Annotated in this window: 101 protein-coding genes (2 of these 101 cut by a window edge); 56 read left to right on the top strand and 45 right to left on the bottom strand. The window is 63.4% G+C overall.

What is annotated here, in order from left to right; translation table 11 throughout:
• The 7 genes from FJ527_RS07045 to FJ527_RS07015 form a co-directional block, all read left to right on the top strand.
• A protein-coding gene (locus tag FJ527_RS07045) for a sugar ABC transporter ATP-binding protein (protein WP_140822370.1) crosses the window boundary here: on the top strand, positions 1-1,184 show its 3' portion. The gene continues 313 nt to the left of window position 1, outside the view; only the last 1,184 of its 1,497 coding nucleotides appear in the window; the start codon falls outside the window, past its left edge; its stop codon occupies positions 1,182-1,184.
• 381 nt (positions 1,185-1,565) lie between these two features.
• The gene (locus FJ527_RS07040; RefSeq protein WP_140665408.1) at positions 1,566-1,976 is read left to right on the top strand and encodes a carboxymuconolactone decarboxylase family protein; all 411 of its coding nucleotides are present in this window, start codon (positions 1,566-1,568) and stop codon (positions 1,974-1,976) included.
• Positions 1,977-2,114: 138 nt separating this feature from the next.
• Positions 2,115-2,951 carry a metallophosphoesterase gene (locus FJ527_RS07035; RefSeq protein WP_140822368.1) on the top strand — a complete coding sequence of 279 codons (837 nt, stop codon included), beginning with the start codon at positions 2,115-2,117 and terminating at the stop codon, positions 2,949-2,951.
• Complete coding sequence (locus FJ527_RS07030) at positions 2,948-4,105, top strand: ABC transporter ATP-binding protein (RefSeq protein WP_140822366.1); 1,158 nt, start codon at positions 2,948-2,950, stop codon at positions 4,103-4,105. Before FJ527_RS07035 ends, FJ527_RS07030 begins: the two co-directional genes overlap by 4 nt.
• A complete protein-coding gene (locus FJ527_RS07025; protein WP_015317092.1) occupies positions 4,098-5,021 on the top strand; it encodes a sugar ABC transporter permease in 924 nt (307 codons plus the stop codon). The genes FJ527_RS07030 and FJ527_RS07025 overlap by 8 nt, the downstream gene beginning before the upstream one ends.
• Positions 5,018-5,848: a carbohydrate ABC transporter permease gene (locus FJ527_RS07020; protein WP_140822364.1), complete on the top strand. Its 831-nt coding sequence runs from the start codon at positions 5,018-5,020 to the stop codon at positions 5,846-5,848. Before FJ527_RS07025 ends, FJ527_RS07020 begins: the two co-directional genes overlap by 4 nt.
• A gap of 26 nt (positions 5,849-5,874) precedes the next feature.
• Positions 5,875-7,140 carry an ABC transporter substrate-binding protein gene (locus tag FJ527_RS07015; protein WP_140714461.1) on the top strand — a complete coding sequence of 422 codons (1,266 nt, stop codon included), beginning with the start codon at positions 5,875-5,877 and terminating at the stop codon, positions 7,138-7,140.
• 50 nt (positions 7,141-7,190) lie between these two features.
• Here FJ527_RS07015 and FJ527_RS07010 read toward each other — a convergent pair whose 3' ends face one another.
• From FJ527_RS07010 to FJ527_RS06960, 11 genes are all read right to left on the bottom strand, one after another.
• Complete coding sequence (locus FJ527_RS07010) at positions 7,191-8,078, bottom strand: amidohydrolase (protein WP_181166295.1); 888 nt, start codon at positions 8,076-8,078, stop codon at positions 7,191-7,193.
• Positions 8,078-9,349: a VWA domain-containing protein gene (locus tag FJ527_RS07005; protein WP_246677690.1), complete on the bottom strand. Its 1,272-nt coding sequence runs from the start codon at positions 9,347-9,349 to the stop codon at positions 8,078-8,080. The genes FJ527_RS07010 and FJ527_RS07005 overlap by 1 nt, the downstream gene beginning before the upstream one ends.
• Entirely contained in the window at positions 9,346-10,227 is an 882-nt protein-coding gene (locus tag FJ527_RS07000; RefSeq protein WP_140714465.1) for a MoxR family ATPase, read from the bottom strand. Before FJ527_RS07000 ends, FJ527_RS07005 begins: the two co-directional genes overlap by 4 nt.
• Before the next feature lie 8 nt (positions 10,228-10,235).
• Positions 10,236-11,240 carry a molybdopterin cofactor-binding domain-containing protein gene (locus tag FJ527_RS29815; RefSeq protein ID WP_140714467.1) on the bottom strand — a complete coding sequence of 335 codons (1,005 nt, stop codon included), beginning with the start codon at positions 11,238-11,240 and terminating at the stop codon, positions 10,236-10,238.
• A gap of 1 nt (position 11,241) precedes the next feature.
• The gene (locus tag FJ527_RS29810) at positions 11,242-12,609 is read right to left on the bottom strand and encodes a xanthine dehydrogenase family protein molybdopterin-binding subunit (protein ID WP_140822360.1); all 1,368 of its coding nucleotides are present in this window, start codon (positions 12,607-12,609) and stop codon (positions 11,242-11,244) included.
• Positions 12,610-12,735: 126 nt separating this feature from the next.
• A complete protein-coding gene (locus FJ527_RS06985) occupies positions 12,736-13,218 on the bottom strand; it encodes a (2Fe-2S)-binding protein (protein ID WP_140822358.1) in 483 nt (160 codons plus the stop codon).
• A gap of 57 nt (positions 13,219-13,275) precedes the next feature.
• Complete coding sequence (locus FJ527_RS06980; protein WP_140822356.1) at positions 13,276-14,073, bottom strand: FAD binding domain-containing protein; 798 nt, start codon at positions 14,071-14,073, stop codon at positions 13,276-13,278.
• A 21-nt stretch (positions 14,074-14,094) separates the two neighbouring features.
• Complete coding sequence (locus FJ527_RS06975) at positions 14,095-14,538, bottom strand: SRPBCC family protein (protein WP_140665378.1); 444 nt, start codon at positions 14,536-14,538, stop codon at positions 14,095-14,097.
• A 114-nt stretch (positions 14,539-14,652) separates the two neighbouring features.
• The gene (locus tag FJ527_RS06970) at positions 14,653-15,480 is read right to left on the bottom strand and encodes an AraC family transcriptional regulator (protein WP_140615490.1); all 828 of its coding nucleotides are present in this window, start codon (positions 15,478-15,480) and stop codon (positions 14,653-14,655) included.
• A 176-nt stretch (positions 15,481-15,656) separates the two neighbouring features.
• A complete protein-coding gene (locus FJ527_RS06965; protein WP_015317104.1) occupies positions 15,657-16,655 on the bottom strand; it encodes an ABC transporter permease in 999 nt (332 codons plus the stop codon).
• A gap of 61 nt (positions 16,656-16,716) precedes the next feature.
• Complete coding sequence (locus FJ527_RS06960; protein WP_140615494.1) at positions 16,717-17,460, bottom strand: ATP-binding cassette domain-containing protein; 744 nt, start codon at positions 17,458-17,460, stop codon at positions 16,717-16,719.
• Between the two features lie 449 nt (positions 17,461-17,909).
• On the opposite strand from FJ527_RS06960, the gene FJ527_RS06955 reads away from it, so the two are divergent.
• On the top strand, positions 17,910-18,899 hold the full coding sequence (locus tag FJ527_RS06955; RefSeq protein ID WP_140822354.1) for a sugar-binding protein: 990 nt from the start codon (positions 17,910-17,912) through the stop codon (positions 18,897-18,899).
• 187 nt (positions 18,900-19,086) lie between these two features.
• Positions 19,087-19,869, top strand: coding sequence for a FadR/GntR family transcriptional regulator (locus tag FJ527_RS06950; protein WP_140615498.1), 783 nt, complete (start codon positions 19,087-19,089; stop codon positions 19,867-19,869).
• A gap of 21 nt (positions 19,870-19,890) precedes the next feature.
• On the opposite strand, the gene FJ527_RS06945 is transcribed toward FJ527_RS06950, so the two are convergent.
• Positions 19,891-20,829, bottom strand: coding sequence for an NAD(P)-dependent oxidoreductase (locus FJ527_RS06945; RefSeq protein WP_140822352.1), 939 nt, complete (start codon positions 20,827-20,829; stop codon positions 19,891-19,893).
• 120 nt (positions 20,830-20,949) lie between these two features.
• Between FJ527_RS06945 and FJ527_RS06940 the strand changes: the two genes are divergently transcribed.
• From FJ527_RS06940 to FJ527_RS06930, 3 genes are all read left to right on the top strand, one after another.
• Positions 20,950-21,846 (top strand): NAD(P)-dependent oxidoreductase, encoded by an 897-nt coding sequence (locus FJ527_RS06940; RefSeq protein ID WP_140822350.1) that lies wholly within the window; start codon positions 20,950-20,952, stop codon positions 21,844-21,846.
• Between the two features lie 101 nt (positions 21,847-21,947).
• On the top strand, positions 21,948-22,724 hold the full coding sequence (locus FJ527_RS06935; RefSeq protein ID WP_140665373.1) for a FadR/GntR family transcriptional regulator: 777 nt from the start codon (positions 21,948-21,950) through the stop codon (positions 22,722-22,724).
• A 154-nt stretch (positions 22,725-22,878) separates the two neighbouring features.
• Positions 22,879-23,322: an SRPBCC family protein gene (locus tag FJ527_RS06930; RefSeq protein ID WP_023769571.1), complete on the top strand. Its 444-nt coding sequence runs from the start codon at positions 22,879-22,881 to the stop codon at positions 23,320-23,322.
• A gap of 95 nt (positions 23,323-23,417) precedes the next feature.
• On the opposite strand, the gene FJ527_RS06925 is transcribed toward FJ527_RS06930, so the two are convergent.
• Positions 23,418-23,708, bottom strand: coding sequence for a DUF3175 domain-containing protein (locus FJ527_RS06925; RefSeq protein ID WP_015317112.1), 291 nt, complete (start codon positions 23,706-23,708; stop codon positions 23,418-23,420).
• Positions 23,709-23,879: 171 nt separating this feature from the next.
• On the opposite strand from FJ527_RS06925, the gene FJ527_RS06920 reads away from it, so the two are divergent.
• The 7 genes from FJ527_RS06920 to FJ527_RS06890 all read left to right on the top strand — a co-directional run bounded on the left by FJ527_RS06920 (position 23,880) and on the right by FJ527_RS06890 (position 31,869).
• A complete protein-coding gene (locus FJ527_RS06920; protein WP_140714483.1) occupies positions 23,880-25,109 on the top strand; it encodes an MFS transporter in 1,230 nt (409 codons plus the stop codon).
• Between the two features lie 159 nt (positions 25,110-25,268).
• Complete coding sequence (locus FJ527_RS06915; RefSeq protein WP_140822348.1) at positions 25,269-26,297, top strand: LacI family DNA-binding transcriptional regulator; 1,029 nt, start codon at positions 25,269-25,271, stop codon at positions 26,295-26,297.
• A 308-nt stretch (positions 26,298-26,605) separates the two neighbouring features.
• Complete coding sequence (locus FJ527_RS06910; protein ID WP_015317115.1) at positions 26,606-27,733, top strand: sugar ABC transporter substrate-binding protein; 1,128 nt, start codon at positions 26,606-26,608, stop codon at positions 27,731-27,733.
• A gap of 77 nt (positions 27,734-27,810) precedes the next feature.
• On the top strand, positions 27,811-29,358 hold the full coding sequence (locus tag FJ527_RS06905; RefSeq protein ID WP_140822346.1) for a sugar ABC transporter ATP-binding protein: 1,548 nt from the start codon (positions 27,811-27,813) through the stop codon (positions 29,356-29,358).
• Entirely contained in the window at positions 29,355-30,335 is a 981-nt protein-coding gene (locus tag FJ527_RS06900; RefSeq protein ID WP_015317117.1) for an ABC transporter permease, read from the top strand. Before FJ527_RS06905 ends, FJ527_RS06900 begins: the two co-directional genes overlap by 4 nt.
• On the top strand, positions 30,332-31,318 hold the full coding sequence (locus FJ527_RS06895) for an ABC transporter permease (protein ID WP_140822344.1): 987 nt from the start codon (positions 30,332-30,334) through the stop codon (positions 31,316-31,318). Before FJ527_RS06900 ends, FJ527_RS06895 begins: the two co-directional genes overlap by 4 nt.
• A 2-nt stretch (positions 31,319-31,320) precedes the next feature.
• Positions 31,321-31,869: a gluconokinase gene (locus FJ527_RS06890; protein WP_015317119.1), complete on the top strand. Its 549-nt coding sequence runs from the start codon at positions 31,321-31,323 to the stop codon at positions 31,867-31,869.
• Here the strand turns inward: FJ527_RS06890 and FJ527_RS06885 are convergent.
• The 3 genes from FJ527_RS06885 to FJ527_RS06875 all read right to left on the bottom strand — a co-directional run bounded on the left by FJ527_RS06885 (position 31,864) and on the right by FJ527_RS06875 (position 34,710).
• Positions 31,864-33,012 (bottom strand): hypothetical protein, encoded by a 1,149-nt coding sequence (locus tag FJ527_RS06885; protein WP_140822342.1) that lies wholly within the window; start codon positions 33,010-33,012, stop codon positions 31,864-31,866. The genes FJ527_RS06890 and FJ527_RS06885 overlap by 6 nt on opposite strands.
• 10 nt (positions 33,013-33,022) lie before the next feature.
• Positions 33,023-33,472: an Rrf2 family transcriptional regulator gene (locus tag FJ527_RS06880; RefSeq protein ID WP_023769580.1), complete on the bottom strand. Its 450-nt coding sequence runs from the start codon at positions 33,470-33,472 to the stop codon at positions 33,023-33,025.
• A gap of 251 nt (positions 33,473-33,723) precedes the next feature.
• Complete coding sequence (locus tag FJ527_RS06875; protein ID WP_140822340.1) at positions 33,724-34,710, bottom strand: sulfate ABC transporter substrate-binding protein; 987 nt, start codon at positions 34,708-34,710, stop codon at positions 33,724-33,726.
• Between the two features lie 244 nt (positions 34,711-34,954).
• Between FJ527_RS06875 and FJ527_RS06870 the strand changes: the two genes are divergently transcribed.
• On the top strand, positions 34,955-35,236 hold the full coding sequence (locus tag FJ527_RS06870; RefSeq protein WP_140615516.1) for a DUF1778 domain-containing protein: 282 nt from the start codon (positions 34,955-34,957) through the stop codon (positions 35,234-35,236).
• On the top strand, positions 35,236-35,721 hold the full coding sequence (locus FJ527_RS06865; protein WP_015317124.1) for a GNAT family N-acetyltransferase: 486 nt from the start codon (positions 35,236-35,238) through the stop codon (positions 35,719-35,721). The genes FJ527_RS06870 and FJ527_RS06865 overlap by 1 nt, the downstream gene beginning before the upstream one ends.
• 44 nt (positions 35,722-35,765) lie before the next feature.
• On the opposite strand, the gene FJ527_RS06860 is transcribed toward FJ527_RS06865, so the two are convergent.
• The 7 genes from FJ527_RS06860 to FJ527_RS06825 form a co-directional block, all read right to left on the bottom strand.
• Complete coding sequence (locus tag FJ527_RS06860; RefSeq protein WP_015317125.1) at positions 35,766-36,806, bottom strand: sulfate/molybdate ABC transporter ATP-binding protein; 1,041 nt, start codon at positions 36,804-36,806, stop codon at positions 35,766-35,768.
• A 12-nt stretch (positions 36,807-36,818) separates the two neighbouring features.
• Positions 36,819-37,703 carry a sulfate ABC transporter permease subunit CysW gene (gene cysW, locus FJ527_RS06855; RefSeq protein ID WP_015317126.1) on the bottom strand — a complete coding sequence of 295 codons (885 nt, stop codon included), beginning with the start codon at positions 37,701-37,703 and terminating at the stop codon, positions 36,819-36,821.
• The gene (gene cysT / locus FJ527_RS06850; protein ID WP_015317127.1) at positions 37,696-38,547 is read right to left on the bottom strand and encodes a sulfate ABC transporter permease subunit CysT; all 852 of its coding nucleotides are present in this window, start codon (positions 38,545-38,547) and stop codon (positions 37,696-37,698) included. The genes cysW and cysT overlap by 8 nt, the downstream gene beginning before the upstream one ends.
• A 22-nt stretch (positions 38,548-38,569) precedes the next feature.
• The gene (locus FJ527_RS06845) at positions 38,570-39,598 is read right to left on the bottom strand and encodes a sulfate ABC transporter substrate-binding protein (RefSeq protein ID WP_140822338.1); all 1,029 of its coding nucleotides are present in this window, start codon (positions 39,596-39,598) and stop codon (positions 38,570-38,572) included.
• Between the two features lie 235 nt (positions 39,599-39,833).
• The gene (locus tag FJ527_RS06840) at positions 39,834-40,556 is read right to left on the bottom strand and encodes a M15 family metallopeptidase (RefSeq protein WP_140822336.1); all 723 of its coding nucleotides are present in this window, start codon (positions 40,554-40,556) and stop codon (positions 39,834-39,836) included.
• A gap of 18 nt (positions 40,557-40,574) precedes the next feature.
• Complete coding sequence (gene pbpC, locus FJ527_RS06835; protein WP_246677689.1) at positions 40,575-42,665, bottom strand: penicillin-binding protein 1C; 2,091 nt, start codon at positions 42,663-42,665, stop codon at positions 40,575-40,577.
• Positions 42,666-42,877: 212 nt separating this feature from the next.
• Positions 42,878-48,358, bottom strand: coding sequence for an alpha-2-macroglobulin family protein (locus FJ527_RS06825; protein WP_140822332.1), 5,481 nt, complete (start codon positions 48,356-48,358; stop codon positions 42,878-42,880).
• 280 nt (positions 48,359-48,638) lie between these two features.
• On the opposite strand from FJ527_RS06825, the gene FJ527_RS06820 reads away from it, so the two are divergent.
• The 6 genes from FJ527_RS06820 (at position 48,639) to FJ527_RS06795 (ending at position 63,261) form a co-directional block, all read left to right on the top strand.
• Entirely contained in the window at positions 48,639-50,567 is a 1,929-nt protein-coding gene (locus FJ527_RS06820) for an autotransporter assembly complex family protein (protein ID WP_140822330.1), read from the top strand.
• A 2-nt stretch (positions 50,568-50,569) separates the two neighbouring features.
• On the top strand, positions 50,570-56,626 hold the full coding sequence (locus tag FJ527_RS06815) for a translocation/assembly module TamB domain-containing protein (RefSeq protein ID WP_140822328.1): 6,057 nt from the start codon (positions 50,570-50,572) through the stop codon (positions 56,624-56,626).
• A 252-nt stretch (positions 56,627-56,878) separates the two neighbouring features.
• Positions 56,879-58,537, top strand: a complete 1,659-nt coding sequence (locus FJ527_RS06810; RefSeq protein WP_015317134.1) for an ABC transporter substrate-binding protein — start codon at positions 56,879-56,881, stop codon at positions 58,535-58,537.
• Between the two features lie 148 nt (positions 58,538-58,685).
• Positions 58,686-59,720 (top strand): ABC transporter permease, encoded by a 1,035-nt coding sequence (locus FJ527_RS06805; RefSeq protein WP_140822327.1) that lies wholly within the window; start codon positions 58,686-58,688, stop codon positions 59,718-59,720.
• 11 nt (positions 59,721-59,731) lie between these two features.
• A complete protein-coding gene (locus FJ527_RS06800; protein WP_015317136.1) occupies positions 59,732-60,889 on the top strand; it encodes an ABC transporter permease in 1,158 nt (385 codons plus the stop codon).
• 50 nt (positions 60,890-60,939) lie between these two features.
• Positions 60,940-63,261, top strand: coding sequence for an ABC transporter ATP-binding protein (locus FJ527_RS06795; protein ID WP_140822325.1), 2,322 nt, complete (start codon positions 60,940-60,942; stop codon positions 63,259-63,261).
• 13 nt (positions 63,262-63,274) lie between these two features.
• Here FJ527_RS06795 and FJ527_RS06790 read toward each other — a convergent pair whose 3' ends face one another.
• Complete coding sequence (locus FJ527_RS06790) at positions 63,275-63,865, bottom strand: transglycosylase SLT domain-containing protein (protein WP_015317138.1); 591 nt, start codon at positions 63,863-63,865, stop codon at positions 63,275-63,277.
• A gap of 216 nt (positions 63,866-64,081) precedes the next feature.
• Here FJ527_RS06790 and FJ527_RS06785 point away from each other — a divergent pair, with 216 nt between their 5' ends.
• Together FJ527_RS06785 and FJ527_RS06780 are read left to right on the top strand one after the other, a co-directional pair.
• A complete protein-coding gene (locus FJ527_RS06785; protein WP_140822323.1) occupies positions 64,082-65,620 on the top strand; it encodes a trimethylamine methyltransferase family protein in 1,539 nt (512 codons plus the stop codon).
• Positions 65,621-65,686: 66 nt separating this feature from the next.
• Positions 65,687-68,128 (top strand): FAD-dependent oxidoreductase, encoded by a 2,442-nt coding sequence (locus FJ527_RS06780; RefSeq protein WP_140822321.1) that lies wholly within the window; start codon positions 65,687-65,689, stop codon positions 68,126-68,128.
• Between the two features lie 18 nt (positions 68,129-68,146).
• Here FJ527_RS06780 and FJ527_RS06775 read toward each other — a convergent pair whose 3' ends face one another.
• Entirely contained in the window at positions 68,147-68,542 is a 396-nt protein-coding gene (locus tag FJ527_RS06775) for a DoxX family protein (protein ID WP_140822319.1), read from the bottom strand.
• 207 nt (positions 68,543-68,749) lie between these two features.
• Here FJ527_RS06775 and FJ527_RS06770 point away from each other — a divergent pair, with 207 nt between their 5' ends.
• The gene (locus FJ527_RS06770) at positions 68,750-69,238 is read left to right on the top strand and encodes a hypothetical protein (protein WP_140822317.1); all 489 of its coding nucleotides are present in this window, start codon (positions 68,750-68,752) and stop codon (positions 69,236-69,238) included.
• A gap of 42 nt (positions 69,239-69,280) precedes the next feature.
• Here the strand turns inward: FJ527_RS06770 and FJ527_RS06765 are convergent, their stop codons facing one another.
• On the bottom strand, positions 69,281-70,057 hold the full coding sequence (locus FJ527_RS06765; RefSeq protein ID WP_015317143.1) for a VOC family protein: 777 nt from the start codon (positions 70,055-70,057) through the stop codon (positions 69,281-69,283).
• A gap of 178 nt (positions 70,058-70,235) precedes the next feature.
• Between FJ527_RS06765 and FJ527_RS06760 the strand changes: the two genes are divergently transcribed.
• From FJ527_RS06760 to FJ527_RS06730, 7 genes are all read left to right on the top strand, one after another.
• On the top strand, positions 70,236-70,961 hold the full coding sequence (locus tag FJ527_RS06760; RefSeq protein ID WP_140822315.1) for a gamma-glutamylcyclotransferase: 726 nt from the start codon (positions 70,236-70,238) through the stop codon (positions 70,959-70,961).
• A 121-nt stretch (positions 70,962-71,082) separates the two neighbouring features.
• On the top strand, positions 71,083-72,438 hold the full coding sequence (locus FJ527_RS06755; protein WP_015317145.1) for an NAD(P)-dependent oxidoreductase: 1,356 nt from the start codon (positions 71,083-71,085) through the stop codon (positions 72,436-72,438).
• 5 nt (positions 72,439-72,443) lie between these two features.
• A complete protein-coding gene (locus FJ527_RS06750; protein ID WP_140822313.1) occupies positions 72,444-73,286 on the top strand; it encodes a methyltransferase domain-containing protein in 843 nt (280 codons plus the stop codon).
• A 12-nt stretch (positions 73,287-73,298) separates the two neighbouring features.
• Positions 73,299-74,612 carry an NAD-dependent dihydropyrimidine dehydrogenase subunit PreA gene (preA, locus tag FJ527_RS06745; protein ID WP_140822311.1) on the top strand — a complete coding sequence of 438 codons (1,314 nt, stop codon included), beginning with the start codon at positions 73,299-73,301 and terminating at the stop codon, positions 74,610-74,612.
• Positions 74,613-74,718: 106 nt separating this feature from the next.
• Complete coding sequence (locus FJ527_RS06740) at positions 74,719-75,237, top strand: Rrf2 family transcriptional regulator (RefSeq protein WP_015317148.1); 519 nt, start codon at positions 74,719-74,721, stop codon at positions 75,235-75,237.
• A 33-nt stretch (positions 75,238-75,270) separates the two neighbouring features.
• Positions 75,271-75,729: a carboxymuconolactone decarboxylase family protein gene (locus tag FJ527_RS06735; RefSeq protein ID WP_140822309.1), complete on the top strand. Its 459-nt coding sequence runs from the start codon at positions 75,271-75,273 to the stop codon at positions 75,727-75,729.
• A gap of 70 nt (positions 75,730-75,799) precedes the next feature.
• Complete coding sequence (locus FJ527_RS06730) at positions 75,800-76,174, top strand: DoxX family protein (protein WP_140822307.1); 375 nt, start codon at positions 75,800-75,802, stop codon at positions 76,172-76,174.
• A gap of 11 nt (positions 76,175-76,185) precedes the next feature.
• Here FJ527_RS06730 and FJ527_RS06725 read toward each other — a convergent pair whose 3' ends face one another.
• On the bottom strand, positions 76,186-76,908 hold the full coding sequence (locus FJ527_RS06725; protein ID WP_140822305.1) for an SDR family oxidoreductase: 723 nt from the start codon (positions 76,906-76,908) through the stop codon (positions 76,186-76,188).
• Entirely contained in the window at positions 76,905-77,744 is an 840-nt protein-coding gene (locus FJ527_RS06720) for an SDR family oxidoreductase (protein WP_140822303.1), read from the bottom strand. Before FJ527_RS06720 ends, FJ527_RS06725 begins: the two co-directional genes overlap by 4 nt.
• A gap of 103 nt (positions 77,745-77,847) precedes the next feature.
• Here FJ527_RS06720 and FJ527_RS06715 point away from each other — a divergent pair, with 103 nt between their 5' ends.
• On the top strand, positions 77,848-78,729 hold the full coding sequence (locus tag FJ527_RS06715; protein WP_140822301.1) for a helix-turn-helix transcriptional regulator: 882 nt from the start codon (positions 77,848-77,850) through the stop codon (positions 78,727-78,729).
• Positions 78,730-78,979: 250 nt separating this feature from the next.
• On the opposite strand, the gene FJ527_RS06710 is transcribed toward FJ527_RS06715, so the two are convergent.
• Entirely contained in the window at positions 78,980-79,615 is a 636-nt protein-coding gene (locus tag FJ527_RS06710; RefSeq protein WP_140726037.1) for a TetR family transcriptional regulator C-terminal domain-containing protein, read from the bottom strand.
• A gap of 242 nt (positions 79,616-79,857) precedes the next feature.
• On the opposite strand from FJ527_RS06710, the gene FJ527_RS06705 reads away from it, so the two are divergent.
• The 4 genes from FJ527_RS06705 to FJ527_RS06690 all read left to right on the top strand — a co-directional run bounded on the left by FJ527_RS06705 (position 79,858) and on the right by FJ527_RS06690 (position 84,401).
• Complete coding sequence (locus FJ527_RS06705) at positions 79,858-81,186, top strand: aspartate aminotransferase family protein (RefSeq protein ID WP_140822299.1); 1,329 nt, start codon at positions 79,858-79,860, stop codon at positions 81,184-81,186.
• A 67-nt stretch (positions 81,187-81,253) separates the two neighbouring features.
• Positions 81,254-82,504 (top strand): Zn-dependent hydrolase, encoded by a 1,251-nt coding sequence (locus FJ527_RS06700; RefSeq protein ID WP_140822297.1) that lies wholly within the window; start codon positions 81,254-81,256, stop codon positions 82,502-82,504.
• A 66-nt stretch (positions 82,505-82,570) separates the two neighbouring features.
• Positions 82,571-84,022, top strand: a complete 1,452-nt coding sequence (gene hydA, locus FJ527_RS06695; protein ID WP_140822295.1) for a dihydropyrimidinase — start codon at positions 82,571-82,573, stop codon at positions 84,020-84,022.
• Entirely contained in the window at positions 84,015-84,401 is a 387-nt protein-coding gene (locus FJ527_RS06690; protein ID WP_246677688.1) for a hypothetical protein, read from the top strand. The genes hydA and FJ527_RS06690 overlap by 8 nt, the downstream gene beginning before the upstream one ends.
• Positions 84,402-84,643: 242 nt before the next feature.
• Here the strand turns inward: FJ527_RS06690 and FJ527_RS06685 are convergent, their stop codons facing one another.
• Positions 84,644-85,048 carry a cupin domain-containing protein gene (locus tag FJ527_RS06685; protein WP_015317160.1) on the bottom strand — a complete coding sequence of 135 codons (405 nt, stop codon included), beginning with the start codon at positions 85,046-85,048 and terminating at the stop codon, positions 84,644-84,646.
• A 130-nt stretch (positions 85,049-85,178) separates the two neighbouring features.
• On the opposite strand from FJ527_RS06685, the gene FJ527_RS06680 reads away from it, so the two are divergent.
• The 5 genes from FJ527_RS06680 (at position 85,179) to FJ527_RS06660 (ending at position 89,960) form a co-directional block, all read left to right on the top strand.
• The gene (locus tag FJ527_RS06680) at positions 85,179-85,970 is read left to right on the top strand and encodes an ABC transporter ATP-binding protein (protein ID WP_015317161.1); all 792 of its coding nucleotides are present in this window, start codon (positions 85,179-85,181) and stop codon (positions 85,968-85,970) included.
• 317 nt (positions 85,971-86,287) lie between these two features.
• Positions 86,288-87,166, top strand: coding sequence for an ABC transporter permease (locus tag FJ527_RS06675; RefSeq protein WP_015317163.1), 879 nt, complete (start codon positions 86,288-86,290; stop codon positions 87,164-87,166).
• On the top strand, positions 87,163-88,317 hold the full coding sequence (locus FJ527_RS06670) for an ABC transporter permease (protein WP_140822293.1): 1,155 nt from the start codon (positions 87,163-87,165) through the stop codon (positions 88,315-88,317). Before FJ527_RS06675 ends, FJ527_RS06670 begins: the two co-directional genes overlap by 4 nt.
• A 38-nt stretch (positions 88,318-88,355) precedes the next feature.
• Positions 88,356-89,327, top strand: a complete 972-nt coding sequence (locus tag FJ527_RS06665) for an ABC transporter substrate-binding protein (RefSeq protein WP_015317165.1) — start codon at positions 88,356-88,358, stop codon at positions 89,325-89,327.
• Between the two features lie 189 nt (positions 89,328-89,516).
• Positions 89,517-89,960 (top strand): CHRD domain-containing protein, encoded by a 444-nt coding sequence (locus FJ527_RS06660; protein WP_015317166.1) that lies wholly within the window; start codon positions 89,517-89,519, stop codon positions 89,958-89,960.
• 64 nt (positions 89,961-90,024) lie between these two features.
• On the opposite strand, the gene FJ527_RS06655 is transcribed toward FJ527_RS06660, so the two are convergent.
• The 3 genes from FJ527_RS06655 to FJ527_RS06645 all read right to left on the bottom strand — a co-directional run bounded on the left by FJ527_RS06655 (position 90,025) and on the right by FJ527_RS06645 (position 93,878).
• Positions 90,025-91,674 (bottom strand): thiamine pyrophosphate-binding protein, encoded by a 1,650-nt coding sequence (locus FJ527_RS06655; protein WP_140822291.1) that lies wholly within the window; start codon positions 91,672-91,674, stop codon positions 90,025-90,027.
• Positions 91,671-92,846 (bottom strand): CaiB/BaiF CoA-transferase family protein, encoded by a 1,176-nt coding sequence (locus FJ527_RS06650; RefSeq protein WP_140822289.1) that lies wholly within the window; start codon positions 92,844-92,846, stop codon positions 91,671-91,673. Before FJ527_RS06650 ends, FJ527_RS06655 begins: the two co-directional genes overlap by 4 nt.
• A 99-nt stretch (positions 92,847-92,945) precedes the next feature.
• On the bottom strand, positions 92,946-93,878 hold the full coding sequence (locus tag FJ527_RS06645; protein ID WP_140822287.1) for an alpha/beta hydrolase: 933 nt from the start codon (positions 93,876-93,878) through the stop codon (positions 92,946-92,948).
• Between the two features lie 180 nt (positions 93,879-94,058).
• On the opposite strand from FJ527_RS06645, the gene FJ527_RS06640 reads away from it, so the two are divergent.
• Positions 94,059-95,066 (top strand): ribonuclease, encoded by a 1,008-nt coding sequence (locus tag FJ527_RS06640; protein ID WP_140822285.1) that lies wholly within the window; start codon positions 94,059-94,061, stop codon positions 95,064-95,066.
• Positions 95,067-95,235: 169 nt separating this feature from the next.
• On the opposite strand, the gene FJ527_RS06635 is transcribed toward FJ527_RS06640, so the two are convergent.
• Positions 95,236-96,522 (bottom strand): GGDEF domain-containing protein, encoded by a 1,287-nt coding sequence (locus FJ527_RS06635; RefSeq protein WP_015317171.1) that lies wholly within the window; start codon positions 96,520-96,522, stop codon positions 95,236-95,238.
• A 253-nt stretch (positions 96,523-96,775) separates the two neighbouring features.
• Here FJ527_RS06635 and ettA point away from each other — a divergent pair, with 253 nt between their 5' ends.
• Positions 96,776-98,425 (top strand): energy-dependent translational throttle protein EttA, encoded by a 1,650-nt coding sequence (ettA, locus tag FJ527_RS06630; protein WP_015317172.1) that lies wholly within the window; start codon positions 96,776-96,778, stop codon positions 98,423-98,425.
• Between the two features lie 320 nt (positions 98,426-98,745).
• Here the strand turns inward: ettA and FJ527_RS06620 are convergent, their stop codons facing one another.
• On the bottom strand, positions 98,746-99,513 hold the full coding sequence (locus tag FJ527_RS06620; RefSeq protein WP_140822283.1) for a DpnI domain-containing protein: 768 nt from the start codon (positions 99,511-99,513) through the stop codon (positions 98,746-98,748).
• Positions 99,514-99,661: 148 nt separating this feature from the next.
• Here FJ527_RS06620 and tam point away from each other — a divergent pair, with 148 nt between their 5' ends.
• A complete protein-coding gene (tam, locus tag FJ527_RS06615) occupies positions 99,662-100,447 on the top strand; it encodes a trans-aconitate 2-methyltransferase (RefSeq protein ID WP_140822281.1) in 786 nt (261 codons plus the stop codon).
• A 138-nt stretch (positions 100,448-100,585) separates the two neighbouring features.
• Positions 100,586-101,707: a beta-ketoacyl-ACP synthase III gene (locus tag FJ527_RS06610; protein ID WP_140822279.1), complete on the top strand. Its 1,122-nt coding sequence runs from the start codon at positions 100,586-100,588 to the stop codon at positions 101,705-101,707.
• 12 nt (positions 101,708-101,719) lie between these two features.
• Here the strand turns inward: FJ527_RS06610 and FJ527_RS06605 are convergent, their stop codons facing one another.
• Positions 101,720-102,286 carry an isoprenylcysteine carboxylmethyltransferase family protein gene (locus FJ527_RS06605; protein ID WP_140615586.1) on the bottom strand — a complete coding sequence of 189 codons (567 nt, stop codon included), beginning with the start codon at positions 102,284-102,286 and terminating at the stop codon, positions 101,720-101,722.
• Between the two features lie 181 nt (positions 102,287-102,467).
• Between FJ527_RS06605 and FJ527_RS06600 the strand changes: the two genes are divergently transcribed.
• The gene (locus tag FJ527_RS06600) at positions 102,468-103,097 is read left to right on the top strand and encodes an MOSC domain-containing protein (protein WP_140615588.1); all 630 of its coding nucleotides are present in this window, start codon (positions 102,468-102,470) and stop codon (positions 103,095-103,097) included.
• Positions 103,098-103,137: 40 nt separating this feature from the next.
• Here FJ527_RS06600 and FJ527_RS06595 read toward each other — a convergent pair whose 3' ends face one another.
• The 3 genes from FJ527_RS06595 to tsaA all read right to left on the bottom strand — a co-directional run bounded on the left by FJ527_RS06595 (position 103,138) and on the right by tsaA (position 104,965).
• Complete coding sequence (locus tag FJ527_RS06595; protein ID WP_140615590.1) at positions 103,138-103,977, bottom strand: SDR family oxidoreductase; 840 nt, start codon at positions 103,975-103,977, stop codon at positions 103,138-103,140.
• 152 nt (positions 103,978-104,129) lie between these two features.
• Positions 104,130-104,444 (bottom strand): DUF2293 domain-containing protein, encoded by a 315-nt coding sequence (locus FJ527_RS06590; protein ID WP_140615592.1) that lies wholly within the window; start codon positions 104,442-104,444, stop codon positions 104,130-104,132.
• Positions 104,441-104,965: a tRNA (N6-threonylcarbamoyladenosine(37)-N6)-methyltransferase TrmO gene (gene tsaA, locus FJ527_RS06585; protein WP_140615594.1), complete on the bottom strand. Its 525-nt coding sequence runs from the start codon at positions 104,963-104,965 to the stop codon at positions 104,441-104,443. The genes FJ527_RS06590 and tsaA overlap by 4 nt, the downstream gene beginning before the upstream one ends.
• Before the next feature lie 175 nt (positions 104,966-105,140).
• Between tsaA and FJ527_RS06580 the strand changes: the two genes are divergently transcribed.
• Complete coding sequence (locus tag FJ527_RS06580) at positions 105,141-106,163, top strand: metalloregulator ArsR/SmtB family transcription factor (protein WP_140615596.1); 1,023 nt, start codon at positions 105,141-105,143, stop codon at positions 106,161-106,163.
• Positions 106,163-107,074, top strand: a complete 912-nt coding sequence (metF, locus tag FJ527_RS06575; RefSeq protein WP_140615598.1) for a methylenetetrahydrofolate reductase [NAD(P)H] — start codon at positions 106,163-106,165, stop codon at positions 107,072-107,074. Before FJ527_RS06580 ends, metF begins: the two co-directional genes overlap by 1 nt.
• A gap of 434 nt (positions 107,075-107,508) precedes the next feature.
• Here metF and FJ527_RS06570 read toward each other — a convergent pair whose 3' ends face one another.
• Positions 107,509-108,426, bottom strand: a complete 918-nt coding sequence (locus tag FJ527_RS06570; protein ID WP_140615600.1) for a DMT family transporter — start codon at positions 108,424-108,426, stop codon at positions 107,509-107,511.
• A 307-nt stretch (positions 108,427-108,733) separates the two neighbouring features.
• Between FJ527_RS06570 and FJ527_RS06565 the strand changes: the two genes are divergently transcribed.
• Positions 108,734-109,954, top strand: coding sequence for an alanine racemase (locus FJ527_RS06565; protein ID WP_140615602.1), 1,221 nt, complete (start codon positions 108,734-108,736; stop codon positions 109,952-109,954).
• 128 nt (positions 109,955-110,082) lie between these two features.
• Here the strand turns inward: FJ527_RS06565 and FJ527_RS06560 are convergent, their stop codons facing one another.
• Together FJ527_RS06560 and FJ527_RS06555 are read right to left on the bottom strand one after the other, a co-directional pair.
• Positions 110,083-111,261, bottom strand: coding sequence for a lytic murein transglycosylase (locus FJ527_RS06560; RefSeq protein WP_140822277.1), 1,179 nt, complete (start codon positions 111,259-111,261; stop codon positions 110,083-110,085).
• Between the two features lie 286 nt (positions 111,262-111,547).
• Positions 111,548-112,348, bottom strand: coding sequence for a GH25 family lysozyme (locus FJ527_RS06555; RefSeq protein ID WP_015317187.1), 801 nt, complete (start codon positions 112,346-112,348; stop codon positions 111,548-111,550).
• Positions 112,349-112,636: 288 nt separating this feature from the next.
• Between FJ527_RS06555 and FJ527_RS06550 the strand changes: the two genes are divergently transcribed.
• On the top strand, positions 112,637-114,016 hold the full coding sequence (locus FJ527_RS06550; protein WP_140615606.1) for a serine hydrolase: 1,380 nt from the start codon (positions 112,637-112,639) through the stop codon (positions 114,014-114,016).
• 27 nt (positions 114,017-114,043) lie between these two features.
• Here the strand turns inward: FJ527_RS06550 and FJ527_RS06545 are convergent, their stop codons facing one another.
• From FJ527_RS06545 to FJ527_RS06535, 3 genes are all read right to left on the bottom strand, one after another.
• Complete coding sequence (locus tag FJ527_RS06545) at positions 114,044-114,352, bottom strand: HigA family addiction module antitoxin (RefSeq protein WP_015317189.1); 309 nt, start codon at positions 114,350-114,352, stop codon at positions 114,044-114,046.
• Positions 114,353-114,360: 8 nt separating this feature from the next.
• Complete coding sequence (locus FJ527_RS06540) at positions 114,361-114,657, bottom strand: type II toxin-antitoxin system RelE/ParE family toxin (protein WP_140615608.1); 297 nt, start codon at positions 114,655-114,657, stop codon at positions 114,361-114,363.
• A 163-nt stretch (positions 114,658-114,820) separates the two neighbouring features.
• On the bottom strand, positions 114,821-115,343 hold the 3' portion of the coding sequence (locus tag FJ527_RS06535) for a class I SAM-dependent methyltransferase (protein ID WP_140714561.1). 143 nt of this gene lie beyond the right edge of the window; the window shows 523 of its 666 coding nt (coding positions 144-666); its start codon lies beyond the right edge, outside the window — the gene reads right to left on this strand; its stop codon occupies positions 114,821-114,823.

Raw genomic sequence — 115,343 nt, 5'->3', positions numbered from 1 at the left:
AAAAATTCCTCAACCGGCTGCGCGGCACGTATATTTCAGCACAGCAGTTCCTGCAGTCGCTGAATTTTCCGGTCGATCCGAACGCCATGGTGGCGACGCTGGGCGCGGCCAAGCGGCAGATGGTCGAGATCGCGCGCGCCGTGCACCACAAGGCCGAGATCATCATCTTCGACGAGCCGACGGCGACCCTGACGCCGGAGGAGAAACGCCATTTCTTCGCGCTGATCCGGCGGCTGAAGGCGAACGGTGTCTCGATCGTCTTCATCAGCCACGCGCTGGAAGAGGCATTGATGATTGCCGACCGCATCACCATCCTGCGCGACGGTGAGCTGGTGGTCACCGACGACACGCCGGCCTTCGACCGCGACAGAATTGTCGCCGCCATGGTCGGGCGCACTTTGTCGGGGCAGATCTACCGCCAGCGCGACGAAGCCAAGCTGCGCAAGGCGGGCCGGAAAGTGCTGTCGGTGCAGGACATTTCGATGAGCAATGTCGTGCGCAATAACTCCTTCTCGATCTTTGAGGGCCAGATCACCGGCGTGTTCGGGCTGATCGGCTCCGGCCGCACCGAGACCTTCAAGGTCGTGTCGGGCATCTACAAGCGCGATTTTTTGCGCGGCGGTACAATCGAACTCGACGACAGGCCGGTGCGCTATCTCGTGCCGAGCGAAGCGGTGGCGGACGGCATCGTCTATGTCACCGAGGACCGCAAGAGCGAAGGCATCTTCGAGACGATGAGCATCGCCGAGAACCTGTTTGGCGGCCTGCTGGCGGCCGGCCGTGAAAAGGCCTGGGTGATCAACCAGCAGGAGATGCACGCGCTATCGGCCGAGTGGACGAAGACGCTCAACATCAAGGCGATCAACGACAATGCTCGCGTGGTCGAACTCTCAGGTGGGAACCAACAGAAGGTGGTGATCGGCAAGGGGCTGGTGCAGCAGCCGCGCATCGTCATTTTCGACGAACCGACGCGCGGCGTCGATGTCGGCGCCATCGCGGAGATCCACCAGATCATCAACCGGCTGGCCGACGAGGGCTTGGCCGTGGTGGTGATCTCGTCCTATTTGCCGGAGATCATGAACCTGTCGGATCGGATACTCGTCTGCCGGCAAGGCCGCATCGTCGAGGAGTTTTCTCCGGCGGAGGCCACGGAGGAGAAGATCATGTACGCGGCGGTGCACTAGGGGGCGGGGAAGGCGGATGATCGCACCGTTGGATGGAACACCGGAGGTTAGCCGCCTCATCCGCCATTTCGTCATCCACGGGCGGAGCAAGGAGCGCAGCGACGCGGCGCAGACCCGAGGATCCATGCCGGGGCTCGGAAGCGCTGCTACGGTGCGGAATTTCGCTCTGCTGCACACTTCGATAGACGTCACGGAATGGATCCCAGGGTCTCCGCGACGGCGCTTCGCGCCTGCTTCGCCCAGGGATGACGAAGTTTAGTGCTTCGGCAAATCTGCAAACGCTTTTGCGCATCGAAAACTGAACCGGAAAAGCCGGTTTAGCCCCTTTGCTCGAGACCTGAATCAACGACCTGATCCACCGAGCCAACGAAAGGAAACGCCATGGCCACGACAAAACTCCTGAGCGATGCCGAGGTGGAAATAATCCCGGCCGTGAAGGCCGTGTTCGACGATATCCGCGCCACGCGCAAATCGGATTTCGTCAACAATTTCTGGCGCGGGCTGGCCAATGATCCGGCGGCGCTGAAGCGGATCTGGGAGCAGTTGAAGGTCGTGATGGTCGCCGACAGCGCCATCGATCCGCTGACCAAGGAGATGATCTACATCGCGGTTTCGACCGCCAATGGCTGCTCCTACTGCGTGCATTCGCACACGGCGGCGGCGCGCGCCAAGGGCATGACAGACGCGCAGCACGGCGAGTTGGTGTCGATCATCGGGCTCGCCGGGCAGACCAATCATCTGGTCACGGCCATGCAGATCCCGGTCGATCCGCAATTCGAGGTGAAAAGCTAGCGGCCAGCCAGCCTATCGGCATGGCGGGGAACATTTGTCCCCTGCCTGTTAAGGAAGTGACATGTAACGGCACTAAGGAGACCCACGCGAAGTCGCGCCGGTGGGTTCCCGGCAGCCGGCTCTCGCAGTGGAGCCGGCATGAAAATCGTCCAGATCACCGATACCCATTTCAGCCCGACCAAGCCGCATTTCAACGGCAATTGGGAGCCGCTGGCCGCCTGGATCGCGCAGAGCGGCGCCGATCTCGTCATCCACACCGGCGATCTCAGCGTCGACGGCGCCGACAAGGACGACGACATCGGCTTCTGCATGGAGCTGATGCGGGAAATTTCGGTCCCGATGCTGCTGGTGCCCGGCAATCACGATGTCGGCCATCTCCCCGGTTCGTTGCAGCCGGTCAATGCGGAACGCCTCGAGCGCTGGCGCCGGCTGGTTGGTCCTGATTATTGGACGGAGGACGCCGGAAACTGGCGATTTATCGGTCTCGACAGCCTGCTGATGGGCTTTGATGATGCCGAGGAAGAGGCCCAGTTCGAATGGCTGCGTGCGGCGCTGGAAAGCCGTGGCGGCCGGCGCGTCGCGCTCTTCGCCCACAAGCCGCTGTTCATCGACGCGCCCGGCGAAGGTGACACCGGTTACTGGAGCGTCCGCCCAGCACAGCGGCAACGTCTCTACAATCTGATCGGTGCCCATGACGTGGCGCTTTTCGCCAGCGGACACCTGCACCGGGCATGGCAAGGCAAATACGAAAACACCGCGCTGGTCTGGGGTCCGTCGGCCGCCTTCGTCGTCGGCGACATGGAGCGCGACATGCCGGGCGAACGGCTGCTCGGCGCCGTCGTGCATGAATTCGACGATACAGTCACCAGCGAGATCGTCGCTGTTCCCGGCATGACCGTCCATGTCCTCGATGACGTGGTCGAGGAAGTCTACCCGCACGAGGCGCACAAGGTCCGCAGGAAAGTCGCGTCATGAGCGCGCTCTCGCTCCGCGGCTTGAACAAGTCCTTTGGCGGCAATGCCGTCCTGAACGGCGTCAGCCTCGATGTCAAAGCGGGCGAGTTCATCGCCCTGGTCGGCCCCTCGGGCTGCGGCAAGAGCACCTTGCTGCGCATTCTTGCCGGGCTTGATCATGCCGACAGCGGCGAGATATTCGTTGCTGGCAAGGACATGTCGGCGGTCGCCGCGGCCGATCGCAACATCGCCATGGTGTTCCAGTCCTACGCGCTCTACCCGCATCTGACGGCCGGCCAGAACATCGCGGTTCCCTTGGCCATGAAGCGGCTGAGCCGGACGCAGCGCCTGCCGCTGGTCGGCTCCGCATTGCCGGGCCAGAAAGAAATCCGCGCTGGCATTTCGCGGGATGTCCGCGAGATGGCGACGGTACTCAAGATCGATCATCTGCTCGACCGCAAGCCTGGTCAGATGTCGGGCGGGCAGCGGCAGCGTGTCGCCCTGGCGCGCGCCATGGTGCGGCGCCCCTCGATTTTCCTGATGGACGAGCCGCTTTCCAACCTCGACGCCAATCTGCGGGTGCACGCCCGTGGCGAGATCGTCGAACTGCACCGCCGCGCCGGCGTGCCGACCCTCTATGTGACGCATGACCAGGCCGAGGCGCTTTCGATGGCCGACCGGATGGCGGTGATGATCGGCGGCAATCTGCTGCAACTCGCCGCGCCCGAGGCGATCTACAACGATCCGGCCCATATCGAGGTCGCCCGTTTCGTCGGCCAGCCCAGGATCAACATCATACCGGCACTTGCCGAAAATGGCCGGGTCGACTTCCTGGGCATCCGGCTGGCCCTGCTGGAAAAGGTGGCGAATGGTTCGGTGAGCCTCGGCATCCGGCCCGAACTCGTCAAACTGTCTCCCAGCGGGCGGAGCGGCTTTGCCGGACGGATCGAGCGTCTGGAATTCCTCGGCTCGGAAGTCATTGCCCATTGCCGGCTCGACGCGACCGGCGGCATCGTCATCGCCAAGCTGGCGCCGCACGAGGCGAGGGACCTGATTGCGGGAATGCCGGTGGGTATCCTCCTCCCACCCGAGCAGGCCATGGTCTTCGGGCCGGAAGGAAAGCGGCTGCGCACGGCGAGCGCCGCGCCTGCACGCCAGGAGCCGGCCTATGTCTAGCGTCGCGCTGGCTGGCAATATCCCGAGCGCCGCGGCCCTCCACAGGCGCAGCGAGGACCGCACCGCCTGGCTGCTGGCGGCCCCGGCGATCGTGCTCTTGCTGCTGTTCGTGCTGCTGCCGGTGGTCGCCGTCATCTTCCTCGGCTTCACCGATTTCGAACTCGGTTATGGCAAATTCCGCCTGGTCGGCTTCGAGAATTACGCCCATCTCCTGACCGACCGCACCTTCCGCAAATCGCTGTGGAACACATCGGTCTATACGGCGATCGTCGCACCGGTCTCGATCGTGCTCGGCCTTGGCGTCGCCTTGCTGATCGAAGGCGAACCTCGGGCGCGCGGTTTCTTCCGCACCGTGTATTTCCTGCCGGTCGCATCGCTGATCGTCGCCATGGCGACAGTCTGGCAATATCTCTTCCACCCGACCATCGGGCCACTCAACGCGCTTCTTGCGCTGGTCGGCATTCCTGGCCCGAACTGGCTCGGCGCCTCCAGCACCGTGCTCTACAGCCTGTCGATCATCGGCGTCTGGCAGTCGGTCGGCTTCAACATGGTGCTGTTCCTGGCTGGCCTGACGGCGATCCCGCGCGAGCTCTATGCCGCTGCTCACGTCGATGGCGCGAAATCGGCGCTCGACCGGTTTTTCCTGGTCACCTGGCCGATGCTCGGGCCGACGACGCTGTTCGTCGTCACGATCAGCATCACCAATGCGGTGAAGGTCTTCGAAACCGTGAAGATGCTGACCGATGGCGGGCCCAACAAGGCCTCCGAAGTGCTGCTGTTCACCATCTACCAGGAAGGCTTCGTCTACCTGCGCGTCGGCTATGCCTCGGCAATGACCGTCGTCTTCCTTGCGATCCTGGTCGTGCTGATGCTTCTCCAATACCGCGTACTCGACCGGCGGGTGCATTACACATGACCAGCCTGCCTGCCGGCCGCATCATCCGTTTCGCGCTGCTTTCGCTGGGCGCGCTGATGATCCTCGCGCCTTACATCTTCATGATCTCGACCGCGGGCAAGACGCAGAGCGACATCTTTACCTCGTCGCTGTCGCTCGTCCCCCAGCATTTCTACTTCGCCGAGAATTTCGCCAAGGCGCTGAGCAAGGTGCCGATGACAACACTGCTGTGGAACGGCGTCGTCGTGTGCGGCCTGATCTTCTTCTTCCAGGTGCTGGTCGCGATTCCCTGCGCCTACGCCATGGCCAAGCTGAAATTCCGTGCCGCGCGGCTGATGATGGTGCTGGTGATGCTCGGCCTGCTGGTGCCGATCCATGCCACGGCGCTGCCGCTCTATGTCGCCTTCGACCGGATGTCGCTGCTCAACAGCTACACCTCGCTGGTTGCGCCGTTCACCATCTCGGTGTTCGCGATCTTCATGTTCCTGCAGTTCTTCCGCGCCATGCCCGACGACCTCATCCACGCGGCAAGGCTCGACGGCATGTCCGAGCTCGGGATCGTCGCGCGAGTCATCGTCCCCAATGCGTGGCCGGCGGTCACTGCCTTCGCGATCTTCTCGGTGGTCGCCCACTGGAACGATCTCTACTGGCCGCTGATCGTCGTCAGCAAGCAGGCCTACGCCACGCCGCCGCTCGGCCTGATGTATTTCCGCGCCGCCGAGGCGGGCGACGACTACGGCGCGCTGATGGCCGCCACGCTGATCATCACCCTTCCACTCGTCGTTGCCTTCCTGTTCGCACAGAAGCGCTTCGTCGAAGGCATCACCATGACCGGTCTCAAAGGCTGACCGGGCCAACAAGGAGCAACGAGGCAATGAAGCATATCTCCAGGATTTTTGCCGCGGCGGCGGTGTCGCTGGCGACAGCCCTTCCAGCCTATGCCGACACGACGCTGACGGTCCATTATCCGATGCCCGGCTTCTTCAAGAACGTGATGGACACGATCTCGAAGAAGTTCATGGAAGAAAATCCCGACATCAAGATCCAGTTCGCCAGCCCGTCCGCCACCTATGAGGAAGGCATCCAGACCATCCTTCGCCAGGCCGGCACCGACGAAATGCCCGACATCACCTTCATCGGTCTCAACCGCCTGCGCATGCTCAACGAACGCGACGTTGCCGTCGATCTTGGCCCGCTGGTCAAGAAGGAAGGTAACATGGCTGAGCTCGGCTTCTCCGACACGATCCTGAAGCTGGCGCAGGTCAACGGCAAGCAGGTCGGCCTCGCCTTCGCCACCTCGAACCCGATCATGTATTACAACGCCGACCTGATGAAGGCCGCCGGCGGCGATCCGGACAATCCGCCCAAGACCTGGGACGAGGTCATCGCGCTCGGCGGCAAGATCAAGGCGCTCGGCAATGGCGTCGACGGCATCGACTTCCGCTGGCAGGGCGACGACTGGATGTTTTCGGCGCTGCTGTTCGGCGCCGGCGGCAAGATGCTGAACGAGGACGAAAGCAAGGTCGCCTTCAACGGGCCGGAAGGCGAGAAGGCAGTCGAGATCCTGCAGCGGATGGTGAAGGAGGGCGGCATGCCGGTCTTCACCAAGCCGGCTGGCGAGCAGGCCTTCGCGGCCGGCAAGGTTGGCTTCGAGTTCCAGACCACCGGCGCGCTGGTCAACACCATCAAGAACGTCGGCGACAAGTTCACGCTGCGGACGGCCAAGATCCCGCTGATCGATCCGGCCAACGGCCATCTGCCGACCGGCGGCAATGCCGTGGTCATCCTGACCAAGGATGCCGCCAAGCAGGACGCCGCCTGGAAATTCGCGAAATTCGCCGCCGGCCCTTATGGCGCGTCGGTCGTCGTGCCCGGTACCGGCTATGTCCCCAACAATGAACTCGCGGCAAAGTCTTCCGACTATCTCGGCGATTTCTACAAGAAGAACCCGCTGTTCCAGGCCGGGCTCAGCCAGATGCCACTGATGGTTCCGTGGTATGCCTTTCCGGGCACCAACGGCGTGAAGGTGACGCAGACCATCGTCGACAATCTGTCGCGGATCGTCGACCAGTCGGCGACGCCCAAGGAAGCGCTCACCGATGCGGCAAGCGACGTGGAAGGCATGCTGCCGACGCAGTAAGGACTTGCCAGGGCATCGCCGCTGCAATGGCGCGGCGAACTCCCTGGCGGTCAAGCCGGCCGGTAGATCCGCTCCGCCGTATTCCAGAAGATATCAGCCTCGGCCGCCGGACCGTGCTTCGCTACAGCCGCGCGGTGGGCCTTGATCAGTTCGGCGTGGCTCGTCCACAACTTCTCGATGGGGAAGTTGGAACCGAACATCAGGTGATCCGCGCCCAATATCTCGATCGCGTTGTCGACGATATAGGCGATCAGCGTCGCGTCGTTGCGGTGGACGAAGGTGCCGAGGCCGGAGAGCTTGGCGTAGACGTTCGGCGCCGCCGACAGCGTGCGCAGCCCAGCCTTCCAGGCTTCGGTGGTTTCCTGATCCATGCCGGTCAGCATGCCGGCATGGGTGAGGATGAAATTGGTCTCTGGATTTTCTCCGACCAGCGTCAACCCGTCTTTCATCTGGGCGGGAAAGAGCTGCAGGTCGAAGGACAGGCCATAATCCTTCAGCCGCGCCACATTGGCTCGTACCCTGGGATCGATCACCTGATCGGGGCCAGTGGCGAAGCGGAAGGCCGGGGTCTCGTGCCAATGCAACTGCATGCGCACGCCGCGCAGCAGCGGATATTTTTTCAAGCGGTCGATCTGGGGTCTGATATCGTCCACCGTCATATCGGTGTAGCCGACGATGGCGTGCGGCCATCCGGCTTCATCAGCCGTTTTCTGCAGGAAGGCGACTTCCTTCTCGAAATCCTCCTTCGCCCAGTTGGTCTGGACGTAGACCGCTTTCTCGACGCCGGAACCTTGCTGGTCGGCGAGAAACTCCTCGATCAGGTAGTCGCGTCGGATCGGCTCGTAGGGGCCGAAGATGCGCGGCACCATCGGCCCGACCAGCCAGGGCTGGTCTTGCTGGCGCCAGATGTGGAAATGCGCGTCGATGGCTTTCTGCATCACGATACCCTTTTCCAGATTGTCGCCGCCCGTGGAGCAGGGCGGGCGAGCGACAGGATGAAATCGGTGAGGCCGGCGAGCGACGAGCCGTCGACCAGATCGTCGAGATCAGGCAGGATGGCCCGCAGCGCGGCCGTTGCCGGCTGGAAGCGCGGGTCGCCGGCCAAAGGTGTCGCCAGCGACAGCCGGAAAGCACGGGCGCTCAGCCGGCGCATCGCCGTCTCCACTTCGGCATGGTCGCCGCGCTCCAGCGCGTCGGACAGGATGATCACTGCCGCACCACGTGCGAAGGCGGAAAAACGCGGCACGGAGAGGAAGGCACGCAGCGTTGGCCCCATGCGGGTGCCGCCGTCCCAGTCGTCGACCTGGGCTGCCGCGCGCGCCAACGCCTGGTCCCTGTCGCGGATCCGCAGCGCTGACGTGATGCGGTTTAGGCGCGTGCCGAAGGTGAAGATTTCTGCCCGGTCAGCGCCTTGCACGGCGGCATGCGCGAGCTTCAAATAATCAGACGTGTGCAGCTTCATCGAGCCGGACACGTCGATCAGGATCAGCAGTTTGCGCGGCACGGTCTGGCGGCGGCGCAACAAGGGTGAGGGGATATCGCCATCGGCGCTGACGATTTCCCTGAGCGAGCGGCGCAGGTCGAGCTTGCCGCGCGAATGGGTGCGCACCGTGCGGAAGGAGCGGCGCGCGGGCAAGGCGTTCGACAGTCGACGACGAAAGGCGGTTAGCCTGTCGTCGTCGTGCTGGAAGTCGCGGCTGCTCAACTGTTCGATCGCCGAGGATAGCTCGCCGCCTTCCTGTCGCTGCTCGGCTTCGATCCGCTCGTCGTCGGCGCCGCCATCATCCTTGACGCGGGTTTCCTCGTCGCTGTCGCCTTCCACCACGGCTGATGTGTTGCCGTAAAAATGGCTTTGGAAATGCGCCTCGAATTCGTCGCGGCGGTCAGGTGGCGGCGCCAGGGTGGCCAGCGCTGCCTGGCGGATGTCGGCCATCGAGCGGGGGCCAAGCAAGGTTACCGCCTGCATGAAGCCGGAGACTTGTTCGGGGGCTATGGCAAAGCCGTAGCGACGCAGCAGGCGGGCGAAGCCGAGCAAGGGCGCCGCAGCGGGAGGTACGCTCTCCTCGCCCCGTTTACGGGGAGAGGATGCCGGCAGGCAGGTGAGGGGCAGCGCCGACTTCTGGCCATCGTGGCGCCGCCCCTCATCCGCCCCTTCGGGGCACCTTCTCCCCGTGAACGGGGCGAAGGGATCGTTGACGTCCCGGCTCACGCCAGTGCCTCCTGGACGATGCGGCCAAGCTCGGGGGCGATGTAGGAGAGGTCTTCCTCGTCCTTGATCAACACGCCGATGGCGCGGCGGAAGGCTTCCGGCCACGGGCTGCCGCCCTTTTCCAGGATCGTCGCGGCATTGGCCCATTCGACGGCTTCGGCGATGCCGGGCGGCTTGGCGAGCGGGCGGGCGCGGATGGTCTGCACGGCGGCCGCCACCGCGCGCGCGGTAGCCTCCGCGACATCGCCAGCACGCAGCATGATGATGGCGGCCTCGCGTTCGGCGTCGGGGTAGCCGATCCAGTGATAGACGCAGCGGCGGCGCAGCGCCTCGGCCAGTTCACGGGTGCGGTTCGAAGTCAGAATGACGATCGGCTGAGCGGCGGCACGGATGGTGCCGCGCTCGGGGATGCTGATCTGGAAATCAGACAGGAATTCCAGCAGCAGCGCTTCGAATTCATGGTCGGAACGGTCGATCTCGTCGACCAGCAGCACGCGCCGCTCCGGCGCCTTCAACACCTGCAGCAGCGGCCGGGCAATCAGGAAACGGTCATCATAGATGTCGATCTCGTGCTCGCCGGCATGGCGGATGGCGAGCAGTTGGCGCTGATAGTTCCACTCATAGAGCGCATGCGCCGCGTCGATGCCTTCATAGCATTGCAGGCGCACCAGATCGCGGCCGAGCAGCTCGGCCATCGCCTTGGCGGCTTCCGTCTTGCCGACGCCCGGCGCGCCTTCGAGCAGCAGTGGCTTGCCCAGCCGGATCGCCAGGAAGATCGCGGTGGCGAGGCTGTCGTCGGCCAGATAGCGCGAGGCGGCGAGGCGCTCGGCCACCGCCTCCGGCGAGGTCGCGACCGTTTCGGCGTTTCCCTCGGGCATGTCGGTCCTCAGTTAGCCGCTTGCGCCTTGAGCGCGCGCAAAATGCGTTCGGGCGTGATCGGCAGCATGTCGATGCGCACGCCGACCGCGTCGAAGACGGCGTTGGCGACCGCCGGGATTTGCGGGTTGGCGCACATTTCGCCCGGTCCCTTGGCGCCATAGGGGCCATCTGCCGAGGGCCGCTCCAGCACGATGATTTCGGTTTCGGCGAGATCGCCGGGGCCAGGCATCAGATACTGGTTGAAGTCGGTGCCGCCATGGTCGCGGTTGGGATAATAGGGTTCCGTCGTCTCGTAGAGCGCATGGCTGATGCCCATCCAGGAGCCGCCGACCAGCTGCTGCTCGACCATTTTGGGGTTCAACGCGCGGCCGATCTCGAAGACGTTCTTGACCGTCAGCACCGTGACCTCGCCGGTTTCGTCGTCGACTTCGACCTCGGCCACCGTGCAGGCATGCGCGTAACAGGTCGACGGCTTCATCGCGCCGGTTTCCTTCTCCGGATAGGAGCGCGGGATCAAAAACATGCCGCGGCCTGAGATCGAGCGGCCGCGCTTGAAATGCGCCGACAGGGCGACATCGAAGATCGAGATCGATCTCTGCGGCGCGCCCTTGACCAGTATGTTGCCCTGGCCGTCGGTTTCGAGGTCCGAGGCATTCACTTCCAGTTCCTCGGCCGCCACTTCAAGCATCACCTGGCGGGCTTCCCTGGCGGCCTGGATGACCGCGTTGCCGGCGCGGTGGGTGCCGCGCGAGGCAAACGTGCCCATGCAGTGCGGGCCGGTGTCGGTGTCGGCGGTGTCGACGACGACGCGGTCGGTCGGCACGCCGATCGTCTCGGCGCAGATCTGCGCCATGATCTGCTTCATGCCCTGGCCGAGATCGACGCTGGAAAGCGTGACCATGAAATTGCCGGTCGGGGTCGAATGCACCAGCGCCTGGGTCGGGTCGCCGCCAAGGTTCATGCCGGTGGGATAGTTGATCGCGGCGACGCCGCGTCCACGCCTGATCGCCATCTCAAGCTCCGTTCTTGTAGGAGGACATCGCCATGTATTTCTCCGCCACCGGCCAGTGGGCGGCGCGCGAGGCTTCCTGCATGCATTCGATGAGTGCCGCGCCCTCGGTCGGCTGGCGATGCGCCTTCATGTCGCCGTCGCGATAGGCGTTGACGAAGCGGAATTCGAGTGGATCCATGCCGATCAGCCGCGCCAGCTTGTCCATCTGCACCTCCAGCGCGAAATCGCCGATGGTGACGCCGAAGCCGCGCATGGCCGACGACGGCGTGCGATTTGTGTAGACGCAGTAGGTGTCGATCCAGACGTTGGGGATGGTGTAGGGACCGGGATAGTGCCCGGCGCCCTTCTGCGCGCCATAGGGCGAGTGGCGGGAGTAGGCACCGGCATCGGTGTAGCCGGTGACCTTCCGTGCGACGATGCGGCCATCGTTCATGACGCCGTCCTTGATGACGACTTTTTCGGCCGCGCGGGGCGAGGAGATCTGCATCTCCTCCTCGCGGCTGTAGATAAAACAGACTGGTCGCCCGGTTAGTTTTGCCCCGAGGATGGCGATCGGTTCGACGATGACATCGACCTTGCCGCCGAAACCGCCGCCGACCGTGCCGCCGACAAAATGCAGCTTGCTGCCCGGCATCTGCAGGATGATCGAGGTGTTGTCGAGGGTGAAGAACATCGCCTGTGTGTTGGTGTAGCAGGTGAAGCGGTCATTGCCCTCGGGCGCCACCACGCAACCGGTGGTCTCGGTCGGCGCGTGCTCGATGGGCGAGGACTGATAGCTTTGCTCCAGCACGTGATCGGCCTCGGCAAAGCCCGCTTCGACATCGCCGAAGCGCACCTTGCGGCACGCGCCGCTGTCATAGAGGTAATAGTTCTGGCCGTGATATTCGTTGACGATGGGCGCGCCGGGCTTCAGCGCTTCCTCCATGTTGAACACGGCGGGCAGCACTTCATAATCGACCTTGACCTTGGCGGCGGCCTCCTGGGCGGCACGCTCGGTTTCGGCCAACACCGCCACCACGGCCTCGCCCTTCCAGCGCACCTTGCCGTCGGCCAGGACCGTCTCGTCTTCCGGTCCGACCTGGATCAGGATCAGGATCGTGTAGACATTGTGCGGCACGTCCCTGGCCGTCAGCACCTTGACCACGCCCGGATGTTTTTCGGCCTCCGACGTGTCGATCGAGCGGATGCGGGCATGGTGATGAGGGCTGCGCACCATCTTCAAATGCAGCATGCCGGGAAAGTTGCGGTCGGCGAAATAGGCGGTCTTGCCGGTGACGTGGCCTGGCGAATCCGAGCGTGGCCGCGCCTGGCCGATCTCATGCAGATCGTCCTTGCGGACATCGGCGAAGTAGCTCTTGCGCAATTCCATTTCTTTGGTCCCTCAGAGCATGATGCCGAAAAGTGTGAAGCGGTTTTCGGGCGACATCATGCTCTATCTCTTTGATTTAGAGCCGGATTCGGATTTCAGGTCTGTTCGACCTGAAATCATCCGGCTCTAGGCCGCGTTCTGCGAATTGGCGCGGGCGGCGGTCAGCACCGCCTGGATGATCGGCTCGTAGCCGGTGCAGCGGCAGACGTTCCCGGACAGCGCCTCGACGACATCCTCGCGGCTGGGATTGGGCGTGTGGTCGAGCAGCACCTTGGCGGCCATGATCATGCCCGGCGTGCAAAAACCGCATTGGCTGGCGAATGTGTCGAGGAAGGCACGCTGCAGCGGGTGCAGCACGCCGCCTTCGGCGAGGCCCGATGTGGTGGTGATCGTTGCACCGTTGCAGGTCTCGGCCAGCGTCAGGCAGGAGAGCCTCAACTCGCCGTCGATGATGACGGAGCAGGCGCCGCAGGTGCCTTGGTGGCAGCCGCCCTTCGGCGAGGTGTCGCCGATCTTGTCGCGCAAGGCATTGAGCAGCGTGGTGCCGCTTTCTATGAATTCGGCTTTTTCGGAGCCGTTGAGCGTGAATTGAACCGGGACCTTTGCCATTCTTCCTCCTTGCGCGCCTGCCCGAGGACCGGACAGACGCGCGCCCTCCCACGGGTGTTATTCGGTCAGCAGCAGCCGGCCGAGATGCACCGGCAGCACTTCGGCGCGATACCAGGCGCTGGCGATCGGGTCGGTGATGGGCGAGATGCCTTCAGCCACGGCGGCCAGCGCCGGTGCGATGCCATCCGGGTCGAGCGTCCTGCCGAGCAGCGCTTTTTCCGCTGCCTTGGCACGCATCGGCCGATCGGCCATGCAGCCCAGCGCGACCCGCGCCGAGGACACGGTCCCGTCTCCAGCCTGTTCCAGAACGATGGCGATGCTCAGCACCGAGACCCCCTTGGGCTTGACCCGCGACACTTTGAGGAAGCGGAAGCTGTCGGGCTTCGGAAGCGTGAAACCGACCGACGTGACGATGGCGCGGCTGTCGTCCCGTGCGGCCAGGAAGGTCTCGATAGGGCTTTCGCCGTCATCGGCAGCGATCGTTGCGTCGAGCGCCAGCAGGGCCACGGCGAAATCGCCATAGGGCGCCGGCGAGAACAGATTGCCGCCGATGGTCGCCATGTTGCGGATCGCCGGGCCGCCGACGGCGCGCGCGGCCTTGGCGAGGGTACCGAGTTCCGGATGGCGGGCGATCTCCGCCATTGTCACCGAAGCGCCGATGCGCACCTTGCCGGCGGACAGGGCGATGCCCGACAGGGCCGGGTCGGAGGCGCGGACAAGAGTGGAGACGGAGATATCGCCTTCATTGGCGGCTCGAACCACAAGCATGCCGCCGCCGAGATAGCGTGTGCCAGCGATCGTCAGCGCCGCATTGGCGTCCTTCACGGTCGAGTATGTCTGCAATGCCAGCGCCATGGCGCGCTCCCGTGGTTTGGCTCAGCCTTGCTCGGCGAAATGGCTCTTCAATGCATTGAAGCCGCCCTGGAAGACGTTCGCGCCCATGCCCTCGGCCAGCTTGTCGGCTTCTTCGGGTGCTGCGTCGAAGCTGGCGGTCCATTCGGCATAGGTGCGGTCGCCATCGGTGACGCGCCGCAATTGCAGCGTAGCCCTGTGGTTGGTGAGGGGCTGCGGCGTTTCCAGGATGGAATAGCTGACGAGGAAATCGTCATCGGAGAAGTCGAGCAGTTTTTCGCGCAGGCGGGCACCGCTGGCCAGCTGGAAGTTGCGCACGCAGCCGATCGTGCTGGCATCCTTTCCGTCCTCGATATGGCTCTCGACCATGCGTGGATGCCAATCCGGCAACCCGTTGAAGTCGCGTATGCGCGCCCAAACCTTTTCGACCGGTGCGTCGATCACGCTGGAAATGGTGACTTTGGGCATAAGATGTTCCCTTGCGAATTTCGTTGCGGCAAGGGTAGGGCGCTAGCGCGCACAGCGCTTATCAATGCGTCTTGAGCATCTATCAACCAGTCTGAAAAACAGATGGCTGCCGGCTCAGGCCATTGCCCGCGCGGCCTCGCGGTAGAGCGTCGGCGGCACGCCGACATGGTCACGGAAGAAGCGCGAGAAATTGCCTTGCGTGGTGAAGCCGAGATTGCAGGCGACCGAGATCAGCGGCTCGCGCGACCATTGCAACTGCCGCACCGCTTCCTCCATGCGCAGCGTGTTCCAATAGACATTGGGCGTCAGGTTGGTCTGTTCCTTGAACAAGGCGAAGAAATGCGGCCGCGAAAGGCCAACGGCGCGGGCAACGTCGTCGAAGGAGATGCGTTCGCAGACATTGGCCTTCATCAGCTGGATCGCCTTGCGAACGCGGAAATCCTGCACGGTGTTTATGCGGCCGCGCGCTTCCTGCGGCGCCGACGCGTCGGCGGCATCGAGCACCGAGTCGATGAAGCGCTCGATCTCGTAATTGGCGACATCGTCGACGCTCTCATTGTCGGTGAGATGGTCGAGCAGGCTGGCGGCCGCCTGGTGCAGCCAAGGCTCGAGCGCGATCGCCGCCCGCGAAAACAGCGGCGCGCTGGATGGCAGGTCGCGCCTGCGGCGGGCCCAGTCGGGATCGATGTAGAAGGCGAGAAACAGACCGGGCGTCCCGTTTTGCGCCAGGACATGGCTGTGGGGCTGGAAGGAATTGATGCCGGCGGCGGTGCGAGGGCCGAGGCGGACCGTCTCGCGGCCGATGGTCATCTCGCCGGCGGTGCCTTCGAGCCAGATGATCAGATGTGCCTCGACATGGGCATGGGTGACGAAGTCGCTCGCGACATTCAGGACAGAAACATGTCCGAACCGGCCCCAGTAGAGCCTGATCGCTTCCGTCATGGCATATCCTCCCGCAAGCGACTGGCCTCCCTTCGCTTGCAGGGAGGATTGTGCGGCCGGTTTTCGGTATCCGTCAAGGCACGGCTGTTGGCCGCTACCAATGGAGGTCGGCTTCAGCCGATTTTCAGACTGAGCGATAGGATCAGAATGAATAGCGCCTCGATGGCGAAGAGCTCTCAGTCGCTGCGCCTGAAATTGCGGATACGGTCGAACAGAACCGCGAGCAGGATGGCGCCGCCGATGAAGGTGCCTTGCCAGAAGGCGTTGATGCCGAGCAAGCCAAGGCTGTTGCGGATCACCTCGATGAGGGCAGCACCGACGATGGCGCCAAAGGCGGTGCCGACGCCGCCGGCCAAATTGGCGCCACCGATGACGGTGGCGGCGATCACTTGCAGTTCCATGCCGTTGCCGAGATTGGTGGTGACAGCGCCGAGCCAGCCGGTTTCGATGATGCCGGCAATGCCGGCCGACAGCGCCGAGATCATGTAGACGGCGACCTTGATCTGGCGCACCGGCACGCCGGTCAGCGTCGCGGCGTGCTCGTTGCCGCCAATGGCAAAGATATGCCGGCCGAACTTCGTCCAGCGCAGGACAAAACCGGTGATCAGGGCCAAAAGGATCGTGTAGAGCACCGGATTGGCGATGCCGAACACCCAGGCGCCGCCGCCGAGTGCCAGCAGCTTGTCGTGGTCCGGGCCGAACTGGAAGACGACGGTGTTGTTGGAGGCGACCATGGCAAGGCTGCGGGCGATCGACAGCATGCCGAGCGTCACCACGAAGGGCGGAAAGCCCAGATAGGCGATAAAAATGCCGTTGAAGGCGCCGATGACGAGCGCGGTGGCGATCGAGGCCAGAATGCCGATCTCGATCGAATAGCCTGCATGCATGGTGACGGCCAGCACCATCGAGCACAGGCACAGCACCGAGCCGACCGACAGGTCGATGCCACCGGTGATGATGACGAAGGTCATGCCGAGCGCCACGATGGCGACGAAGGTGATGTTGCGGGTGATGTTGTAGAGGTTCTTCGAGGTGGCGAAGGCATCGGTGGCGAAGGACAGGAAGATGCAGGCCAGGATGACGGCGACCACCACCCAGAAAGTCTGGCTTGAGAACAGGCGCGACAGGAAAGTGTGCTGCTTCTGCGCGATCGTCTGGTCAAGGGTGACTGCCATTATCGACCTTTCCTGCCGGCAGCGAAACGCGCCAGCGCAATGAAACCCGGTTTTATCCCTCTCACGCCGCCTGCTCGATGGCGCCGGTGATCAGCCCGGTGACTTCCTCGGGCGAGCTCGACGCGATCGCCTTGTCGGCGACCTTCCTGCCGCGCCGCATCACGATGACGCGGTCCGCGACGTCGAAGACGTCGGGCATGCGGTGGCTGATCAGCACCACGGCGATGCCCTGGTTACGCAGGTTGCGGATGAGGTTGAGCACTTCGGCGACCTGCCGCACCGAGATCGCCGCCGTCGGCTCATCCATCAGCACGATCTTGGCTTGCGACAGCATGGTGCGGGCGATCGCCACGGCCTGGCGCTGTCCGCCCGACATCTGCTTGACGAGATCGCGCGGGCGCGTCTCGGATTTCAGCTCGGCGAAGATATGGCCGGCGCGCTTGTACATCGCCGCATAGTCAAGGATGCGGAACGGGCCGACGCCACGACGCAGTTCGCGGCCGAGATAGACATTGGCCGCCGCCGTCAGATTGTTGCAGAGCGCCAGGTCCTGGTGGACGATCTCGATGCCGTGCTGGCGGGCCTCGACCGGCTTGTGCAGGATGAGTTCCTTGTCGTCCATGCGCATCGTGCCATGGCTCGGGCGGAAATTGCCCGCGATCATCTTGACCAGCGTCGACTTGCCGGCGCCGTTGTCGCCCATCAGGCCCACGACCTCCCCGGGCTCGATCGACAGCGACACGTCGTTGACCGCCTGGATGGCGCCGAAATGCTTCGAGATGTTGGTGAGTTCGAGAACCGCCACCCGTCTTTGCCTCCCATGCCTGGCCCATCCGCACGCGGACAGGCGACAGCTTCCATTGGCTTTCCCCAGCTCCTCCCGGGGGCAGCGATGCGGTCATTTACGCGAATGGCATCGCGGGCGTCAATTGTCGAACGGGCAATTGTCAGACGAATAGTGCCGTGCGGGATTTGAAAAATCAGTTTTGTAGGACAAATAGCATTGACGTTGGCGTCAAGCCGTTATTAGTTGAGCGTCGGAGGAAGACATGCCGGCTTTGACGACGCCATCGGCGGCGCCAACGGCAGGAAGGTTTTGGCGATCGTGCAGCGTCGTCGCTGGGAGGGTCGTATCTGAAAATGCTTATCGGCCTGGCCGGATTGAATGGGCGCATGCGTCTCAGTCATCTCGCATCCCGGCTGGTTTGTGTGGCGGGCACGCCGTGTCCGTCTGGTTGCAAAGGGAGGACTGACATGAGGAAAACAGTATTGCTCGCCGCCGTCGCCGCCATGGCGTTGGGCGCCGGGCCGGCTTTGGCCAAGAAGCAGCTCGTCATCGTGGTGAAAGGTCTCGACAATCCATTCTTCGAAGCCATCCACCAGGGCTGCGAGAAATGGAACAAGGAAAACGCCAGCTCGGAATATCAATGCTTCTACACCGGTCCGGCATCGACTTCCGACGAGGCCGGCGAGGCGCAGATCGTGCAGGATATGCTGAGCAAGGCCGACACGGTGGCGATGGCGATCTCGCCGTCCAACGCGCCACTGATCGCACAGACGATCAAGAGCGCCAATCCGTCGATCCCGATCATGACCGTCGACGCCGACCTCGCCAAGGAAGACGCGGCACTGCGCAAGACCTATCTCGGCACCGACAACTACCTGATGGGCAAGAAAATCGGCGAGTACATCAAGAAGGCCAAGCCGAATGGTGGCACGATCTGCACCATCGAGGGCAATCCGGCGGCCGACAACATCTTGCGTCGCGCGCAAGGCATGCGCGACGCGCTGACGGGCAAGGAAGGCCTCACGGCACTTGCCGGCGAAGGCGGCTGGACGGAAGTCGCCGGCTGCCCGGTATTCACCAATGACGACGGAGCCAAGGGCGTTCAGGCGATGACCGACATCCTCGCCGCCAATCCCAAGCTCGACGCGTTCGGCATCATGGGCGGCTGGCCGCTGTTCGGCGCGCCGCAGCCCTACCGCGACCTGGTCGGACCGCTCAAGGACCGGCTGGCCAAGAACGACTTCGTCATCGGCGCCGCCGACACGATCGGCGACGAGGTGGCCATCGCCAGGGACGGCCTTGTCACCGCTCTGGTCGGCCAGCGGCCCTTCGAAATGGGGTACAAGGCACCATCGGTGATGATCGACCTGGTCGAAGGCAAGAAGGTTGACGATCCGGTCTTCACCGGTCTCGACGAATGCACCAAGGACACGGTCGACACCTGCATCCAGAAATAGGCCGCGATTTCGGGGCGCTCGCCAACGAGCGCCCCGTTTCCTCCAATTCTTCAACAGGACGCCTTGGTTGGGGCTATCGGAGCCCGGCTTTGACGCGTCAGTGGTTTGGATTTTCGGCAACGGGATCGGTGCGCCGCGCGGGTTTGGATCAATCCGGGTGACTGGCGGCCGACCTATTGGAACGTGGATGCCGGACGAGAAGGCAAAGAAAAAAGCCGGCCGGGCCAAGGCGCAAGCCAGCCACGACCCGGCAGCCATGCGCAGGGTGGATGCGGCGCACTTTCCCGGGTCCAGCGTCCATGCCTCGCTCGCCAGCGAGATTGGCCTCAGGATCGTGCGCGGCGACTATCCGCCTGGCAGCATCCTGCCCAATGAGGCCAAATGGGCCGAAACCTTCAATGTCAGCCGTTCGGCGGTGCGCGAGGCGATCAAGATGCTGATGGCCAAGAGCCTTCTGGCGTCGCGGCCAAAGATCGGGAGTTGGGTCGAGCCGAAGGAGCGCTGGAACCTGCTCGACCGCGACGTGCTGGCCTGGTACGCGACCGCGCCGGATCGCGAAGCGTTCCTTCGCACCGTGCAGGAGTTCCGCCACATCATCGAACCGGAAGCATCCGCCTTTGCCGCAATACGGCGCAGCGACGAGCAGATGGCCGAGATCAGCCTGGCCTGCCGCGAGATGGGCGAGGCGGCCAACCTGCCCGAGCGCATCCGTGCCGACACGCGCTTCCACCTCGCCATCCTGCGGGCCTCGGGCAACGACCTTCTGGTGCCGCTCGGCGTATTGATCGAATCGGCGCTCGACCATCTCTTCATCTTCACCACACGCCAGGTCGGCGATCAGCGGCGGGCACAGAAACTGCACGAGGCGATCGAGAAAAGCATCCGCCTGCAGCGGCCAGCCGCGGCGCGCAACGCCGTGCACAAGCTGCTTGCCGACACCGATGAGGGGATCGGAAGGGGCCGGCGCTAAGGCCAGCCGACCGTCCGGGTCTCAGATCGTCTGCTTCCTTCCATCCTTCGTCGGCATCAGGTCGATGCCATTGACCTTGGCGATGTGCGTGGCCAGCATCGGCACGAACTGCTCGGCCGGGCCGGTTGCGTGAGCGCCGGCGAAGGCGTTCTTGGTGGCGTTGCCGAGCGGATTGGCGATGCCCGCCGCCCCCGCCATCGATTCCAGATAGGTCAGGTCCTTGAAGGCATTGGCGATGGTGAATTTGTGGGCGTCGCGGTCGCCTTCCAGCGTCCAGCGCATGAAGGTCTGATAGAAGCCGCAATCCATGCGGCCATTGCGGATGACGCTGTCGAAACGCGGCGGCGAGATGCCGACCTTCTCCGCCAGTGCCAAGGCCTCGGAATAAAGGGCGGCGTAGCCCAGCGAGATGAAATTGTTGAGCAGCTTCATGCGGTGGCCGTCTCCGGTATCGCCGATATGCACGATGCGGCCGGCCCAGGTGTCGATCACCGGCTTGACCCTGGCAAAGACGGCATCGGGCGCGCCGACCATGGCGTCGAGCGTGCCTTCCCAGGCTTCCTTCGGCGTGCGGCTGAGCGGCGCGTCGACATAGTCGACGCCGAGCGCCTTGAGTTCCGCGGCAAGTGCCACGGTCGAGACCGGATCCGATGTCGAGCAGTCGACGACGACCGCCCCCTTCTTCAAACCCTCCTTGAGGCCATCGGGACCGCGAATGATAGCCTCCACCTCGCGCGAGCCGGTGACGCAGATGAAGACGATATCGGATGCCGCCGCCACATCGCGGGAAGTCGATGCCTCACGAGCGCCTCGGCCGAGAAGATCCTCCGCCGGTTTGCGGTTCTTGCGGCCGAGGAAGGTCAGGGAATATCCCTTGTCGACGATGTTCTTGGCGATGCCGTGCCCCATCAATCCAAGGCCGACAAAGCCGATCTTCTCACCCGTAGCGGTCGTGCTCATGCTGTCTGTCCTGTTGCGTGATTATCGATAATGTCGCCGCTGTTTTAGCCATAGACGGTTGCAGAAAGCAATATTGTCTGACAATACACGTAAATCCCAGGACTTTCGTGGAGACCAGAAATGACGAAGCGGATCATGTTCACCGGCGGCAGCGGCAAGGCTGGGCGCCACGTCGTGCAATATCTGGTGGAGCAGGGTTGCCAGGTGCTCAACATCGACACCAGGCCGCTCGACAATCCCAAGGTGCGCACGCTGATCACCGACATCACCGACAGCGGCCAGGTGTTCAACGCGCTGTCTAGCTATATGGGGCTGCACGAATTCGACCCCTCGCTACGCCCGCAGCCAGTGGACGCCGTGGTGCATTTTGCTGCCATTCCACGCATCATGATCACGCCCGACAACGAGGTGTTCCGCGTCAATGCAATGGGCACCTACAACATCATCGAGGCGGCGGTGAAGCTCGGCATCCGCAAGGTGATCATCGCTTCCAGCGAGACGACCTACGGCCTGGTGTTCGCCAACGAGCCGCGCGATCCCGCGTATTTCCCGCTCGACGAGGACTATGACGTCGACCCGATGGACAGCTATGCGCTGTCAAAGATCGTCAACGAGAAGACCGCGCGCGCTTTCGCGCAGCGCAATGGCACGGATATCTATGCCTTGCGCATAGGCAACGTCATCGAGCCGCATGAGTATTCGCTGTTTCCGAAATGGTTCGCCGATCCTGGTTTTCGCAAGCGTATCGCCTGGAGCTACATCGATGCCCGGGACCTTGGCCAGATCACGCTGCGTGCCGTCGAGAAGGATGGGCTGGGCTACCAGGTGTTCAATGCCGCCAATGACGACACCTCGTCCGACCTGCCGACCGCCGAACTCCTGAAGCGGTTCTATCCCGACGTGCCGGTCAAGGGCGAACTCGGTGAATACGAGACGCTGCTGTCGAACCGCAAGGCGCGCGACATGCTCGGCTTCCGCCCGGAGCACAGCTGGCGCAAATACGTCAAGACCGCCTGAGCGAGCTCGAATCACGGCTGGGTTGTGCATAGAGGCCGGCTTTGCGGCCTCACGCCCGCACCACGCTTGACAGCCTCCCTAAACCGGCCTTTCTGGAATGCATGCGGGACGCGAAGCCGAACAGGGAAAAATCGCCGAAAAAGGCTGTAGCCGCCGATCGTCCGGCCGGTGTTCGGCGAGCCGACGCGGCACGTATTCCGGGCTCCAGCGTGCACACATCACTGGCCAGCGAGATTGGGCTCAGGATCGTGCGCGGCGATTATCCGCCCGGCACCATCCTGCCCAATGAGGCCAAATGGTCGGAGACGTTCAGCGTCAGCCGCTCGGCGGTGCGCGAGGCGATCAAGATGCTGATGGCCAAGAGCCTGCTCGCATCGCGCCCCAAGATCGGCAGCTGGGTCGAACCCAGGGAACGCTGGAACCTGCTCGACCGCGATGTGCTCGCCTGGTACGCGACGTCGCCCGACCGCGAGGTTTTCCTGAAGACGGTGCAGGAATTCCGCCACATCATCGAGCCGGAAGCGACCGCATTCGCCGCCATGCGGCGCACCGACGAGCAGATGGCCGAGATCAGCCAGGCCTGCCGGGAGATGGGAGAGGCGAAAAGCTTGCAGGAACGGACCCGTGCCGACACCCGCTTCCACCTCGCCATATTGCGTGCCTCGGGCAATGATCTGCTGGTGCCGCTCGGCGTGCTGATCGAATCCGCCTTCGACCACCTGTTTGCCTACACGACCCGGGAGCTCGACGATTTGCAGCTCGCCCAGAAGATGCACGAGGCAATCGAAAAGAACATCCGCCTCCAGCGGCCGGATGCGGCGCGCAATGCCGTGCGCAAGCTGCTGGCCAATACCGATAACGTCATCCGTTCGCGATAGATTTCCGCGACACGGCCGTTCGGCGCGGGTGTTCGCGCCTTGGAACTCGAAGCAATTCGGGGCCGGATCGCACAAAATTCAAAAGCCTGTGTCGGATCGGCTGTGCGGTACCCGTCCTTGGGGCATCGAACAGAGACCACGAAGGAGTATCGACATGCCCAGCACCGTACGTCTGCACCGCGTCCTGACCACCAGCCCGGAGAAGGTCTACCGCGCGTTCCTCGAGGCCGATGCGCTTGCCAAATGGCTTCCGCCGAACGGCTTCACCTGCACGGTTCATCACTTCGAGGGCAAGGTCGGCGGTACCTTCAAGATGTCGTTCCGCAACTTCACCACTGGCGACAGCCATTCGTTTGGCGGTGAGTATGTCGAGCTCGTCGCGGGCGAACTCCTGCGCTACACCGATAGGTTCGACGATCCCAACCTGCCCGGCGAGATCCAGGTGACCGTGACGCTGAAGAAAGTGTCCGTGGGCACCGAGGTGAACATCACACAAGCCGGCATTCCAGACGCCATTCCCGCCGAAGCCTGCTATCTCGGCTGGCAGGAGTCGCTGCGGAACCTGGCCAAGCTTGTCGAACCCGAGATCAGACAATAGGGCGCCTACCGGCTGGATAGCGGTAATAAACGGGTTCCTCACCTCGTTTTTGATGGGGTGAGGAACAAGCTTGAGGAGCCATTGGCGGCGAAAGCCTAATCCTCTTTTGGCCGCCCGAATGCCGCACGCAATTCGTCCTTGGCGTCCTCGAGGATCTTCTTGCGAGCCGCGGGCAGGTTTTTTCCGGCCCTGTTGATGTAGAAATTCAGCATCGACATGGCGGACTGGAAGGGCTCGGCCTTGCGGCGGTGGCTGTGTTCGGCCGAACGCTTGAGCGAGGCGGCGATCTTCTTGGCGTCGTCGGATTCGAACACGTGGTCCTCGAGATCCATAGCATCGCTGTGCTCGGTCACCTCGGCCGACCATTTCTGCTTGGTGGCGGTCATGGCTGGACTCCTTTGCGGGTTATTGATCGGAAACTCCAGATGCTGGCGCCGGTTCCCGCGCTCGTACCTCCCTGGAGCCACGGATTTGCCCGCCGTGGCGCTGCTGTGCGCCGAGAATGCGTCGATAGTGGCCAAAACAGCAGCGGTTGAGGCCGCCGACAGGAAACGCCTTTGTCACGAACCGACTTGAGCCGGCCCAGCCCCGGTATCGACAGTTCCTACGCCTGGATGCGCCTGGCCATCTCGATGCTGCTGGCGACCATCGGCGCGGTCGGCATGTGGGCCGTCGTCGTGGTGCTGCCTGCGGTACAGGCCGAGTTCGGCGTCGACCGCGCCGCGGCATCCATGCCTTACACCGCGACCATGGTCGGCTTTGCCGCCGGCAATGTGCTGGTCGGCCGCGCCATCGACCGCATGGGTTACTGGATTCCGGCGCTGTTTTCCTCGATCGCGCTCTCCGCCGGCCTTCTGCTCGCGGCGCTGTCGACCTCGATCCTGCAATTCACCCTTGCTCAAGGCGTGCTGATCGGTCTCGGCACATCGGTGATCTTCGGGCCGCTGATCGCCGATATATCGCACTGGTTCAATCGCCGGCGCGGCGTCGCCGTCACCGCGGCCGCGGCCGGCAACTACCTCGCCGGAGCGATCTGGCCGACCATCATGCCGACGCTGATCAAGGCGGAAGGCTGGCGCTTCACCTATGCCGCCATCGGCGTCTTCTGCCTGGTCACCATGGTGCCGCTGGTGCTTTTGCTGCGCCGCGGCGCTCCGGAAGCGGCAGCCGCCGGCCCGGCCGGAAGCCGGTCCGTGCAGCCGATGCCAATGTCTCCGGCCGCGATGCAGATGCTGCTGGTCGTCGCGGGACTGGGCTGCTGCGTGGCGATGTCGATGCCGCAAGTGCACATCGTCGCCTATTGCATGGATCTTGGCTACGGCATGGCGCATGGCGCCGACATGCTGTCGATCATGATGGCCGCGGGCGTCGTCAGCCGGCTCGCCTCGGGCTTTGTCGCCGACCGCATCGGCGGTGTCAAAACCTTGCTTATCGGCTCCGTGCTGCAATGCCTGTCGCTGCTGTTCTACATCCCGTTCGACGGGCTCGCCTCGCTCTATGTCGTGTCGCTGGTCTTCGGCTTGTCGCAAGGCGGCATCGTGCCTTGCTATGCGATCATCGTGCGCGAATACCTGCCCGCCAAGGAGGCCGGCCAGCGCATCGGCATCGTCATGATGGCGACGATTTTCGGCATGGCGATCGGCGGCTGGATGTCGGGCTGGATCTACGACCTGACCGGCTCCTATGCCGCCGCTTTCCTGAACGGCATCGCCTGGAACCTGCTTAACATATTGGCGATCGGGCTGTTCATGTGGAAGGCAAGGCACAGAGCTGCCGTAGCCGCCTGAGGAAGGCCAAGCGCGGCCATTCGGTGGCTCGGCTTGACAACGGGCAGTCACTGCGCGACGCCAGGGTGGATGGGTGCGGCAACAGGCCGGTGAGATGGCGACAGCTGGAAAGATCGCATTGCGGGCGCGCTTCGATGGCCATGCGCATGGGCCAAGACCGTGATCAAGCCGCGTTCGCGCCGGGGCGGTGGCCGCCCAACCCTGTCGGATGTGGCACGCAAGGCCGGCGTCGGCGCCATCACCGTTTCACGCGCACTGCGCGACCCGGCACGTGTTTCCGAGGAACTGCGCCGTCAGATCCAGGCCGCCGTCGACGAACTCGGCTATGTGCCGGACCCCAATGCGCGTGCATTGGCCTCGGCGCGCGCCGAAGTGTTCGGCGTACTGGTGCCTTCGCTGACCAACAACGTCTTCGCCGAGGTGGTGCGCGGCATCTATGACTGCCTGTCGGACAGCCCGTTCCGCATCCAGCTCGGCAATACGCACTATTCCGGACTGGAGGAAGAGCGGCTGCTGCAGCTGTTCGGTTCGCAACGCCCGGCCGCGCTCATCGTTGCCGGCATCGACCAGACGCCGGCTTCGCGAAAACTCCTGGAGAATGCCGGTTGCCCGGTGGTTCAGGTGATGGAGACCGGACCCGATCCGGTGGACATGATGGTCGGCTTCTCGCATCTCGACGGTGGCCGGACGGCGACCGAGCACCTGATAGAGGCCGGGTATCGCCGGATCGGCTTCATCGGTGCACGCATGGACCCGCGCTCGCAGCGGCGCCTGGCTGGGTACCGGGTGGCGATGGAGAAGGCCGGCCTCTCGGACCCGCGCCTGATCACCACCACGCCGGTGCTGTCCAGCGTGCCGCTTGGCCGCGAACTCTTCCGCGATGCGCTTGCCAAGATGCCGACGCTCGACGGCGTGTTCTGCAACAATGACGACATCGCGCTCGGCGTGCTGTTCGAATGCCATCGTGCCTCGATCGAGGTGCCGAAGACCATCGGCATTGTCGGCTTCAACGATCTCGACATGATGCAGGTGGCGTTTCCCTCGATCACCAGCATCCGCACCCATCGCTACGAAATCGGCAGGCGCGCGGTGGCCATGGCGCTTGCGGCGATATCGGGTGACAGGCCGCGGCAGCGGGTCGTCGACCTTGGCTTCGAGCTCAAGCGCCGCGAGAGCACAGCCCGCTGAACACGCTTTCGAGAACACCCGCGAATGACGCTTTACACAACGTCATGGTAGCGCTACCATTTTCCATTGGAGAGCTTCGCCACTCAACTGTTGGGCCTGTTTATTATACATAAGCAACAGCTCATGCTTGTTTATTATGTATAATATGATAGCCTTTTCCCAACCGAAGGAGACGGCAAGGGGAGGGATCGCCGAGGTCTTCGGCATCTGGCAGGCGTGACTGGGTAAGGCGGGAGGTGCCAGCCGGGAGCGCGAAATCGCATAAAAACTGAACCGACAAATCGGAACTGCAATCGGGAGGATTATCGATGATCAAGTCACTTGTCGGCGGCATCGTTGCTGCCAGCGCATTCGTCATGCTCAATTCGGCGGCCATGGCTGCCGGCCCGGAGATCGTCTCCGGTCCCGCCGCCCAGGCCGACTGTTTCGCGCCCTGGGACGCGAACACCAAGTTCTTCAAATTTCCGAAGAAGGAAGGTCCGTTCCGCATCGCCTTCGCCAATGGCTATATCGCCAACACCTGGCGCATCCAGATGGTGCAGACGGCCAAGGCCTATGCGTCGCAGCCCGACGTGAAGGCAAAGATCAAGGAATTCAAGGTCGTCTCGACGGGCGAGGACGTGCCAGCGCAGATTTCGGCGATCAACAACTTCATCGATTCCGGCTATGACGCCATCGTCACCGACGCGCAGAACCCGACCGCCTTCGGCCCGGTCATCAAACGCGCCAAGGAAGCCGGCATCGTGCTGGTCGCCTTCGACAATATTCTCGACACCAAGGACGCTATCAACGTCAATGTCGACCAGAAGGGACTTGGCGAATTGTGGGCCAAGTGGCTGGTCGCCAAGATCCCGAATGGCGGCAAGATCCTGGAAGTGCGCGGCGTCGCCGGCACCTCCGTCGACACCGATCGCCACAACGGCATCCATGAGGTGTTCGACGCCTCCGGCAAGAAGTGGGATGTGACCGAAGTCGCCGGCAAATGGGATGACGGCGTGGCGCAGAAAGTGACCGCCGATGCGATCGCCACCAACGGTCCGTTCGACGGCATCACCGGCCAGGGCGGCGACACCGGCATCGTGCAGGCGATGATGGACGCCAAGCATCCGTTCGTGCCGTTCGGCGGCGAGACCGAAAACGGCTTCCGCAAGTTCTGCGCGGCGCATTCGGCCGATGGCCTGAAGTGCACCTCCGCCGGCTCGGGCCCGGCCCAGGTCGCCGTCGCCATCAAGACGGCGATCGCGGCACTCGAAGGCGAAGTGGTGCCGCAGGAGGTGAAGCTGCCTCTGGCCGTCGCCACGGATCCGGACATGAAGGAAGGCACGGATTACTTCCCGAAGGAGTCCGACAATTTCTTCGTCGGCAATTCCTTCCCGACCTGCGGCATCAATTTCAGCGCCCAGGAAATCATGGGGCAGACCAAGGAAAACCAGTAGTCGCTTTCTATCGTCTGGCGCCGCGGCTGATCCCGCGGCGCCAGCCTGCAATCCCACAATCGCCCTGGGGAGGGTTGATGGACGGTGCGGCTCCACTCTTTCGCATGGAAGGCATGTCCAAGCGCTATGGCGGCGTGCGGGCGCTGGAAAAGGCCGAACTGACGGTCGAGGCCGGCAGCATCCACGCCATTCTCGGTGAAAACGGGGCCGGCAAGTCGACGCTGATCAAGGTCATGGCCGGTGTCGTGGCGCCCGACGAGGGCCAAATGACGCTGGACGGGCGCGAGGTGACCTTCGCGTCGCCGGGGGCGGCGAACAAGGCCGGCATCGTCTGCATCTTCCAGGAACTGTCGCTGATCCCCGAACTCAGCGTCGCCGACAACATCGTCATTTCCGATCCGCCCAAACGCTTCGGCATGATCGACCGCAAGGCGCAGCGGCGCATCGCCGAGGACGCGCTGGCGCGCGCGGGTGCCGGTGACATCCATCCGCTGGCGCTGGTCAAGGACCTGCCGCTGTCACGACGGCAGATGGTGGAGATCGCCAAGGCGCTGGCCAGGAAACCGCGCATCCTCATCCTCGACGAAGCGACCTCGGCGCTGACGGCGGCGGATGTCGCGAAGATCTTCGGCGTCTTGAAACGACTGCGCTCGGAAGGGCTGGCGCTGCTCTACATCTCGCACCGCATGAATGAGATCGCCGAACTGGCCGATCATTGCACCGTGTTCCGCAATGGCCGCAATGTCGCCAGCTACGAGGCCGGCTCGAAGAGCGACAACGAGGTGGTCGAGCTGATGATAGGCCGTGAATACAGCCATATCTTTCCGCCCAAGCCGGCGGCGGCACCCACTGGCGCCGCCCCCCGGCTCGAGGCGCGCAAATTGTCCTGGGCCGACCGGCTGCACGATATCTCGCTGACAGTCGGGGCAGGCGAGGTGGTCGGCCTCGGCGGGCTGGACGGCCAGGGCCAGCGCGAATTGCTGCTCGCCTTCTTCGGTGTGCTGCGCGGCCTCTCCGGCGAGGTGCTGATCGACGGCAAGCCAGTGACGATCACCAGCCCGGCAGCGGCCCGCGAGGATAGCGTCGGCATGGCGCTCATCCCGGAGGACCGCAAGACCGAAGGACTGATGCTGCCGATGACGGTGCGCGAAAACCTGTCTTTCGCCGCGCTCGATCGGCTGTCGAAAGGCGGCATCATCGATCGCGCCGCCGAACAGCGGCTGATCGACGACATGGTCGGCCTGCTGGCGATCAAGACGGCGGGCCTCGACATTCCGGTCGGCGCGCTGTCGGGCGGCAACCAGCAGAAGGTGGTGATCGCCAAATGGCTGATGCGCCAGCCGCGCATCATCCTGCTCAACGACCCGACACGCGGCATCGATGTCGGCACCAAACAGGAGATCTATCAGCTGATGCGCAAGCTGGCGGATGCGGGCGCGGCGATCCTGTTCTATTCGACCGACTATGACGAGCTGATCGGCTGCTGCGACCGGGTCCTGGTGCTCTATGACGGCGCCGTCAAGCGCGAGCTGGTCGGCGGCGAGATCACCGAGCGGGCGCTGATCGCGAGCGCGCTCAACATCCATGGCGAGGAGAGCCCGGTGGGCCTGGGAGCAAGCGTGTGAAAGACTGGCGCTACTGGCTAGCCGAGCAGCGCGGAACGTTGCTGGCTCTCGGCATCTTCATCGTCATGTTCGTCATCTACACCTCGAACCACCCGGCGGGCTTCACCGCCAATGTCGTGCAGACGGCGGCGAACAAGGGCGTGCTGCTTGCCTTCGTCGCCATGGCGCAGACGCTGGTCGTCATCACCTCCGGCATCGACCTGTCCGTGGGCATGATCTTCCTGCTCACCAACTGCCTGGCCTCCTGGCTGGTGGTAGGCACGCCGTTGCAGACCACGCTCGGCGTCATCGCCGTGCTTGTGGCGGGCCTTCTGTGCGGCGCCGTCAACGGCGCCATCGTCATCTATGGGCGGCTGCAGCCGATCGTCGCCACCATCGCCACCGGGGCTGTCTACTACGGCATCGGACTGTTGTTGCGACCTTTCCCGGGCGGTTCGGTCAATGAGGACCTGGCCGACGCGCTGACCGGCCGCGTGTTCGGCTTTGTGCCGGCGAGCCTGGTGGTGCTGCTCGCCATCGTGCTGGTGATCTGGGTGCCGTTCAGCCGCTCGATCCTCGGCCGCGCGGCATACGCGGCGGGCTCTTCGGAAACGGCGGCCTATATGTCCGGCGTGCCGATCCGGCGCGGCAAGTTCGCCGCCTATACGCTGGCCGGGCTGCTGGCGGCGATCGGCGGGCTGTTCCTCACCTTCTTCACCTATACGGGCGAGGCTGCCTACGCGAGCGGCAACTCCTACACGTTGTTCTCGATCGCGGCGGTCGTGCTGGGTGGTGTGTCGCTGTTCGGCGGCAAGGGCAGCGCTATCGGCGCCATCTTCGGCGCCCTTGCCTTCCGCACCATTGGCGACCTGTTGTTCGTGTTCGACTTCGATCCGCTCTGGCAGCCGCTGTTCCAGGGCGTTATCCTGCTGGTCGCCGTCAGCCTCGGCGCCTTCGCCCTTTTTCGGGTCCGCAACCGGCTGGAGTGGTTCCTGTGAGCGAGACGACCTTGGGCGGCATTGCCGGCCGCATGCCGAAATTCATCCGCCGCGCCGACCCGGCGGTGCTGACCGCCTTTGCCTGCATCGTGGTGCTGCTGTTGGTCGGCAGTCTTTATTCGCGCAGCTTCCTGTCGCCTGAATATCTCCTGCAGCAGCTCAAGGTGGCCTCGTTCCTCGGCGTCATCGCCACCGGCATGATGCTGGTCATCCTGCTCGGCCAGATCGACCTGTCGGTGCCGTGGTCGGTGGCGGCGGGCGCGATGATGGCCTGCGCGGCGGCCGCCTACGGTCCGGCCGGGGTGGTGCTGGCGATCCCGTTCGGCATCTTCTGCGGCGTGCTGATCGGCATCGTCAACGGCATCGGCGTCGCCTATTTGCGCATTCCCTCAATGATCATCACGCTCGCCACCAATGCCGTCGCGCAAGGGCTGATGGTGGTCTATACCGGCGGCTTCTCGCCACAGGATTCGGCGACCGGCGCCATGCGCTACCTGGCCACCGGCTTCACCATTCCGGGCGTCCCCAACGCCGTCATCATCTGGGCGCTTATAGGGATCGCGATGGTGTTCGTGCTGACGCGCACCGGCTTCGGCCGCGCGGTCTATGGCATCGGCAACCGCGAGCGTGCCGCCTATCTCTCCGGCACCGACACGAGACGCGTGGTGATGATCGCCTTCGCCGTCTCCGGAGGGCTCTCCGCCTTCGGCGGCGTGCTGCTGGCCGGCTACGCCTCCAAGGCGGCGCAGTCGATGGGCGATGCGTATCTGCTACCGTCGATCGCGGCCGTGGTGCTGGGCGGTACCTCGATCCTGGGCGGGCGCGGCTCCTATCTCGGCACCGTCGCCGGCGTGATCCTGATCACGCTGTTGCAATCCATCCTCTCGGTCATGCAGATGCCGGAGGCGGGACGGCAGATCATCTATGGCGTCGTCATCGTCGCCATGCTCCTGCTTTATGGCCGCGCGCCGGCGAGCCGCTGACGGTGGACGAAAACGCAGCGCAGGCGCCGACGGGCGCTTCCGGTTTGGCGCCTCCGGCCATCGTGGTGATGGGTGTTGCCGGCTGCGGCAAGTCAGCCGTCGGCATCGCGCTGGCCACCGCGCTCGATGCCGTCTTCATCGAGGGCGACAGGCTGCATCCGCCCGAAAACGTCGCCCGCATGGCACGCGGCGAACCGCTCACCGATCAACTGCGCGAAGGCTGGCTCGACGCGATCGGCGAGCAGATCCAGGCCTCGATCGGCAAGCGGCAAGGTGTGGTCGCCGCCTGCTCGGCGCTGAAGCGCGGTTATCGCGAGCGCCTGCGCGGTTTTTGCCCTGATATCGTCTTCCTCTATCTGGAGATCGATCCCGCCACCGCGCGGCGGCGCGTTGGCAACCGCAAGGGCCATTTCATGCCGGCAAGCCTGGTTGACAGCCAGTTCGCCATCCTTGAGCCGCCGGGGCAAGACGAGCGGGCATTGACGCTCGACGCGACACGGCCGGTCGACGAACTCGTCGCCCAGGCAATGCGCTTGATACGCCCGTCATGAGCCTTCTTCGGCGCTGATGCCGATGCCGTCCTGGGCTTCCGTCAACCGCTCATGGCGCGACCAGGACATCATCTGCTCGGGGCACTCTTTCAGCGCCTGCAGCAGGCGGTCGCGTTTGAGCAGGATGTAGTGTGCCTGCAGGGCCATGTTCTTGGCTCCGTCCCTGATTGTGTCCGCTGCCTGGAGCGCCGGTACCGCCGGCACCAGCTCGGGGCTCAAGACGGCGCGATATTCCCGGAAGGGAACGACCTCGAAGGTCGACATCGCAAACAGGGCCGTCTTGCCGCGCGCGGCGAAATTCGCCGGTGCCGAGGCAAGGTGCGTCCAGCCGCTTTCGCCAAGCGCGGTTTCGGTGAAGGTCGAGCCGGCGTGGATTGTGTTGGTCATCATCACGACGCCGTTCTGCCTCAGCATCTTCTGAATGCGGATGGTGACCTGATAGGCGTCGTCACGGTCGAAGACGATCCGGCTTTTCAGGAACCGGTTCTCGACACGAACCATTGGCGGATTGAGAAAGCGCTGGCCGAATGCCGTCTCGGAAACGCCATGCGTGTTGACGCTGACCTGATGCGCTTCGATGCCGGCCTCATGCATGGCGCGCTTGCCGATCATTGTCTGGGCGGTGAACTGATCGCACCAGAGGATCGCGCCATGGCCGCGTTGCAAAGCGGCCTGCAAGTCCTCAAGCCCTTCCAGCCGGATCGCCGGCGTCCAGCGACGGGCGACCAGATGCGCGGCAAGCTGCATGCGGCGGCGATGGCGCGCCGCGAGCAATGCCTCGAACAGCTTGCGCGCATCGATGTCGCTGCCGAGCACCGCGCGGGTTGCGGCGGCATATCTGGGGAAATCCTTGCGCATATGACGCTTCAGGCGAAACCGCGACGCCCAATCGCAGATCGGCGACCACCAGCGCACAGGCAGCACCGCCGCGACCGACAGGTAGAAGAGGGCGGCCAGGCTTTCGCGAATATCCCTGGTGGAGAAGCGGCGGAGCTTGCCGGGGCTAAGCTGCTTGCGGCTGAAGAAGCGCACGTCCTCGGCATATTCGGGGACAAAGACGTCGGCGATGATCTCGGTGCGGAAGCTGGCTGCCGATGGCTTGCGGGGGACTTTTCGGGATTTCGTGAACCTCGACAGCCTCATTCGCGCCGCTCTAGATCTGGGATGTCAACTCGACCGGAAAATCGTCGTTGTCGGCATCGCGCATGGCGGCGAGGCTGCGGTTGTCCAGCACCTCGGCGATCGCCTGGCGCACTTCCAGCATCATGTGCCGGACCTGGCAGGTCGCTTCGTCGCAATCCTCGCAGCGCTGGTACTGCGTGCGGCTGGCGCAAGGTATCGGCGCCAGCGGACCGTCCAGCACACGCACGACATGGCCGATCTTGATCTCGGAAGCGGGGCGGGCGAGGCGATAGCCACCTTCCTTGCCCTTGCGGCTCTGGACGAAGCCGGCGTTGCGCAATTCGCCCAGTATGGCATCGAGGAATTTCTTCGGGATGTTGTTGGCGACGGCGATGTCGTTGACGAAGGCCAATTGGCCAACCGGAAGGTTGGAAAGATGCACGAGGGCCTTGAGGCCGTATTTGCCTTTTTTCGTCAGCATGCCCGAGTCAACCCGTTGAAGCCCCAACCACCCCGCATCTGGCGGCTGTTTGTGTGCAAATGATGACGGCATTGCTTCCACACCCTGCCGTTTCGAGAAAACAAGCCATTGGAAAGGCATGTTTGGCACAAACGCGTTGATTGTTTGTAACGTTTTGCACGAAGGCGCCGGATTGCCCTATCGTCTGCCTAAACAAGAAAAGCCGGCCCCGGGGCCGGCTCTCCTGATCTTTCTATCGGACCACTGAAACTTTACCGGCTGCCATAAGCTTGGTCGAGCAGGCCGCCGGCGGCGAAATGCTCTTTTTGGACCTTGTCCCAACCGGCGAAGACGTCTTCCACCGTCAGCAGGCGCACGTCCGGAAAATCGGCCTTGTATTTGGCCGCGACAGCCGCGTCGCGTGCGCGCAGGCCATTCTCGGCGGCGATGCCCTGGCCCTCGGGTGTATAGAGGAAGTCGAGATAGCTCTTGGCGAGGTCGCGCGTGCCGTGTTCGTCGGCGACCTTGTCGACGATCGCCACCGGGAATTCCGCCAGCAGGCTGACCGAAGGGGTGACCTGCTCGAACTTGTCGTCGCCATATTCCTTGCGGATGCCGCGCGTCTCGGATTCGAAGGTGATCAGCACGTCGCCGATCTCGCGCTGCACGAAGGTGGTTGTCGCGGCGCGCCCGCCGGTGTCGAAGATCGGCACGTTGTTGAACAGCTTGGTGATGAACTCCTTCACCTTGGCGTCGTCGCCCTTGAAGGCTTCCTTGGCGTAGGCGGTGGCCGCCAGATAGGTGTAGCGCGCATTGCCCGACGTCTTCGGATTGGGGAAGATCACCTGCACGTCGTCGCGCACGAGGTCGCTCCAGTCCTTGATGTGCTTTGGATTGCCCGCGCGGACGAGAAACGAAGGCAGCGAATAGAAGGGCGAGGCGTTGTCGGGAAAATCCTTCTGCCAGTCGGCCGAGACGAGGCCCTTCTTGACCAGGAAGTCGACATCGGTGACCTGGTTGAAGGTGACGACATCGGCGCCGAGGCCCTCGGCTATGGCACGCGCCTGCGCCGAGGTGCCGGCATGGGACTGGTCGACGCTGACGCCCGGATGCTTGGCGATAAAGGCCTTGTTGACCTGCACGAAGAGTTCGCGGCCGACGTCATAGGAGGCGTTGAGCAGCTTGTCGGCCGACCAAGCCTGGGAGGATGCGAGGATGAGGCCGGCTGCGACGGCAACGCCGAGGAAAAATCGCTTCATGAAATGGCTCCGGATGTAATGTTTATCGTTCGAGCATAGCGAGGGTACAAAGGGGCGGCGAGGCATAGATTCAGGGCTTGGCACTCGTTGCTAGAAAACCGTTTCCCAGACAGGCTGATCCTAGGTTTTTCTTTTGAGCGGCATCATATTGGAGCTCGGTTCACGTCAACCTTTTCCCAATGGAAAGGACAAATAGATACACATTGTGTATGCGGCATGTTATGGTGAAGGAAAGGAGCCCACCATGGCGAAAGCCGCAGCCGAAACTCACGCTAAGCCTGTCAATCTGCGCATTCGCGAGGATATGCGCATACTGATTGACCGCGCCGCGAAGCTACGCGGGAAAACCCGTTCCGATTTCATGATCGATGCCGCCTACCGCGCTGCCGAGGATACGCTGCTCGACCAAACACTGATCAAGGTGGATGCCCAGAGTTACCGGCACTATCTCGACATCCTCGATGAACCGCCAAGCGGGGAAGGTTTTGCGCGTCTTATGAACGTGCCCAAGCCATGGCAGGACTGATGCTGTCGGCGCCCACGCCGCTGGCCGAGAACCACGATCTCGAACTTTTCCAAAGCGGAACGGAAAGTCTCGACCAATGGCTTCGCCGCCGCGCACGGGCCAACCAGGTCAGTGGCGCATCTCGTACTTATGTGGTCGCGGAAGGCACACGCGTTGTCGGCTACTACTGCCTGTCTTCGGGCGGGCTTGACCTGGCGGAAGCGCCCGGCATTGTTCGGCGCAACATGCCGGATCCCATTCCAATGGTCGTGCTCGGGCGTCTCGCGGTGGACACAGGCTGGCAAGGGAAGGGACCGGGTGCAGCGCTTCTGCAAGATGCCGTCCTGCGCGCCGGTCAAGCCGCGACGATCCTCGGGATACGCGGAATTTTTGTTCATGCGATATCGGACGAAGCGAAAGCCTTTTATGAGCGCCATGGCTTTGCGGCTTCCCCGAAAAATCCCATGACATTGGTGCTGTCGTTGAAAGGCCTGGTGAAAGGGTAGGCGGCCGCCCTCGACCGGGATAGGGATTGACGGCGGTCCTATCGCTACGCAGCCGGAAACAGCTTCCAGCGCCCCGGCCGGAACGCCACGCGGCTCTTCTGTGCCGCTGGATGATCGACCGGCAGTTCGATCTCGACCCGCTGGCGTTCGCCGCCGATCTCGAGCTCGACGCGCCTTGTGCCGGCGACGCGGCGGCTGGCGGCCACGGTGCCGGCGATGCAGCCGCTGCAGCCGTCCAGCAGTTCGACGTCATGCGGCCGGAAGTAGAGCATCGCGTCGCCCTCGGGCGCATGCGGCGCCGACAATCCGATCGGACGGTCGGCCAGCCAGATCTCGCCATTCTCGACCTTGACGGGAAGGGAGCTGGATTCACCGATGAAGCCGTAGACGAAAGGCGAGTTCGGCGTGTCGTAGATGTCGTCGGCGGTGCCGACCTGTTCGATGCGCCCCTGGCTCATCACCACGACGCGGTCGGCAAGCTCCAAAGCCTCTTCCTGGTCGTGGGTCACGAAGACGGTGGTGTGGCCGGTGCGGTCATGGATTTCGCGCAGCCAGCGACGCAGTTCCCGGCGCACCTGCGCATCGAGCGCGCCGAACGGCTCGTCGAGCAGCAGCACCTTGGGTTCGATGGCCATGGCGCGGGCGAGCGCCACACGCTGGCGCTGGCCGCCCGAAAGCTGCGCCGGATAGCGCTTCTCCAGCCCTGAAAGCTGGACAAGATCGAGAAGCTCGGAGGCGCGGCGGCGGATTTCGGGGGTCGACGGCCGCGTCGGCCCGTGCCGCACCTTGAGGCCGAAGCCGATATTGTCGGCCACCGTCATGTGGCGGAACAGCGCGTAGTGCTGGAAGACGAAGCCTACGTTGCGCTCCTGGATCGATTTCTGCGAAGCGTCCTCGTCACCAAAGAAGATTTTCCCACGCGTCGGGCGCTCCAGTCCGGCGATCAGCCTGAGCAGCGTCGTCTTGCCGGAGCCGGACGGTCCGAGCAGCGCGATCAGTTCGCCCGACTTGATGTCGAGCGAGACATCGTGGAGCGCCGGAAACCGCTCGAACTCCTTGCGCACGTTGGCAACGCGAACTTCCATGCAATGAACCTTCTAATGTCCGCGCGTCGCGGCGAGTTCGGCGCCGTAGCGCATCTCGAGCAGTGTTTTCAAGACCAGCGTGACGAGCGCCAGCCCGGCAAGCAAGGAAGCAACGGCAAAGGCGCCGACGGCGTTGTACTCGTTGTAGAGGATTTCGACATGCAGCGGCATGGTGTTGGTCAGGCCGCGTATGTGGCCCGACACCACCGAAACCGCGCCGAACTCGCCCATGGCGCGCGCATTGCACAAAAGGACGCCGTAGAGCAGGCCCCATTTGACGTTAGGCAAGGTCACGTACCAGAAGGCCTGCCAGCCATTGGCGCCAAGCGACAGCGCCGCCTCCTCGTCGCCATTGCCCTGTTCCTGCATGAGCGGAATAAGTTCGCGGGCGACGAAGGGGAAGGTGACAAAGACGGTGGCCAGCACAATGCCCGGCACGGCGAACAGGATCTGGATGCCATGTGCCTTCAGCCACTCGCCGAGCAACCCTTGAGCACCGAAGAGAAGCACGTAGACCAGACCCGAAATGACCGGCGAGACCGAGAAGGGCAGGTCGATCAGCGTGGTCAGGAAGGCCTTGCCCTTGAACTCGAACTTGGCGATCGCCCAGGCGGCCGAGATGCCGAAGACGATGTTGAGCGGGACCGAGATCGCGGCCACCAGCAAGGTCAGGCGGATCGCCGAACGCGTGTCGGCATCGCTTAGCGATTGCAGGTAGGTGCCAACGCCTTTGGCGAAAGCTTCCTTGAAAACGATGATCAGCGGCAGCAGCAGGAAGACGGCGAGAAAGACGAAGACGATGGCCATCAGCACGGCGCGTGCCGGCCGGCTCTCGGTCACCGCCGCCGAGCGGCTCTCATGATACGGTTCGTATGATTTGATCTCGGGATCAGCCATAGCGCTTGCGGCTCCATGTCTGCACCAGATTGACGATCAACAGCATGATGAACGACAGCGCCAGCATGATCGCGGCGATCGCGGTCGCCGCCGGGTAATTGTATTCCTCGAGCCGGATGACGATCAGAAGCGGCGCGATCTCGGATTTGTAAGGCAGGTTGCCGGCGATGAAGATGACCGAGCCGTATTCGCCGACGCCGCGCGCGAAGGCCAGCGAGAAGCCCGTGATGATGGCCGGCGCCAGGCCGGGAAAGAGCACGCGGGTGATGATCTGGAAGCGGCTGGCGCCGAGGGTGGCGGCGGCTTCCTCCACTTCCTTGTCGATCTCTTCCATGATCGGCTGCACGGTTCGCACGACGAAGGGCAGGCCGATGAAGATCAGCGCAATGACGATGCCGAGCGGCGTGTAGGCGACCTTGATGCCGAGCGGCATCAGCAATTTGCCGATCCAGCCATTCGGCGCGTAGAGCGTGGTCAGCGCGATGCCGGCCACAGCCGTCGGCAGGGCGAAGGGCAGGTCGACCATGGCGTCGACGATGCGGCGGCCCGGAAAACGGTAGCGCACCAGCACCCAGGCGACGAGCGTGCCGAAGACGACATTGACGACAGCCGCGATGAACGCCGTGCCGAAGCTGATTCGAAGGGCGTTGATCGTGCGGCGATCGGTGGCGATGGCCCAGAAATCGACCCAGCCGAGAGCGGCCGAACGCCAGATCAGCCCGGATAGGGGGATGAGGATGATGAGGGTGAGGTAGGCAAGCGAGAAGCCGAGCGTCAATCCGAAACCCGGAATGACGCTCGGCTGTCTGAACCGCCACCCCGCCCGCGCGGGTGCTGTGGTCATGTCGTCCCGATCTAGGTTTAGCTCACTGGGCCGGCTTGTAGATCTGGTCGAATATACCACCGTCGCCGAAATGATAAGGCTGCGCTTTCTTCCAGCCGCCGAAAAGCGGATCGTCGATGGTGATCAGCTTGATCGGCGGCAGCTTGGCGAGATCCTGGGGCGGAACCAGTTCGGGCTTGGACGGCCTATAATGGTTCTTGGCGATGATGGTCTGGCCTTCCTTGGAATAGAGGTAGCTCAGATAGGCCTCGGCCACCTTGCGTGTGCCCTTGGCGTCGACATTGGCGTCGACCACGGCCACCGGTGGCTCGGCCAGGATGGAGGTCGGCGGATAAACGATGTCGAAATTGTCGGCGCCGAACTCGTCGAGCGCCAGATAGGCGTCGTTTTCCCAGGCGATCAGCACGTCACCCAGGCCTTTTTGCGCGAAGGTCACGGTCGAGCCGCGCGCACCGGTGTCGAGCACGGGAGCATTGGCGTAGAGCTTGCCGACGAAGTCCTTGGTCTTGGCTTCATCGCCGCCGTCATTGGCGTTGGCATAGGCCCAGGCCGCGAGATAGTTCCAGCGTGCGCCGCCCGAGGTTTTGGGGTTGGGCGTGATCACCTGGACGCCGTCCTTGACGAGGTCGTTCCAGTCGTGGATGCCCTTGGGATTGCCCTTGCGGACAAGGAAGATGATCGTCGAGGTGTAGGGCGCCGAATTGTTTTCGAATTTGGTGCGCCAGTCTGGATTGATCTTCTTTGACTTGGAGACGATAGCGTTGATGTCGCCTTCGAGCGCCAGCGTCACCACATCGGCGTCGAGGCCGTCGATCACCGCGCGGGCCTGGGCACCTGATCCGCCATGCGACTGCTGGATGGTCACCGTCTCCCCGGTCTCCGTCTTCCAATGCGCGGCGAAGGCCTCGTCATAGGCCTTGTAGAGCTCGCGCGTCGGATCGTAGGACACATTGAGAATGGTGGTGTCGGCAAACGCGGAACCGAGCGTGCCGAACTGGATAGATGTGGCGACCAGTGCGCCGAGCAGTTTCCTGAAATGAGGTTTGGTCATTTCTGCCTCCGTTGAACCCGCCAAATCTAGCGAATTGATAGAAATAAGATGCATTGAATGTTGCCTTTTTTGTCCTCCTGAAGAAAATCTTCGGCGACCTGTCGCTGTTATGAGAAATATTTTCCTCGCGGTTGCTCCGCGCCGGAGTCGGCCCACCTCCGGCCTATCTAGGGATGCGCGGTTGCCGGGCAAGGCTGGTTGGGCAAGGCTGGTTGGGCAAGGCTGGTTGGGCAAGTTACTCGGCGGTCACCGGGAAATCGAAGCGCTGCTTTCGAAACGGCTCCCGGGCCAGCGCAAAATGCCACCATTCGCGCGCGTAGTTCTTGAACCTGCCAGCACGCATGGCATCGACGAGCAGCTTTCGGTTTGCCGCAGCTTTGGCGCCGAGCGTGCGACGCGCGGTCTCGCTCATCGGGTCGAAACAATCGAAGCCGGTGCCGAAATCGAGGGTGTCGGCATCGATCGCGCCGCAGGCCGGTTTCGGCACGGGCGTACTGTCGACAGGCGCGATGGCAACATCGACGGTCGAGCCGCGCGAATGACTGGACAGTTCGCCGACATAGCCCTTGGCGATGAGATCGCCACGCTTGACCTTCGGATACCATTGCGGGTCCGGCGGTCCACCCGCGGCCGTCCATTCACCCATGTCGGCAACGGCGCGGGCAGGGCGATAGCAGTCGAAGACGACCAGCGTCAGGCCTCTGGTGGCGATCGCCCGCTGGACTCTGGAAAGTGCCTCGGCGGCCTCCCGGGTCAAAATGCAGACCGGCGCGTCATAGCCATTCACCTTGCGGTGCAGAAAATTGTCGGCGTTGGCGTAGCGAATGTCCTGGCGGATCGATGGGGCGACATCGGCGAGGCGAACGAAACCCGCGGGGAGGGGATCGGCACGCACCGGCAGGGCCGAGCCGGCAATCATCAGCGCACAAAAGCCAATGCGCTGAATCGCCTGGCGCATTCTATTCAAGGATCGCTTTCACTGGACGAAGACCTTCACACTGGCAGCCCGTCCTGCGGCGTCGATGACGGTGAGCGTCGAATAGCCCGCGCCGTCGGGCAGCCAGGTCGCGGTGCGGCGGCGGTCGAGGCCGATGAGGGGCTTGCCATTGGCCAGCCAGCGGAACGGGGCGCGGCCGCCCTGCAATTTCAGCACCAGCGGCGAGGCGTCGGCCGAGTTGATGGCGAGATCGACGCGGGCGCCGTCCGGCGGGAAGATGATGCTCGGTGCCGGTTCGGTCGGCGTCGCCTGCACCAGGCCATCCGCGCCGGCGCCGAAGCGGGCAAGCGTCACAGGCAGGTCCTCGCGCTTGGGTGTGAAGGCACCGGGCGGTTTGCCTGGCAGCGGTACGGTGGCGAGGCCGGAGCGGACAAAGCCTTCGAACAGGATCGGGGCGGCCGAGACATAGCCGGAGAGGCCCGGCACCGCGCCGGCATCGGGCCTGCCGACCCAGACGCCCAGCACATAGCGGCCATCGAAGCCCACCGACCAGGCGTCGCGGTAGCCGTAGGAGGTTCCGGTCTTGTAGGCGATGCCGCGCTGCAAGGCACCTTCCGGCGGTTTTACTCCGGAGAGGATGTCGATGATCTGCCAATTGGCCTGGTCGCTGAGGATGGTGGTGGTCGAACTCACGGCATTGGCCGGTTCGGTGCCGTCGCGCAGCGAGTGCGTCTTGCCGCCATTGGCGAGCCCGGTATAGAGCTGGACGAGGTCGCGCAGCGTGACGCCGACGCCACCAAGCCCGATGGCCAGCCCCGGCGCCTCATTGACCGGCAGGATCGGGTTGACGCCCGCCTGGCGGAAGCGTGCCGTCAGCCGCGCCGGACCGACCGCGTCGAGCACCCGGATCGCCGGCACGTTGAGCGACAATTGCAACGCCTGGCGGATCGAGACATCGCCCTGATAGCCCATGTCGAAATTCTTGGGTCTGTAGCCGCTGAAATCGACCGGGCTGTCCTCGATCAGCGTCTCCTGCGCCACCAGTCCCTGTTCGAAGGCGAGGCCATAGATGAACGGCTTCAGCGTCGAGCCGGGCGAGCGCACGACCTTGGTCATGTCGATCCAGCCGGAACGGCTGGAATCGAAGAAATTGGCCGAGCCGACTTCGCCCAGAATGTCGCCGGTGCGGGCATCGGCCAGGACCATGGCGACCGACAGACGCGGCCCGAGCCTGGTGGCGGCGTCGCGGGCCACCTGCTCCAGTCCCTGCTGGACGCTTTTGCGAATCGTCAGCTTGAGCGGCTGGCCGGGGACGGCCTTGGGCAGCATCGCGTAAGAGGCATGCGGGGCGAGCGCCGGCAAGCGCCGGCGCAGGCCCAACACATCGTCAAGCGCCGCGCGTGCCGCCTCGCGTTCGCCGATCAGGCCTGATGAGACCATGCGGGTGAGCACACGGTCGCGAGCTGCGTGGGCGATCTGCAGGTTGCGGTCAGGGCGGCGTTTTTCCGGCAGTTGCGGGAGGGCCACCAGAAGCGCGGCTTCGGAAACGGTGAGCCGATTTGGCTCCTTGCCGAAATAGGCGAGCGAAGCGGCGCGCACGCCCTCCAGATTGCCGCCATAGGGCGCCAGTGTGAGATAGCGTTCGAGGATCTCGCGCTTCGACAACCGCCGCTCGATCTGGACGGCGCGCAGCATCTGCTTGATCTTGGAGCCGAGGCTGCGGCTCTCGCGTGGCTCGATCAGGCGGGCAAGCTGCATCGACAGGGTCGAGCCGCCGGAGACGATGTGGCCGCTGGTTGCGAACTGGCCGGCGGCGCGCGCCAGCGCCAGCACGTCGATCCCCTCATGGTCCCAGAAGCGCTTGTCCTCATAGGTGACCAGCATGTCGACGAACTGCTTGTCGATCTGGTCGAGCCGGGTTTCCAGCCGCCAGTAGCCGTCCGGTGTGGCAAAGGCGCGCAACAGCTGGCCGTCGCGGTCCTGGACTTCCGTGGAGACGGTGAGCCTTTCAGGAAGCGGGGGCGGGAAGGCGCGGTCGAGTTGCCAGAGGGCGGCGGCGGCAATCGTGAAGAAGGCGGCAAGGGAGGCAACTGCGATGGCAGCGCGACGGAGGAGTTTCTTGGAAAGCATGGTGCCGCCCCTCATCCGGCTGCCGCCACCTTCTCCCCGTTTAGTGACGGGGAGAAGGGAGCTGTGGCATGCATTGGCGCCTTTCCTGCGACGTTTAAAGCTGGCGAAAGCTTTGGTGCAGGCTTCTTTCTCCCCGTCTCTATACGGGGAGAAATGCCCGGCAGGGCAATGAGGGGCGGCGCGAACCTCACGTTCATTTCCGCCAAGGCACCTTACGGTGCCTTGATCTCCATCATGCCGGTAGCTGTACGGGCCGAATATTGCGGCCGGTACATGTCCTCCACCGTTGCCGCCGGATGGGCATAGGTGCCCGGCGTCACGGCGCGCACGACATAGGCAAGCGTCAGATTGTGGTCGTGGTCGCCATCGGCCGGGTTGAATGCCGCAACGAAGCGATCGTCGCGGAATTCCAGATGCGCGGCGTCGGTCTGTGCCAGCCAGGAGAAGTTCGTCAACTGGGCGCTGGAGACCAGGCCTGGATTGTCGATCTCGAAGCCGGCCGGCAACAGGTCGGTGACCAGCAGGCGCGACGGCCAGCTGTTCTGCTCGGTGACCTTGAGCACGACGACATAGCGTTCGTTCTGGGTTGCCTCGGTCACATTGGCTTCAGTGCCGTCGAGCTTGTAGTAGGTGCGGCTGATGGTGAAGCCGTCACCGCCGGCCGGCAAGGGCTGGATCGGCGACGCCACGGTGGTGACGACGGCCTGCAGCGGGGTCTTGCCGGTGTTGGCGATTTCGAGCGGGCTGTCGACCAGTTCGGAGCCGTTGACCTGGTTGGAATAGCCGCCGGAATGCGGCGCGCCATTGACGGTGAGCGCGATGGAGTCGTTGCCCTCCTTCAGCGCGCGCGCCGCCAGCAGCATCCAGGAATCGTCCTGGGTGCTGGTCCAGCGGGCTTCGGCGCGTTCCCTGGTCACCAGTTTGATCAGCTCGGGCACGATGGTCGATACCGGCTTCGATTCCACCGCCAGCGACAGCATCGCCGCGCCGTCACGCAGCGCCGAACCGTAGTCGGAGCGGTACCAGTCGTAGTCCGTGCTCGACTTGGCGAGTTGCAGCGCGGTCTTGAACGTCGCCTCCGAACGCTGCGTGTCGCCGTAGAGCGCCAGGCTCGCCGCCAGTTGGGCAACGGCCATCGGGCTCGAGAAGGCTTCGAGCTGGGTGTCGGCGTAATAGCGCAGATCGCCGATCGAGGCCTTTTTGTTGCGGGCGAGCACATAGAGGGCGTAGGCGACCTCGCTGCCGCGGTCCTGTACGCTCTGATCGTAGCCGAGCGAGTTCTGCAGGTTGTTGAGGGCCTGGTTCATCGCCAGAGCCGGCACGTCGTATTTCTGCTCCCGCGCCCTGGTCAGGAATTCGCTGACATAGGCGTCGAGCCACAGGTCGCCGGAGCCCGGGCCCCACAGGCCGAAGCTGCCGCTCGATGACTGGTAGCTCAGGACCTTGTAGATCGCGTCCTGGACGCGGCCGTGCAGGTCAGGGTCGCTTTCCATGCCGACGCCGGATGCCATCTCGTTGACATAGAGAAGCGGCATGGCGCGGCTGGTGGTCTGCTCGGCGCAGCCATAGGGGTAGCGATCAAGCGTCATCAGCAGCGAGGGCACGTCGAAGGCTGCCGCCTGCGAAACGCCGACACTGACCGAAGCGCCGTCGAGCAGGCTGGCCGCCAAGAGTTCCTTGTCGACGCGCAGCGCGCCGCCATTGCCCTTGAGGTCGACCACAAGGCGCGTGGTGACCGGCAATTGCGCCGGGCGCACCGGCACATAGAGCGTCTGCTCGACCTTGGTGCCGTCGGCGTGCGCCAGCTTGATGGTGAGCGAGGCATTGCCCGCCGTGCTGGCGATCAGCGGCACGGTCAGCGTCTGGCGCTTGCCCTGGGCGAGCGTCAGCTTCTGAGGCAGGGACTTGTCGCCGGTCGACAGGTCGCCCGTCGTATCGATCGACAGCGCGTAGTCGCCGGCCGGGCCGTCGGTGTCGGCCACGTCGAGGCGCATGACGGCGTTGTCGCCAGGCGCCAGGAAGCGCGGCAGGCCGGCGGTAATCACTATGGGATCGCGCACGATCACGTCCGCCTGGGCATGGCCGACCGCTTCCTTGGTCCAGGCGACGGCCATGACGCGCACGGTGCCGTTGAACTGCGGGATATCGAAGTCGATCCGCGCCTTGCCGTCGGCATCGAGCTGGACAATGCCGGAGAAGAAGGCAACCAGCTTTTCGGTGGGCGGGCTGCCCTGCGCCTGCATATTGGCGCCGTCGCCGCCGGTCCGGAGCTTGCCGGTGGTGCCCAGCGAGCCATCGATCAGGCGGCCGTAGATGTCGCGGATCTCCATGCCCAGCATGCGCTGGCCGAAGAACCAGTTCTCCGGATCCGGCGCCTTGTAGTTGGTCAGGTTGAGGATGCCGACATCGACGGCGGCAACCATGACATAGGCGTTCGTGCCCGGCTGCACGCCGGCCACTGAAACCGGGATCGACAGCTGCTGGCGCGGCACGGTCTTGTCGGGCGGCGTCAGCGTGATGGCAAGCTTCTTGGCGGCCGGATCGACCGTCAGCCATTTCACGCCGATGGCGCGGGCCGGCATGCGCGTTTCCTGCGCATCGCCCGGCCGGAACAGGGTTGCCGTGACATAGGCGCCGGCACCCCAATCGTCACCGACGGGGATATCGACGGTGCCGCCGCCTGCCGGTACGGTCGCCGTGATGGTCTTCAACAGCTTGTCGGAACCGATGTTGATCAGAAGTTCGCCGGCAAAATGCGGCGAGATTTTCAGCTTCGCCACTTCGCCCGCGGCATAATTGTCCTTGTCGAGGGCGATCTCAAGGCCATCAGGCGTTTCGGTGGTCGTCGAGGCGACATACCAGCCGGCGTCGAACTCGTAGCTGGTCGCCGGCCCCTCGGGATCGGATGTCTCGACCTCGAGCCGGTACTGGCCCCAATCGACCGGCACGGAGACGGTTGCGTCGCCGTCGGCGCCGAGGTCGACCTGGCCGTTGGAAATCGACTTGGTGAAGGAGACCGGCTCGTAGTTCCAGGAGTTGTTGGAGCGGTACCACTGGTAATTGCGTTCGACCTTGACCAGTGTCCATTGCGCGCCTTTCAGCGCCTCGCGCTTGCCGTTGGGATCGACGGCGATCAGGCTGAACTTGGCGGTGCCGCCCTGCGGCACTTCGCCATCGGCGAAGTCCGGTCGGATGCCGATCATATGGCCTTGCGGGCGGATGCCGATGTTGAGCGAGCGCTCGATGGCGCGGCCGCCGGTTTCGCGCATGCGCACCGTCACCTTGCCGTCGACCAACTTGGTGGTCGAGGGCAACTGGTCGACGGTAACAGGGAAGGTCGCCTTGCCGTCATCGCCGACCACCGGGAGGTCGGTGAGCGGCGTGACCGTCGGCTCCGCCGACTGCTCGTCGGCGAGGCCGAAGGAAAAGTTGGGAAAGCGGTCCCAGTCACGAGAGGTCGACAGCGTCAACTCCCCTTCCAGCGCAAGGCCCGCCGCCGGCGCGCCATAGAGGAAGCGGCCGTCGATGTCGATGTTGGCGGTTTCGCCCCGCGCAATCTCCTGCTTGTCGGCTTTCATGTCGAATTCGATGCGATCCGGCACGAAGTCCTCGACCAGGAACATCTGGCTGGCCACCGCCGGCTGCTTGGGATCGGTGTGGATCGACACCGACCATGTGCCGCGCATGGCGTTGGGTTCGAGCGGCAGGTCGACGGCATGGCCGCCGGCCGAGGCGCCGTCACTGACGATGCGGCGGTCCTCGACGCCATCGGGGCGCGAGAAGATGAAGGTCAGCGGCAGGTTCTCGACCGCCTTGCTCGCACCATCGCGGGCAAGGGCGGCGACATGGACGTCCTCGCCGGCGCGGTAGATGCCGCGCTCGGTCCAGGCATAGACGTCGAGCGCGCCTGGTGCCGCGCGTCCGGTGACGCCACGGTCGGACAGGTCGAAGCCGGCCTTGGCCATGTCGAGGAAGACGAAATCATTATCGCCCTGCTTGGCCATCAGCACGGCCGGCACCATGCCGCCGTCACCGCGCGTCAGGCCGGGGTTGAAGACGGCGTGGCCGTCGGCATCCGACGTCGCGGTGCCGAGAACCTCGTTGTTCCTGGCAACCAGCGTCAGTTCGGCGCCGGCAATCGGCTTGGCGCTGCCCAGCGAACGGGCAAAGACATTGAGCCCGTCCTGGCCGGTATAGGTCGACAGGCCGATGTCGGAAACGACGAACCACTGCGTGGCCAGCGAACCGTAGTCGTCGCTCTTGTCGTTGACGGGCTGCGCGGTCAGCACATAGACGCCGGGCTTGCGCTGCGGCAGCGCTTCGTCGACCGGGAAGGAGGTGGTGACTTCCTTGTTAAGGTCGTTGCCGATGTCGAGTTGGCCCTGCCAGACCGGTGCGCCCATCTGCTCGGAAATGTTGGAGATGTCATAGCCGTCGAGCTGGTGCAGGAACTGGTAGCCCGACAGAAGCTGCGCCAGCGAACGGTCGCCGATGCGGTAGAGCTTCATTTCGGCGGCGTTCATGTTGACGGTGACGACCGGGATGCCGCGGCGCGCGCCGGCCGGCAGCACGAAGCTGTCGCCGGTGAAGCGGGCGGACGGCGCGCGGTCCTGTACGTAGATCGACAGCACCACGGGGGCGGCGGTCACTTCGCCGATCGCCGCCGGCAGGCCGGCGCGGAAGGTGACGTCGTAATGCTGGCCATGCTCCAGGCCCTCGACGCAGATCTGCTTGTCCTTGGCCTCGACGCCCTTGGGCGGCGCGTTGTCGACGGTGACGAACTGCGCGTAGTCGACGCCGGTCTTGACCAGTTCCTCGGAGAATTGCGCGCAGATGCGCGGCGCGCTGGTGTCGGCATCGATGCTGTGATCGACAACGCGGAATCCTTTGCGGGCTTTCAGATCGGCATAGTCGGCCTGGACCGCGGGCGAGCTTTCCAGCGCAAGGCTGGCCTCATAGGCCTGCAGCGCCGGCCGGTAGAGATCGCGCTTGTCGAGACCGTTGCCGAGCAGCGCCAGCACTTCGGCGCGCGTCTTGGTGGTGCGCAGCAGCTTATAGGCGTTGAAGGCGGCCGACGTGCCGTTTGCCGGCAAAGTCGAGGCTTCGGAGGTGTTGGCGGCAGGCTGCACGGCCAGCGTTTCGCGCGCCAGCTTGAGCCAGAGCTGGCCATCGTCAGGCATGACCGAGACCGCGGCCTCGTATTTCTGCATGGCGGAGCGATGGTCGCCGGTCAACACGGCCTGTTCGGCGGCATTGGTCAGCGCCGCCATGCCCTCTGTCGGCTTGTCGAAGGCCGGGCCGAGCAGCTTGCTGCGGTATTGCTGGGCCTGGTCGGCCATCCAGTTGGGGAAGAAGGCGAGTTCTGGCGGGGCGCCGATATCGGGATCGCCGTCCATGTTGACGACCTTGCCGGCGACCGCGCCGGTGAAGGATTTCAACTGATTATAGTCGGATTTGAGAAAGCACCATTTTGCCTTGGTGTTGTAGGTGAAAGCGCGGCAGGCCGGATCGCCGAGGCATGTCGTCTTGCACTGGTCTAGCGTGACGTTCTGGTCGGACCGGAGATCGAAGCCGAAATAATCGGAATTGTCCGTCGTCGCGATCCGCCGGGCCTCGGCCGCTTGCGCGACGCTACCCCAGGCAAGGAAGAAAAGGACGAGAATCGACAGACCACGAGCCGCGCGCATTGCCATTACACCCTCCAGACAATTGCAGACGTCCGGGCATGATCAAGCTTCAGTCGGGCTTGTCAACGCGCGAACGCGGCAGGTGCCGCCTGCCAACGGTTTATTTTCCGGCCAAGGACCGGTATGCGGACAGTAACCTCCATGGGAAAGGGGATCACGCTTTCTTGCGGAAACGCAGAAGGTGTGAATTCCAAGCCCGTCCTATTTCAGACAATTGGATTGTGGCCCCTTTACGAGCGCTTCAGAACTTCATTCCAATTTTAGTTTTACGAACTAGGTTGTCTTAATGCCGGCGCATGAAGAGCAGATGTCAGGAGCGATCGCGCCAGGGCGCGTGCTTCCGCGCGCCCTGCTTTTGGCCATGATGTGCTCGATGGCGCTGCTTTGCGAATCGAGGCCCGCGGCCGCGTTCGAGCTTTTCGGCATCAAGCTGTGGGGATCGTCCAGCGACGAGGACGCCGACATTGTCGATCCCCTGCGCTATGCGGTGACCATCTCCGCGCCCGATGCCGACAAGGACCTGGTCAAGAAGCTCGAAAACGCCTCGGCGCTGAAAGGCGACGAGGACCGGCCGGTTTCGGGCTCGCTCGGGCTGATGGCCAAGGCACGCAGCGACCGTGAACAGCTGGTCGCCGCCCTTTATGCCGATGCCCGTTATGAAGGCGTCGTCACCCTCACCATCGACGGCAAGCCGCTCGACGAATTGCCGCCGGACGCCGAATTCAAGGGGCCGCAGCCCATTCCGGTGGCGATCGCCATCTCGGCCGGCCCCAAATTCACGCTCGGCAACATCAGGCTGGAAGGCGACGCGGCGGGGCTGATGAGCGCCGATTATGGGCTGATAGCAGGCGGCGACGCCGGATCGGGCGCTGTGCTCAAGGCCGAGGCGCTGATCGTGCGGACGCTGAAGGAGCAGGGCAGGCCGCTGGCCAAGGTGACCGACCGGCAGATCGTCGCCGACCATGCCACCTCGACGCTCGACGTGACGCTGACGGTCGCGGCCGGGCCGGTAGCCGGCTATGGCGCGACCACCGTGGAAGGCACCGAGAAGGTCGACCGCGACTTCACCGAATACATGACTGGGCTGAAGCGCGGCAAGCAGTACTCGCCGCAGGAAATCAGCGACGCGCGCGACAGGCTGCTGGCGCTCGAGGTGTTCAACAGTGTCACCTTCAAGGAAGCCGACAGGCTCGACGCCGACGGCAACATCCCGATCGGCGTCCAGGTCAGCGAGCGCAAGCCGCGTTATTTCGGGCTGGGCGGCACCTTCTCGAATACCGAGGGGCTTGGCCTGGAGGGCTACTGGGGCCATCGCAACCTGTTTGGCCGTGCCGAAAAGCTGCGCATCGACGGTGCCATCAGCGGCATCGGCAGCAACAATCTGTCCGAACTGAACTACAACGCCGGCATCATGTTCGAGAAACCCGGCGTCATCGGGCCGGCGTCGAAGTTTTTCGCCAGCGTCAAGACGGTGCTGGAACATCCCGACGCCTACGACCATTTCTCGGTCAAGGGCAGCACCGGTCTGTCCTATGAACTCGACAAGAAGCAGACCGTGTCAGCCGAGGTCGCGCTCGATTATTCGCGCATTCATGACGCCTTCGGCAAGCACAAATACCTGATCGCCAGCATTCCGCTGCAATATGTCTATGACAACAGAGACAACCGGCTCAATCCGACCACCGGCTTCCGTTTGCTGGCCTATGCCGAGCCGAGCTACGACATTTTGAGCGGTGCGGCCTTCCTCAAGCTGAAGGGCGAAGGGTCGGCCTATCAGTCGCTGGACACGGCCTCGAAATTCGTGCTGGCCGAACGGGTCGCCGTAGGCTCGATCGTCGGTACCGGGCTGCAGAACGTCCCGGCCGACCGGCGTTTTTATTCCGGCGGCGGCGGCTCGGTGCGCGGCTATGCCTATCAGGGCATCGGCCCGAAGGACTTCACCGGCCAGCCGATCGGCGGCCTGTCCTTCTTCGAGACTTCGGTCGAGATGCGCATCGCCGTCACCGACACGATCGGCATCGTGCCGTTCGTCGATGCCGGCACCGTGTCGACCAAGTCGGTTCCCAACTTCTCCGACGTCAAGGTCGGCGCCGGTGTCGGCCTGCGCTACGTCACGCCGTTTGGGCCGCTGCGCATCGATGCGGCCGTGCCGCTCAACCGCGACCCAGGTGATCCGCATTTCGGCATCTATGCCGGCATCGGACAGGCGTTCTGACGATGAAAACGGTCTGGCGCATCCTTCGCATTGTCCTTTACACGCTGCTGATCGTGGTCGCGGGTGCGATCGGCGCGCTGGTCGTGCTGACCAAGACCGAGCGCGGGCGCGACAACCTCGCCGGCATCATTTCGCGGCTGGCTTCAAGCGACGACCGCAAGGTCACCGTCAGCGGCATCAACGGCATCTGGTCGGGTAATCTCAGCGTCGACCATGTCGTGCTTGAGGACCGTGAGGGCGCCTGGCTGGTGGCGCGCAAGGTGGCCGTCGACTGGTCGCCGACGGCACTTCTGTCCAAAAGCTTCAGCGCCGATCGCATCGCCGCCGATCGCGTCGAACTGGCACGCCTGCCGGTGGCCGGTACGCAGCCGCCCGCGCAGAGCGGCACGACGACGCTGCCGGTCTCCATCGACATCAAGCAGATCGAGCTGCCGGAAATCGCGCTTGGCCAGCAACTGGCCGGCAGCGGCATCGCCGAGCTCGCGGCCAAGGGAATGCTCAAGGCCGATGCCGCGCCACTGGCGGTCCAGACGGTGCTCAATGTCACCCGTCACGACGGCAAACAGGGCAATGTCGACGCCAAGATCCATTTCGCACCCGCCGATAACAAGCTGGACCTCGACCTCAAGGCGTCGGAGCCGGCCGGCGGCATCATTGCCAACCTGCTCAAGCTGCCCGATGCACCACCAGTCGATATCGTGGTTTCGGGCAGTGGGCCGCTTGCCAACTGGAGCGGTGTCGGCACCTTCCTCGTCGACCATCGGATCGTCACCCAGCTCACCGGCCGTCACCAGCTCACCGACAAGGGCAATCATGTCGAAGCTAAGGGCGACGGCGATTTTGCGCGCTTCCTGCCGGAAAATCTGAAGCCCCTGTTTGCCGGCAAGACCAGCTTCGATGTCTCGGGCACCGCCACGTCGGCGGGCGGCATCAGCATCGACCGGGCCAGCATCGAGAGCGATGCGGTGCACGGCACCGCGTCCGGCATTGCCGATCCTGCCGGCGCCAGCGACCTGTCGGTCGAACTCGCTGCCAAGGGCGCGCCCGTGGTGATCAGCGTCGGCAGCAAGGCGCAGCCGATCACGCTCGCGATCAAGAACGCCACAGCGCGCGCCTTCGGCGATGGCAAGGCGCCGATCGTCGATATCGGCGCCTCCTTCGTTTCGATCGTCGCCGGCGGCACGCGGCTGGACGATCTGGCGGCGCAAATCCATTCCGATGGTTTCGATATCCAGAACCGCGCCGGCCCGGTTGCCGTCAAGCTGGAGGCGGCCGGCCTGAACACCGACGTCGCGACGTTGGCGCCGCTGATCACCGGCAAGGTCAATGTCGATCTGGCCGGTTCGATCAGCAAGGACGCCGTTATTGCCATCGATCAGGGTACGCTGCGCTCCGATGCGGTCAATGCCTCGCTGACGGCGACAGTGGCACTCGCCGACATGTCGATGCAGCTCAAAATGAATGCCGATGCCGTGGCGACCGCGTTTCCCCAGCAGATCGCCTCGGTACTCGGCGGGCGGGTGAAGTTCTCGGCCACGGCATCGCGCGATCCGCAGGGATCTTTCGCCGCGAATTCCATCGAACTCACTTCAGGATCGCTCAGCGCCAGCGGTACGGCCAGCATGCAAGGCACTGACATCCAGGCCGACATCAAGGGCAAATTGGGCGATGTCTCGGTGTTGTCGCCGACGGTCGGCGTGCCGGTTGCCGGCGGGGTCGATTTCGCGCTGTCGGCAACCGGCGCGATGACCGCGCCGGATTTCACCGTAACCGCCAACAGCGACAGCCTGACCGCTTCGGGCCGCACGGTGAAGGCCATCAAGCTGAGCGCGAGCGGCAAGGCCGACATAACGAGCCCTTCCGCAAACGTCTCGCTGACCGGCGCCGTCAACGACCAGCCGCTCGACATCAAGGCGGCCCTGGTGACCAGCGAGGGCAAGCGTTCGATCAACGGCTTCCTGGTGTCGCTGGGCGACAACAAGGTCTCGGGCGATCTGGCGCTCGACGACAAGTTCATGCCCCTGGGCACGCTGACGCTCGCCGCACCTGCCATCGACCAGTTGGCCGCGCTCGCCGGCCAGGCGGTGACCGGCGACATCAACGGCACCATCCTGTTCGCCAAGGACGGCGATGCACCGTCCATTGCCATCGATGCCAAGAGCACCTCGGTCGCGCGTGGCGAGGTGACGGCCAAAGCGATCGCCATCAATGCGCTCGTCGCCAATTATCTCAAGGCGCCGGCGATCTCGGGCACCATCAAGGCCGATGCGGTCACTTCGGGAAGCACGGAAATCAGCAGCATCGGCGTCGACCTCAAGCGCGACGGCGACTGGACCGATTTCACTGGTGGCGCGACCATAGCGGGCATTCCTGCGACCGCTGCCGGCCGGGTGAAGATCGCCGAGGGCACCACCAGCGTCGAAATCGCCTCGGGCGACGCCACCGTTCGTGGCATCAAGACGGTGATTGCCGTACCGTCGGCTCTGACCATCGCCGACGGTACGGCCAAGATCGAGAAGCTGGTGCTCGATATTGGCGGCGGCAAGGTGGCGCTGTCGGGCAGCGCTGGCGAGACGCTCGATCTGGCGGCGCAGGTCTCCGCCTTGCCGGCGGCGCTTGCCAATGCGTTTTCGCCTGGCCTGGATGCCACGGGAACGCTTGACGGTATCGCTGAAGTGAGCGGAGCGCCGGCAACTCCCGATATCCGGTTCAACGCGAAACTGGCCGGTGCCGAGACCAGTCAGACCCGCCAGGCAGGGCTCGGACCGCTCGCCGTCGATGCGGCCGGCAGCTACACGATCGCCGGCGGCGTCGCCCTCGACCATGCCACCCTGTCCGGCGACAAGGTCTCCGGGCAGGCCACAGGCACCATCAATCCGAACGGGGCGAGCGATTTTGCGATAGATCTGACCTCGTCGGGTCCCAGCCTGCCGCTGACGGTCGGCAGCGCCGAGAGCCCCGTCAAGATCGAGGTCCGATCAGTATCGGCTAAAATCGCGGGCGAAAGCACGCATGCCCGACTGGACCTTTCCGTGATCCTGCCCTCGGTCGTTACCAGCCCGGCGAAGGTGGACGGACTGACCTTGGCACTGCACTCGGACGCATTCGATCTCCGGAATCGCGCCGGGCCGGTTTCCGGAACGGTATCGGTGGACAAGGTTGGGCTCGACAATCCAACGATCGCGCCGCTTATCGCCGGCAAGGTCACGGCCGCGCTCAGCGCCCGGCTGAGCGCCGACACTGTGGCTATCGACAGCGGCTCGCTGAAAAGCGATGCGCTGAGCAGCCAGGTGGCCGGCCAGGTATCGCTGCGTGACGGTGCCATCGATCTCAACCTGAAGGCGGATGCGCCATCGTCGGCCTTGCCGGCGGCGGCGCGCGGCATGCTTGGCGACCGCGCCCAGATAAGCGCCATGCTGAAGCGCGAACCCAACGGCAATCTCCACATCGGTGGATTGAAGCTGGCTTCCGGCGCGCTGAGCGCCGACGGACAGGCAAGCCTTGCCGACAACAAAGTGACCGCCGATATCAGGGGGGCGCTGAGCGACATCTCGCCATTGTCGAAGGATGCCACGGGCGCCATCGCCTTCGCGCTGAGCGCGCAAGGGCCGGCCATGGCGCCCGACCTGTCGCTTACCGTCAACAGCGACAGACTGTCGGTGGCATCGCGCGAGATCACCGGATTGAAGCTCACGGCTACCGGCAAGGCCGATGCCGCCAATCCGGCGGCCAATGTCCAACTCACCGGCAATGTCGCCGGGCAGGCGCTGCAGGGGAGTGCCGTGCTGGCAACGGCGAACGGCAAGAGCGCCATCAACGGCCTGCTGCTGTCGCTGGGCAAGAACCGAATCTCGGGCGATCTGGCGCTGGACGACAAGTTCGTGCCTGAAGGCATCATTTCGCTCGACCTCCCCGACATCGGGCCGCTTGCCGCACTGGCACTGGAAAAGGCCGAAGGCGACGTTCGCGGCACGATCGCCTTCTCCAGGAATGGCGCGGCGCCGCAGGTCGCCATCAAGGCGACGACCGACTCGATCATACGCGGCGACCTGCAGGCGAAGGCCGTCTCGGTCGATGCGCTGATCGCCAATTATCTCGCCGCTCCCGTGATTTCAGGCAAGATCCGCGCCGACACCGTCACCTCGGGCGGTACGGTGATCAGCGGCATCAATGTCGATTTGAAGCGCGATGGCGACTGGACCGGCTTTTCCGGTGGAGCGACGGTCAAGGGCATTCCGGCGCAGGCGGCAGGCCGGGTGAAGGTAGCCAACGGGACGACCACCATCGAGCTTGCTTCAGGCCAGGCGACCGTCCAGGGCATCAAGGCGGCCATCGCCCAGGCCTCGACCGTCAGCATCGCCAATGGCACGACGACGTTGGACAGGCTGGTGCTCAACCTTGGCGGCGGCACCGCGACGGTGACCGGCAAGGTCGGGCAGGCGCTCGACATCAATGCGGTGCTGGCACGCGTGCCGATGTCGCTCGCCAACAGTTTTTCGCCCGGGCTCGATGCCGCGGGTTCCATTTCCGGCACGGTGAAGGTGACGGGCGCACCGGCGAGCCCCGCGGTTGCCTTCAACATAGACGCGGCCGGCGTGCAGACATCGCAGACCCGTGGCGCGGGCGTCGGCGCGGTGAGCGTTTCCTCATCCGGCACCTTTGCCGGCAACAAGCTGGCCTTCAACGCCAATATCAGCGACGGGGCCGGCCTTGGGCTCAAGGGCGGCGGCACGGTGACGACGGTGGGCACTCCGGCGCTGGCGCTCGACTTCAACGGTGCGGTGCCATTCGGCCTTCTCAGCGAGAAACTTGCCGCGCAGGGCTTGTCGCTGACCGGCAACGCCAACGTCAATGTCCAGGTGCGTGGTCCGGCGACATCTCCGGTGATCGGCGGCAGCGTCAAAACCTCCGGCGCGCGGCTGGTCGATGCACGCTCGGGCCTTGCCATCAACGATATCGCGGCCGATGTCTCGGTCGGCAATGGCGTTGCCAGGGTCAATCGGTTGACCGGAACCCTGTCGACGCGCGGCAGCCTGTCGGCCAGTGGCACGGTCGGCATCAATCCGGCGCAAGGATTCCCGGCCGACCTGTCGATCAAGCTCACGGACGGTCGTTATACGGACGGTCGCGTGGTGACCGCCAACCTTGGCGGCGACCTGACGATCAAGGGGCCGCTGACTTCGGCACCGGCGATTGCCGGCACCGTCAACCTGGCCAAGACCGTCATCACGGTCCCGGACAAATTGCCGGGCTCGCTCTCGGCGCTCGACGTCAAGCACAAGAATGCGCCGGGTCCGGTCAGGGCGCAGGACAAGGCGCTGCGCCCGGCGACGACCAGCGGCAAGAGCGGTGGCAGCGGCCTTGCACTCGACGTCACGGTCAACGCGCCGAACCAGATCTTCATCCAGGGCAGGGGTGTCGACGCCGAATTCGGTGGCTCGCTCAAGCTGACCGGCGCGGCCTCGTCGCCGCAAGCCGTCGGCACCTTCACCTTGCAGCGCGGCCGGCTGTCGATCCTTGGCAAGCGGCTGACCTTCACCGAAGGCACGGTCGGGTTCTCGGGTTCGCTGGTGCCTTACCTCAATCTGACGGCGACGACGACCACGACCGGCGCGACCGTCACCATCGTGGTGTCGGGCGAGGCGACCAATCCCAAATTCACCTTCAGTTCGGTGCCTGCGCTGCCGGAGGACGAGGTGCTGGCGCAGCTGATCTTCGGGCGGTCGATGTCGAACCTGTCGCCGCTGCAGATCGCACAGCTGGCCGAGGCCGCCGGACAATTGGCCGGCGTCGGCGGTTCGACGTCCCTTCTGGAAAACCTGCGCAGCGCCATCGGCGTCGACGATCTCGACGTGACCGCCGATGATAAGGGCGGCACGGCGGTCTCGGCCGGCAAGTATCTGAACGACCGCACCTATGTGACCATCCAGAAGGGCGACAAGCCGGGTTCCGGCAAGGCGACCATCGATCTCAATGTCGGGCGCGGCGTCAAATTGCGCGGCGAGGCGACGGACGCCGGCGAAGCCAAGGGCGGCGTCTTCTACGAGAAGGAATATTGAGGGCCTGGCCTTCATCCTGGCCGCAACTGGCGCTGTCGTAACCAGTGCGAATGTCTCAATTTAATTGCCCGAAGAGATTTTGGCGAAATCTGGGCGCACTAGCAATTTTGCGCCAAGACTGTCGCTATCACGCGAACTGCCCCCCTTCCAAAGTTGCACATTCGCTAACATGTTCCCAATCCATGCCGTCTTTGACATCATGGCCCGGATGCGGAATGTTAATCGGCGGAAAGCCAACAATGGGAGTTAGTCATGACAATCTATAAGAGCAACGGCGACAGCGTTCCGGATCACATCCTGGCGATGGCCGAAGAAGCCAAGTCGGGCAAAGTCGATCGCCGCGAATTCCTCGCGCTCGCCAGCGTCTTCGGTGCCTCGACCGCCATGGCCTACGGCCTGCTCGGCCTTGCCGCTCCGACCCCGGCCAAGGCCGAGGACGTCCAGGGCAAGAAGGGCGGCGTGCTGAAAGTGGCGATGTCGGTCAAGGATCCCAAGGATCCGCGTACCGCCGACTGGTCCGAGATTTCCAACGCCGAGCGCCAGGCGCTCGAGCCGCTGGTGAAATACACCAAGGAGTACACATTCGCTCCATATCTGCTGGCAAGCTGGGACATCAACGACGACGCCACCGAGTACACGCTGCATGTGCGGCCTGGCGTCGAATGGAACAATGGCGACAAGTTCACCGCCGATGACGTGATCTACAATTTCACCCGCTGGGCCGACAAATCAGCCGAAGGCAACTCGATGCCTGGACGTCTCGGCAGCCTCGTCGACGAAAAGACCAAGAAGTTGCGCGAAGGGTCGATCGTCAAGGTCGACGACATGACCGTCAAACTGAAGCTGTCGAAGCCCGACATCGCCATCATCCCGAACCTGTGCGACTATCCCGGCCTCGTCGTCCACAAGAGCTTCGACGAGAAGGGCGCCAACTTCAAGAACTGCCCGATCGGCACTGGTCCGTTCGAGCTCGTCTCCTATGATGTCGGCCAGAAGGTGGTCTACAAGCGCCGCACGACCGGCAAGTGGTGGCAGGGCGAAGCCTTCCTCGACGGCGTCGAGTTCATCGACTACGGCACCGATCCGGCCGCGACCGTTTCGGCCTTCGAATCGGGCGAAGTGCAGACCAACCACGAAACGACCGCCGACTACGTCAAGATCATCGCGGACGTCGGTGCGCCGCCTTCGGAAGTGGTGACCGCGGCTACCGTGGTGTCGCGCTTCAACGTCAACGCCAAGCCTTATGGCGACCAGAAGGTGCGTCAGGCGATGTGCCTGGCCGTCGACAATTCGGTGGTCCTGCAGCTCGGCTACGGCAATGCCGGCACGCCGGCCGAAAACCACCATGTCGCGCCGATCCATCCGGAATATGTCGAACTGCCGAAGATCAAGCGCGACGTCGCCAAGGCCAAGCAGATGCTGACGGAAGCCGGCGTGATCGATTTCGAACACGAGCTGATCAGCAACGACGAGGACTACCACAAGAACACCACGGACGCGATCGCGGCCCAGCTGCGCGAGGCCGGCATCAAGGTGAAGCGCACCGTGCTGCCGAGCTCGACCTTCTGGAACGACTGGACGAAGTATCCATTCTCGGAGACCAACTGGAACATGCGTCCGCTTGGCATCCAGGTCATCGCCATCGCCTACCGCTCGGGCGAAGCCTGGAACGAGACGGCCTATGCCAATCCGGACTTCGACAAGAAGGTCAACGAGGCGCTCGGCATCGCCGATGCGGAGAAGCGCAAGGTGGTGATGAAGGACATCGAGCAGATGCTGCAAGATTCCGGCATCATCATTCAGCCTTACTGGCGCAAGCTCTACATCAACATCAAGCCCGAGGTGAAGAACCACTCGATGCACCCCACCTACGAGCACGATTTCGGCAAGGTCTGGCTCGATCAGGCGTGACCGCTGCTTGATGGATATGAGGGGCGCCTGCCCCTCATATCCGCAGGATCGTCGCCGTTGCATTGGATGCAGCGGCGGCGGGACGCTACAGGGTTTTCGTCACAGGGTTGACCATATCTGACCCCAACCCGGCCGGCAGGGGGGAACAATGTTCTCATTCATCATCAGACGCATCGGCACGATACTGCTCACGATGCTGTGCCTGACGCTGGTCGTCTTCTTCCTCGTCAATCTCGAACCCAATCTAAAAAAGCTGGCGATCAGCCAGACCGAAATGCACACATCGGCGGAGCAACTCGAAAGCTGGCTGGTCAATCACGGCTATCGCCAGAATTTCTTCGTTCGCTATGGCCAGTGGCTCGGCGTCGTGCCCAAGCAGCCGATCACGGATCCGGTGACCGGAAAGACCACGCAGCGCTTCTCCTTCTGCAATGACCCGGCCGTGCCGACATTCTCCGGCGTGATCGAGGGTGATTTCGGCTGCTCGACCAAGTTCAAGACCACGGTCGCGGCCAAGCTGTTCCCTGCGCTGGGCGCTACCGGCATTCTGATGCTCTGCGTGCTGGGCGTAATGGTGCCGGTGTCGCTGCTGGTTGGCATCCTTGCCGGCATGCGGGAGGGGTCGCGCACCGATCGCGTGCTGTCGATCGCCTCGATCGCCTCGACGGCGACGCCTGAATATGTGTCGGGTGTCATCTTCACCGTCATCTTCGCTTCGTGGCTTGGCTGGCTGAACGGGTCGGCCGCGTCCGCGAGCCAGGGCATCACCTTTTACAATTTCACCCTGCCGGTGATCACGCTGGCGATCTACGGCATCGGCTATATCGCACGCATGACACGCGCCTCGATGGTCGAGGTGATGACGCAGCAATATATCCGCACGGCACGCCTGAAGGGGCTTTCCTTCAAGAGCGTCGTGGTCAAGCACGCGCTGCGCAACGCCTTGATCGCACCGTTCACCGTCATCATGCTGCAGTTCCCCTGGCTGCTCACCGGCGTCGTCATCGTCGAGGTGATGTTCCGCTACCAGGGCTTCGGCTACACGCTGGTCGAGGCCGCCGGCAACAACGACATCGATCTTCTGCTCGGCTGTTCGCTGGTCTCCGTGTTCATCGTGCTGATCACCCAGCTCATTTCCGACGTCGGCTATGCATTCCTCAATCCGCGCATCCGCGTTCAGTAGGGAGAAGGCGCATGCAAGCTCAATATATCGGCGCCTCCACCATCATCCTCGAAGTGCTCTGGCGCTTCTGGCCGGTCTGGGCCGCGCTCGCCATCGTCATGGGTGCGAGCTTTCTCTACAAGAAGAAGCTGGCGCTCTACGGCCAGTTGTTCGACAGCGGCGTCGGCATAGCGGGCGTGTTCATCTGCCTGTTCTGGCTGTTCACGGCGATTTTCGCCTCGACCATCTCGCCTTTCGATCCGCTCGGCCAGATCCCGATCATGAAGGACACGCTGCCGGGCGCCATCGAACCGCAATCGGGGCTCGTCTACCTCTTCGGCGGCGACAAGCTCGCCCGCGACGTGTTCTCGCGCATGGTCTATGGCAGCCAGATCGTGTTGATCATCGCACCCGCCGCGACCGGTTTCGCGCTGATGGTCGGCATCACGCTTGGCCTGCCGGCCGGCTACTACGGCGGCAAGATCGATTCCATCCTGTCGTTCCTGGCCAACCTCGTGCTGGCCTTCCCGGTGATCCTCTTGTTCTACCTGCTGGTGACGCCGGGCATCATGGACACGCCGATCCCCTATGCGCTGGCCGGCGTCTTCTTTCTGTTTCCGATCATTTTCTTCAGCGTGCTGTTCTGGACACGCTACAAGAACCGGCCCGACCGGATTTATATCCTGCTCGGCCTGACACTGATCATCGGCGGCTGGATCTACCTCGGCCTTGTCTTCGACAGGGATCCGCTGCACATCGTCCACATCGATCCCAACCAGCTCAATATCTTCGTCGCGGTGGTGTTCGCCTCCAGCCCTGGCGTGTTCCGCATCGTGCGCGGTCTGGTGATGGACATCAAGACGCGCGACTATGTGGCGGCGGCGCAGACGCGCGGTGAATCGCCTTGGTACATCATGCTGTGGGAGATCCTGCCCAATGCGCGCGGGCCGCTGATTGTCGATGCCTGCCTGCGCATCGGCTACACCACCATACTGCTCGGCACGCTGGGTTACTTCGGCCTGGGCCTTGCGCCCGAGAGCCCGGACTGGGGTACGGCGATCAAGGATGCCAGCCGATTGCTGCGGTCCTTTATTCACCCGGCGCTGCCGCCGACGATCGCGTTGATGTCGTTCGTGCTGGGTCTCAACCTGCTCGCCGACTCACTGCGTGAGCAATCGATGAAGGATTGACGGCGGGGTCTCAGATCCCACTTGGCCAAGAATAAGGATTGGAGCGACCCATGAACGAGGCAGTTCGAAATCCGGCACAGCCGATCATCGAGATCGAGAACCTTTCGATCTCCTTCTTCACCCGCAAGGGCGAGATACCGGCCGTCATGGACTTTTCCTGCACGGTCATGCCGGGTGAGGCGATGGGCATCGTCGGCGAATCCGGTTGCGGCAAGTCGACCGTGTCGCTCGGCATCATGCGCGACCTCTCCAACATCGGAAAGATCGTTGGCGGCAAGATCAAGTTCCAGGGCAAGGACATGGGCGAGCTCTCCGACGAGGAGCTGCGCGCCATCCGCGGCAACAAGATCGCCATGATCTACCAGGAGCCGATGGCCAGCCTCAATCCGGCGATGAAGATCGGCCAGCAGCTGATGGAAGTGCCGTTGATCCACGACAAGGTGTCGACGAAAGAGGCCTACTCCAGGGCGCTCGAAATGGTGCGCTCGGTCAAGCTTCCCGATCCCGAGCGCATGATGCGCTCCTATCCGCACCAGCTTTCCGGCGGCCAGCAGCAGCGCATCGTTATCGCCATGGCGCTGCTGTCGAAGCCGGCGCTGCTTCTGCTCGACGAGCCGACGACGGCGCTCGACGTAACCGTGGAAGCGGGCATTGTCGATCTGGTCAAGGGGTTGGGCGAGAAGTTCGGCACCTCGATGATCTTCGTGTCGCACAATCTCGGCCTCATCCTGGAAACCTGCGACCGCATCACGGTGATGTATTCGGGCGAGGCAGTCGAGACCGGCAAGATCAAGGACGTCTTCGACCGGATGCGCCACCCCTATACGCAGGGGCTGTTCCGTTCGATCCCGCTGCCTGGCGCCGACAAGAACTCGCGGCCGCTGATCTCGATCCCGGGGCAATTGCCACTGCCGCACGAACGGCCTAAAGGCTGCAATTTCGGCCCGCGCTGCCACCATTTCGTCGAGGGCGTCTGCAACGCCGCCGAAATCCCGATGATCGAAGTCGCCGGACACGAGGGCCATTTCTCGCGCTGCGTGCGCTTCAACGAGATCGATTGGGAGGCATTGCCGCCCGGCGCCAAGAAGGTGAATGAGCGCGTCGTGCCCGGTGCGCCAGTACTCAAGATCGAGGACCTGCGGAAATACTACAAGGTCGGCGGCAGCGAGGTGTTCGGCTCGAGCGAAGGCCGCGTCGTCAAGGCCAACGAGACGATCTCGTTCATGGCACGCGAATCCGAGACCGTGGCCATCGTCGGCGAATCCGGCTGCGGAAAGTCGACGCTTGCCAAGGTATTGCTCGGGCTGGAAACCGCCAGCTCCGGCAGCGTCACGCTCGGCAACAAGGAAATCCAGTCGACCGGCATCGAGAAGCGCAGCGTCGACACCGTGTCGTCGATCCAGATGGTGTTCCAGAACCCGTTCGACACGCTGAACCCCAGCCATTCGGTCGGGTCGCAGATCATCCGGACGCTGGAAAAATTCAACGTCGGCAAGACCGTTGCCGACCGGCGCAAGCGCATGCTGGAACTGCTCGACCTGGTGAAACTGCCGCGGGCGTTCGAAACCCGCAAGCCGCGCCAGCTTTCCGGCGGCCAGAAGCAGCGTATCGGCGTGGCGCGAGCCTTCGCCGGCGACGCCAAGGTGGTGGTGGCCGACGAGCCGGTTTCGGCGCTCGATGTCTCGGTGCAGGCGGCGGTGACGGAACTGCTGATGGACATCCAGCGCAAGAACAAGACGACGATGCTGTTCATCAGCCACGATCTCTCGGTCGTGCGCTACATCGCTGACCGCGTCGTCGTCATGTATCTCGGCTATATCGTCGAGCAAGGCACGACAGACCAGATCTTCGCGCCGCCCTACCATCCCTATACCGAGGCGCTGCTCTCGGCGATCCCGATTGCCGACACCAGCGTGGTCAAGAAGCACATCGTGCTGGAAGGTGACATCCCCTCGGCGATGAACCCGCCGTCCGGCTGTCCGTTCCAGACACGCTGCGGCTACAAGAAGCTGGTGCCTGACAATCTGTGCGAGACCAAGGTGCCGCCGGTCAAGAACCTCGGCGATGGCCATATGAGCCTGTGCTGGCTCTCCGACGACGTGCTCAAGACCATGGAGCCGGTGATCAAGTTCGACAAGGAACATGCCGCCCATGAAGGCGTGCCTGACGACGCGCCGCATGGCGAAGGTCCGGGCTTTGCCGGCGAACCGCCGAAGCGGCCACATGGCAAGCTAGCGGGTGCTGAGGCCGACGCGATCGGGGAGGCCGCCGAGGAGGCGGACGCCGTTTCGCGGGCCCGTCGCCACGAAGTCCGCGACGAGGTGTCGGAAACCGGTGATTCAAAACCGAAGGACACGACAAAGCCGCACTAGCGCGGACAGGACATCAGCTCCCGCATTGCTGCAGCTGAACAGCATAGTCGCGGGCCATCTTGTCGGTGGCCCGTGCGTAGCCCTGGACGCCGGCATCGCCACGATTGCCGCGGCCATAGGCGGTCCAGCCCAGGTAATAGGCGAGGTAGAGGTTGTAGGTGTCGTTGCGCGCGACGCCGTATGTGTCGGCTGTCTTGGAATGATACCAGCCGACGAAGTCGACGGCGTCGGCGAATCTCGTGCGCCGCGCCGCCCAGTTGCCGGTTTCGCGCTGATATTGCGACCAGGTGCCGTCCAGCGCCTGCGAGAAGCCGGTGGCCGAGGAGACATGTTTCCACGGAATGAAGCCGAGCAGTTTGGTGCGCGGCGGCCGGGCGTTGCTCTTGAAGCCGGATTCCTTGCGCACCGTCGCCATCAGCACCGGCACCGGCACGCCATATTTCTGTGAGGCGCGCTCGGCACCCGACTGCCAATTGTCGAACCAGCCATCGTTCTGATCGAAGACGGCGCAGACATTGTTGATGTGACTGGGTGCCGTGGCGCAGGCCGAAAGTGCCAGCAGCACGCCAACCGCTACAATTTTACTAAAACTCGACCTACGCATTGGATGAGCAATAGGCCGAAATCATAAAGGGAATCTTGCTGCCGCTGTTAACGCCTCGTCGGCACGGTCAGGTGAGAAAATGCCATAGCTGTATTCCGACGCCAATTGTCGCCTTTTATAAAGTCGTGCTGAGCATATGCCGCCTTGGCTAAAATCACGCCCGTAAACGGCGCATTTCTGACAGCTTGCGCGGTTTACCGAAGCTTTGATGCCGGCATGACCGAACCAAGACGCAAGCGCGGCGCCGAGCGTACCAGCAACCGGGGGCCAGCGCCCATCGCACAGCTGCGGCCCAGGCGGGTGATCAATCCCTATCCGCCGATGGCCTTGCTGTCACCAGACCAGATCGAGGCGATCCATCAGGCGTCGATGCACATATTGGAGAATTTCGGCATCGAGGTGATGAGCCCGCGTGCGCTGTCGCTGTTCGAGAAGGCCGGCGCCAAGGTCGATCACGCTTCGGCCAATGTGCGCGTCGATCGCGGCATGATCGACGAGGCGCTGAAGACGACGCGGTCCGGCTATACGCTGACCCCACGCAATCCGGCCAACACAATCCATCTCGGCGGCAACACCATCAATTTCACGCTGGTTGCCGGTCCTCCCAATGTGCATGACATGGAGCGGGGCCGCCGTGCCGGCAATCTGCGCGACTATGCGGATCTGACCAGGCTGGCGCAGCATTTCAACTGCGTCCACATGCTTGGCAACCAGGTCTGCGCGCCGGTCGAACTGCCGGCCAACTCACGCCATCTCGATACGTACTTCACCAATCTGACGCTGACCGACAAGAGTTTTCATGTCTCGGCGATCGGCCGGGGCAGGGCGCTGGACGGCATCGAGATGATGGCGATCGCGCGTGGGATGACGCTGGCCCAGATGGCTGATGATCCCGGCATTGCCACCATCATCTCGGTCAACTCGCCGCGTCGCTTCGACGAGATGATGGCCGAGGGGCTGATGACCATGGCCGAGTACGGCCAGTCGGTGGCGGTGACACCGTTCACGTTGATGGGAGCGATGAGCCCGGTGACGCTGGCCGGGGCGCTGGCGCAGCAGAATGCCGAGGCGCTGTTCGGCGTCGTGCTGACGCAGCTGGTGCGGCCAGGCGCGCCCGTGATGTACGGCGCCTTCACCTCCAATGTCGACATGAAGTCGGGCGCGCCGGCCTTCGGCACGCCTGAAAACACCAAGGCCAACATCGCTTCGGGTCAATTGGCGCGCCGCTATGGCCTGCCATACCGGACGACGCCCGGTTCGGCTTCCAACGCCGCCGACGCGCAAGGCGCCTATGAGACGCTGATGGCGTTGTGGGGCGCGGTGCTTGGCCATGGCAATCTCGTCTACCACGCCGCCGGCTGGCAGGAGGGCGGGCTGACGGCTTCGTTCGAGAAATTCATCATCGACGTCGAGATGATCCAGCACATGATGGAGTTTTTGCGCCCGATCGTGGTCGATGAGGCCGAACTTGCCGTCGAGGCGCTGGGCGCGGTGCCGACCGGCGGCCATTTCTTCGGCGAGCCGCACACGCTGGAGCGCTACGCCACCGCCTTCTACCAGCCGATGCTCTCCAACTGGCAGAATTACGAAGCCTGGCAGGAGGCCGGCGGCCTCGACGCAACCGCGCGCGCGACGCGGCTGTGGAAGAAGGCGCTGGAGGATTATGTCGAGCCGGTGATGGACATCGCCGTACGCGAAGCGCTCGAGGCCTATGTGGCCAAGCGCAAGGAAGCGATCGGACAGGGCGAGCCGTAATGCGCCACGAACGTCCCGTTTTGAATCATCCCACCCATCCAACTAACTGATATCAGAGAAGAAACCATGAAATCGCATGCAAAGGTCGTGGTCATCGGCGGTGGCGTCGTCGGATGTTCGGTGCTGTTCCATCTCGCCCGTCATGGCTGGACCGACGTCGTGCTGCTGGAGCGCGACGAGCTGACCTCGGGCTCGACCTGGCACGCGGCCGGCGGCATGCACACGATCAATGGCGATCCCAACGTCGCCAAGCTGCAGAAATACACCATCAACCTCTACAAGGAGATCGAGGAGCTGTCGGGCCAGGCAACCGGCGTCCACCTGACCGGCGGCGTGCTTCTGGCGGCCACCGAGGCGCGGCTCGACTGGCTGCGCGGGGTGGTCGCCAAGGGCCGTTATCTCGGCATCGAGCTGGAGGAAATCTCCCCGAAAGAGGCGGCCGAACTGATGCCGCTGCTCGATCCCAAGCAGTTCGTCGGCGCCGTCCGCAACAAGGAGGACGGCCACCTCGATCCCTCCGGTGTCACCCACGCCTATGCCAAGGCGGCACGAAAACTCGGCGCCGAGGTGGAGCGCTTCACCAAGGTCGAGGATATCGTGCGCCGTCCCGACGGGCTGTGGCGCGTCATCACCAACAAGGGCGAGGTGGTGGCCGAGCATGTCGTCAATGCCGGCGGCCTGTGGGCGCGCGAGGTCGGCCGCATGGTCGGGCTCGAACTGCCGGTGCTGGCGATGGAGCACATGTACCTGATCACCGAGGACATGCCGGAGGTTGCCGCCTGGAACCAGAAAACCGGCACCGAAATCATCCATGCGGTCGATTTCGACGGCGAGCTCTATCTGCGCCAGGAGCGCGGCGGCATGCTGATGGGCACTTATGAGAAGGCCAACAAACCGTGGTCAGAATACCAGACGCCGTGGAATTTCGGCCATGAATTGCTGGCGCCGGATATCGACCGCATCGCGCCGTCGCTCGAGGTCGGCTTCCGGCATTTCCCGGCTTTCCAGAACACCGGCATCAAGCAGATCATCAACGGGCCCTTCACTTTCGCGCCCGACGGCAACCCGCTGGTCGGGCCGGTGCGCGGCCTGCCGGGCTTCTGGGTCGCCTGCGGTGTCATGGCCGGCTTCAGCCAGGGCGGTGGCGTTGGTCTGGCGCTATCCAACTGGATGATCGAGGGCGATCCCGGCGCCGATATCTGGGCGATGGATGTTGCGCGCTACGGCGACTGGGCGACGATGGCCTACACCAACGCCAAGGTGCGCGAAAACTATTCCCGGCGTTTTTCGATCCGCTTCCCCAACGAGGAACTGCCGGCCGGGCGGCCGCTAAAGACGACGCCCGTCTACGACCTGTTGTCGGCCAAGGGTGCGCAGTGGGGCGTCGCCTACGGGCTGGAAGTGCCGCTCTGGTACGCGCCGGAAGGCGTCAAGGACGAATTCTCATGGCGGCGCTCGAGCGACTTCAGCCATGTCGCCGCCGAAGTCGCGACGGTTCGCGCTGGCGTCGGCTTGTCGGAGATATCGAGCTTCGCCAAATACAAGGTGACGGGCGAGGGGGCCGCGGCCTGGCTCGACCGGATGCTCGCCTGCAAGCTGCCGAAGCCCGGCCGGATGACGCTCGCCCCGATGCTGAAAGACGACGGCAGGCTGATCGGCGATTTCACGCTGGCCAATCTCAGCCCCCAAGGTCGGGAAGAAGCGGGCTGGTTCCTGGCCGGCTCCGGCATTGCCGAGCAATATCACATGCGCTGGTTCGAGCAGCATCTGCCCGACGATGGCTCGGTCCATATCGAAGCGCTGGGACAAAAGCTTACCGGCCTGTCGATTGCCGGCCCCAAGGCCAGGGACGTGCTGGCGAAAGCCACGCGCTCCGACATCTCGAACGCGGCATTTCCCTTTATGGCCGTCGGCAAGATGGATGTCGGCATGGCGCCATGCCTGGTCGGCCGCGTCAGCTACACCGGCGATCTCGGCTACGAGATCTGGGTGGTGCCGGAATATCAGCGTGCCGCCTATCAGGCGCTGATGGCGGCGGGGGCGGAATTCGGCATCGGCCTGTTCGGCTCGCGCGCGCTCAACGCGCTGCGGCTGGAGAAGAACTACGGCTCATGGGGGCGCGAATACCGGCCGATCTACGGGCCGCTGGAAGCCGGCATCGATCGTTTCGTCGCCTACGGCAAGGACGCGGATTTCATCGGCAAGGCGGCGGCTCTGGCCGAGCGCAAACAGGGCGGCAAGTTGCGGCTGCGCGCCTTCATCGTCGATGCCGACGATGCCGATGTCATCGGCGACGAACCGATCTGGTTCGGTGGCGCGGTGCGCGGCTGGGTGACGTCGGGCGGCTATGCCCATCATTCGAAGAAGTCGGTCGCTGTCGGCTATGTGCCGAAGGAGATCGCAGAGAAGAGCGACGGCTTCGAAATCGAGTTGCTCGGCAAACGGCATGCGGCGCGAATCCAGGCGGCGCCGCTGTTCGATGCGAATTTCGAACGGATGCGGGGGTGAACCACCCCCGCATGGGGTTCACGCGCTACGGCGGTTGTCCAGCGCGAAGGCGCCGGCGCCGGCAAAGACCAGATAGAGGAAGATGAAGCAGAACGAGATCGCCGAATCGCCGCTGTTGTTGACGGGGAAGAAGTCGCGCGGCATGTGAGCCATGAAATAGGCGATCGCCATTTCGCCGGCCAGAAGGAATGCGACCGGGCGGGTGAAAAGGCCCAGCGCCAGCAGAATGCCACCGACGAATTCGAGGATGCCGGCTGCTAGCGGCAGTCCGCTCAACGCGGTGGCTGCGTGGTCGCTGGCGGGGAAATTGAACAGTTTCTGCGTGCCGTGCTCGATGAACTGCAGCGCGGTCATGATGCGCAGAACGCCAAGCGCCTGCGGCTGGTATCTGGCAAGGCCATCGAAAAGCTTCATCCAAAACTCCGTTTGGCTTCTCGGACCGGCCATAGGTTATTGCCCGGCAGTGGACCATTCACATCTCATGGCCAGCCATCAACAATTGGTGATTGGAAATGTTCCCCGCCTTTCATATTGTTCTCGTAAAGGTTGCATTTTTGTGTGTTTGGTTGTATTGGTTGTAGGCGTCGATTTGGATGCTCTTCACATGTGGGTCCCCTTGTCATGAAAAAAGTCGCCATCAGCCTGTTCGCAATCCTTGTGAGTACCAGTTTAGCCATGGCCGAGGACGCCGGCTGCGAGGCCTTCAGATGGCCGGTGACGCGCGAACAGGCGCTGTTTGCAACGGCACCCTCAACGCCGTCCGGAGCGACACTGGCAGTAGGGGCGGCCGCGGATCTGGCGCTGGTGCCGGCCGAGAAGGCCGGCTTTGCGGTGCCGCCCGAACGCGCACCTGCGGAAGGCACATTCGGCGCTGTCGCCAGTGTGGCGGTGCCGCCGGAGGGGACCATTCAGATCAGCCTGTCGGGCGAGGCCTGGGTCGATGTTATCCAGGACGGCAAAGCCGTGAAATCGTCCGGCTATAGCGGCGCCAAGACGTGTCCCGGCATCCGCAAAAGCGTGCGCTTCAAACTCGCGGCCGGCCAGGCCACCGTCCAGTTCAGCGGTGCTAAGAAAGAGACCCTCAAGGTCGCGGTGCTGGCACCGGAATAAGCCGACGCCAGCAAGCGTGATGTCAGCGGTTGACGCGGGCGCTTATCGCACCGGCGCCATCAAAGCGAAGTGCGCGCCTTGCGGATCCTGGCATTGCACGACCCAGCTGCCTCCGGGGACCTCCATCGGTCCCATCAGGATCTTGCCGCCATTGTCGGTGACGCGTTTTGCGGCCGCGTCGATCCCGGTGACGTTAAAATAGAACTGCCAGACCGGCACCGGAATCTGCTCGGGCTTGTTCATGATGCCACCGCCGGATTCGGGGCCGGCGGTAAAGGTCTGGTAAGTGCCCATCGGCCCCATGTCGAATTCGCCGGCATTGGCCCAGCCGAACTGGCTGGAATAGAAGTCAAATGCGGCCTTCCAGTCGCTCGTATAGAGCTCATGCCAGCCGATATGGCCCGGCGTGCTGGCCGGCACGACGGGCTGGTCGGGGCCGTTCGGCTGCAGGAGCATGAAGGTCGCGCCTTGCGGATCGGCCACGACGGCAAAGCGGCCGACGCCTGGAATGTCGTCGGGCTGGCGGTGAACGGCGCCCCCCGCCTTTTCCAGCGACGCTGTTGCCGCGTCGACATCCCTGGCGTGGATGTAGCCCAGCCAGGCGGGCGGCATGCCCATCTTGGCGGCATCCTGAGGCATCGTCATCAGGCCGCCGACGCCACGCTCGCCGGCATTCATGACGACATAGCGCGGCATGCCTGGAGCCTTATCGAAGGGCTCGGCCTTCCAGCCCACCACGGCGGGGTAGAAAGCCTCGGCGGCGTCGAGGTCTGATGTCATCAGTTCGTACCAGAAGAAGGGCATCGGGGATTGTGGCATGGTCGGTCTCCTCACCTTTGTGCGCCGATCGTCGTTCGATCCATCCTAGGACGATCTTGACGACGGAAATCCGACATCTGGGCTGGAAATCGGGAACGGCAAGGCGCACCCTCTTGGCAATCTTGCGTGTCTTGCGATTTTCGCCTTTGCTTGGCCTCGAGGAGGAGGTCGTCGTTCCATGCGGCAGATGTCACTTACAGCCGAGCTTGTCGCACTGTGCCATCGCGACGAGGCCGATCCCGGGCCCAGCGGCGGCTGGACGCAACTGAGCGACGAGGATTTCCGGGTCCTTTCCGCGCGGCTCGCCGATGAAGCAGATGCGGGGCCGCTATGGGTGTTCGCCTATGGCTCGCTAATCTGGAAGCCGGCTTTCGAGTCCGTCGAACGCCAGCGTGCCACCGCCCATGGCTGGCACCGCTCGTTCTGCATCGACATGGTTCGCTGGCGCGGCAGCGTCGCGCAGCCTGGACTGATGATGGCGCTCGAACGCGGCGGGCGGTGCGATGGTGTGATCTACCGTTTGCCGGAAGGGGAGAAGGCTGCTCAGATCGAAAGGCTGTTGCGGCGCGAGATCGACGATCATGAGAGCGTCGCTTCGGTCAGGTGGGTCCCGGTGCGTACGGCGCAAGGGCATCTGCGGGCGCTGGGTTTCTGGGTCGGGGTGACGGGCAGGGGCACTTCGCTCGGGCAGCCGCTGGAGACAGTGGCACGGGTGCTGGCGCGCGCCTGCGGCCATGTCGGCTCCGGGGCGGAATATCTTTACAACACGGTCAGCCACCTCGAGGAATTCGGCATTCGCGACCGCAATCTTTGGACGTTGCAGCAATTGGTCGCCGACGAGATCAGGTCTATCCACGGCAACGGCAGGGGTGGCGGCCTTATCCCAGCGTCACCGTCATCATAACATGAATGCACTTATCATATTTTCTTCCAGTCTTTTCAACGGTTTGTGCCAAAAATTGACCAATTGATAAAAAAATAAAACGTGCTAGCCTTCCCCAAAACGAAAACATGGGGAACTGAGAATGCCAGAAGGCCAGTTCAAAGAGGGTATTGTCGGCGGCCGGCTTCTGCCCGACCAATACGCGGATAATTTTTCCGACCTGCATCCCCCGCTCGATCATCACGAGGCGCTGGTCGAATCCGACCGCTGCTATTTCTGCTACGACGCGCCGTGCATGAACGCATGCCCGACCTCGATCGACATTCCGCTGTTCATCCGCCAGATCTCGACCGGTAACCCGATCGGCTCGGCCAAGACCATCTTCGACCAGAACATTTTGGGCGGCATGTGCGCCCGCGTCTGCCCCACCGAGACGCTGTGCGAGGAGGTTTGCGTGCGCGAGGTTGCGGAAGGCAAGCCGGTCCAGATCGGTCGTCTGCAGCGCTACGCCACCGATGTCGCGATGAGCGAGAGCAGGCAATTTTATCCGCGCGCCGAGCCGACAGGAAAAACCGTAGCCGTCGTCGGCGCCGGCCCGGCCGGTCTTGCCGCGGCGCACCGGCTCGCCCGCCATGGCCATGACGTGACCATCCTGGAGGCGCGCCCGAAGGCGGGCGGCCTCAACGAATATGGCATCGCCGCATATAAGAGCGTCGACAACTTTGCCCAGGCCGAGGTCGACTATGTCACCGCGATCGGCGGCATCGACATCCAGAATGGCAAGGCGCTCGGCCGCGATTACCAGCTCTCCGACCTGATCCGCAATTACGACGCCGTTTTCCTTGGCATGGGGCTTGGCGGTGTCAACGCGCTGCGCGCCGATGGCGAGGATGCCGCCGGCGTCACCAACGCGGTCGAATTCATTGCCGAACTGCGCCAGGCCAGCGACCTCTCCGGATTGCCGGTCGGCCGCCGCGTCGTCGTCATCGGCGGCGGCATGACGGCGATCGACGCCGCCGTGCAGTCGAAGCTGCTTGGCGCCGAGGAGGTGACGATCTGCTACCGGCGCGGCCAGGAGCATATGAACGCCTCCGAATTCGAACAGGACCTGGCCGCCGCCAATGGCGTCACCATCCGTCACTGGCTGCAGCCGAAGCGGGTGATTGCCGAAGGCGGCAAGGTCAGTGCCATCGAACTCGAATACACGGCACTCGACGGCGACCGGCTTGCCGGCACCGGCGAGACGCTGACGCTGGTTGCCGACCAGGTGTTCAAGGCCATCGGCCAGAGTTTCGTGCCGGCTGCACTCAACGGCAGCGGGGCGTCGATCGATCTCGAAGCCGGCCGTATCAAGGTCGACGCGGAAGGGCGCACATCGCTGGCCAAGGTCTGGGCCGGCGGCGACTGCATTTTTGGTGGCGACGACCTGACCGTTTCGGCTGTGGCGCAAGGCCGCGACGCGGCGGAAAGCATCCACAGGAGCCTGACCCAGGGATAAGGACCATGGCCACGGTGGAACCGGGCATTGCCCGTCACTACGAGATTTCAGGCCTGGAAGAGCAGGTTCTTGCCGCGCTTGCCGACACCGGCGTGGAAATTGACCATCTGAGCGCTGACGATCTCGCAGCGGTCGACGAATTCCACATTGGCGGCGTGGCCGCCACCAGGGAACTCATCGACCAGATGGGGCTGAAGCCTGGAGCCCGGCTTCTCGACATCGGTTCAGGCATCGGCGGCCCGGCCCGTTTTGCCGCGAACAATGCCGGCGCCGATGTCACCGGCATCGACCTGACCCAAAGCTATGTCGATATCGCGACCAGCCTGTCGAAACGGGTGGGAATGGCCGGCAAGACGCGCTTCGTGCAAGGCAGCGCGCTGGACATGCCGTTCGGCAAGGCCAGCTTCGATGCGGCAATGATCCTGCATGTCGGCATGAACCTGTCCGACAAGGCCAAGCTGATGAGCGAGGCCGCCCGCGTGCTGAAGCCCGGCGGCGTCTTTGCCGTCTATGACGTGATGCGGCTCAAGGATGGAGCACTGGCCTATCCGCTGCCATGGGCCTCCGACGCGACCATATCGTTCGTCGCCACGCCTGCTGATTATCGAGCCGCCGCCACCGCCTGCGGCTTTTCAGTAATCGCCGAGCGCCCGCGCGGCGCTTTCGCCATCGAATTCTTCGCCACCATGCGTGCCCGCATGGCTGCCGCGCAGGCCGAGGGCAAAAAGCCGCCGCCCGGCGTCGCCTTGATCATGGGCGAGGATGCCCGCACCAAGATCGCTAATCTCACCGCCGCGCTTGAAGGCGGCAGTCTTGCACCCGTGGAAATGCTCCTTCGTCTCCGTTGAAAGGGACCTGTCATGGCTGACATCAGAAATAATTTCGTCGGCATCAAATCGCCCAATCCGTTCTGGCTGGCCTCGGCACCGCCGACCGACAAGGCCTACAACGTCATCCGCGCTTTCAAGGCGGGTTGGGGCGGTGTGGTCTGGAAGACGTTGGGTGAAGAGGGGCCGCCGGTGGTCAACGTCAACGGCCCGCGCTACGGCGCGATCTGGGGCGCCGACCGGCGCCTGCTCGGCCTCAACAACATCGAACTGATCACCGACCGCGATTTGCAGACCAATCTGCGCGAGATGAAGCAGGTCAAGATGGATTGGCCCGACCGTGCGCTGATCGCCTCCATCATGGTGCCCTGCGTCGAGGAGAGCTGGAAATCGATCCTGCCGCTGGTCGAGGAGACCGGCGCCGACGGCATCGAGCTCAATTTCGGTTGTCCGCACGGCATGTCGGAACGCGGCATGGGCGCGGCCGTCGGCCAGGTGCCGGAATATATCGAAATGGTGGTGCGCTGGTGCAAGCAATATACGCGCATGCCCGTCATCACCAAGCTGACGCCCAACATCGCCGATATCCGCAAGCCGGCGCGGGCAGCGCATGCCGGCGGCACCGACGCGGTGTCGCTGATCAACACCATCAATTCGATCACCGGCGTCGACCTCGACAGTTTCGCGCCGATGCCGACCATCGATGGCAAGGGTTCGCATGGCGGCTATTGCGGCCCGGCGGTGAAGCCGATCGCCATGAACATGGTGGCCGAGATCGCCCGCGATCCCGAAACCCGCGGCCTGCCGATCTCCGGCATTGGCGGCATCACCACGTGGCGGGACGCCGCCGAATTCATGGCGCTAGGCGCCGGCAATGTGCAGGTCTGCACGGCGGCGATGACCTACGGCTTCAAGATCGTGCAGGAGATGATCGCCGGCCTCGAAAACTGGATGGACGAGAAGGGCCACCGCTCGCTCGACGACATTATCGGCCGCGCCACGCCCAACGTCACCGACTGGCAGTATCTCAACCTCAACTATGTCGCCAAGGCGCGTATCGACCAGGATGCCTGCATCAAATGCGGCCGCTGCCACATCGCCTGCGAGGACACCTCGCACCAGGCGATCACCAGCATGGTCAACGGCGTCAGGCATTTCGAGGTGATCGAGGCCGAATGCGTCGGCTGCAATCTGTGCGTCAATGTCTGCCCTGTCGACAATTGCATCACCATGGAACCGCTGGCCGCCGGCGCGTTGGATCAGCGCACCGGCAGACCGGTGTCGCCGGTCTATGCCAACTGGACCACGCACCCGAACAACCCGATGGCCAAGGTGGCGGCGGAGTAGGGGCGACCTTTCAAAAGCGGCGTCTGCGGACGTCGCGTTTTCATTTTCCTATTGCAGATAAATTTTATCCAGGATATGTTGTATCTACGAATTGGAGACTAGCATTATGAAGCTGGGCGAGGGCGTTGAGGCGGCCATCCACTGCGCGGCGACACTGGCGAGCGTCGACGGCAACAGTACCATGCCGGGCGCGGCGCTGGCGGAATCCTTCGGCCTGTCGCCGAGCTATTTGCTGAAGCACCTCAACATGCTGACGGCGTCCGGCATTCTGGAATCGGTGCCGGGTCCCGCCGGCGGCTACCGGCTGGCGCGGGCTGCCGAACGCATCACGCTGCTCGACATCGTGCTGGCCATCGAAGGGCGCGAGCCGGCTTTTCGCTGCGGCGAGATCCGCCGCAACGGTCCGGTCAAGATCGACGCCTCCGCCTATGTGAAACCTTGCGGCATCAATGCCGCGATGCTCAAGGCGGAGCGCGCCTACCGGGCAGCGCTCGCCGAGGTGAAGTTGTCCGATATCGTGGCGGATTACGCTGCGGAAGGCGACCCCAGATCGTTTGCCGCGAGCTGCGCCTTTGTCGAGCGCCATCAACGGCGGCAGAAACCCAGTTCAACCAACCAAGCCTAAATTAACCTCCCCAAGGATGTGAAAGGAAAGACGATGAAACAGAGGCTGCAGTTCTTCGCCAAGGCGCCCGAGATCATGAAGGCTGTGTCGGCACTCAACAAGGCGGTCGACGAATGTGGACTGGAGGTGAGCCTGCTGCACCTGGTCAAGCTCAGGGCCTCGCAGATCAATGGCTGCTCGTTCTGCGTCGAGATGCACAGCCGCGAAGCCAGGCGCGACGGCGAGACCGAGCAGCGGCTCTATCTCGTCGCCGCCTGGAAGGAATCGCCGCTGTTCTCCGAGCGTGAACGCGCCGCACTGGCCTGGACCGAGGCGGTGACGCTGGTCGCCAACGACGGCGTGCCGGACGAACTCTATGCGCGCACGCTGGAGCATTTCTCGGAAGAGGAACTGGTCAAGCTCTCCGTCGCGATCGGCATGATCAACACATGGAACCGACTTTGCATTCCGTTCCACGCCATCCATCCGATGCCGGCCGCCAAGGCGGCCTGAGAGTCCGGACATCTGTTGGGGCGCCGCCGGGGAAAGGCGGCGCCCCTACTGTTTCAAAAGGGGGAGTTCAATGCCCGTCGATTTGCCTTCGACCTTGTTGTTTCTCGGCCGCCTGCTGCTCGGCGGCGTCTTTGTCTTCGCCGGCCTGCGCAACATCCAGAACGCGGATTTCCTGACCGGTTTGATGGCCGCGCGTGGCGTGCCCCAGGCCCGGCTGGCGTTGTGGGTGGGCATTGTCCTGCAGATCATCGCGGGAGTGCTGGTGATGGTCGGCCTCTGGACCGCGATTGCCTGCGCGGTGCTGGTGCTGTTCCTGATCGTGGCGCCGATGTTCCACAATTTCTGGGATCATCAGGGTCCGGAGCGTGCATCCCGCATCAATGGCTTCGTCGGCAATGTCGCGCTGAGCGGAGGGTTTTTGACGCTGATCGCGCAGTCGCTTTAACTCTCCAACGTTTACGCCGCGAACCGCAGGCCGCCATCGCAGGTCAGCACCTGGCCGGTCATGAAGCTGTTGGAGACGAGGAAGGCTATCGCCGAGGCGACGTCCTCGGCGCGGCCGATGCGGCCGACCGGCGTTTTCCCCGCATAGTCTGCAAAGACCGCCTGCCGCTGCTTTGCGGGCAAAAAGTCCCACCATGGCGTGTCGATGACGCCGGGCGCCACGACGTTGACGCGCCGCGGCTTCAGCTCGACCGCCAGGATCGGCGCCACTGTCAGGAGCATGCCATTGATGGCGCCGATGCCGGCGACGCCCGGCGTGGCGAGCTGGGCCGATACCGCCGAGATGAAGGTGACCGACCCCGATTTGTTCAGCGTCGGCAAGGCGGCCTGCAGGCAGGAGAGTTGAGGCCGCACCTTCTCGTCGACGCCCCCGGCGATATCGGTGAGGTCGAGGGTTTCGAACGGACCGAGGCCCTTGCCGCCGCTCGCCGCCAGAACGAGGTGGTCGAACGGGCCGAGGCGCTCGAAGAATTGGCGGACTTCATCCGGTTTCGAAGCGTCGAAGGCCGCCTTGTCGGCCGCTCCGCCAAGGCTTTTCCAGGCGCTGATGAGCTTGTCCTGGTTGCGCCCGGTGATCGTGACCTTCATGCCCGGGCCGAGCAGTTTGCGCGCCGTCGCCAGGCCGATGCCGGATGAGCCGCCGATGATCACCGTGTGTTCGATGTTGCTGGTCATGAATGCTGTTCCTTCGTTTCAGGGAAAGCCAGCCCGACGAGGTCGAGGCTCAGGCTTCGCAATTGTTGTCTTGCCTTGGCATCGTAAGCCTGGGCGTCGGCGCGGGATTCGCGCAGGCCGTCGAAATAGAGGCCGCTGCGCCCTTCCAGCGCGGGCGAGGTGGCGAGATTCAAGATAGCCTCGGCCCCGGTCTCGACCGAACTCCATGGCGTGACGCCCGCCTGGCGGACCATGGTGGTGTTCATGTAGCTCGCCGGATGCAGCGCGTTGACGGTGACGCCGCTGCCTTCCAACTGCTCGGCCAGATCGACGGTGAACAGGATCTGCGCCAGCTTGCTCTGGCAATAGGCGCGCACGCCGCTGTAGCCGCGGGTCAGCATGACGTCGCCGAAATCGATCGCCTGCTGGCCGGCGGACGCGACATTGACGATGCGTGCCGGGGCGCTCGCCTTCAGCAGCGGCAGAAGCTCCGAGGTCAGCAGGAAGCCGGCGAGATAATTGACGGCAAAGCGCAACTCGTAGCCATCGGCGCTTGTCTGTCGTTTGTCGCCAGCGGTGCCGACGCCGGCGTTGTTGATGAGGATGTCGAGGCGGCTCGTGCTGGCGCGCACGGCTTCGGCGAGGCGTCGTACCTGCGCCAGCGAAGCGAGATCGGCCGCGAAAAACTCGGCCTTGCCGCCGGCGGCTTTGATCTCGGCGATAACGGCGTCTCCGCGTGTGGCATCGCGGCCATGCACCAGCACCCGTGCGCCGGCGGCACCCAGCCTTTGCGCCACCACGCGGCCGACGCCGTCGGTCGAGCCGGTGATGAGGACGGTCTTGTCTTTCACTTCCATGTTCAGAGCCTCCTGTTGTTGCTCTGAACGCAAGATGGGGCGCTTCGCCCATGTCAAACAGTTCAAACTTTATCCTGGTATCAATACTGCTATAATAGCCGGCATGAACTCTCCCGTTGCGTCCACCCGATCAGCCGACGAGAGCCGCCGGCGCGAACTCGGCGCCTTCCTGCGGTCGCGCCGGGAAAGGCTGGCGCCATCGGCCACCGGCATCGCGACAGGTCCGCGACGGCGCACGCCGGGTCTGCGGCGGGAGGAAGTGGCGATGATCGCCGGCGTCGGCACCACTTGGTACACCTGGCTTGAGCAGGGCAGGGACGTGCGGCCCTCGGTGGAAGTGCTGGCGGCGCTCTGTGAGGCCTTGCGCCTCGACGCCGTCGAGAAGCGGCATCTGTTCATCCTGGCAGGCCGCCAGCAGCCGGAGCGTCGTTTGGCGGCGCCTGAAAAGGTCGACGCTACGCTGTTGCACATGCTGCAAAGCCTGGTGCTGCAGCCCGCCTATGTCGTCGGCCGCCGTTGGGACGTACTTGCCTGGAACGACGCGGCCGTGGCGGTGTTCGGCGACTATGGCTTGCTCGAGGGCGATAGCAGAAACATCGTCCACATGGTGTTCACCAACCCGCACCATCGCCGCCTGCTGGTCGACTGGGAAGAACTTGCCCGTGTGGTGCTTGCTTCGTTTCGTGCCGAAAGCGCCAAATATGTCGGCGATCTGGATTTCGAACGGCTGATCGCGCTGATGATGAGTTCAAGTCCCGAGTTCCGTGACTGGTGGCCCCGGCGCGACGTGGCGCGCAGGCTGACCGGCGTGAAGCATGTCCGGCATCCCATGGTGGGCTTGATGGCCTTCGAGCATATGAGCCTGTCGATCGACGACGGCTCGGACATGCGGCTGATCGTCTACACGCCGCTCGCCGAGCAGAACTCGATCGCCAAACTTCAACAACTGCTGGAGGCGATGCCGGCCGAACGGCGCAGCGCGTGAAGTTATCTGCCGGCGCGCTCTCAACTTCGTCATCCACGGGCGGAGCGGAAGCGAAGCGGACGCGCAGACCCGAGGATCCATGCCGTTACCTTGACAGTATAGTGCAGCGGAGCAGAATTCTGGACCGTAGCGGCGCTCATGTGTCGCGGCATGGATTCTAGGGTCTGCGCCGCGTCGCTTCGCTCCTTGCTTCGCCCTAGAATGACGAAGCCAATGTGCGCTTCGGCCAATCTAGACATGATTTCGCCTGTTACCCTTTCGGCTTCAGCCCATCGAGGAACAATTGCTCGAGGAAGCGGGCAGCGTCCTCGAAGCGGCCGTCGCCGCCACGGTTCGGCCCCAGCACGGCGCGGACCTGGACATCGAAATCGGCGTAGTGCTGCGTCGTCGCCCAGATCGAGAAGATCAGGTGCCAGGGATCGGTCCGGGCGATCTTGCCGGCGCGCATCCAGCCCTTGATGACGGCGGCTTTCTCGTCGACCAGCGTCTTCAACTCGCCCGCAAGCAGCGGCATGATGCGCGGCGCGCCTTGCAGGATCTCGTTGGCGAACAGCCGGCTCTCGCGCGGAAAGTCGCGCGCCATTTCCAGCTTGCGCCTGATGTAGCTCCTGAGTTCGGTCATCGGATCGCCGATGTCGTCAAGTTCCCGCAGTGGCGCCAGCCAGGTTTCGAGCAGCCGTTCCATCAATGTCTCGTGGATGTCTTCCTTGCGGCGGAAATAGTAGAGCAGGTTCGGCTTCGACATGCCGGCGGCTTCGGCGATCTGGTCGATGGTCGAACCGCGGAAGCCGTTGGTGGAGAACACTTCGAGCGCGGCCTCCAGGATCAGTTCGCGCTTTTCCTGCTGGATGCGGGTGCGGCGAGGGGCTTGCGTGCTCGTGGTCACCGTTGCGGACCCTCGTATTGCCAAATCTCGCATTCAAGGTCATCTGGACCAATTCTCTGGACCAGTTTTTCCCCAGGCTGTGGAACGCACTTCAGGAGCCGCATTTCCGCTAGTAATCCATTGACCGCCGACATGGCGGTGCTAAACGTTTGTCCAATCGGTCAAAATTTGCGTAGCATGAAAGCGCGGCAAAGACCAAGCGTTGGACGCAGCGAAACAGGTTACAAGGGGAAGTCTTGGTCATGTCCAACCGGCTGAAAGTCACGCCGAACGATCTCAGCGCATTCTGGATGCCGTTCACGGCAAACCGGCAGTTCAAGCAGGCGCCGCGCATGTTCGTGTCCGCCAAGGACATGCATTACACGACCAGCGATGGCCGCAAGGTATTGGACGGCACCGCCGGCCTGTGGTGCGTCAACGCCGGCCATTGCCGCCCCAAGATCACCGAGGCGATCCAGCACCAGGCCGCCGAACTCGACTATGCACCCGCCTTCCAGATGGGCCATCCGATCGTGTTCGAACTGGCGAACCGCCTGGTCGACCTCGCGCCCAAGGGCATGGACCATGTCTTCTTCACCAATTCCGGTTCGGAATCTGTCGAAACGGCGCTGAAGATGGCGATCGCCTATCACCGCGTGAAGGGCGAAGGGTCGCGCACCCGGCTCATCGGCCGCGAGCGCGGTTATCACGGCGTCAATTTCGGCGGCATCTCGGTCGGCGGCATCGTCACCAACCGCAAGATGTTCGGCACGTTGCTGGGCGGCGTCGACCACATGCCGCACACGCATCTGCCGGAGAAGAACGCCTTCTCCAAAGGCGTGCCGGAGTATGGCGCGGAGCTCGCCAACGAGCTTGAGCGTATCGTCGCCCTGCATGACGCCTCGACCATCGCCGCCGTCATCGTCGAGCCGGTCGCGGGTTCCACGGGCGTCATCCTGCCGCCGAAGGGCTATCTCGAGAAGCTGCGCGAAATTTGCACCAAGCACGGCATCCTGTTGATCTTCGACGAGGTCATCACCGGCTTCGGCCGTCTCGGCGCGCCGTTCGCGGCCGACTATTTCGGCGTCACGCCCGACATCATGACCACCGCCAAGGGCGTCTCCAACGGTGTCATCCCGATGGGCGCGGTGTTCGTGAAGAAGGAAATTCACGACGCCTTCATGACCGGCCCCGAGCACATGATCGAGTTCTTCCACGGCTACACCTATTCGGGCAACCCGATCGCCTGTGCGGCTGCACTCGGCACGCTCGACACCTACAAGGAAGAGGGCCTGCTGACGCGCGGCGAGGAACTGGCGCCTTACTGGGAAGATGCACTGCATTCGCTGAAGGGCGAACCGCATGTCATCGACATCAGGAACATCGGCCTGATCGGTGCGATCGAACTGGCGCCGATCGCCGGCAGTCCGACAAAGCGGGCCTTCTCGGCCTTCGTCAAGGCGTTCGAGCGCGGCGCGCTGATCCGCACCACCGGCGACATCATCGCACTGTCGCCGCCGCTGATCATCACCAAGGGCCAGATCAACGAACTGATCGACCATGTGCGTGAAGTGCTTAGGATGATCGATTGAAGAACTGGGCGCCGATATCCCTCCCCCTCGAGGGGAGGGGGACGCCCCGCAATTGATGAGGTTTTGAATGGCCGCACCCGGCGAGAATCTGCGAATCAATTCAGACCGTTTGTGGGATTCGCTGATGGAGATGGCGAAGATCGGCCCCGGCATCGCCGGCGGCAACAATCGCCAGACCGTGACCGACGAGGATGGCGAGGGCCGGCATCTGTTCAAGCGCTGGTGCGATGCCGCGGGGCTCGAAATGGGTGTCGACGAGATGGGCACCATGTTTGCCCGCCGCGAAGGCACCGACCCCAGCCTTCCGCCGGTCTATGTCGGCAGCCATCTGGATACGCAGCCGACCGGCGGCAAATATGACGGCGTTCTCGGCGTTCTTGGCGGCCTGGAGATCGTGCGCTCGCTCAACGACCTCGATATCAAGACGAAACATCCGATCGTCGTCACCAACTGGACCAACGAGGAGGGCGCGCGCTTCGCGCCGGCGATGATGGCGTCCGGCGTGTTCGCCGGCGTGCTCGATCAGGCCGATGTCTACGAGCACACGGACAAGAACGGCAAGAAATTCGGCGAGGAACTGGAGCGCATCGGCTGGAAGGGCGCCGAGAAGGTCGGTGATCGCAAGATCCACGCCTTCTTCGAACTGCATATCGAACAGGGCCCGATCCTCGAGGACGAGGACATCGACATCGGTGTCGTCACCCATGGCCAGGGCCTGAAATGGCTGCAGGTGACGCTGACCGGCAAGGAGGCGCATACCGGCTCGACGCCGATGCCCAAGCGCCGCAATGCCGGGCTCGGCATGGCGCGGGTGATCGAATTGGTCCACGAGATCGCCATGGACTACCAGCCCGACGCCGTCGGCGCGGTCGGCCACATGGAGGTCTATCCCAACTCGCGCAACATCATCGCCGGGCGCACCGTCTTCACCATCGACATACGCTCGCCGGAAAAGGAAGTGCTCGACGCCATGGATGGCCGCATCCGCGAAGGCATCGACACGATCTGCGACGCGCTCGACATCCAGTACAAGATCGAGCAGGTCGGCGCTTTCGATCCGGTCACCTTCGACAAGGGCTGCGTCAAGGCGATCCGCGATGCGGCCGAGCGGCTTGGCTATACGCATCGCAACATCGTCTCGGGTGCCGGCCACGACGCCTGCTGGATCAACCGCGTCGCGCCTACCGCCATGGTGATGTGCCCTTGCGTGGATGGGTTGAGCCACAATGAGGCGGAGGAGATCACCAAGGAATGGGCAGCGGCCGGCGCCGACGTTCTGTTCCATGCCGTGGTGGAGACGGCCGTTATCGTTGAGTGAACTTAGAGATTTACCTTCAACGCCGCTCACCAAGAAGCGGGAAGAGAAGAACAAGGGAACAGCAAAATGACCAAAGTCATTAAGAACGGCACCGTCGTCACCGCCGACCGAACCTGGAAGGCCGACGTGCTGATGCAGCATGGCAAGATCGTTGCCATCGGTTCCAATCTGCATGGCGATCATGAGTACGACGCCACCGGCTGCTATGTGATGCCGGGCGGCATCGACCCGCACACCCATCTCGAAATGCCGTTCATGGGCACCTATTCGGCCGATGATTTCGAATCCGGCACGCGTGCGGCCTTAGCCGGCGGCACGACGATGGTGGTCGATTTCTGCCTGCCGGCGCCGCAGCAATCGCTGCTCGAAGCCTTGCAGATGTGGGACAACAAGACCTCGAGGGCGTCCTGCGATTATTCGTTCCACATGGCGATCACCTGGTGGGGCAAGCAGGTGTTCGACGAGATGGCCACCGTGGTCGACAAGGGCATCACCTCGTTCAAACACTTCATGGCGTACAAGGGCGCGCTGATGGTCGACGACGACGAGATGTACGCGTCGTTCCAGCGCTGCGCCGACCTCGGCGCGCTGCCGCTGGTGCATGCCGAGAATGGCGACGTGGTCGCGGCCCTGTCGCAGAAGCTGCTTGCCGCCGGCAATAACGGCCCCGAGGGACATGCCTATTCGCGCCCGCCGGAAGTGGAAGGCGAGGCGACCAACCGCGCCATCATGATCGCCGACATGGCGGGCGTGCCGCTCTATGTCGTGCATGTCTCGTGCGAACAGAGCCACGAGGCGATCCGCCGGGCACGCCAGAAAGGCATGCGGGTGTTCGGCGAGCCGCTGATCCAGCACCTGACGCTGGACGAGAGCGAGTATTTCGACAAGGACTGGGACCATGCGGCGCGCCGCGTGATGAGCCCACCCTTCCGCAACAAACTGCACCAGGATTCGCTATGGGCCGGCCTGCAGGCCGGTTCGCTGCAGGTGGTGGCGACCGACCATTGCGCCTTCACCACCGACCAGAAGCGCTTCGGCGTCGGCAATTTCACCAAGATCCCCAACGGCACGGGTGGCCTCGAGGACCGGTTGCCGGTGCTGTGGACCAGGGGCGTCAATACCGGCCGGCTGACGATGAACGAGTTTGTCGCCGTGACCTCGACCAACATCGCGAAGATCCTCAACATGTATCCGAAGAAGGGCGCGATCGTCGAAGGCGCGGATGCCGACGTCATCGTCTGGGACCCCCAGCGCAAGAAGAAGATTTCCGCCAAGAAGCAGCAATCCGTCATCGACTACAACGTCTTCGAAGGGGTCGAAGTGACCGGCCTGCCGCGCTTCGTGTTCTCGCGCGGCGAGCTGTCGGTCGAGGAGGCCGAGGTCAAGGCGAAGCCTGGCCATGGTGAGTTCGTCGGCCGCGAACCGAACGCTGCCGTCAACCGGGCGCTGTCGACCTGGAAGGAGATCACCGCGCCGCGCAAGGTCGAGCGGACAGGCATTCCGGCGACGGGTGTTTGAGGTGAGGTGTGCGGGGCTCTATCTCACCGCCGTTGTTGTTCTGGCAGCCGGCTCCGCCTCGGCGGCTGGCATCGACCTGTCCAAGCCCTATGGCAATAAGTCCGGCTGCATCAACAAGAACGGCCAGAAGGTCTATGCCGAAGACATGCTGCTGCTGACCGACACCGATTTTATCACCGCGACCAGTGCCTGCGCCTTCACCGGCAAACACGGTGGGGCCGATGGTTCGCTGACGGTCAAGGCAGAGTGCGAAGCCGAAGGCGAGGAGGGAAAGTCGCCGGCCACCTTCACGATCAAGCACAGCGCCAAGAATGCCAAGAAATTGGTGATCGCCGACGAGGACGGCAGCGTATACGGGGAAGTGTCTCGGTGCAGATGATTGCCGAGGTCGGCGCCGCCCCTCATCTGCCTGCCGGCATCTTCTTCCCGTATAGTGATGGGGAGAAGATGGCTGAGCGCAACCTCGGCGCTCTTTTTGCCAACGCTGGCGATTGGCGAAATCCTTCGCGACGGCGTCCTTCTCCCCGTCTCTCTACGGGGAGAAGATGCCGGCAGGCAGATGAGGGGCAGCGCGGACCTGGAGCTATTGAGCCTCGGCCGGCGAACCCGCCAATACCGCCCTCAGGCGACGAGCGCGTCCAACTCCGGCAGCAGGACGACGCTTTCCTGTTCGTTGGGATCGGTGCGGGCGATGACGGCCGAGGACGGCGCATTGCTCAGATTGGCCGGCAAATGCGGCACGCCTGCGGGAATGTAGAAGAGGTCGCCGGCCTTGACGACGATGTGATGCTCCAGCCGGTCGCCATACCAGGTATGGACCTCGCCGGAGAGCACGTAGATCGCCGTTTCATGGTTCTCGTGCAGATGCGCCTTGGCGCGGGCACCGGGCGGCATGGTGAGGACGTGCATGCAAATGCCGGAGGAGCCGACCGACTCGGTGGCTATGCCGGCGAAATAGGTCAGGCCCTGCTTGCCTTCATAAGTGCTTTCAGGGCGGATAAGATGACAAGTCGGTTTAGGCGACATCGGGGAAACTCCGGGCGTCGACCGAGCGGGACAAACTCAGCAGGACTGGGGCCAATGGGACGGGTCGAGTGGAAAACAACATCACGATAAAAGCAATCGGTTTCGTGCGGCGGAAGGCAGGCAGCAACCGATGACGGGACCTTCGCCAGCCGTCGTTTCGGCAAGCAAACTGGGCCTCACCTTCCAGACCAATGACGGGCCGGTACAGGCGCTGTCCAATGTCGACCTGACCATCGGCAAGGGTGAGTTCGTCTCCTTCATCGGGCCTTCGGGTTGCGGCAAGACTACTTTGCTGCGCGTCATCGCCGATCTGGAAAAGCCCACTTCGGGGACGATCTCGGTCAATGGCATGACGCCGGAACAGGCGCGCGAGAGACGTGCCTACGGCTATGTCTTCCAGGCCGCCGCCCTGTTTCCCTGGCGCACCATCGAGCGCAATGTCGGGCTGCCGCTGGAAATCATGGGCCTGTCCAAGACCGAGCAGGCGGAGCGGATCAAGCGCACGCTCGACCTCGTCAACCTCAGTGGCTTCGAGAAGAAATACCCCTGGCAGCTTTCCGGCGGCATGCAGCAGCGCGCCTCGATCGCGCGTGCGCTGGCCTTCGATGCCGACCTGTTGCTGATGGACGAGCCGTTCGGCGCGCTGGATGAGATCGTGCGCGACCACCTCAACGAGCAATTGCTGCAACTATGGGGACGGACGAACAAGACCATCTGCTTCGTCACCCACTCCATTCCGGAAGCCGTCTACCTGTCGACGCGCATCGTCGTCATGTCGCCGCGCCCGGGCCGGGTCAGCGACATCATCGAATCGACGCTGCCGAAAGAGCGGCCGCTCGACATCCGCGAGACGCCGGAGTTTCTGGCGATCGCCGCGCGGGTGCGCGATGGGTTGAGGGCAGGGCATAGTTATGATGATTGAGGGGAGCGACAAGCGCGCGGTCCATCGCGACTTCGTCATCCTAGGGCGGAGCAAGGAGCGAAGCGACGCGGCGCAGACCCTAGGATCCATGCCGTTACCTCAACGTTCCGCAGCGGTGCAGACCGATGCACCTTACGCCGTGCGTTCGAAGGCGAACACTCTCGACCGCTTATACCCCTCGGCCAACGTCACGGAATGGATCCTAAGGTCTGCGCGACGCTTCGCGTTGCTCCGCCCTAGGATGACGAAGGCGAAGGTGGTCGGCCTTCGCTTCGCTCCGGCCACCCTCTCCCCGGCGGAGAGAGGAGAAGGCGCCCATGGATAGCTTCCGCTCCAAGATCATCCCCGTAACCTCCATCCTTCTGGGCGTGGTTGTGCTCTGGTATATCTTCGCCGTCATCCTCAACGCGCCGTTCCAGCGCGATCTCGACCGGCGTGCCAACGAAACCTCCACGTTCGGCGAACTCATCGGCAAGACGCTGTCGCAGCCCAAGCCGACGCTGCCGGCGCCGCATCAGGTGGCGGTGAATTTCTTCGAGAACACTTTTCTGCGGCCCATCACCTCAAACCGCAGTCTCGTCTACAACGCCTGGGTTACGCTGTCCTCGACGCTGCTCGGCTTCGCCTTCGGCACCGCACTCGGCATCGTCATCGCCGTCGGCATCGTCCATGTGGCGACGCTCGACCGCAGCCTGATGCCGTGGATCATCGCCTCGCAGACGATTCCGATCCTGGCGGTGGCGCCGATGATCATCGTCGTTCTGGCGGCGATCGGCATTACCGGACTGATCCCGAAGGCGATGATTTCGACCTATCTGTCGTTCTTCCCGGTGACGGTCGGCATGGTGAAGGGCCTGCGCTCGCCCGAGATCATGCATCTCGACCTGATGCACACCTACAATGCCAGCCGCGCGCAGACCTTCTGGAAACTGCGTGTGCCAGCCTCGGTGCCGTTCCTGTTCACCTCGATGAAGGTCGCGGTGGCGGCAAGCCTGGTAGGCGCCATCGTGGGCGAACTGCCGACAGGCGCGGTCGCCGGCATCGGCGCCAAGCTGTTGGCGGGCGCCTATTACAGCCAGTCGATCGACATCTGGTCAGCGCTGGTCGCCGGCTCCATCGTGGCGGCGCTGCTGGTGATGGTGGTTGGCATCGCCGGCCGCGTCGTTGACCGCGCCATGGGTGGGAGGCCAGCATGAACTGGCTGAAACCTTCCTGGCAGGCCGTGCTGGCGATCGTGCTGTGCCTGATCGCGATTGCGCTCGGCGCCATGTCGAAGCCGGAAGCGGCAGCGCTTGCCGATCCGACGGCCAGTATCGGCTACCCCTATCTCGGAATGAAGGGCTTGATGCTTGGCGTGGCCGTGCTGGCGGCGCTGATCTCCATGGTCAGGATTCCGCCCCTGGCGGAGGCCGTGGTGCTCTTCATAGTGGCCCATCTCGTCGCCTGGCTGCTGATATCGGGCATCGCAGGGTTCGAAGGGACGGCGCTGGCGCCGTATTTCCTTCTGCTCGCGGCTGCCTGGCTGCTTGGCTGGCGTTGTGTGGCGGTGCTTTCGGGATTGCGGCCGAAGGCAGGATGGGTCCGGACCGCACTGCGTCTGGTCATCCCCGCTATCTTCGGCGCCTGGATCCTGATCATCTGGGAAGCTGTCACACGCGGCGCCGGCATTCCTTTCATCCTGCTGCCGCCGCCGAGCGCCATCGGCGCGCGCATCGTCAGCTCGCTGCCGGTGCTCGGCGCCGATGTCCGGCAAACCATCTTCAAGGCGGTGCTCTTCGGTTATGTGGTGGGCAGCGGCGCTGGCTTCATCACCGCTGTTCTCGCCGACCGCGTACCGTTTCTGCGGCGTGGACTTCTGCCGATCGGCAATATGGTCTCGGCGCTGCCGATCATCGGCGTGGCGCCGATCATGGTCATGTGGTTCGGCTTCGACTGGCAATCCAAGGCGGCGGTGGTCATCATCATGACCTTCTTCCCGATGCTGGTGAATACGGTCGCCGGGCTCGCCGCGTCCGGCCATATGGAGCGCGACCTGATGCGCACCTATGCGTCGGGCTACTGGCCGACGCTCGTCAAGCTCAGGCTGCCGGCCGCCGCTCCCTTCATCTTCAACGCGCTGAAGATCAATTCGACGCTGGCGCTGATTGGCGCCATCGTCGCCGAGTTCTTCGGCACGCCCGTCGTCGGCATGGGTTTCCGCATTTCGACCGAGGTCGGGCGGATGAACATCGACATGGTCTGGGCCGAAATCGCAGTTGCAGCACTTGCGGGTTCGGTCTTTTATGGCGTGGTCGCCCTTGTCGAAAGGGCCGTCACGTTTTGGCATCCCTCTGTCCGTGGTGGATAGGGGCGGTGGGTTTGGGCACTAACTTCAGAGGGTAAAAAATGAAAAGACTTATCATTCCAGTTCTGGCCGGCGCGATGTCGCTGGCCGCGTTCCAAGCAATGGCCGCCGACAAGGTGACCTTGCAGCTGAAATGGGTCACGCAGGCGCAATTTGCCGGCTACTATGTCGCCAAGGCCAAGGGTTTCTATGAGGCCGAAGGCCTCGACGTCGACATCAAGCCAGGCGGTCCCGACATCGCCCCCGAGCAAGTGATCGCGGGCGGCGGTGCCGACGTCATCGTCGACTGGATGGGCGGCGCGCTCGCCGCGCGCGAGAAGGGCGTGCCGCTGGTCAACATCGCCCAGCCGTTCAAGAAGGCCGGCATGGAGCTGGTCTGCCCGAAGGACGGCCCGATCAAGACCGAAGCCGACTTCAAGGGTCATACGCTCGGCGTCTGGTTCTTCGGCAACGAATATCCGTTCTACGCGTGGATGAACAAGCTTGGCCTCAAGACGGAGGGCGGCCCCGATGGCGTCACCGTGCTGAAGCAAAGCTTTGACGTGCAGCCGCTGATCCAGAAGCAGGCCGATTGCATCTCGGTCATGACCTACAATGAGTACTGGCAGCTGATCGACGCCGGCTACAAGCCCGAACAGCTGACCGTGTTCAACTACTCGGCCATGGGCAACGACCTGCTCGAGGACGGCCTCTATGCCTCGGAAGACAAGCTCAAGGATCCGGCCTTCGAGGACAAGATGGTGCGGTTCGTGCGCGCCTCGATGAAGGGCTGGAAATACGCGGTCGACAACAATGACGAAGCCGCAAGCATCGTCATGGACGGCGGCGGCCAGGACGAGAATCACCAGAAGCGGATGATGAGCGAAGTTGCCAAGCTGATCGACAATGCCGACGGCAAGCTCGACCCGGCGACCTACGAACGCACCGCCAAGGCGCTGCTCGACCAGAAGATCATCACCAAGGAGCCGAAAGGCGCCTATACCACCGCCATCACCGACAAGGCGGTCAAGTAGGCCTCGCAGGCGCGATCAACAGCGCCTGAGACCGGGTCTCACGATCAAAGGGGCGGGCGACCGCCCCTTTTCCATGCGCTCCAATCACAAAACCGTGTGCGGGGATACATTGCGCCGTCCAGCCGTTGCATTGAAGCATGCGCGCGTCGGGGAGCCGCGACGCACGCTTTTGTCAATCGGAGGTCCTTCATGCGCGCTCACTCCTTCCTGCCGGCGCTATCGGCGCTCGCCATTTCCACCGCTTTCCTGTTCGCATCACCGGCCATGGCCGAGATGGTAAAATACAAGGCGACCCTCGATGGCGGCCAGCAGAGCCCAGCCGTCACCACGAAGGGCAAGGGGACGGCCACTCTCACCTTCGATACCACCAAGAAGAAGCTCAGCTGGAACGTGAAGTATTCCGGCCTCAGCGGCCCGGCGACAGCGGCGCACATTCACGGCCCGGCGGCGGCGGGCGAGAATGCGCCTCCGGTGATCCCGTTCAAAGGCAAGCTCAAGAGCCCGATCAAGGGGTCGGCGACGCTGACCGATGCGCAGGCCGCTGACCTCGAGGCCGGCAAGTATTACGTCAATGTGCACACGGCGGCCAACAAGGACGGCGAGATTCGCGGCCAGATCGAAAAGGCGATGTAGAGCCCGAAGCGCGGCTAACGCTTGAAGCCTGGCGGGACAGCGCCGCCCTCTGTTCTGCCGGCCCTTAAGCCCTGTCGCGTATCTGCGTCATCGTCCGGGTCGGGGTGATCGCTTCGGGATCGAGCCTGATCTCGACGATCGCCGGTTTGCCGCTGGTTCGCGCGCGCTCGAAGGCAGGCGCGAAATCAGCTGTCTTCTCCACCGTCTCGCCATGGCCGCCATAGGCGCGGGCAAGTGCTGCAAAATCAGGGTTCTTCAGATCGGTGCCGACGACGCGGCCGGGATATTCGCGTTCCTGGTGCATGCGGATGGTGCCGTAAATACCGTTATTGACGAGAATGACGACGATCGGCAGGTCGTACTGCACGGCGGTGGCGAATTCCTGGCCGTTCATCAGGAAGCAGCCGTCGCCGGCGAAGGCGACCACTGTGCGCTCCGGATAAAGCGCCTTGGCGGCGACCGCCGCCGGCGTGCCGTAGCCCATCGAGCCCGACGTCGGCGCTCCTTGCGTGGCGAAGCGGCGGAAGCGATGGAAGCGGTGTACCCAGGTTGCGTAATTTCCGGCGCCATTGGTGAGGATGGCATCGTCCGGCAGCACTTTTTCCAGGTAGTTCATGATAGGTCCCATCTGGACCGGGCCGGGACCGTTTTCAGGCGGAGTCGACCAGTCGAGATAGGCGGTATGCAGCTTGGCTGTTTCGGCCGCCCATGATGGCGTTCCGGCCGGCATGCGCTTGGTGAAAGCCTCGACGAAAGCCGCTGGCGAAGCATTGATCGCCAGGGTCGGACGGTAGACGCGGCCGAGTTCGCCGGCATTGGCATGGACATGCACCAGGGCCTGGTCGGGATAGGGGCTCTTCAGCAGCGTGTAGTCGGAAGAGGGCATCTCGCCCATGCGCCCGCCGATCAAGAGAACGACGTCGGCCTGCTTGATAGCGGTTGCCAGCTTCGGATTGATGCCGATGCCGACATCGCCGGCATAGTTTGGATGAAGATGGTCGAACAGCATCTGGCGGCGGAAGGAACAGCCGACAGGAAGCGACCAGGCCTCGGCGATCTCATGCATCCGCGCCACCGCGTCCGCGTTCCAGCGCGTGCCGCCAAGGATGACGAAGGGTCGCTTCGCACCGGCAAGCAGCATTTCCAGTGCGTCGAGTTCGGCCTCGCCGGGATAGGTTTCGACCGGCGTGTGCGGAAGTGCTTCCGGCGCGTCGACGACGCTGGTCAGCATATCCTCAGGCAGCGATATGACGACCGGGCCGGGGCGGCCCGACGTCGCCACGGCAAAGGCGCGCGTGACGAATTCGGGGATGCGCGAGGCGTCGTCGATCTCGACCACCCATTTGGCGATGTCGCCGAAGAACCTGACATAGTCCACTTCCTGGAACGCCTCGCGTTCCTTGGCGTGGCTGGCGACCTGGCCGATGAACAGGATGAGGGGAACCGAATCCTGCATGGCGATGTGGATGCCGGCCGAAGCGTTGGTGGCGCCGGGTCCGCGGGTGACGAAGCAGATGCCGGGCTTGCCGGTCAGCCGGCCCTGGCAGTCGGCCATCATGGCAGCGCCGCCTTCCTGGCGGCAGACGATGGTGCGGATCGAGGAATCATGCAGCGCGTCAAGCACCGCAAGGTAGGATTCGCCCGGCACGCAGAACATACGGTCGGTGCCATTGGCTTCGAGGGCGTCGACGATCAGTTGTCCACCGGTCTTCATTTCCCAGACTTCTCCAGTTCGGCAAGGATTTCGTCAGTGTGCTCGCCAAGGCGCGGCGAGGGGCGTTCGTAAGTAAGCGGTGTGCCCGACATCACCATCGGCGCGCGCACCGATGGCAGGCGGTTGCCATGGCCGTCGTCGAGGTCGAGCCGCATGCCGCGGGCAATGGTCTGCGGGTCGTCGAACATCTGGCCGATCGTGTTGATCGGGCTCGCCGGTACGCTGGCGGCTTCGAGCTTCGCCAGCAGCGGATCGCGATCAAAAATCTTCAGTGCATCGATGATGCGTGCGCGAAGTTCCACGCGATTGGCGACGCGGGCCGGATTGGTGGTGAAATCGGGATTGGCCGGCAAATCGCCCAGCCCGACCGCGGCGCAGAACTTGGCGAACTGGCTGTCATTGCCGACAGCCAGGATGATGTGGCCGTCCCTGACTGGAAGCACTTCGTAAGGGGCGATGTTCATATGGGCATTGCCCATCTGGACCGGGGACTTGCCGGAAACGAGATAATTGAGGTTCTGGTTGCCGAGCGCCGAGATCTGCGTGTCGAACAGCGCCATGTCGATGTGCTGGCCTTCGCCGGTCTGTTCGGCGTGGCGAAGTGCTGCCTGGATGGCGATGACCGAATAGAGGCCGGTGAAGATATCCGAGATGGCGACGCCGGCTTTCTGCGGCTCGCGGCCGGGCTCGCCGGTGATCGACATCATGCCGGCCATGGCCTGGATAATGAAATCGTAGCCCGCGCGAGGCGCATAAGGCCCATTCTGACCGAAACCGGTGATCGAGCAGTAGACGAGGCGAGGGTTGATTTCCTTCAGGCTGCCATGGTCGAGCCCGTATTTCTTCAGGCCGCCGAGCTTGAAGTTCTCGATCAGCACATCCGCCGTCGCGACCAGCCGGCGCACCGCCTCGGCGCCTTCGGGCGTCGAGAAGTCGATGGCGATGGAGCGCTTGCCGCGATTGCAGGAATGGTAATAGGCGGCCGACAGGTTCTCGCCGTCGTGGCTCATGACGAAGGGCGGACCCCATTTGCGGGTGTCGTCGCCACCGTCGGGGCTCTCGACCTTGATGACATCGGCGCCGAGATCGGCAAGCAACTGCCCGGCCCAGGGCCCGGCAAGAATGCGGGCGAGTTCGACGACGCGGACGCCTTTCAGCGGGGGTTCGGCCATAAATCACCGTGGTTGCTGCAATCATCCTGATCGCTGCGAAAGCAGAGCCTCTATCAAGCCCGGCGGCGGCTGTCACGGTTCTTGCGATGGGCCAAACCGTCAGGCTTTCAGGACAGCGTCCGCCCAGTTGGCGAAATCGTCCATGACGATGTCCCGGTTCACCTCGTTCAGGCTCTCGTGGCGGGTGTCGGCGTAAACCTTCGAAACCAGATTAGAAAAGCCCATCTTGCGCATGAGGTTCGCGAGATGGGTGATGCCCCTGCCGTAGTCGGAAGCCGGGTCTTTCTCACCGCCAACGATGGCGACGGGAAGGTCGCGCCGGATACCGGCAAAGCCCGCATCCTTGCCGCCGTTCAGCGCCATTGCGACCACATCGCGCCACATCGATATGGAGGCATCCCAGCCGCAGAGCGGATCGGCGATGTATTTCGCGACTTCCGCCTCGTCGCGCGAAAGCCAGTCGAACAAGGTGCGATGGTCGGGGACCGCCTTGCCCCAGGCTTGGAAGGTGAGTTTCGGCAGCAGGCGCGACGGGACATCGGAGCCCAGCCGCATCCGTTCCCAGGCCAGGATGCCGAGCGCCACCTGGCCGAGCAGGCCTTGCGAGAAATTGCCGTTCCAGATGGCGGCGGCATGGATCCGATTCGAGTGCCGTAACAAGTAGTTCAGCGCCACGGACGCGCCCATCGAGTGGCCGAAAAGGATTACCGGCAGGTCAGGCTGCTCGCGGGCGATAAGATCGCGGATGGCGTCGACATCGGCGATCACCTTGGCCGGGCCGTCCTTGTCGGCGAATCTGCCGAGCGGCGCGTCGGGCGCCCTGGTCGTCCCATGGCCACGGTGATCATGGACATAGACATGGAAACCCCGAGCGGCCAGGAAACCGGCGAAGCGGTCGTAGCGCCCGGCATGCTCGGCCAGGCCATGATTGATCTGGACCACCGCACGCGGAGAGCTGTCGGCCTGCCGGACGAACAGATTGAGGTCGGCGCCGGTCGGCGAGCGGACCACGCGCTGCTGGCTGAATGGCATGCCGGCTGACCTCCCCCTGGTTCCGCCCTTGTCCAACGTGTGCGCCGGCGCCAGATTTGCGTCAATCGGGCCTGCCGGCTTTTCCGCGACGATCTTTCTTGCCACGGGCCCGCAAAATATCGCAATTCTGACATGGAGACAGCTTCAGTCTGTCGCCCACTTTCCAGCAGGGGATTCTCCATGCGCATTGCTGTTGTTTTCGGATTGGCCTTGCTGGCGGGGTCGCTGGCAGGCGCGGCGCATGCCGACGTCAAGATGAGCGGCACCTTCGTGGCCGACGCTGCCTGTCCCGCGACGCAGGCGATCAAGAACGGCAAGAACCCCGGCAGTGTCTCGACCGATGCGGGCAAGACCTATCAATTGCTGGCCGGCAACAAGGACGCTCCGACCCACTACCTCATCCTGGTGCCGGGCGCCGATCCCGAGCGCCGTTGGGTGAAGGTCAGCTGCGGCCATCTCTCGGGCAGCAGTGCGGTGACCGCGCCGGCGGCACCGGGCGGGCAAGGCAAGCCGGCGGTCTCGGGAAAACCCGAATATGTCTTCGCGCTGAGCTGGCAGCCGGCCTTCTGCGAGACCAAGTCGAACAAGACCGAATGCAAGGCGCAAAGCCCTGGCGAATTCGATGCCACCAATTTCACGCTGCACGGCCTGTGGCCGCAGCCGAACGGCAATTTCTATTGCCAGGCTTCGGCCAGCGACAAGGCCAATGACAATCCGGCTCACTGGCAGGACCTGCCACCGGTCAACCTCGATGCCGAGACCCGCGCCGAGCTCGACAAGGTGATGCCGGGCACCGCCTCGAAGCTGGAACGGCATGAATGGATCAAGCACGGCACCTGCTATGGCAAAAGCCAGCAGGAGTATTTTTCCGACGCCCTTCATTTGATGCGTGAGGTCAACAGCTCGCCCGTGCGCGACCTCTTCGCCAAAAATATCGGCGGCAAGCTGACCGCGGACCAGATCCGCAGTGCCTTCGACCAGGCCTTCGGCGCGGGAGCAGGGGACCGGGTGCGTGTGTCATGCCTTATCGATCCGTCGAGTGGCCGGCGGTTGATCGGCGAACTGACGCTTGGCCTTGCCGGCCCGATCGGTCCCAACAGCTCGCTCAAGGATCTGCTGCTGGCCTCCGTGCCGACCAACAAGGCCGGTTGCCCGACCGGCACGGTCGACGCGATCGGGTTCCAGTAACGCACGGGCACGGATTTAGGCAGCCAGCCGGGCTTTCGCTTGCCGTGCCTGCTGTTATGTTGGCATGGCGGTGTTCATTCAGCGGGGGTTGCATGAGTGGCATGACGAGCAGCGCGCCGGCACGGCAGGGGAAATCGTAGCGACAAGGTTGGGTCTGGACTGACTTTGGCTAGATCTGCGCGGACCTGGTCCAGGCGATATCGGCGTCGGCCTCATGCCCGCCGGGCTCGCCGACGACGCGGTCGCGTCCGGTCGATTTCGCCTTGTAAAGGCGCTGGTCGGCGAGCGCGAACAGGTCGGCCAGGCACTGCGTCGTTTCGCTGACGGTGGAAACGCCGGCGCTGACGGTCAATTCGAACCGGCTGGTGGCGGCCGATGCTTTGAGCGCGGTGCGGACGCTTTCGCCAAAGAGCCTGGCGACGGAGTGTGGACGCGAACTCAGGATCGCGAATTCCTCGCCGCCGATCCGGAACACCTGGTCCTCGGCGCCTGCCGCCTCGCAAAGTACGGTTGCGACCGCCTTCAGCACCTTGTCGCCTTCGGCATGGCCGAAACGATCGTTGATCGACTTGAAGTGGTCGACGTCGACGATGAGCAGGCTGAGCGGCCTCGCCGTGCGCAGGCTGGACTGGACGGCCGCCTCGCCATCGGCATCGAAGCGTCCCCTGTGCAGCAGTCCGGTCAGGCCATCGCGGCCGACATGTTCGACCAGCGCCTCGTAGCGTTCGCGATAGGTCAAGGTCTCGAAGATGTCGGTCAGCCCACGCGGCATCTGGACATCCCGGACCTCGAACCATTTGAGATAGGCGACCAGCATGGCGCTGAAGGTCAGTGCTGCCGCCATCTTGGCGAACCAGCCGCCGAAGAAGACCGCGATCGGCGCGCCGGCAACGAAATGCAGCGCGGTGAAGAACCCCGCCTGATCGAAAGTCAGCACGCAGGCGACGCAAATCAGGATACGTGCGAACCGCGCCTTGCGCAGGACGCGTCCAAGTTTCTCATAAAGCAGGATGATCAGGATGGCATCGACGAACAGCAGCGTCGTGCCCCAAACCATCAGCCAGCCCATCTCGTCGATAAAGCCGATGTCGGGGAGCCGGCCATCTGGAAGCGGAGCGATGGCGTGCAGGCGCAGGAGCAGAACCAGACCGATCATCAGCGCATTGCCGAGCAGCAGGCCATAGATCGGCTGGCGCACGGTGGCGGCATCCTCCTTCATGTAGAGCAGAAGGAGCATCACCAGCTTGCCCGAAAACAGCACCGCCGAGCCCGGCGAGACCATGCCGAACGGCAGCGCGACGTAGAAGACGCTGGCGAGATAGGTTTCCAGGAAATGCATGACGCCGAGTGCGCAGATGAAGACGCCCAGGCCGATGCGCTTGCGGAAGCGGAAAAGCGTCACCATGACGCTGAAGTAGACGATCGCTTCGGCAAGGAGCAGGAAACTGTTCAGCAATGCCGTCGATCCGCTCTCTGTTCGAAATCGCGGCCAGCCAGCGATTCCACTCCGATCCTGTTTTGACGTGGAAGGGTTAACCGGAGATTTCCGCGCGCCATCGACCGGTTGAAAACCTGGCTGTCGGTGCACACTTGTCCGTGTGGTTGGCCTGATATGGCAAAAGCGATTGCCGTTCGGCGCCGCATCGCCTACATAGCGGCCAACCTCCATTCAATTCGACAAATCCAGTCATTTTTCAGGGAAAGCGCGCGTGGCACGCCAGTTCATCTATCACATGGCCGGCCTCAACAAGGCCTATGGCACCAAGAAGGTGCTCGAGAACGTTCATCTGTCCTTCTACCCGGACGCCAAGATCGGCATCCTGGGCCCAAACGGCGCCGGCAAGTCGACGATCCTCAAGATCATGGCCGGCATCGACAAGGACTGGAGCGGTGAGGCGTGGCTCGCCGAAGGCGCCACTGTCGGCTACCTGGCGCAGGAGCCGGCGCTTGATCCGGACAAGACCGTGTTCGAAAACATCATGGAAGGTGTCGCGGCCAAGACCGCCATCATCGAGCGTTACAACGAATTGATGATGAACTATTCCGACGAGACGGCCGACGAGTCGGCCAAGCTCCAGGACGAGATGGACCGGCTGAACCTGTGGGATCTCGAACAGCAGGTCGAGATGGCAATGGAAGCGCTGGGCTGCCCGCCCAAGGATGCCAACGTCACCAAGCTATCGGGTGGCGAGCGCCGCCGCGTCGCGCTCTGCCAGCTGCTGCTTCGCCAGCCTGATCTTCTGCTGCTCGACGAGCCGACCAACCATCTCGATGCCGAGACGACGGCGTGGCTGGAAAAGCATCTGCGCGCCTATCCGGGCGCCGTGATGATCATCACCCACGACCGCTACTTCCTCGACAATGTCACCGGCTGGATTCTCGAACTCGATCGCGGACGCGGCATTCCTTATGAGGGCAACTACACCAAGTACCTCGAAGCCAAGGCCAAGCGCCTCAAGCAGGAAGGCCGCGAGGACGACGCCCGCCAGCGCGCCATCGGCCGCGAGCGCGAGTGGATCCAGTCGAGCCCGAAGGCTCGCCAGACCAAGTCCAAGGCGCGTATCCAGGCGTTCCAGGATCTGCTCGATGCAGCCGACAAGCGGCGGCCGACGGATACGCAGATCGTCATCCCGCATGGCGAGCGGCTCGGCAACGTGGTCATCGAGGTCGAGGGCCTGTCGAAAGGCTTCGGCGACACGCTGTTGATCGAAGGCCTCGAATTCAAGCTGCCGCCGGGTGGCATTGTCGGCGTCATCGGCCCGAACGGCGCCGGCAAGACGACATTGTTCCGCATGATCACCGGCCAGGAAAAGCCGGATGCGGGTTCTGTCCGCGTCGGCGAGACGGTCAAGCTCGGCTATGTCGACCAGAGCCGCGACGCGCTCGATCCGTCGAAGACCGTGTGGGAAGAAATCTCGGGCGGCGCCGAAGTGGTCAAGCTCGGCAAGTTCGAGGCCAACACCCGCGCCTATTGCGCGTCCTTCAACTTCCGCGGCGGCGACCAGCAGCAGAAGGTCGGCAACCTCTCCGGTGGTCAGCGCAACCGCGTGCACCTGGCCAAGATGCTGAAGACCGGCGGCAATGTTCTGCTGCTCGACGAACCGACCAACGATCTCGATACGGAAACGCTGGCGGCACTCGAAGACGCGCTGGAAAATTTCGGCGGCTGCGCGGTCATCATCTCGCACGATCGCATGTTCCTCGACCGTCTGGCGACGCACATCCTCGCCTTCGAGGGCGACAGCCACGTCGAATGGTTCGAGGGCAATTTCGAGGATTACGAGCAGGACAAGATCCGCCGGCTCGGGCCCGAAGCCGTCAACCCGCACCGCATGACCTACAAGAGGCTGACGCGGTAAGGCTTGCCGGCTTAGCCTAATTCGCTCCCAACTGGGCAAATCGTTTCGCCAGTGCCTCGCTGGCGAAACGTCCGGCCTCTTCATAGTCTGGACTGTGTTCCGCAGTGTCGGGCGATCTTACTACTACGAATTCGCCCGCTTCCGCCAAGACTTGCAAGGTAAGGTCTTCACTATCGATTGGCGTTGCATGACGCGCGCCGCAATTCGGACATTCGTCATCACACATGCACGACCATTCGTCGGTCCAGTGCTCGCTGCATCTGTAGCATTCGTAGTGATTTAGATACCACGCCATTTGGACAAGCCCTCCCATTGTGACGTCACGGCCGACTACTCCCAATGCGATAGCGACCGCGGGATATAAAATCGAGGTATCCGCTATCTCTGAGGCGTTGCAATTGCTGACGAATTTTTGGCCTCACATTCATGTTGTGTGGGTATAGGGCACCCAGTCGTCCTTCGAACGCATAAACTTGTTCGATATCAAATTCTACCGTGCCAATTAAGTCGAGGCATTTCATTACTTCGATTAGCCAACCACGAGCATCCGCGTCTTCTTCGCGAAGAAAAAGGGTTTTTTGCCATTGTGCGATGACGGTTTCCTTTGGAACCGGAACCCCATCTCGAACAATACAAATAGCCCCGATTGCGGTACGCGACCAAGCAATATGTTGGAGCCGATCCAACCGGCTCTTAGAGGCCAGTGGATTTCTCTTCTCGATGATTTCTGGGATGAAGAAGTGTTTTGGCACCATGCAAACGTTCAATACCGCCATCGTTCCCAGGCTATAGTTGAGCAATATCAAATTCGGGTTAGTTGAGGACGCCAGCCTCTCAATCTTGGTAAAATAAGCTCCGTCTGCTACCTTTGCGCCGAAGGCCTTCCTTTGGCTTTTTAACTCGAATTGATCGTTGCAATTACCGCAGAGGAAGTCGGCAACTGGCAGATTGGCAGGAAACTGACTCAGACGCGAGTTCGCGCAATTAGGGCAATAAATCCATCGGGAAACCCACTGCTCCGTCCAAATTCTGGCTCGTTGCGAACCACTGCTGTATTTTGTTTGTGCCTCTTCGAAACCGAATTTCATTAAGGCCCCAAACTGTCGGAAGACGTTGAAAGACGAAGCTTACCGTTCGGTGACAAAAGCAATCAAGAGGCTGACAACGCAATAGGGACCAGTTGCCCTTAGCTTCGAATGATACCGGCATTGTCGGATCAAATCATAGGAAACGGATATGACGACAAACGAAGGTAGGGATTGGTCCGCCGCCCAATATCTGAAATTCGAGGACGAGCGCACGCGCCCGGCGCGTGACCTCGTGGCGCAAGTGCCGGTCGACTTCCCGCGCCGGGTTGTCGATATCGGCTGCGGGCCGGGCAATTCGACCGAACTTCTGGTCGAGCGCTGGCCGGATGCGCAAGTGAGCGGCTTCGACACGTCTCCCGACATGATCGAAAAGGCGAGGGCGCGGCTGCCCAATGTCAGCTTCGACCTCGCCGATGCGTCGACATGGCGGCCGGCCGAGCCGGTCAACGTGATCTTCGCCAACGCCGTCTTCCAGTGGCTGCCGGAGCATCCGGCGGTATTCCAGCGCCTGATGGGTTTTCTGGCGCCCGGCGGCGCGCTGGCCGTCCAGATGCCCGACAATATGGCCGAGGATTCGCATCGCCTGATGCGGGAAACCGCCGCCGAAGCGCCTTTCGCGGCAAAGATCAGGGATGCGGCTCGTGCGCCGCTGCCGCCAGTGTCGTTCTACTACGACCTGCTGTCGCCGCTCTCGGCTCGGCTCGACATCTGGCACACCATCTACAACCATCCGCTGGCCGATGCCGAGGCGATCGTCGAGTGGGTGAAGTCGACAGGGCTGAAGCCCTTCCTCGATCCGCTGGACGCGGACGAGCGCAAGCTGTTCCTCGACAGCTACACGGCCAAGATCGCCAAGGCCTATCCGAAGACCGCCGATGGCAAGGTGCTGCTGCGTTTCCCCCGCATTTTCATCGTCGCCAAGGGGGCGGGATAGGCTGGCGAAAACCTTGTTTAAGCCGGCCTAAATCTTGGTTTAAGCCGGCGTAAACCGGCCGAGTGAGAAAAGTGTTGCGCCGGAACGTTTCGGCGCCCACATCAAGCCGCAACGCCCGCGAACGGGACGGACTGAAACATGCATCGCGTCATCATCAGCGGCATCGGCGCTGAAATTCCCAAGCCTGTCATCACGAATGAGGAACTGGTCGCCAGCTTCAATGCCTGGGTCGACACCGAGAACGCGCGGCGCCAGGATACCGGCGAGACGCTGCTGCAGAAATCGGATGCCGACTTCATCGTTCATGCTTCAGGTGTGAAGTCCCGCCACGTGGTCGAGCGTGAAGGCATTCTCGACCCGACCCGCATGGCGCCGCGCATCCCGGCGCGTCCGGACGACGCGCTCTCGCTGCAGGCGGAATTCGGCATCGCTTCGGCTGGGAAGGCGATCGACCACGCCGGGGTCGAGGCCTCGGACATCGATCTGGTGATCTGCTCGTCCTCGCATCAGCAGAGGCCATATCCGGCGATCGCCATCGAAATGCAGGAGGCGCTGGGCACGAGGGGCGCGGGCTTCGACATGGGGCTTGGCTGTTCGTCGGCCGCGGCTGCGCTGCACATGGCGGTCAATCTGGTGCGCTCGGGCGCGCACAAGCGCATCCTGGTGACGACGCCGGAAATCATCACCGGCCATCTCAATTTCCGCGACCGGCAGACGCATTTCATCTTCGGGGACGCTTCGGTGTCCATGGTGGTGGAGGGGCTGGCCCAGGGTGAGAGGCGGCCGGGCCGCTTCGAGGTGCTGGACACGCGCATATGGACGCAGATGTCGAACAACATCCGCACCAATCTCGGCTATCATACCCGCACCGCCCAGGACGATCCCTACAGGATCGACCTGGAAGGCAACCTCATCAAGCAGGTCGGCAACAAGGTGTTCAAGGAAGTCACCGTCGCCGGGCACAAATTCATCGTCGAATTCCTCGCCGAACACGGGCTGACGCCGCAAGCGGTGCGGCGCTTCTGGCTGCACCAGGCCAATGCGCGCATGAATGCGATGATCCTGAAACTGGCGTTCGGCCACGATGTCGGCCATGACCGCGCGCCGATGGTGCTGGAACGACTGGGCAACACCGCCGGCGCGGGAGCCATCATCGCGCTGTCGGAGAACCATGCCGACATGAAACCGGGCGATCACGGCCTGATCTGCGCCTTCGGTGCGGGATATTCGATCGGTGGCGCGCTGCTGAGAATGCTCTGAGGTGATGCCGCGCTAGGCCGGCGTGAAGGGAACCAGCATCGGCACCCGCCTGGCGTAATCGTCATAGGCGGGTCCGAGTTCGTCGCGCAGGAAACGCTCCTCCAGCCTCGCCTTGATGACGACGCCGATGATGAGCAGGGCCGTACCTGCAATGCCCCAGACCGTGCCCTTTGCCGCCATGGTGGCAACCACAGCCAGCAGCAGCCCGGTGTAGATCGGATGCCGGACCAGGCGATAGGGGCCGGTGTCGACCACGCGATGATCCGCCTTGGCTGTGACTGTGGCGGACCACAACCGCCCGAGATGGATGCGTGCCCACCATGCGAAGCCGATGCCGACCGCGATCAGGGCAACGCAGACCCAGGCTTCGGCAAGGGTCGGCGTCCACAATCTCAGCCTGCCTTGATAGCTGTGCGCCGGAACGAACAGCAGGACGGTGCCGGCCAGCCAGAAGACGCGATAGCGGGCCTCCGCTCCGATGGTGGCGCGCTTTTGGGCTGGATCGGCCCAGGATGCAGCGACGATCCAGGATACCACCCAGAACAGCCAGAGCGCTGCGATGGCGTGTCCAACCTGCATGCCGAACCTCCTCCTCCCGACTGGCGCCGAATATATATAGGCGGCGCGGCGGCAATGGGATGCGCTCGCTGCAACATGACGGCATTTCCGGTAATAACGTCGTGATCGGCATCAAACGCAGTGATCGGATCATCAGCGCTTTCGACTGGACCGCATTGTCCGAGGCCTCTAGACCAGCAGCATGCAGGAAACAAACCTAGAACTTTTTCCAACTGCCGAGCCCACGATCGACATCGTCCCGGGCCGCAAGCTGACGGCAAAGGCAGTGGCGCTCTATGCCGCTCCGTCCGATCATTTCGAGACGAAAGCCGTCGAGGAATTGGATCTTGGCTTCGACGGAATCGCGAATGACTTCCATTCCGGAATGACGCGGCGTTCCGGTGGGCGCGAGCCTTGGTATCCGCGCGGCACGGAGATGCGCAACGAGCGGCAATTGTCGCTGGTTGCCGCGGACGAGCTTTCGATCGTCGCCGAGCGCATGGGCCTGAAGGAGATCAAGCCGGAATGGATCGGCGCCAATATGCTGATCGAGGGTGTGCCACATCTGTCGATGCTGCCGGCCGGCTCACTGATGTTCTTCGAAGGGGGCGTGACGATCAAAATCGACGCGCAGAACAAGCCGTGCCGGGTCGCCGGGCAATCCATCGCCACGCATGTCCATGCATCGGATCGCGATGCAGCCGCACTGCTCTTCCCGCAGACGGCGAAGCGGCTGCGTGGCCTTGTCGCCTGGGTTGAAAAACCCGGCGTGGTCAGGGTCGGCGAAGAGATTTCGGTGCGTGTGCCGGAGCAATGGATTTACAAGGCATAGCTACGCCGCCCAGCAGGCGGCGTAGCTATTACGGTCGGCGTCAGCCCTTGCGGTTCTTGTTGACGCCTTGCGCCATGACGGAGACGTGGTCCCACTTGTCCCAGGTGGCGAGGCGGTTGGCGTATTCCTGGCGTATCATCGGCAGGCCGCCATCGCCGAAGAACACCCTCAGCGGCGGCTCTGCCGCATCGACGATGGCCAGCATCGCCGGTCCGGTCGCCTCGGGATCGCCAGCAACCGAGTTGGCGCGGCGCTCGGCCATCTTGGCGCGGGCGGGCGCATAGGCCTCGATCGGCTTGGAGACCTTGGCCGATGCTCCCGACCAGTCGGTGGAGAAGCCGCCCGGCTCGACCAGCGTGACATGAATGCCGAATTCCGCGACCTCGATGCTGAGCGACTGGCTGAAGGCTTCCAGCGCCCATTTCGAGGCATGGTAGAGGCCGAGCGAGGCAAAGGCATTGACGCCGCCGATCGACGAGATCTGGATGATGTGGCCGGAGCGCTGCGCCCGCATGATCGGCAGGACAGCCTGGGTAACCCACAGCGCGCCGAACACATTGGTCTCGATCTGGTCGCGGGCTTCCTGTTCGCTGACTTCCTCGATGGCGCCGAAATGGCCGTAGCCGGCATTGTTGATGACGACGTCGAGCCGGCCAAAGCGCTTGTGCGCCTCGGCGACAGCGGCATCGACGGCTTTCTTGTCGGTGACGTCGAGCTTTATGGCGGCGATGTTGTCGCCGTATCTATCGACGAGATCGGCGAGCGTGGCGGTGTCGCGGGCGGTCGCTGCAACGCGGTCGCCACGCGCCAGTGCGGCCTCGGCCCAGACGCGGCCAAAGCCTTTCGACGATCCGGTGATGAACCAAACCTTTGATGTCATGTGTGGAATCCTTGCCCCTGCGGGGCGCAATTTCTGGATGGAAGCGGAGGCTTCTCCGCTTTCGGGCATATACGGCCTGTTCCGTGATTTTCCAGAGGCGAGGGGGAATCTTTTTGAACAAAACGCAGAGCGCCATCTCCCCGGCAGTGGCCTCATTCCTCCTCGTCGTCGGCGTCGAGCAGGCGCGTGGCGCGCCAGCGCGTGAGCATGGTGTTGGTTTGGTCGATGACGAAGAAACGGGCGGAGTCGCGGTCATAGCCCTCGGCCAGCAGCTTTTCGTAATCGGTGTGCATGTGGCGGATGTGGGCGATCGTCGCCAGCCATACCGCGATCGTCGGCGGCAAGGTTTTCATATGGACCGAGCCGGCGTCGGTGCGGATCTTCTCCATGTCGGCATAAGGCGCCAGCGGCAGAAGTGCTGTCAAAGCCTTGGCGATGGCGCGGCGGCGGCCGGTGGGCGCGGTCATTGCTCCCCGCGCCCCTCAACGGTCGCCTCGGCAATGGCATCGGTCGAGGCGAAATATGGTTTGATGTCGATGACCGGCGTGCCGTCGAGCACGTCAATGGCGTCGAAGTCGACGCGCCCAGTGCCGATGTCCAATCCGACGAGCTTGGCTATGTGCAGGCCGATTGGGTTTGGCCGGGCAGGGGAGCGCAGGCCGAATACGCCTTTCGCTTCAGCCGCATGGCGGGGTTTCTGCACAATCAGATTCCGCGGCGCGTGATGCAGCCAGGACAGGATGACGACGTGGCTGGCGCGCTCCAGCCCGCGCAGGCCCGCACGATAGGGCGCATCGATGGCCAGCACCGCGGGCTGTCCCGCCTCGCGCGCGGCGCGCATGTTCTTCGGGCAGCTATCCCGGGTGATCCACGGCGAGGCAATACGGCCGATGAAGACGATGCCGGCGTCCGGCGGCATCAAGGCCGGATCCTGGTCCAGTCTCTGCTCGCCTTCGCGAGCCTCGAACATCTCACGCGGTTCGGTCATTGCCTGTCTCTGTGCTGGTGCATGCCATTGTCTCAAAACCGCTAGACGTTTCGGGCTGATCCGGACCGGGAAATCACGCATGCGGCATTTTCTGGTCCGGAAGCGACATAGCGCTTGCAAGGTCGCCGAATTCGACATAAACATATGTTTATATCTTTTCAAAGAGAATACGCTGATGCATGTCTCGCTCGACACCATGGTGGATACGCTGAAGGCGGCGGCCGAATCCAGCCGCCTGCGCATATTGGCATTGTTGTCGCGTGGCGACCTCACCGTTTCCGACCTTACCGAAATTCTCGGCCAGTCGCAGCCGCGTGTCTCGCGCCACCTGAAGCTGCTGCTCGAGGCGGGGCTGATCGGCCGCTACCAGGAAGGGTCGTGGGCGTTCTTCCGCCTGTCGGACGCCGATTCGGCGCGAGACTTCGTGATGAGGCTGGTTGCCGGCATTCGCGGCGCCGATCCGCAGGTCGAGCGTGATCTGGAGCGACTGACCTCGGTCAAGCGCAAGCGCCAGGACCGCGCCACCGCGTACTTTTCGCAGAACGCCGCAAGCTGGGATCATATCCGCTCGCTGCATGTGCCCGACCGTGCGGTGGAGGCCGCGATGCTGAAGCTGGTCGGCAAGCGGCCGTTCCAGTCCATGCTCGACCTTGGCACCGGCACCGGGCGGCTGCTCGAAATCTTCTCGCCGCTCTACCGGCGGGGGGTCGGCATCGACATGTCGCGAGAGATGCTGACCGTGGCGCGCGCCAATCTCGACAAGGCCGGCGTTTCGAACGCGCAGGTGCGGCAGGGCGATATCTTTTCGCCGCCGGTCGAGCGCGATGCCTTCGATCTCGTCACCATCCACCAGGTGCTGCACTATCTCGACGACCCGGCCCGCGCCATCCATGAGGCGGCGCGGCTGCTTCGGCCGGCCGGCCGTCTCGTCATCGTCGATTTCGCGCCGCACACACTGGAATTCCTGCGCGACGAGCATGCGCATATGCGGCTGGGCTTTTCCGACCGGCAGATCGGAGAGTGGTTCTCCGAAGCCGGCCTCGATCTCGAGGATGCCCAGGAGTTCGAACCGCGCGGCGGCAACGAGGCCAGGCTCACCGTCAAGCTTTGGCTTGGCCGCGACCGGCGCCTGCTGATCGCCGATCCTGCCAATGCCAGCCAGCAGACCAGAGTGAGCTCGATAGGGGAAATCGCCTGATGAACCAGTTTCGTTTTTCCCGCCGGCCCGATATCGGCGACAAGGTCAGGGTTTCGTTCGAGTTCTTCCCGCCGAAGAACGACGAGATGGAGGCAAGACTGTGGGATACGGTCACAAGGCTCGAGCCGCTGCAGCCGAAATTCGTCTCGGTGACCTATGGCGCCGGCGGTTCGACGCGTGAGCGCACGGCGCGCACCATCGGCCGTATCCTGAAGGAGACCAGCCTGACGCCGGCCGCGCACATGACTTGCGTCGACGCCGCTCGCCATCAGGTCGACGCCGTGATCCAGGAATTCACCGACATGGGGGTGAAACGCTTCGTCGCCTTGCGCGGCGATCCGGCGGAAGGCGTCGGCGCCGCCTACCGACCGCATCCGGACGGCTACGCCAACGGCTCCGAGCTGGTCGGGGCGCTGAAGCACGCCGGCGATTTCGACATCTCGGTTTCGGCCTATCCGGAAAAGCATCCGGAAAGCCCTGACTTCGCCACCGACATCGACATGCTGAAGCGCAAGGTGGACAACGGCGCGACGCGGGCGATCACCCAGTTCTTCTTCGACAACGATCTCTACGAGCGTTACGTCGAGCGCGCGCGCCGCGCCGGCATCTACATCCCGATCGTTCCAGGCATCCTGCCGGTGCACAATTTCACCCAGGTCGCCAATTTCTCGGCGCGCTGCGGCGCGCTGGTGCCGGCATGGCTGGCCGAGCGTTTCGACGGCCTGCAGAACGACCCTCAGACGCATGCGCTGGTGGCATCCGCCGTGGCCGCCGAACAGGTGCTGGACCTGGTCGAGCGCGGCGTGGGCGATTTCCACTTCTACACAATGAACCGGGCCGACCTCGTCTTCGCGGTCTGCCATATGATCGGCATCCGCTCGCATGAGGTGGCGGGCTCCGCTGCTGCCTGAGGGTCAGTCGGGTAAGCAAAAGGCCGGGTAAAAACCCGGCCTTTCGAATCGGTTGGACTATTTGGTGCTGGTCTTCCCCGTCTTGGCGGGTTCAGGGAAGGACGCCCATAATGAGGGCGCCGATGAAAGCAAACGCAGCACAAATCATCAATGCGTTGATTGGCCTCGTAAGTCCCATGACATAGCCTCCTCTTAAAGAGCTATGCCCTGGAGTCTAGGTTCATTTGTGCCACAGGCAAGCGGAAAATGTGCTGCATTGCGACGTGATTGTGGATTTTGCGACTTCGGTTTCGCCGTCAGCCGTTGAAACTCCTTGGCAAAAACCCGCTTCATGCCTGTGAATAAATTATGGCGGTGGCGTGTCGATGCTGTGTCATGGCAGCGCTACCCTCGCAAAAGTCGCCTTCGACTTTCGCGATTGCACATGCCGAGCTCTAACGCCGTCCGAACACTCGCCCGTCGATTGTCAGAAGACCAAGTCCGATCAGCACCACACCGCCGATCTCAAACGATTCCAGCCGCTCGCCAAGGAAAAGAAAGCCGAGCAGCATGGCACTGGCCGGCACGATCAGCGTGACCAGCGAGGCGTTGGTTGCCCCGGCCGAGGCGACGAGGTTGAAGTAGAGGATGTAGGCGAAGGCCGTCGAAAGAAGCGCCAGCGCCAACACCGCCGCCCACACCGGCGCCGAGGCGGAGAACAGGCCGGCCGGGCCATGGGCGAAGAGCACGATCGGGATCATGATGATGGTCGAAGCCGTCAACTGCCCGGTGGCGACGACTGGCGAGGGCACGCCCTTGAAACGGCGGGCGACCATCAGCGCGATACCGTAGGACAGCGAGGCGCCGATCAGCGCGAATTTGGCCCAGACAGGGCCGCCGAGCCCCGCCAGCAGGCCGGGACCGATCATCACAGCGGTGCCGGCGACACCGAGCCCAATGCCGGCGAGCTTGTTCCAGGACAGCTTTTCATCTGATGTCAACGCATTGGCCAGGAGCAGCGTCCAGAACGGCGTCGTGGCATTGAGGACGGAAGCGACGCCGGCCCCCAATTGGGTTTGACCGGCAAAGATCAGCGAGAACGGGACGACATTGTTGGTGAAGGCCAGTAGGAAGAACAGGCCGGCATGCGGCAGAGCGGCGCGGAAGGACGGTCCGCGCAAGCCGAGATAGAGCTGCAGGGCTATCGCCGCGATGGCGACGCGAAACAGCACCAGCACCAGCGGTTGAAGCTCCGCCACCGCGATGCGGGCGAAGAAGAACGAGCCGCCCCAGATGGCGCCGAGCAGCAGCAATTGCCCCCAGTCCCTGAGCGTCATCGGTCCGCGTGGCGCAGATGCAGCGGTCACTGCCATATGAATCCTCTCCAGACAGCCGGAATGCCAGCCGACAGGCGGAAGCCATATCTGGTCCGGGGGCAAGGGCCACCCGAAACCCGACCGGCAGCCAAGCCTTTCGGCAAAGGCCAGTGCCGTGCCGTCAGGAGCACGAGACACAGAATTGTTTTCGTTGCAGCGCCGCGCGCCTCCAGAGATGCGCAAAGGACGCTTGCAAGGCTCATCCCTGGCGCATGATCCCTTCCGAAGTCGAAATTAACTTTCGGGGTCATGCGCTAGCCGCTAGCTTGGATTAATTGTGCGAGCTGAAGTCGAGGATTCGTCCATGCAGCGATTCGAGAATGCAAGCGAGGCTGCACTGGCGCTTCGCCCGGACGACCCGGTCTACTGCTTTCGCCCGCAGGTCTTGAAGGCGGATGCGAAGCAGTTCATGGGCATGTTCCCCGGCAAGACCGCCTACGCGGTCAAGACCAATGGCGAGCAGATCGTGCTGAAGACGCTGGTCGAGGCCGGCGTCACCGCCTTCGACGTCGCTTCACCAGGCGAGTTCGCCGCCGTGCGCGCCGTCTCGCCCGATGCGGAGATGCTCTACATGCATCCGGTCAAGGCGCAGTCGGACATCAAGCTGGCTTTGGAGAAATACGGCATTCGCGTCATCTCGCTCGACCATGAGGACGAGATCACCAAGCTGACCCGCGTGGTGCGGGCGCTCGATATCGACCCGGGCGCGGTCAGCGTCTTCGTTCGTGTGCAGACAAAGGGCCATGCCGCCTACGAGTTGTCCAAGAAATTCGGCGCCGGGCCTGCCTATGCGGTCGAACTCGCCGAGCGGCTGAACCGCACCGGCTACAAGGTCGGCCTGTGTTTCCATGTCGGCAGCCAGATCGAGGATCCCGACACCTATGAGCGGGCGCTGGCCTCGGCCGACTGGGTGCGCAACCGGCTGACCTTCGACATTGCCGGGCTCGATGTCGGCGGCGGTTTCCCGGCCGAATATGGCCATGATCCCAACCGCAAGCAGATCGAAATGCCGTCGCTCGGCCAGATCATGTCGCGGCTCTCCGGCGACCTGAAGGAATATCAGTTCGACCAGATGCCGTTGGTGGCCGAGCCAGGCAGGGTGATCGTGGCGCGCTGCCTGTCGCTGATCGTGCGCGTGCTGCTGCGCAAGGGCAAGCGGCTCTACATCAATGACGGTATCTGGGCGTCGCTGTCGGATTCGTGGACCGGCAAGATCACGCTGCCGGCGCGGTTCATTCCCGATCCGGCGATCCGTACGCGCAATGGCGATGAGAAGAACATCGTGCCGTTCAAGGTCTGCGGCGCGACCTGCGATTCCGTCGACATCCTGTCGCGGCCGTTCTGGCTGCCGGAAACCGTCGACACCGGCGACTGGATCGAGATCGGCCATATCGGCGCTTACTCGCTGTCGCTCAGGACCCGCTTCAACGGCTTCTATCCCGACACCTTCGTCGAGGTCACGACGCCCTTCGACGAGGGCGACGCGCCGGTGGGGTTCGCGAGTTTGGAGACGATGGCGGATTAGGAAAAAAGGGGTGAGTAGTCAGTAGTCATGAGTAGTCGATAGTCAGCAGGGAATCTCTATATCTCACTACCCACTACCCACTACCCACTACCCACTACCCACTACCCACTACCCACTACTCGCTCTCTTCACAATTTTTCCAACAGCTCCGGCGTCGGCCAGCCATCCACCGGCAGGCCCAACCGCATCTGTTCCTTGCGGATCGCTTCACGGGTGTTGGTCCCCAAAATGCCGTCGACGGTGCCGACGTCGTAGCCCCTGGCCTCGAGCTTGGTCTGCAGTTCTTTCATCTGCTCATTGGTGAGGCCGGGCTCGGGATTGCGCGGGTCGAGCGGCGGCGCGCCCGCCAGCCGCGCGGCGAGATTGGCGGCGGTCAGCGCGTAGGTGAAGGACTGGTTCCATTCGAGATAGACGTCGAAATTCTCGTAGGTGAGAAAGGCCGGGCCCCTGCGGCCCATGGGCAACGCCAGGCCGGCCTTCAGCCCCTTGTCGACCAGCGGCGAGCCGTCGGGATTGGTGACGCCCCACTGCGCCCACTGCGTCAGCGGCAGCTTGTTGGTGCGCCCGGTCTGGTCCCACGGCATCTCTTCGGGCACGCGCACTTCCTGGATCCAGGGTTCGTCCCGTTTCCAGCCGCGCGACAGCACCTTGTTGCCCGTGGTCATGATCACGTCGGGCACGGAGCCGCGCAGATCGATTTTGCCGTCGCCGTCGCCATCGATGCCCCGCGCGAGATAGTCGGATGGCAGGATCTGCGTCTGGCCAATCTCGCCGGCCCAGGCGCCGGTGACGTCGGCCGGCAGCACGCCGCGATCGATCAGTTCCAGGAGCGGCACCAGTTGCTGGCGGAAAAGCTGCGGGCGGCGGCAGTCATGCGACAGCGTCACCAATGCGCTCAGCGTATGGAAATCGCCCTGCACGGCGCCGAAATCCGTTTCAAGCGCCCAGAAGGCGGTGATGACCGGGGCCTGGACGCCGAACTGCTGGTCGGCGCGGGCGAAGATGTCGGCGTATTTCTTCATGTTCGCCGCACCTTGCTTCAGCCGGTAGGCCGAGATCATGCGGTTGGAAAACTGGACGAAGGTTTGCGTGAAGACGCCCTGCGCACGGTCGCGCGCCAGAGCCCTCTCGTCGATCCTGGCGTCCTCCAGCGCATCAAGACCGACCGCGCCGACACCGGCAGCCTTGGCTTCCGCCGCCACACCCTGCTTCCAGGTTTCAAAATCGCCGCCGCATTCCTGCGCCATCGCCGGCAAGGCCGTGGCGCACAAGAACAGCGCCGCGAGGGCTTGGGAACGCAGTCGCATCAGCTTCCTTTCGAAACGAGAGGGCATTGTCGTGCCTGAAAGCGCAACGCCCTGAATTACCAGCGGTTGCACCCTTTAGCGCTGGCTGTGTCGAAAGCAGGCGGCAGGCCCGGTGTCAACGGCTGATCTGTCGCAATCACTATTCCCGCGGCTTGCTGCCGTTGTCACGGTGTCAACGGGTCTTCTGCCGCAACCACCATTCCCGCGGCTTGCTGCCGTTGCCACGGTGTCAACGGGTCTGCTGCCGCAGTGCCTCTCCAGGCGGCTTGCTGCCGTTGCCACGGCGTCAGCGCGTGTTCTGCCGCAGCCACTTGTTCCAGGCGGATTCGGAGCCGTTGAAGACGTTGATGTCGGACTTGCCGGTCATGCCGGGAACGATGCCGGTTCCGGTGTACTGCCAGAAGGTGAAAGGGTGGCTGCCATATTTCTCGCGCGGGTGTCCGGCGACCGAGCGCAGCCAGTAGGGATAGCCGCGGAAGGTCGACAGTTCATTGTCGTCGAAGAAGTCGACCGAGGTGTAGATGATCGGCTTCTTGCCGTAATGCCGCTCGACGATTTCGAGGAAGGTCGTCATCTCCGCGCGCACCGTGGCGGCGTCGGGGCGCAGCCGGCAGGTCGGCGAGTTCGGGTTCCATTCCATGTCGAGAACCGGCGGCATGGCGGAGCGGTCGACGGGGACATTCTGGATGAACCAGCGCGCCTGGGTGGCCGCCGGCGTGCAGAAATAGAAGAAATGATAGGCCGCGCGTGGAATCCCGTTGGCTTTCGTGCGCGCCCAGTGCTCGCTGAAATACTCATCGAAACGATCGCCGCCTTCCGTTGCCTTGATGAAGGCGAAGGAGATGCCGCTGGCCTTGGCCGCCGGCCAATCGACCGAGGTCTGGTATTTGGAGACGTCGGTACCATGGACGGCATAATTCCACGGCGCACCGCTGTCCCACTCATGCGGCTTTGAATCGGCAAAGCGCGGCGCGCGCACGGCCACCGTCGGGCTGCTCGACGCGGATGGCGATAGCGGCGAGAGATCGTCCACGGTCGAGCAGGCGCCGAGCAGCGTCAGCATGAAAAGGGCCGCAAGACGGCGCATCCGCAACTTCCAAGCCGGAATCAGCCGGTCGCTGATGGGTCTGTGCACTGATGGCCGAAGCTGGTCTGGCCCCCTCCAGGCGATCGCCCCACGCATCGCCTGGCATATTCGTTTTTCATGCATGTCGTGTCCCAAAACCGCTGCGCGCTTTTGGGCGACATGCATCCCTGTGATCGCCGATCATGGTTGATATCTGGTTTATGGCGCTCGACAAGAGGCCCGATTTTGCGGAAGCAATGGCGGCAATTCGATGACATAAGCGTCAGGCGAATGCCTGGGAGGCAAGGGATGCGGTTCGTCGTCAAGATCGTCAAATGGCTGCTTGGTCTGATCGTGCTGGCTATCGCCGCGCTGTTTGCCTGGCTCTATATCGCGCCGCCGGAACTGATCCGCGTCGGCTCGGGCTATTCGGCCAAGATCGTCTGCTCCAACGTCTTCATCGCCGGGCGCGATGCCAACGAGGTGCTGGCCGTCGACGTGCAGGCGCCGGGCCACCCGCTGCTGCGCTTGATGCGGGTCTCGGTCGACAAGAACCGGGGGACGGTTTCGGCCGGCCTGCTCGGCTTCCTCGGCAAGAGCGAGGCGGTTGCCCGCGACGGGTTGGGCTGCGCCTCGGTCCCCGACGGCGATGTCGGCAAGGCGCGGCGCACGGCAATCCATGCCTCGCCATCGCCGGCCAATCAGGACGCGCTGTGGCCCGAGGGCGAGCGGGTCGATGCCTCGCAAAATCTCGAGGTCTCGAAGATCGTCGGGGATGACGCGCTGGCCGGCACCGGCATGCGCGCGATCGTGGTGATCAAGAACGGCCGCGTCGTCGCCGAACGCTACGGCGACGGTTTTTCGGCCAAGACGCCGCTGCTCGGCTGGTCGATGACCAAGACAGTGAATGCCGCTATCGTCGGCACGCTGGTCAAGGATGGGAAGATGACGGTCGACAACAAGGGCCTGTTCACGCCGTGGAAGGCCGACGGCCGCGCCGCGATCAGCCTTGCCGACATGATGGCAATGTCGAGCGGGCTGGAGTTCAACGAGGATTATGGCGACGTCGCCGACGTCACGCGCATGCTCTATCTCGAACCTGACATGGCGGGCTTTGCCGCAACCAAAACCCTCACCGGTGAGGTCGGCAAGACGTTTTCCTATTCGAGTGGCACGGCGGTGATGCTGTCGCGCCTCTGGCAGGACGCGATCGGCGACAAGGCCAAGGCATTGACGTGGCCGCGCATGGCGCTGTTCGAGCCGCTCGGCATGCGTAGCGCGGTGCTCGAGACCGACGAGCAGGGCACTTTCGTCGGCTCGTCCTATCTCTACGCCACAGCGCATGACTGGGCCCGCTTCGGCCAGTTCCTGCTGCAGGGCGGTGTATGGAACGGCAACCAAATCCTGCCGGCCGGCTTCGTCGAATGGATGCGCGAGCCGGCATCCGCCTCGAAGGTCTACGGCAAGGGCCAGTTATGGATCGAAGCGCCGGGCGACGAGGAAAACCCCGGCGCCGGCGTCGCGGCCGGGCTGCCGAAGGACACTTACTGGATGGAGGGCCATGACGGACAGACCGTCGCCATCATTCCGTCTGAGCAATTGGTGGTGGTGCGGCTCGGGCTAACGCCGGCCAAGTTCAACTACCGCCCGCAAGCAATGGTGGGGGCGCTCGTGAAGGCGCTGCATTAAGCGGCAGTCGGTTGCTGTAGAGTTCTTCTAGGCCGCGGTCGCCAAAGGCTTGGCGCGATCAATCCGGGCCCGCTCCTCGGGTGAATTCATGACCTGCCAAAGATCGCTGCGGCGCTGCACGTTGAGCCAGAAATCCGGGCTGTTGCCAAAGACCCGCGCCAGAATGAGCGCGGTCGCGGCCGTCACGTTGCGGCGGTCGTTGCACAATTCGTTGACATGCTTGCGCTGAACCCCCATCGCTTCCGCCAAAGCAGCCTGTGTCAGGCCAAGTGGTTGCATAAATTCTTCCGTGAGGATTTCACCCACCGTTGCCGGCTTGCGTGTGGTCATCAACATGTGTCGTCTCATCTGTAGCTATGATCGTCGAGATGGATATCCGACGCTTCACCACGGCCGCCATTCCACCGAAAGATCAGCCGCCATTGGTTGTTGACGCGGATTGAGTGGAAGCCATCGAGACTACCACGCAACTTTTCGAAATGATTGCTCGGCGGTACGCGCAAATCCTGATCGGTCGTCGCGTCATCGATCATCTGGAGCTTGCGGAACAACCGGCCTTCAAGATCGGACGGAATGTTGCGGGAATGGATGTCTTCCACGAAAAAGGCTCGCAGCCATCCGTCCCGAAACCCGACGATCACTTTCTATCTCCAGCATGGAGATAATGTACCACCCTTTGGGTCATTCTGCAATCGCGAAGGGCGAACCCTGCTGATCGCGTTCACCGGATTGACCTTGGAATTGGAGCGTTGGGCCGCCGATGGCGAAAGCGCGCCGGGTTCTACGGCTGTTTTGTCTGCGATGTCAGGTGCCGAGCTTGATCACAGCCAGCCAGGAATAACCGTGATAAAGCGTGCGGAAACGGAAGGTTGCGCCGGTTCGCTCGGCTTCCGATTCCAGAACGTCGCGCAGGGATTCACGCGGCGTGACGTGGAATTTTTTCAGCCAGCCGCGCAGCAAGGTGCGGAACCAGCCTGGCAGACCTTCCTGCTGGCCGAAATCGACGACGTGCAGCGAGCCCATCGGGGCCAGCGCGGCAAGTGCTGCCGATACCGTCTTCTCCCAGCCCGGGATCATCGACAGCGAATAGGATACGAAGACGCGGTCGAAGCTGCCTTGGCCAAACAGCGCCTTCGCGTTGAAATCCGTGGCATCGCCCCTTGCCAGCATGACGCGATCAGAGAGGCCTTCGCGGGCAACCGCGGCGCCTGCCGTCTCCAGCATTTCGGCCGAAATATCGAGGCCGAAGAAGCGCGCGTCTGGATAGGCGCGGGCGGCGAGGATGATGTTGCGGCCGGTGCCGCAGCCGAGTTCCAGTACGGTGCCG

The sequence above is a fragment of the Mesorhizobium sp. B2-4-18 genome (assembly GCF_006441385.1).
Taxonomy (GTDB): domain Bacteria; phylum Pseudomonadota; class Alphaproteobacteria; order Rhizobiales; family Rhizobiaceae; genus Mesorhizobium; species Mesorhizobium australicum.
Note: the sequence above shows the minus strand (reverse complement) of the source record. Positions and strands in the feature narration are given on the sequence as shown.

Coding starts and splice junctions, on each gene's coding strand:
- FJ527_RS06925 (WP_015317112.1), bottom strand. CDS start 23,708: ATGACCGCCACCAAGCAGAAATGGTCGGCCGAGGTGACCGAGCACAGC.
- FJ527_RS06805 (WP_140822327.1), top strand. CDS start 58,686: ATGTTCTCATTCATCATCAGACGCATCGGCACGATACTGCTCACGATG.
- metF (WP_140615598.1), top strand. CDS start 106,163: ATGAACCAGTTTCGTTTTTCCCGCCGGCCCGATATCGGCGACAAGGTC.
- FJ527_RS29810 (WP_140822360.1), bottom strand. CDS start 12,609: ATGGAATTGCGCAAGAGCTACTTCGCCGATGTCCGCAAGGACGATCTG.
- FJ527_RS06590 (WP_140615592.1), bottom strand. CDS start 104,444: ATGACCGCGCCCACCGGCCGCCGCCGCGCCATCGCCAAGGCTTTGACA.
- FJ527_RS06910 (WP_015317115.1), top strand. CDS start 26,606: ATGATCAAGTCACTTGTCGGCGGCATCGTTGCTGCCAGCGCATTCGTC.
- FJ527_RS06840 (WP_140822336.1), bottom strand. CDS start 40,556: ATGCGCCAGGCGATTCAGCGCATTGGCTTTTGTGCGCTGATGATTGCC.
- FJ527_RS06975 (WP_140665378.1), bottom strand. CDS start 14,538: ATGCCCAAAGTCACCATTTCCAGCGTGATCGACGCACCGGTCGAAAAG.
- FJ527_RS06655 (WP_140822291.1), bottom strand. CDS start 91,674: ATGAAGACCGGTGGACAACTGATCGTCGACGCCCTCGAAGCCAATGGC.
- FJ527_RS06550 (WP_140615606.1), top strand. CDS start 112,637: ATGCGGTTCGTCGTCAAGATCGTCAAATGGCTGCTTGGTCTGATCGTG.
- FJ527_RS06970 (WP_140615490.1), bottom strand. CDS start 15,480: ATGACGGAAGCGATCAGGCTCTACTGGGGCCGGTTCGGACATGTTTCT.
- FJ527_RS06845 (WP_140822338.1), bottom strand. CDS start 39,598: ATGACCAAACCTCATTTCAGGAAACTGCTCGGCGCACTGGTCGCCACA.
- FJ527_RS06620 (WP_140822283.1), bottom strand. CDS start 99,513: ATGAAATTCGGTTTCGAAGAGGCACAAACAAAATACAGCAGTGGTTCG.
- FJ527_RS06650 (WP_140822289.1), bottom strand. CDS start 92,846: ATGGCCGAACCCCCGCTGAAAGGCGTCCGCGTCGTCGAACTCGCCCGC.
- FJ527_RS06820 (WP_140822330.1), top strand. CDS start 48,639: ATGCCGGCGCATGAAGAGCAGATGTCAGGAGCGATCGCGCCAGGGCGC.
- FJ527_RS07020 (WP_140822364.1), top strand. CDS start 5,018: ATGACCAGCCTGCCTGCCGGCCGCATCATCCGTTTCGCGCTGCTTTCG.
- FJ527_RS06810 (WP_015317134.1), top strand. CDS start 56,879: ATGACAATCTATAAGAGCAACGGCGACAGCGTTCCGGATCACATCCTG.
- FJ527_RS06570 (WP_140615600.1), bottom strand. CDS start 108,426: ATGGCAGTGACCGCTGCATCTGCGCCACGCGGACCGATGACGCTCAGG.
- FJ527_RS06905 (WP_140822346.1), top strand. CDS start 27,811: ATGGACGGTGCGGCTCCACTCTTTCGCATGGAAGGCATGTCCAAGCGC.
- FJ527_RS07040 (WP_140665408.1), top strand. CDS start 1,566: ATGGCCACGACAAAACTCCTGAGCGATGCCGAGGTGGAAATAATCCCG.
- FJ527_RS06800 (WP_015317136.1), top strand. CDS start 59,732: ATGCAAGCTCAATATATCGGCGCCTCCACCATCATCCTCGAAGTGCTC.
- FJ527_RS06860 (WP_015317125.1), bottom strand. CDS start 36,806: ATGGAAGTTCGCGTTGCCAACGTGCGCAAGGAGTTCGAGCGGTTTCCG.
- FJ527_RS06675 (WP_015317163.1), top strand. CDS start 86,288: ATGGATAGCTTCCGCTCCAAGATCATCCCCGTAACCTCCATCCTTCTG.
- FJ527_RS06600 (WP_140615588.1), top strand. CDS start 102,468: ATGCAGGAAACAAACCTAGAACTTTTTCCAACTGCCGAGCCCACGATC.
- FJ527_RS07030 (WP_140822366.1), top strand. CDS start 2,948: ATGAGCGCGCTCTCGCTCCGCGGCTTGAACAAGTCCTTTGGCGGCAAT.
- FJ527_RS06755 (WP_015317145.1), top strand. CDS start 71,083: ATGCCAGAAGGCCAGTTCAAAGAGGGTATTGTCGGCGGCCGGCTTCTG.
- FJ527_RS07035 (WP_140822368.1), top strand. CDS start 2,115: ATGAAAATCGTCCAGATCACCGATACCCATTTCAGCCCGACCAAGCCG.
- FJ527_RS06705 (WP_140822299.1), top strand. CDS start 79,858: ATGTCCAACCGGCTGAAAGTCACGCCGAACGATCTCAGCGCATTCTGG.
- FJ527_RS06740 (WP_015317148.1), top strand. CDS start 74,719: ATGAAGCTGGGCGAGGGCGTTGAGGCGGCCATCCACTGCGCGGCGACA.
- FJ527_RS06870 (WP_140615516.1), top strand. CDS start 34,955: ATGGCGAAAGCCGCAGCCGAAACTCACGCTAAGCCTGTCAATCTGCGC.
- FJ527_RS06885 (WP_140822342.1), bottom strand. CDS start 33,012: ATGAGGCTGTCGAGGTTCACGAAATCCCGAAAAGTCCCCCGCAAGCCA.
- FJ527_RS07025 (WP_015317092.1), top strand. CDS start 4,098: ATGTCTAGCGTCGCGCTGGCTGGCAATATCCCGAGCGCCGCGGCCCTC.
- FJ527_RS06765 (WP_015317143.1), bottom strand. CDS start 70,057: ATGCCACAATCCCCGATGCCCTTCTTCTGGTACGAACTGATGACATCA.
- FJ527_RS06580 (WP_140615596.1), top strand. CDS start 105,141: ATGCATGTCTCGCTCGACACCATGGTGGATACGCTGAAGGCGGCGGCC.
- FJ527_RS06815 (WP_140822328.1), top strand. CDS start 50,570: ATGAAAACGGTCTGGCGCATCCTTCGCATTGTCCTTTACACGCTGCTG.
- FJ527_RS06945 (WP_140822352.1), bottom strand. CDS start 20,829: ATGAGCACGACCGCTACGGGTGAGAAGATCGGCTTTGTCGGCCTTGGA.
- FJ527_RS06685 (WP_015317160.1), bottom strand. CDS start 85,048: ATGTCGCCTAAACCGACTTGTCATCTTATCCGCCCTGAAAGCACTTAT.
- FJ527_RS07000 (WP_140714465.1), bottom strand. CDS start 10,227: ATGCCCGAGGGAAACGCCGAAACGGTCGCGACCTCGCCGGAGGCGGTG.
- FJ527_RS06715 (WP_140822301.1), top strand. CDS start 77,848: ATGAACTCTCCCGTTGCGTCCACCCGATCAGCCGACGAGAGCCGCCGG.
- tsaA (WP_140615594.1), bottom strand. CDS start 104,965: ATGACCGAACCGCGTGAGATGTTCGAGGCTCGCGAAGGCGAGCAGAGA.
- FJ527_RS06730 (WP_140822307.1), top strand. CDS start 75,800: ATGCCCGTCGATTTGCCTTCGACCTTGTTGTTTCTCGGCCGCCTGCTG.
- FJ527_RS06720 (WP_140822303.1), bottom strand. CDS start 77,744: ATGGAAGTGAAAGACAAGACCGTCCTCATCACCGGCTCGACCGACGGC.
- FJ527_RS06880 (WP_023769580.1), bottom strand. CDS start 33,472: ATGCTGACGAAAAAAGGCAAATACGGCCTCAAGGCCCTCGTGCATCTT.
- FJ527_RS06930 (WP_023769571.1), top strand. CDS start 22,879: ATGCCCAGCACCGTACGTCTGCACCGCGTCCTGACCACCAGCCCGGAG.
- preA (WP_140822311.1), top strand. CDS start 73,299: ATGGCTGACATCAGAAATAATTTCGTCGGCATCAAATCGCCCAATCCG.
- cysT (WP_015317127.1), bottom strand. CDS start 38,547: ATGACCACAGCACCCGCGCGGGCGGGGTGGCGGTTCAGACAGCCGAGC.
- FJ527_RS06645 (WP_140822287.1), bottom strand. CDS start 93,878: ATGCCATTCAGCCAGCAGCGCGTGGTCCGCTCGCCGACCGGCGCCGAC.
- FJ527_RS06565 (WP_140615602.1), top strand. CDS start 108,734: ATGCAGCGATTCGAGAATGCAAGCGAGGCTGCACTGGCGCTTCGCCCG.
- FJ527_RS06795 (WP_140822325.1), top strand. CDS start 60,940: ATGAACGAGGCAGTTCGAAATCCGGCACAGCCGATCATCGAGATCGAG.
- FJ527_RS06555 (WP_015317187.1), bottom strand. CDS start 112,348: ATGCGCCGTCTTGCGGCCCTTTTCATGCTGACGCTGCTCGGCGCCTGC.
- FJ527_RS06865 (WP_015317124.1), top strand. CDS start 35,236: ATGCTGTCGGCGCCCACGCCGCTGGCCGAGAACCACGATCTCGAACTT.
- FJ527_RS06595 (WP_140615590.1), bottom strand. CDS start 103,977: ATGACATCAAAGGTTTGGTTCATCACCGGATCGTCGAAAGGCTTTGGC.
- FJ527_RS06980 (WP_140822356.1), bottom strand. CDS start 14,073: ATGGCGCTGGCATTGCAGACATACTCGACCGTGAAGGACGCCAATGCG.
- FJ527_RS06875 (WP_140822340.1), bottom strand. CDS start 34,710: ATGAAGCGATTTTTCCTCGGCGTTGCCGTCGCAGCCGGCCTCATCCTC.
- FJ527_RS06790 (WP_015317138.1), bottom strand. CDS start 63,865: ATGCGTAGGTCGAGTTTTAGTAAAATTGTAGCGGTTGGCGTGCTGCTG.
- cysW (WP_015317126.1), bottom strand. CDS start 37,703: ATGGCTGATCCCGAGATCAAATCATACGAACCGTATCATGAGAGCCGC.
- FJ527_RS07010 (WP_181166295.1), bottom strand. CDS start 8,078: ATGCAGAAAGCCATCGACGCGCATTTCCACATCTGGCGCCAGCAAGAC.
- FJ527_RS29815 (WP_140714467.1), bottom strand. CDS start 11,240: ATGGCGATCAGGCGTGGACGCGGCGTCGCCGCGATCAACTATCCCACC.
- FJ527_RS06950 (WP_140615498.1), top strand. CDS start 19,087: ATGCCGGACGAGAAGGCAAAGAAAAAAGCCGGCCGGGCCAAGGCGCAA.
- FJ527_RS06610 (WP_140822279.1), top strand. CDS start 100,586: ATGCATCGCGTCATCATCAGCGGCATCGGCGCTGAAATTCCCAAGCCT.
- FJ527_RS06965 (WP_015317104.1), bottom strand. CDS start 16,655: ATGGCAGTCACCCTTGACCAGACGATCGCGCAGAAGCAGCACACTTTC.
- FJ527_RS06665 (WP_015317165.1), top strand. CDS start 88,356: ATGAAAAGACTTATCATTCCAGTTCTGGCCGGCGCGATGTCGCTGGCC.
- FJ527_RS06560 (WP_140822277.1), bottom strand. CDS start 111,261: ATGCGACTGCGTTCCCAAGCCCTCGCGGCGCTGTTCTTGTGCGCCACG.
- FJ527_RS06545 (WP_015317189.1), bottom strand. CDS start 114,352: ATGTTGATGACCACACGCAAGCCGGCAACGGTGGGTGAAATCCTCACG.
- FJ527_RS06605 (WP_140615586.1), bottom strand. CDS start 102,286: ATGCAGGTTGGACACGCCATCGCAGCGCTCTGGCTGTTCTGGGTGGTA.
- FJ527_RS06700 (WP_140822297.1), top strand. CDS start 81,254: ATGGCCGCACCCGGCGAGAATCTGCGAATCAATTCAGACCGTTTGTGG.
- FJ527_RS06670 (WP_140822293.1), top strand. CDS start 87,163: ATGAACTGGCTGAAACCTTCCTGGCAGGCCGTGCTGGCGATCGTGCTG.
- FJ527_RS06725 (WP_140822305.1), bottom strand. CDS start 76,908: ATGACCAGCAACATCGAACACACGGTGATCATCGGCGGCTCATCCGGC.
- pbpC (WP_246677689.1), bottom strand. CDS start 42,665: ATGCTTTCCAAGAAACTCCTCCGTCGCGCTGCCATCGCAGTTGCCTCC.
- FJ527_RS06940 (WP_140822350.1), top strand. CDS start 20,950: ATGACGAAGCGGATCATGTTCACCGGCGGCAGCGGCAAGGCTGGGCGC.
- FJ527_RS06750 (WP_140822313.1), top strand. CDS start 72,444: ATGGCCACGGTGGAACCGGGCATTGCCCGTCACTACGAGATTTCAGGC.
- hydA (WP_140822295.1), top strand. CDS start 82,571: ATGACCAAAGTCATTAAGAACGGCACCGTCGTCACCGCCGACCGAACC.
- FJ527_RS06955 (WP_140822354.1), top strand. CDS start 17,910: ATGAGGAAAACAGTATTGCTCGCCGCCGTCGCCGCCATGGCGTTGGGC.
- tam (WP_140822281.1), top strand. CDS start 99,662: ATGACGACAAACGAAGGTAGGGATTGGTCCGCCGCCCAATATCTGAAA.
- FJ527_RS06785 (WP_140822323.1), top strand. CDS start 64,082: ATGACCGAACCAAGACGCAAGCGCGGCGCCGAGCGTACCAGCAACCGG.
- FJ527_RS06770 (WP_140822317.1), top strand. CDS start 68,750: ATGAAAAAAGTCGCCATCAGCCTGTTCGCAATCCTTGTGAGTACCAGT.
- FJ527_RS06985 (WP_140822358.1), bottom strand. CDS start 13,218: ATGGCAAAGGTCCCGGTTCAATTCACGCTCAACGGCTCCGAAAAAGCC.
- FJ527_RS06825 (WP_140822332.1), bottom strand. CDS start 48,358: ATGGCAATGCGCGCGGCTCGTGGTCTGTCGATTCTCGTCCTTTTCTTC.
- FJ527_RS06775 (WP_140822319.1), bottom strand. CDS start 68,542: ATGAAGCTTTTCGATGGCCTTGCCAGATACCAGCCGCAGGCGCTTGGC.
- FJ527_RS06935 (WP_140665373.1), top strand. CDS start 21,948: ATGCGGGACGCGAAGCCGAACAGGGAAAAATCGCCGAAAAAGGCTGTA.
- FJ527_RS07015 (WP_140714461.1), top strand. CDS start 5,875: ATGAAGCATATCTCCAGGATTTTTGCCGCGGCGGCGGTGTCGCTGGCG.
- FJ527_RS06780 (WP_140822321.1), top strand. CDS start 65,687: ATGAAATCGCATGCAAAGGTCGTGGTCATCGGCGGTGGCGTCGTCGGA.
- FJ527_RS06735 (WP_140822309.1), top strand. CDS start 75,271: ATGAAACAGAGGCTGCAGTTCTTCGCCAAGGCGCCCGAGATCATGAAG.
- FJ527_RS06760 (WP_140822315.1), top strand. CDS start 70,236: ATGCGGCAGATGTCACTTACAGCCGAGCTTGTCGCACTGTGCCATCGC.
- FJ527_RS06660 (WP_015317166.1), top strand. CDS start 89,517: ATGCGCGCTCACTCCTTCCTGCCGGCGCTATCGGCGCTCGCCATTTCC.
- FJ527_RS06640 (WP_140822285.1), top strand. CDS start 94,059: ATGCGCATTGCTGTTGTTTTCGGATTGGCCTTGCTGGCGGGGTCGCTG.
- FJ527_RS06680 (WP_015317161.1), top strand. CDS start 85,179: ATGACGGGACCTTCGCCAGCCGTCGTTTCGGCAAGCAAACTGGGCCTC.